Origin of the sequence: Parabacteroides sp. AF18-52, from assembly GCF_003479145.1 — a bacterium.
In the GTDB taxonomy this organism is placed as follows: Bacteria; Bacteroidota; Bacteroidia; order Bacteroidales; family Tannerellaceae; genus Parabacteroides; species Parabacteroides faecis.
This window is the reverse complement of the sequence record NZ_QUGR01000014.1, coordinates 1-115,343: the sequence shown is the minus strand read 5'-3', so window position 1 is coordinate 115,343 and position 115,343 is coordinate 1. Positions and strand designations below refer to the sequence as shown.

Sequence of the window (115,343 nt, the reverse complement as noted above, 5' to 3'; positions counted from 1 at the left end):
CCTATTATTTCGGTAAACGTGTCCTATCCGGGAGCGAATGCCGAAGTTATCATGAACCAGATCACGGAACCGCTGGAGCAAAACATCAACGGTATCCCGGGTATCCGTTCACTAAGTAGTGTCAGTAGCCAGGGTAGCAGCCGTATCACCGTAGAGTTCGAACTGTCGGTGGATATGGAAACGGCAGCCAATGACGTGCGCGACAAGGTTTCGCGCGCCCAACGGTATCTGCCGCGCGACTGTGACCCGCCTACCGTAGCAAAAGCGGATGCCGATGCTACCCCTATCATGCAAATCGGTGTACAAAGTAACCGGCGCTCGTTGATGGAGTTGAGTGAAATAGCCGAACTAACCGTAAAAGAACGCTTACAGACGATCTCGAATGTGAGCGGTGTAGATATATGGGGACAAAAACGTTACTCCATGCGCTTGTGGCTCGACCCGATCAAGATGGCAGGTTATGGTGTTACCCCTTTGGATGTAAAAAACGCAGTAGATGCGGAAAACGTGGAATTACCCTCCGGTAGCATCGAAGGAAATACGATCGACCTGTCTATCCGTACCCTGGGTCTGATGCATACAGCGAAAGAGTTCGATGACCTGATCGTTAAGGAAGATGCCAACAATATCGTCCGCTTCAAAGATGTCGGACGCGCAGAACTGGCACCGGAAGACTTGCGCAGTATCCTGCGTAAAAACGGAGAACCGATGGTAATCTGTGTAATCGTGCCCCAGCCGGGTGCCAATCATATCGAGATTGCCGACGAGGCTTACAACCGTATCGAACAGTTGAAAAAGGACTTGCCGGAAGATGTATCGATCGAAATGATTTACGATAACACCCGTTTCATCCGCGCGTCCATTGCCGAAGTGGAAGAAACGATCTATGTGGCATTGGCACTGGTGGTATTGATCATCTTCCTGTTCCTGCGCGACTGGCGTGTTACGCTGGTTCCCTGCGTGGTTATCCCCGTATCGTTGGTCGGTGCCTTCTTTGTCATGTACATCTCCGGTTTTTCCATCAACGTATTGACCATGCTGGCAGTCGTACTCTCGGTAGGACTGGTGGTGGACGACGCAATCGTGGTGGCGGAAAACATCTATGTCCGTATCGAACAAGGGATGAATCCGAAGGAGGCGGGTATAGAAGGTTCGAAAGAAATTTTCTTCGCGGTAATCTCAACGACCGTGACGTTGGTATCGGTATTCCTCCCGATCGTATTTATGGAAGGGATGACCGGACGTTTGTTCAAGGAGTTCAGTATCGTGATCGCCGGCTCCGTGACGATTTCTTCATTTGTTGCCCTGACCTTTACTCCGATGCTCGCTACCAAGTTACTTCGCAAGCGGGAAAAGAAGAACTGGCTGTATGTAAAAACCGAGCCTTTCTTCGAAGGGTTGAACAATCTTTATGCCTGGTCGCTTAACTATTTCCTGAGCCATAAATGGTGGGCTATCCCTATCGTGATCATTATGTTCGGTTCGATCGGCTATTTCTGGAACACGATCCGTTCTGAACTTTCACCGCTGGAAGACCGCTCTTCCATCTCCATCAATATGCGTGCCCAGGAAGGGGCCACTTTCGAGTTTATCCGCGACTATTCCGACCGGATTGCAGAACTTGCCGACTCCATTGCGCCGGAGCGTAAGTTCCTGACAAACCGTGCATCCAGTAGTAATGCCAATATCAGCGTGATTCTTCCGGATATCAAAGAGCGCGAGCGTTCACAAATGGAAATAGCAGAAAAACTCTCGGCTGCCGTACGGAAAGAAACGCAGGCACGTGCCTTTGTCCAGCAGCAGTCTACTTTCGGCGGACGACGCGGAGGTATGCCTGTGCAATATGTGCTACAGGCGCCCAGCCTGGAAAAGCTGGCGGAACACCTGCCTGAATTCATGCAAAAAGTAAATGAAAGCCCTGTCTTTCAGATGGCGGATGTGAACCTGAAATTCACCAAGCCGGAAACACGCATCGAGATCGACCGTGACAAGGCTTCCTCCCTGGGAGTCAGTACGCGTAATATCGCCCAGACATTACAATATGCATTGAGTGGACAGCGTATGGGGTATTTCTATATGAATGGCAAACAATACCAGATATTGGGCGAGATCAACCGCCAGCAACGTAACACACCGCTCGATCTGAAGTCGATCTATGTGCGGAGTGACAACGGTTCAATGATCCAGCTGGATAACCTCGTCACTCTGCTTGAGGACGTGGCACCGCCCCAGTTATATCGCTACAACCGTTTTGTTTCGGCAACAGTATCCAGTGGTCTGAACAAAGGATATACGATCGGCGACGGCCTGGACGAAATGGACCGTATCGCGGCTGAGACACTGGACGGAAGTTTCCGCACAGCTCTTTCCGGCGAATCGAAAGAGTTCCGCGAAAGTTCTTCCAGCCTGATGTTCGCCATGATCCTCGCCTTGTTAATGATCTACCTGGTACTTGCCGCCCAGTTCGAGAGTTTCAAAGACCCGTTTGTGGTGATGTTCACCGTACCGCTTGCCATTGCCGGAGCTTTGATATTTATGAGCTACTCGGGTATTACAATGAATATATTCAGCCAGATCGGTATTATCATGCTGATCGGTCTCGTGGCGAAGAACGGTATCCTGATCGTGGAGTTCGCCAACCAGCGCCAGGAAGCGGGATTGAGTATGGCGGAAGCAATCCGTTCAGCTTCTACACAGCGTCTGCGCCCGATCCTGATGACCAGTGTATCCACCATTCTCGGATTGGTTCCGCTGGTATATGCAAGCGGTGAAGGTGCACAGGGACGTATTGCGATGGGTATTGCCGTAGTAGGCGGTATGTTGGTTTCAACATTCCTTACCCTGTTTATCGTTCCGGCCATGTATAGTTTTATTTCAACAGACAGAGCAAAAAAGATATGAAAAAGGTCTTATTAATGATACTGGCTGTTTCTGCTACCCTGAGTGTCGAGGCACAGGAAGTATACAGCCTGAAACAATGCATCGAAACCGGATTGGAACGGAACTATTCCATCCGTATCATACGCAACGAGCAACTGATCAGTAACAATAACGCGACACTGGGTAATGCCGGTTATCTGCCGACGGTAGATATGAGCGGCGGATTCAGCGGCTCGGTCAACAACAACCGTAACAAATTAGCCGACGGTACGACCGAGAAGCAAAACGGTGTCAAAAACGAGACGGGCGACATCGGACTGAATGTGAACTGGACCGTGTTCGACGGCTTCGGCATCCAGGCAGAATATGCACGTCTTAAAGAATTGAAGCGGATGGGTGAGCTGGATACGCGCCTGACGATTGAAGATTTTGTCGCAACGCTTTCAGGCGAATATTACAACCTGATCCGCCAGCATATCCGATTGCGCAACCTGCGTTCTTCTCTCGACCTCTCCCGTGAGCGTGTACGTATCGCGGAAGAGCGTTACCACATCGGTTCCGGATCACGTATGGACCTGCAACAGGCACAGGTCGACTTCAATGCCGACAGTTCAAATGTTCTGAATCAGTTGGAAGTAGTTCATACTTCCCGTATCCGGCTGAACGAACTCATGGCGCTTGATAATATAGACGAACAGATCGCCTTGAAAGATTCAGTAATACGTCCGAACATCTTTCTGGACGAAATAGATCTCTGGCAAAGTACCCTGGCATCGAACGCCTCTCTGTTGATCGCCCAAAAAAACCAGTCACTCTCCGAACTGGATTACAAAAAGGTGAAAAGCCGTGACTACCCGTATGTAAAACTAAATGCCGGTTACGGCTACACCGCTAACTGGTATGAAGTCGGCACAACCGACCTGCAGCAACGTCTGGGGCTAAACTACGGACTGACAGTCGGCCTGAATCTGTTCGACGGTCTGAACCGCCGACGCGAACGCCGCAACGCCCGTATTCAGATCGAAAACAGTCAGTTGAAGAAACAGGAACTCGAACTGGGCCTGCGTGCCGACATGAGCAACCTGTGGATGGCTTACCAAAACAACCTGGGCCTGTGGAACCTGGAAAAAGCCAATGTCGTCGTTGCCCTGGAAAATCACCGTATCGCGATCGACCGCTACAAACTGGGAGAATTATCCGGTATCGAACTGCGTGAAGCCCAGATAAGCTTGCTGGAAGCAGAAGAAAGGCAATCCATCGCAGAATACTCCACCAAGCTATGCGAGATATCTCTCCTGCAACTAAGCGGCCAGATACTGACCTATGTGGCGCCGGAGCCGGAGAAAGCCAGTTTTTAAAACAGTCGGCAACCAAATAAGAACAACCTATGAGATACAAGATTCTAATACTACTGATCATTCCTCTGTTCGTCTGTTTCGATAACCAGGCTCAGAAAACGGTACGGCTGGGTATCATCGGCCTGGATACATCACATGCCGATGCTTTTATCAAACTGATAAACAATGAACAACCTGATCCTGATTATGCAGGTTTCAAAGTAGTCGCTGCCTATCCGTATGGCTCCCGGACTATCGAATCCAGTATAGCACGCATAGCTGGCTATACTGAAACCGCTAAAAAGCACGGTGTACGGATATCTTCGTCGATTGCAGAACTGCTACAACAAGTGGATTGCGTACTGTTGGAAACCAACGACGGTACCTTACATCTTGAACAGGCAACCGAAGTGATAAACAGTAAAAAAGCACTATTCATCGATAAGCCTGTAGCAGCCGGTCTTTCTGACGTATTGGCGATCTACAAATTAGCAGAAGAAAAGCAAGTTCCCGTATTTTCTTCTTCCGCACTACGTTTTTCTTCTCGTAACCAACTTTTGAGAGGCGGAAACGGGCCGGAAGGGAAAGTCGTAGGTGCCGATTGTTATTCCCCTTGCATAAACGAACCTTCACATGCCGGTTTCTTCTGGTACGGAATACACGGAGTTGAAATATTGTACACACTTATGGGAAAGGGATGTCAATCTGTTTCCTGCACTTCAAATACAGATTCCGACCTGGTTGTAGGGGTTTGGGAAGACGGACGTATCGGAACATTCAGAGGCGTAAGGAACAGTGCTCATACATACGGTGGAACTGTTTTCTGTGAAAAAGAAGTAACGCAGGCAGGAGGATATGAGGGATATGAGGAATTATTAAAATCTATCCTTACTTTTTTAAGAACCGGCATTGCTCCCGTAGAGAAAGAAGAAACAATCGAGATATACACATTCATGGAAGCAGCCAATGAAAGCATACGCCAAGGTGGCAAGCCTGTCAGTATCAAAGATGTATACAGAAAAGCAGTATCTTCCATAAATAAAGAGCAAGAGGTTATCCCGAATTAACCGGATAACCTCTTTTTATATTGCTGATATTTCAGACTATAAACTATTAATGCTCCCCGGTCTCCCCGTCTTTACTCAGCACAATGTTTCTCGCCACATACGACTCGTTCCCGGCCGCATCCGTGCAATATACCATGAAATGATAATTACCTTCGGTTGCATTGGCAGGTATCTCGATCTCGTGATGATGGATATGGGTGCTCTTTTTATCCGATACATCCCACGAATTGTTATAAGCGAACGGAGTCGTTTCTCCCGCTTCCGCCTTCGTATGGGTATGGCCGTCGAAGTTATTATGTATCTCAACCTTATAAGAGCCCAGCATCACATCGTCCTCCAGATCCATATCGAAATGAATATGGCTGCCCGGCTGCAGGGCAGCACTTTCTGCCGGTGCATTCAGCGTGATGACAGGCTTCGTGGTATCTCCTTGTTTCTCATCATCGGAACAAGACACGAGCAAAACGGAGGACATCAGGACAATAACTATCGATAAATAAAACGTTGTTTTCATTAGAATAACTTTTTAAATGGTATTTTTATTAATAACTGGAAGTTGCGTCCCGGTTCCGGGATCTCCACCTTCCTGTAAAAACTCAGATGATTGTAATATTTCGTATTGAACAGATTCCGGGCAGACAGTGTCAGCTCCACATCCGTCCGGCCGACAGGGATACGGAAACCGGCCCCCAGGTGAAACAACTGCGCCCCCGGTGTCGGATCCTCATTCCGGGCAACCCTGTTCTGGTCGGCAATATACTGGTGTTCCACATAGAAGCGCATCCTCTTTTTCTCCCAGGAAAGCGTATTCCGCAAAGAACCCGGCGGAGAAAAACTCAATGGTATATGCTCGTCCAAGTTATAAGTATAGACATATTCACCTCCCAATTCATAACTGAAATGCAAGGGAAGATCTACTTTTGCCGAGATCTCTCCTCCGGCAAACAAGGCTTCCGCTCCTGTATAACGATAAATCTGTCCGGCATGGGGAAGGACGGACCACTCCCCTGTCGGTTTCAGGTAAATATAATTGCTGAACCAGCTGGCAAAAGGAGATACCGTGACGGAAAAGAAAGTGCCGAAGAAAGAATAGGCAACATCCAGCTGCCATCCCCGCTCCGACCCCAGGTCAGGATCACCCTGCTCATGCCGGAACGTACCATGATGTACCCCGTTGGATGCCAACTCATTCGCACCCGGCAGCCGGAAACTGTGACCGACATTCGCCTTCAGTAAATGCGCTTTTGCCGGAGCCCATACGATCCCCAGCGACCCGGAGAAATCACCGAAGTCCCGTTTGACCGGATAACTACGCGTCTTGCTTTTCTCCACGATCTCTTCGCTATACCCTTGCTCACGAAGATACGTTTCCAGATAGGGGTCCGTAAACGAACGGATATCCGTTTTACCGAAGTCATACCGTAAACCTCCGCTGACAGACAGCATTTCATCCGGCTTCCAGGTCGTCAGCCAGCTTATCCCTGTCGTGAAACGGCTATACTCCGGCAAAAGAAAGGAATAACCGGAAATCGTATTCCGTTGGTACTGCACATCCCCCCCCATACGGTGATCCCAGACAGAAGACCCGGTAAACCGTGCCTTCATACCCGAACTAAAGGTATTCAGAACAAAAGCCAGTTCCTTGTCCGGGTCCGTTTCAGGGACGGGCTGCGAACCGTAATGTGTATGAAACAGGCTCCATTCCTCCCGGTGATTGTTCTGGTACCCCAGGTCCCACTGGGCAAGGATATTCTCCCAGGCATATTCTTGATGGGTCGTCACCTTCAAATGATTGACAGTACTATAAGGCAACCCGATATTCCGTGCACTCCCGTCATCCTCTACCCGCGACGGGTCGGGGATACCATGGGCACCCGGAAAGAATCCGACCTTCTGATAAGCGTTGCTCACCATATAATCACTCATATACGCCCCTTTCCGGTATTGGGTAAACAAACTGGCATTACGTTCGAACCCCGCCGTATTCTTCAGCCTGCGGTCATGCACAGGCATTTTCTGAGTCAGGTAAACGATCGTATCCGCCGGTATCCGGTAATCTCCGAAATGCTGCTCCGAAAAGCGCAGCTTCGTGAACCAACGGTCCTTTTTAACACCCAGCATCACAGAGCCGCCGAACAAACCGTTCACCGATTTACCGAGCAAACTCACCTCACCGAACACCTGGTCGTCAAACGGAGGAGCTGCCTGCGTGATCTCCACCACACCGCCCATCGCATCACTTCCGTAAAGCAACGAAGCCGGCCCTTTCCGTATATTGACCTGTTCGACATTAAAAGCATCTATCTCAAGCCCGTGATCGGCACCCCATTGCTGGCCTTCCTGCTTGATTCCGTTCTCCGTCACCGACACCCTGTTGAATCCCATACCCCGGATCACCGGCTTGGAAAAGCCGGAACCTATATCCATGGAATGGACACCGGGTAGTTGTTCCAGGGTCTGCATCAGATTGCCGGAAAAATGCTCTTTTAGAAATTCTTTCCCTACCACATCCAGATGAAGCGTCGTATTCCTGTTCCGCAGATACTGATAGTTTTCAGTAACCACGATCTCGGAAAGCGACACATTACGGAGTGAATCGGGTTCTTGGGCATGAAGGGTACCTGTACAGCATACCACCAGCATACCCGGAATCATTCCGATACGCATAAATACAATCTGTTTTAATTTGAAAAATTAATTGGATAAGATATGTATCAGGCGGCAGGCGGCGCACGCAGGTAATGTGAGTAAGAAAGCAGATAGACTTTCTCATCCGGGTAATCGATCCGCCCAACGGGATTGAGCGTCAATATAAAATGTAAATCGAATGAATCGGTTGAAAGGAAAGGAGAAAGGAGCAAATTACAGAGCAGACAGTGATCCGGATTCTGCGAATGGCTATCCGTCTCATGCGGGCCGGAAGAACAGCAAACCACCTCGTCGGGATCATGCCGGTGCGTGATCTTCGCGACAAAGAATGGAAGCATGGCCATGAATAACAACCATGCCAGAAAAATACGCTTTCTTCTTTCTGCCTTCACAAACTCTTATATTACTGCAAAATAAACCTAAATCCGGCGACAAATATATAGATATTTTGTTTCCGACATGAATCTGTAGATGCTAATTATTGCCAATAAATAAGAATATCTTACTTTTGTGTGACAAATACGAAAAGAGAAATGCAAATCATTCCCAAAGCTAATACCTTACGAAAAAGTGTACTTATATACCGGGGCATCCGTTACCGCCGCGGTTATGGAGTGCATTCGCCTTTCGTCTTCAACCTGATAACAAAGGTGATAGAAGAACGCTGTTCCTATTATAGCTTTTATGATATAGAACTGATCCGGAAACAACTGCTTTTCCGCGACAATATCATCACCTATCCGGACCGACAGCAGAAAGGGATACGCCGCCGTACGATCGGAGAGATTGTGGAGCGCGAAGCGATCAAACCCAAACACGGTGCTTTGCTTTTCCGCCTGGCGAACTATTTCAAGTCGCAAAACATACTTCAACTGGGACCGTCGATGGGGTTATCTACCCTTTATCTGACCTCCTACGCCCCCGGACTGAAATGTATTGCCCTTGAGAATATCCCGGAGTTTGCCTCCATCGCCCGGATCGCTTTCGATAAAGCGGCACGCAACCCGGTGGACCTGCGTACGGGAACGTATAAAGAGCTGCTCCCCCAGGCATTGGAAGACATGGGGAAAGTCGATTTTGTATTTTTTAATACATTATATGAACAACATAACAACGTTTGGTTGTTTAATGAATGTACAAAGCATATCCATAACGATACGATCTTTGTTTTTGAAGGAATCAAGGCAAGCCGTAAGATGAGGGAGTTCTGGAAAGAAGTATGCGCCCATCCCGAGGTGACGGTAACGATAGACCTCTATTCGATGGGTATCGTATTCTTTAACAAGAAATTGCACAAGCGAGACTATATAGTCTACTTCTGACCGCGGTACTGTAAGGGCGGTTCGCGAACCGCCCCTACCAACGACACTATATTAAGAATATTGAATAAAAAAAGAAGTATATGAAAAAAAGCCTTATTTATACCGGTGGCGGCGACAAGGGAAAGACCTCCCTCGTAGGAGGCCAGCGGGTATCGAAAGCGCACCAGCGCATCGAAAGTTACGGAACGATCGACGAACTGAACTCATTCATCGGCCTGCTTATCACGGCACTCGATGACCAGGCGGATATCGACTTCCTCTCTTTCATCCAGCATAAACTGTTCACCATAGGTTCTTACCTGGCAACCGACCAGGAGACGACCGAACTGAAAATAGAAAGCAAGGTTACTCCCGAAAGCATCGCACGCATCGAACGGGAGATCGACCGTCTCGACAACGAACTGCCTCCGATGAAGAACTTCATTTTGCCCGGTGGCAGCCGTTCCGCTTCACTGGCACATGTCTGCCGTACCGTCTGCCGTCGCGCGGAACGCCAGATATACCGTTTGGCCGAAACAAATCCGGTAGAAGAGCCTGTTCTTATTTTTGTAAACAGACTCTCTGATTATCTGTTTGTTCTGGCCCGGAAGGAATGTATAAAAAATAATGGCAAAGAAATTATTTGGGATTATACTTGCATCTAAGAAATATTGTTTTATTTTTGCGGAAAATTTGAGAACCTGACTGCCTTCGGGCAGTTGTTAATACTAGATAACTATGTATTGGACATTAGAGTTAGCTTCGAAGCTGGAAGACGCGCCCTGGCCTGCAACCAAGGATGAATTGATTGACTATGCACAACGTTCTGGTGCGCCGTTAGAAGTAATAGAAAATTTGCAGGAGATGGAAGACGAAGGTGAGATTTACGAATGCATGGAAGATATCTGGCCTGACTATCCTAGTAAAGAAGACTTCTTCTTCAACGAAGAGGAATATTGATGTGCTTTAACACAAAGTATTGAAATATAGGCGAGGTAGTGGGCTTGCGAAGTCCCCTGCCTCGTTTGTTTTTTTGCGGAAAATACAATTTATATACTTTTGCCGCGTTATTGTAGGGGTGAAACATCTTTCACCTCGTTAGTTATAGTTAAATGAAGAGAGTCTTCCTGTTTATTATTGCATTGATTACCTGCACGATGAGCGTACGGGCCCAATCTGATATGCAGTTAAGCCAGTACTTCCTGGGAATGGGATATTACAACCCCGCCTATGCCGGAACAACCGGCGACCTGAATATGCTCGGCCTTTTCCGCCAGCAATGGATAGGCATACCCAATGCGGGTACCTCCTTCTTTGTCATTGCCGATATGCCGCTGAAACTAGGCAGCTTAAACAATGGTATCGGATTGGTTGTCAACACGGAGAGCATCGGATTGTTCCAATTCACGAAGGTCGCTTTCCAATACGCCTATAAGCAGAAACTGTTCGGAGGGACATTGAGTATCGGACTGCAGGGAGGTATATACAACGTCGGTTTCGACGGAACAAAGATACATATCCCCGAAAGCCCGGACCATACCCCTGCTGAATCCGACCCGGCCCTGCCGACCACTTCGGTACAAGCGATGGCCCTCGATGTAAATGCCGGTATCTATTACACACATAAGAATTTCTATGCGGGTTTCGGAGCCACTCACCTGACAGCCCCCGAAATGGCATTGGGTGAAACGACAAATTATTACATTCCTATGGGATTAAATTTGACAGGCGGATACAATATTCAGCTAAGGAACCCGTTGTATGAATTACAGCCTTCTGTTTTCTTGAAGACAGATATGCAAACCTTCCAGGCGGATATCACCGCACGGATGGTCTATAATAAAATGTTTAACGGAGGTCTTTCCTGGCGTATAAACGAGTCGGTAGTAGTATTATTGGGAGCCACATTCGGCAGATTGCAGGTTGGATATGCTTACGATTTCCCTACCACGGCCATGTTAAAAGGGAGTTCCGGTAGCCACGAAGTGTTGGTGCGCTACCAGTTGAAGTTGAAGAAGACAAAAACAGGAAAGAACAGACATAAAAGTGTACGTATATTATAGTATATGAAAAAAGTATTATTAGTACTTATGGCAGTAGCCTTGCTTACCTCATGTGGTAAATCCCTTTCCGGAGCGGGAGGAGAAGTTACCGGGGTAAGATCTGTGGCTTTTAACGAACCGTCACCTTATGGCATGGTTCTGATCAAAAGAGGTTCGTTCGAGATGGGACCGGCAGACAAAGACTCCTTGTGGGGGATCAATCCCGAAACAAAAGGTGTTTCGTTTGACGCTTTCTGGATGGACGAAACGGAAATAACCAACGCCAAATACCGCCAGTTCGTCTACTGGGTGCGCGACTCCATTATCCGCGAACGCCTGGCAGACCCGGCTTACGGTGGCAACGACCTGTTCAAGATTACCGAAGACCGGTATGGCGAACCTGTCACCCCGCATCTGGACTGGAGCCGTCCGATCCCCTGGAAACGGGCGAACGAGGATGAGCTGCGCGCCATCGAAAGCGTTTATTACGTACACCCGATCACCGGCGAGAAACGTCTGGACGAAAAGCAGATGGTCTACAAATACGAATGGTATGACTATACCGGCGCCGCCCTTCGCAAAAACCGCCTGGACCCGGGCGAACGTGTCCGCAACACAGATATCCAGGTAAACCCGAACGAGGTGATCATGATCTCCAAGGATACCGCCTATATCGACGACGACGGCAACATCATCAACGAAACCCTGACCCGCCCGCTGAGCGGTCCGTGGGACTTCCTTCACACCCGCATCGTAAACATTTACCCGGATGAAACCTGCTGGGTGAACGACTTCAATAATGCTTACAACGAGCCATACATGCGCATGTACTTCCAGCATCCGGGATATGACGATTATCCTGTCGTGGGTGTTTCCTGGGAACAGGCTACCGCATTCTGCGTATGGCGTACCGATATGTTCAAGCAATCGCTGAACTTCCCTGCCGGACAGGCTATCGAACCGTTCCGTCTACCGACGGAAGGCGAATGGGAATATGCCGCCCGTGCCGGAAAGAACGAGAACAAATACCCGTGGTCGACCGACGAACTGCAGAATGCCAAAGGTTGTTTCATGGCGAACTTCAAACCCGGAAAAGGAAATTATACGGAAGACGGTCACCTGATCCCCTCACGTGTAGGCTCTTTCGCCCCGAACCAGTTCGGCCTGTATGACATGGCTGGTAACGTGGCAGAATGGACTTCTACCATGTATTCCGAATCAGGACCGAGCCAGATGAGCGACATGAACCCGGATCTGCGCTACAACGCTGCGAAAGAAGACCCGTATGCCATGAAGAAGAAAGTCGTACGCGGCGGTTCATGGAAAGACGTGGCACAATTCATCCGCTCGGATATGCGTACATTCGAATATCAGAACGAAACACGTTCGTATATCGGTTTCCGTTGCGCACGTACACAGATCGGTTTCTCCCGTTCAAAAGGAAAGAAATAATATAAGAAACATACAACATTATGGGAAAATATAGAAGATATAAAAACAGAATAGAGATGTTCCTTTCCAGCGATATGGGAAAGAGAGTACTGAACTTCTGTTACAGCTGGGGAGCATCTATCGTTATTATAGGTGCCATGTTCAAATTGCTGCACCTGCCGTACGGTAACCAGATCCTGTTCATCGCCATGACAGTGGAAGCATTGGTATTCTTTATCTCTGCCTTTGAACATCCTTCAAACGAATATCACTGGGAAGAAGTATTCCCCGTCCTGAAATCGAAGAATCCGATGGACCGCCCGGACTTTGCCGGAACAGGCATGTCTAACCTGATCAACTCGCCGGAGAATCTGGAAGACGACAATGCCGGAGGAGGTATCAATATAAATGTCGGTGCTGCTAAGAAAGCAGGTGTTACGAACAACCTGGGCGGAGCATCCGTTCTGGGTAACCTCGATGTCAGCGAAGAAGATACAAAAAACCTGAGCGAAAGCATCAAGAAACTAAGCGGTGCCGCCGAACAGATCTCAAAGATGGCAGAACTGACCGAAGCAACCCAGAAATACCTGGAACAACTGTCGGGTATGTCGGAAAATATGGAACGTTTCAGCCATGTGACCAACTCGCTGACCAACGTATCCGACACGCTGCTTAATTCCTATAAGAGCATTACGGACAATTCAGACGGTATCAACCAGAACTCACGCGGTTACGTGCAGCAGATGGAAATGCTGAACCGTAATATTTCCGGCTTGAATACAATCTACGAAATACAATTGAAAAGTATCAGTTCACAGATCGAATCGATCGAACATATCAACGGCGGCCTGAACCGCATCCGCGAAATGTACGACGGTTCGGTAACCGACAGCTCTGTTTTCCGCAACGAAACGGAAAAGATGACCCGTCAGCTGGCCGAACTGAACCAGGTATACAGCCGTTTGTTACAGGCGATGACGGTCAACATGGGTGCAGCCCCAGCCTACCAGCAACCGGCTTCGCAGCCCCAGCAGCCTAATTACCAGCAGCAGACTGCCTATCAGCAGCCGTACCAGCAACCGTACGGATATCAGCAGCAGGCTCCGTATACAAATAATCCAGGCCAGCAACAAGCCGGTAGATAACAAACAAACGAAACAAAAGAAAGATGTCCGGAATAGCTAATAATCCCAACTCGCCCCGTCAGAAGATGATCAACCTGATGTATCTGGTGTTCATCGCCATGATGGCACTGAATGTGTCGTCGGAGGTACTCGACGGTTTCGAGCTAGTGGAAGACAGTTTGCGCACTTCTATCGACAATTCTACGCATCGTAACGATATCGTGGCCGGCGAACTTAATACCTACTACCAGTCCAATCCCGAAAAGGTAAAAGAATGGTACGACAAAGGTATACAGGTAAAGCATGCCTCCGACAGCCTGTACAACTACGTACAGAACCTGAAAGAACGTATCGCAGAGATTGCCGACGGTAAAGATGCCAACGTAAATAAGATCGAACATAAAGACGACCTCGAAGCCGCTTCACGCATCATGCTCGGCCCGGTTACCGGCGAAGGTAAAAAGCTGCGCGAAGCCATCGACTCTTACCGTACCATGATGGGTGAAATGGTGGAAGATAGTGCCAAGACCCGCATCCTGGAAGCGAGCCTGAGCACAACCCCTCCCCACAAAGCCGGTATCAATACCCGTACCTGGGAAGAGGCGTTGTTTGAAAATATGCCGGTCGCAGCCGCTGTGACATTGCTGACCAAGTTGCAGAGCGATATCCGTTATGCAGAAGGAGAAGTATTGAACAACCTGCTGAACAGCGTCGACGTAGGTGACTACCGTGTGAACCAGATGACCGCACAGGTCATCCCGGAAAGCCAGATCGTTATGCGCGGAGGACAGTACAAGGCGAACATCGTCCTGTCTGCCGTCGATTCGACGAAACGTCCGACCGTGTTTGTCAACGGTAAGGAATTGCCAGCAGACAGCCGCGGCCAGTTCACAGCCATTGCCGGTGCTCCGGGTACTTATCCCATCAAAGGATATATCGAGATGCCGAACAACGACGGCAGCGTGATGCACCAGGAGTTTGAAAGCGAATACTTCGTTACGGAGCCGAGTGCTACGGTAGCACCGTTGCTGATGAACGTATTATATGCCGGTATCGCCAACGATATGCGTATCGCCGTACCGGGTGTACCGAGCGGAAACATCACGGCCAGCATGACCAACGGAACCCTGACACGCAAAGGCGACATCTGGGAAGCCCGTCCGTCGAAAGTTGGAACCGATGCCGTCATATCGGTAAGTGCCCGTATGGCTGACGGCCGCAGTGTGGAAATGGCAAAGAATACGTTCCGCGTACGTGCCCTGCCCGATCCGATGCCGTATATCGAATATAAGGATCAGAATGGCAACATGCGTAAATTCCGCGGTGGAAACATGACCAAGCGTAACCTGGTCGACACCGAAGTCCTGCAGGCTGCTATCGACGACGACATATTGAATATCAAATTCGATGTATTACGTTTCGAATTGATCTTCTTCGACTCGATGGGAAATGCGATCCCTGAAGTATCACAGGGTCCCCGCTTCTCCGACGGTCAGAAGGACAGGATCCGTCGTCTGACAAGAGGCAAGCGTTTTTACATCAGAGGCGTGGTGGCCAAAGGTCCTGACGGTCTGGAACGTACCCTTACACCGATCGAAGTCATTGTAAATTAAATGTAGGGGCGGTTTGCGAACCGTCCCAAATAAGGATATAAAATATGAAACGTTTTTATTACATACTGGCAATTGCAAGCGCCCTGTTCTTCACTGCTACCTCCATGCAGGCACAGGAAGAATCGGAGAACACCCAGCAACGGGCAAGAAGAACCCCGCAAGCCTCCCGCGGAGAACGGGCAAACGATAAAAAAGACATCGGTATGCCCGAACTGACCGTACGGGCACAGGATATGAACGAGCGTATGACACAGGAAGTGGGAAACGCCCGCTGGATGCGTGTCATCTATCGTCAGATCGACCTGATGAAAGAAAAGAATGCTCCGCTTTATTATCCCGTCACACCGATGAACGGACAGATGAACCTTTTCTCCATCATCTTCAGTCTGATCAGTGAAGGCAAAATAGATGCGTACCAGTACGAAGACGGTTACGAAGATTTCAGCGAAGGTAACAAGATCGACCTGAAAAAGATGCTCGACAGCTTCGGTATCTACTACGAAGAAATAGCCGGACAAGGTAATCAGGGAACGACGTTCGTTATCAACGAAAGCGATATACCTTCCGAATATGTCCGTTCTTATTACGTGAAGGAAGCCTGGTATTTCGACCAGAACAATTCCGTATTCGACGTAAAGACACTGGCTATCTGCCCGATCATGACCACTTCCGGTGATGTCGGAGAGCTGACGATGCCGATGTTCTGGATCCCTTACGAAAATATCCGCCCGTATATCAATACAGCGTTCATCATGACGTCGAACATCAACAACGCGATGACCTTCACGCTCGACGATTATTTCCGCCGCCGTATGTTCGAAGGTGATATTTTCAAGACACAGAATCTGATGAACCTACCGTTGCAGGCATATTGCCCGACTCCGGATTCAATAAAGAAAGAGCAGGATCGTATCGAAGGCCAGTTGGTTGCTTTTGAAAAGTCACTCTGGTTCCAGCCCGACACTACCCAGGTAGAAGATCCGAAAGCAGCTAAGAAGGCCAGCAAGGCCTCCGCTCGCGGACAGAGAGGCGCAACCACCGAAAAGGCAGAAACCAAAGAAAAGACCGTCAAGACAAAAGCTCCGAAAGCCGAGAAATCCTCTCCGGTACGCAGCGTACGTCGCAGACGATAAAGAATGTGCCAATGAAGATAGCAACTGGTTCAGTATTTGTCAAATTTGAGCTATCCCCTTATCAAAGTAACTTCGCCATTACAGGTCCATTTGCCGTCGGTTTTAACCGACGGTTTTGATAGGCTGTCCTTTTTTTGGCTTTAGCCACATTTCTCTTCATACAGAGATTCTTAAAATGGGACTAAAGTCCAAAGAGAGAGATCATTTACTAATCCGTTGGTTAAAACCAACGGCAAATGAACCTGTAACTAAGCATGTTTTATGTATGACTGATCGCCTGCTCGGATAGTTCAATTATTTCTATTATTGCAACATTGGCTCAAATATTTCTATGTTCGATTGCGAAGCCTATCTGTCAACTGTCAGTTGTCACTTGTCAACTGAAAAAGGTTCCACCTTTTTCTAACGACGAAACCCCGGAGAACGTATTCCCCGGGGTTTGTTTTTGTCTGTCTTCGCTCTTCACAGAGATCGAACAGAAGAACTTTATTTCATTACTTTAGTATTAATACCGACCGCTTGTTCGCCTGTCGCAGGATACTTGCCATGGAGGTGGGTGAACCCCACCTCTACGACACGCAGTCAATTTAAATTTATTGATTATAAATAATTTCTTATTTTACGATAGCAGGTACTGCTGCTTCACCTTCAACCGTTACATAAACTACACCTGCAGGAACTGCAATTGTAGCTTCGCTTGAAGTAATTACCGTGTTAATCACTACCTGACCAAGTACGTTGTTGATAACAACCTTCTTGCCTTCAGCACCCTTAACTGTTACTGTTCCGTTACCGCCGATTACAGCAATTGTAGAAGTTGTGATATCTTCGTTGGCAACAGATGAACCTTCTGAAGATTCTACATTGTAGATATCAGCAGATGAAGCATCGAAGTTTTCAAAGTTGTCTTTTACAATTACAGGAACACCGTTCTGAACTTTCAACCAACCGCCTTCAGTCATAGGACGAGCATTACCAGCAAAAGCATTGTCATTCATCCATGATTCAGATTCGATCAAGAAATCTTGAGCTTCATCATCATTGATCAAACGGAATTCAAACTTAGCAGCATTATGCTTGTTTTCAGCAATAGTAACCTGTTTGCCATCAACAAACAATTTAGTATAGTTACCTGTACCCGGCATAGTACCTTCTTCTTTCACAACATACCCTTTCAGGAATGCCAGACGAGTATACTTGTTCTCCCAGTTATACTTGTTATATTTAGCATCGATCTTCAAGTTAACCAAGAAGTTACCAAAGAGTGTATCAGGAGTTACATGGGTATGATCGCAAGACAAAGAATCAGCTAATGAAGTATGATCTTCACCACACCATTTAACAGAGCCTTTCTGTTCCGTTACATTACGAGCAATAAAGTACTGAGGCATCAATACACCTGTTTCTGTTGTCGGTATTACTGTCATTTCAGCCAAAGCATCGGCGTTATCGCCCTTACCTTCCACTGCCAACAAATTCAATTCAGCAGCTTCAGAAGCATACAGATATTCTTTATCAGTTGAACGTGTACGATAGAACTTCAAGATATTCTTTTCACCCAGTTCTTCTTTAGTAAATTCACGATAGTAACGAGTTGAATCAACGACTAAAGCAAATGCAGAAGTACGTGTTTCAGCAGTAATATCTTCAGCTTTGATCAAACCTGTTGCATCAACCACACCGGCTTTCTTATCCCAAGCAGCATTAATCAAAGCATAATAGTGAGTACCATCCACATCATTCACTTCTTTCAAATAGAAGTTAGTTGCAGAAGCGGCATTGGATACTACCATCATTTCTGTTCCATCTACATTTGTGATCTGTACATATTTGTTATGTTGATTCAACTTATTCGGATTATAAAGGCTGATCTGATACAAACCGCGTTCCAGAGAATTACCATAACCATATTCTTTGTTATCTCCAATTCTGTGCAATCTGAATTTATCTTCAGAGTCAGCAGATACAACTAAAACAGAATCATTATTGATAGTTTTATTACCAACTTCAACATTCAATCCGGAAGAAATATTCAGATAACCCAGTGTAAAGAGAGCTCTCGGATCTCCTGTTGCTGTGCGGTAATAACCTTCTTCACTTTCAGGAGCAACACTCAATACGAATGTATCATTTTTCTCTTCAACAGAACCCTGATAGATATACTGGCTGATTGTTACATAATATTTACCGTCTTTTTCTTCTACAGTATAAGCACCCAGGTTCAGTTTTTCACCTGTTTCCATATTGTAAATATTCGGATAACCACCGAAGTCTGTCGGGGTAGCTTCTACATACCATTTAGCAGCCGGAAGATGAGCAAAATCCATCTTACCCTGATCTGCCGGAGTCACTTTCGTCAATGAATAATTATCGACATCCAACATCAAACGGGCACCGTTTTCCTGAGTGTTTGCTTTTACAATATCCAGATAGTACAAACCTGCAGGAACATTAATAACATTTACAGGACCAGCTAAGCTCAAACCGATACGGTCATTGATTGTAAGTTGAAGTGCATTCGGACGTTTGATATATTCAGAGCTACCAACTGTTACTTCACGATGGTTGCCCAGAACAGCTACTTTCACTAAATTTTGTTCAAAGCCCGGAGCGTAAGAAGCCTTGTAACGGATCTCACTGTCTGCACGGTCTTTCCAATAAGTTGTTGTAACGTCTTTCTGGTTGTAACCGTCAGCTTCGATACGTAAAGAGTCCTGAGTCGGGAAATACAAGAAACGGAAGTTGAAACGACCATTAATATCACGAGCAGCAAGCGGTGCATTCGGATTTTCAAATTTCTTATATTCTCTTGTATTGAATGTCAAGTGGTTTTGACCAGCCACTTCATCTGACAGATAAGCAGTATCGACCATCAAGTATTGACCGTTATCAGCTTTCAGAGATAACCAATACGGAGTTTTAACAGCATTCAAATTAGCATAAACTGCATACAATCCCTGGGCAGTACGGGCAGCTTTAGCGGCAGCTCTATCAGCAAGGGCCCATTTATGCATGTGATAAATAACATCACCCTTGTCGAATTCAAGATCCTGGCTTAAGGCTAGAATTCTATCTATCGAAGTAGTACAAGATTTTCTCAGGGTAGCTTCCTCATTTTCTTCCTTTTCAATTGTAGCCACCAGTTCAGATTTCTGTTCTTCTAAACGGTTTTGTAATGCTAAGAGATCTTTATCCAGTTCGTCAGAATGGATAATGTTATTTTTTACAGTAATATATGCAGTACGCGCCTTACTCTCTGTAGTCTTAGCAGCTTCTAAGGCTTCCTCTGCATCAGCTTTTTTTGTTTCCAGTTCGGCTACTTTGTTCTCAGCCTCCTGTAGTACTTGTTTGTTCTCAGCCAACGCTGCATCGGCCTGAGTTAAGGCTTCATCCACTACATCTGTAATATAATTAGCCGTTACCGTTTTACATACTGTCTGATTAAGCGTCCAAGCATCAGCACCAGCATTATCAGCTATCACTTTTGCGTACAATTCTTTCGCAAAGGACATGAACAACTCTTTATCAGATTCAGACTCTATAGTAGCAGCAGCAAAAATCGTATTCCAAGCTTTTGAATCGTCAAGATATTCTTTATTGAAAAGATCGAATGTCAGAGCTTTTATATCTGCATTATCAGCATCTTGTAACCCTTTGAATGCATCTGCTAATTTTTTCTTTTGCTCAGCAACACTTTGTTCAGTTGATGCTGCTTGCACATCAGTTGTTACTTCAAGCACTTTACCTTTAGCGGTCATTAACTCAGCTTCGTAGTTACTTACAACTTCTTCTGCATCACTCAGTGCATCTTCCGCATGTACTAAATCACGAAGTAATTTTTCTATTTTTTGTTTCTCCGCATCACTGATCTTTGCATTATTCTTAATACTTTCTTCAATAGACTGCAACCTCTTGGTAAGGTCTTTCAAGTCATATTGATGTCCACGTAAAGAAACACTAACAGTCTGTAATTGTTTTACCAGATCATTATAGTTTGCTTGTTCATCTTTCAGCATCTTCGCTGTTACAGCATAATCCTCTTTCTGATCATTTAATGCTTCCAAAGCAGCGTCTACCAGTTTTACCTTAGCCTCGTAAACAGCATAAGCTTTTTCATAAGCTTCATAGGCATCAGCCACTTCACCATAAGACAATGTACCCGGCTTCGGATCGACAGCTTCATATTCTTGTTCTACCCATTTGTTAGGCATACCATCGGAGACACCTTTTGCAAATGCGAAAGCTACTTTATCATCAGCCTGAGTCTGAAGTTTACTGTTCAAATCATACTTGCTTAACCATACCGGGCCAGCTACTACCGGTTTGATTCTGAAAAAATCGACTCTTTCCTGAACATCTTTTGTTGCATACTTGACAGCAGCCACTTTACCAGAACCATCTGATGCAGGAAGCAAAGTCATGATAGAGTCTGCATGAATATATGTTTCCGGAGTTCTTGCGATTGTCAGGTTTTCACCAGCTTCATCAAGCATCCATGTCCATGAAACATCCTTTCCGCCTAAATGGGAAGCAGTCCGCGCTCCACCTTTATAATCCTGCGCCTTTGCAGGATCGAAAGACAAAGTAAGGTGATGAGCCAGGTTTCTGAAAATAAAAGCAGTTCTGGATTTGTCTACATTAGAATCTTTTTCTACAGTCCAAAGAGATTCTCCAATATTAGCCTGAAAATAAGGAACAAAGGCCAATTCATAGTGGAAACCGCCGCCTTGCAGATCTTTTACTTTCTGCATAACCAGCACATTATAACCATCAGACAATTGATAAGCTCTACCATCAGTAACTTTAGATACAGCCTCTAAAGAAGGAGCCGTAGCTTTAGTATACACAGTCTGAGTCTGAGCATAACTTGTTCCAACAGTTGTTGCCAGCAGCATACTGGCGACCAAAGTAGAAAACTTTTTGTTCATAATCTTTAATTTAATATTAATAATAGTGTTACTTAAAAAGCCTTTTAACCTTAGATCAGGAACGCTTCTGAGAGTGAATGACTAGATTAAACGTTCCTTTTTTCTCGCCATTTTTTAGGGTACATTTAGTCTTGGTAATAAGAAGTACTAGATTTGTACTCTAATTGCTATCCAATTGATAAGAAAGAGGATAGGATTGAAAAAAAATTATGGGAAAGAATTGTATGTTTAAAACTTATATTTAACTTTGCTGGCGAGAAAAAAGGAACCTTTCTTTTAGTCACTACTTATACTTCGTAATTTACTATTATTCTTTATATTAAATACAATTTCACTACTTATTCATATTATATAATAATGTACAAGCGTACATCTTTAACTCACTCATTATCAAGAGTGCTTTTATCCAGTTTTCAAAAGCGAATGTTAAAAGCTGCTATTTAGCCTGTTTGCATGGAGAAATACAGGCATTTTCACTCACAAAAAAGGCCATCGTTCGAAACGACAGCCTTCATTCATTATTTCTAGAGGTATCTACAAATTGTTGATTTCAGCTTCAGAAAGCCCGGTACATTCGGCAATCAACTTGGTGGGAGTACCAATCAATAATCACTCAATAAAGCGATAAAAGTATCTATACCTATTAATTCTACTTTTGGAAAGTCTATATTCTTCAAAATATCAAAATGATGATCTTGACTAACAATATAAGAAGCATTCGCTGCAATAGCACAATCAACAAACTTATTGTCATCAACATCTGATTGAATTAGATTGAAACGGAAGTGAGCATCTAATTTCAATGTATTTTTACGAGTTATAATTGCCTTAATAATGTTCTGTGCAATATCACTCCCCATCTTTGAAGAAAGAATCTCCTCGTATTCATTCAGTATCTCATTGGTATAACACAATGTATACTTTTCCGCAAAGAAATCTTTCCACACCTTATAATAGTTGCCTCTCTTAGACAACGAGATCAACAGACAGTTCGTATCTAAAACAACTCTATTCATTGTTTTGTCTTATAAGGCGTACGCATATGTTCATGTTTCCATTCTTCTATCACAGTATTGTTGACCTGTCCGCTATCCCATAGCTTATCAATTTCCTTTTCTGCTTTCTGTGCAAAATAACTCGATAACATATCTTTTATTTCATTTAGCGTATCCTCACTTTCAACATATGCCATCAAATCCAGTATCTGTAACTGGGCAGCATTAAAAACCGTTCTCTCCATAATGCCTCCTTTTTTATTACTTAACTACAAATATAACAGTTTTTTGTTTGAATATGATGTAGGATAATAAATATTCAGCCCCGGTTATCAGAATTTACTTACAGACTACCAGGGCTAAATATTTACTAGATGATGTATTACAACTTATGTATCACCTTCATCAACTGTTCTCCCAAACCAATGGTATATCCCTGAGAGACGAACACAACACGGTTGAAAGTATCTGCAATGATAAAGATAGGGAGCTGGCTGGCATTTGCCAGTTTCATGGCCGATGCAATCTCCTTCTGGATATGGTTGTCAGCATCAATACCGTAAGTGATCGTGCTAGGCAGATCGCCGAACTCTTTCGGATCGAAGTTCTGGTAACCCTTTTCGTCCGGGAACAGAAGTACCATACTGCGGCCCCATTCTTCCAGGTCTTTCTTCACAGCTGCTATGTCGCGCATAGCGTGGTTGGTCGGTTCCTGACGGGCACCCAGGATAGCGACAACGAAATAACCACGGCCTGTCGTTGCCAGTACGCTGGTTTCTTCGCCGTTATCGGCACGTTTGAACTTGTTTTCCGAATTGAAATTACCGATCACCTGTACTTCGTCAGTGTTTTCACGCATTTCCAGTTTTGTGGGGGTCGTCTTGTCAGGTTCCACATTAAAGAAAGAAACTTCAGCCAATACGCTGCCGTTAGCCATACGGGTTCCGGTAACCATCATATAGTTACCTTCGTCCATGCTCAACGGAGTCTTCAACATGCTGCTCCAGGTGTCGCCTACACCCATATCCACATTGCCGCGGCGTTCAAAGTTCAGGGTCTGCAACTTAGCATCCGGTAATATCTTAGCGATAGTGAAATGGCTGTAATATTTCGGATCCTGCAATGCTTTGATCGGAGCATAGGAAGCAACAACCTTACCCTGTTTAGCCGTCGTCTGAACAGCAGCTTCAAAATCCACGTCCATCCAGTTGCCGTCTTTCCAATATTGCACCTTACGGGCAACCGGTTCGATACGTGCGGGGATACCCAGACTACGGGCAACGGCTACAAAGAAGATATCACGCGATCCGGTATCAGCCACACGCGATTTGAATACACCCATCGGCATAATCGGGATGCGCTGTGAATTGAGTTCGTTCTTGATGGTGATATTCTTCTTCACCCAATCTACCAATGCCATCGGATCATTGATAGCCTTATCCGATAAATCCTTATCGATATTCTCTGCAAAGAATTTCTTATACGGAGTCAGGAACTCATTCTGAACACGAGGATTCATGACATAACGTACATAGATATCTCCAAATTCTTCTTTTTCTTTTGGAGGCATATAATCGGTAAGAATAGCAACCGTATTGTTCAAATGATCCGATAAAACAGAGGCAGGAGTATCTCTCAGGTCTTTTGCAGAAATCACATCCAACAAGGCCATTGCTCTCCCATAATTTTTATTCTCACGCAGGAACTTCTCGATTTCCATCCAATTACCACGGCTACCGATCATAAAATCAGATGTCTTCAACGGATCGATACCCAGCTCTTTTGCCAATGCTTCGGCCTTTTCTTCCGTATAGAAAGTGGCAACGTATTTATTACGGATCGCATCCTCTTTCAACAAACGGGCTGCATTCGCTTCCTTTTGTTCAGGAGTTACTTCGACAGCGATAGAACCTTCAACCGGAGGAATAACATCGAGGGCTACAGCTCCGATGGCATCACCTGGCTTCTTATCCAGCTTGATGGTTGCATCGCCTTTACCGAAGGAGACTTTATCGAAACCGAATTTGCCGTCTTTGGTTGCCCATACGAACATATCCCCTTTACCGGCTGTCAAGAATGTCTTTCCTTCGGCATCTGTTTTCTTATTGGCAACAGTATAAAACTCGGCATAATTGTAGATTTTGAATTCCACATCGGCACCGGATACCGGCTTACCTTCCTCATCCACTACAGTAACAATCGCTTTACCTGTCGGAGCATAGTTGTCGATCACATTGATCTCTGTATAACCGTCTGTTTCAAGCATAACTTCTTCCGGACCATGATACTTACCGAATACTTTCGTATGCATCAACATACCACGATAAGCCGGACCGTTAAACCATCCCAGGTTCAGAACCGGTTCCGGTTCGCAAGCACCCAGGAAATACCATTTACCATTTACCCAGGCTTCTACCCAGGCATGGTTGTCATCGGTATGTGCCCAGCGGGGAGTATATACCTGGCGGGCAGGGATGCCTACCGAGCGAAGTGCTGCCACCGTAAAAGTCGATTCCTCACCACAACGTCCGTAAGCAGTCTTTACAGAAGCCAGCGGAGAACTTGTACGGGCATCCGACGGTGTATAAATTACTTTTTCATGACACCAGTGGTTCACTTCCAGCACGGCATCATATAATGACAAGCCTTTCACACGATCTTTCAGTTCATCGAAAAAGACCATACGGCTTTCATCCAGGTTCTCGTTGTTCACGCGGATAGGCAGAACGAAATGGCGAAAGATCTCCTCAGGAATGCTGTCGCCCCAGGGCATTTCTTCTTTTGCCTTGAAAGAACTGCGGATATTATCCAGATAAAGTTTTCCATCATAATCGGTGATGTCGCCTATCGGCATATAGGCATACAGAAATGTAAGTGCCTCTTTTTCTTCCGGCGTCATTTGTTGATTGAAAACTGTGAACAGATCTCCGTCAGGCAAAGCCGCCTGTTTGGCCTGGAAATCTTTCTCCACTTCAGCTCTGAATGCATCGTCAGAGATGAAATGCTGCTGTTTGTTACATGCCGTCCCTATCAGGAGGATGAACAATAGTGCGAATAATTGTGTTTTATGCATAGTGTTAATTTTATCCCGACAAATATACGTAATATATTCATTAGTCAGTATATGAGCCATATATTTCGGCATTCATTCCATTGTAGTTTCAGATTTTTTTTGTTATTTTGAGGGATAATTGAGTAAACCGTTTCCGCTTATGTTCCATGATTTAGAACTCTTACACAATGCGGAGGGAATCTTGTTGATTGCTTCCGTCATTCTTTTTTTCAGTATTTTCGCCGGTAAGGCAGGTTATCGTTTCGGACTTCCCGCATTGTTGCTGTTTCTGGGAGTCGGTATGTTATTCGGTAGCGACGGGCTGGGAATCCAGTTCAGTAATCCAAATATTGCGCAGTTCATCGGTATGCTAGCGTTGAGTATCATCCTGTTCTCAGGTGGTATGGACACGAAGATATCCGAGGTAAAACCCATTGCGTCGCAAGGGGTCATTCTGGCAACAGTCGGTGTACTGGCAACTACGTTCATTACGGGGGGATTCATTTATTATCTGTCCAAACTCGTGACCGGTTATGAAACGCTCACACTCCCCGAGTCCCTGCTGATGGCTGCCGTTATGTCGTCAACCGATTCGGCCTCCGTATTCTCCATCCTGCGAAGCAAGGGAGTCTACCTGAAAGAGCGTCTCCGACCAACCTTGGAGTTGGAAAGTGGTAGTAACGACCCGATGGCGTATATGCTTACCCTATTGTTGATCGCTTATATCCAGACAGCCGGCATGAATCTGGCCGATGCTGCCTTGTCGTTGGTGATCCAATTGTCGGTAGGTGCCATAGCTGGATTCTTATTCGGAAAACTGGCCGTAATCATTATCAATAAAATTGACATCGATAATGAGTCGCTGTATCCGATCCTGTTGCTGGCAACAGCCTTCTTTACTTTCGCCGCTACCTCGCTCTGCAAGGGGAACGGTTACCTGGCTGTATATATCGCTGGCCTGGTAGTCGGAAATGCGAAGATCGTACACAAGAAGAGTATCGGTACTTTCTTCGACGGTTTTGCCTGGTTATGGCAAATCGTGATGTTCCTTACGCTGGGATTACTTGTCAATCCGCACGAACTGTTGCCGGTAGCTCCCATCGGTCTGACGGTCGGTATCTTTATGATCATTTTCGCCCGTCCGATCAGTGTTTTCCTCTGCCTGCTCCCATATAAGAACTTCTCTTTCAAAGGGAAACTGTATATTTCGTGGGTAGGGCTTCGAGGAGCCGTACCGATTATCTTCGCCACCTATCCGCTGATTGCAGGAGTAGAGCATGCCGGGCTGATATTCAACGTGGTATTCTTTATCACGATCTTGTCACTGCTGATACAGGGCACAACAGTAACACAGGCTGCCAAATGGCTGGATATGATAGATGAACCGGAACGAAAGGATGTATTCGGTATCGAACTGCCGGAAGGTATCAAGAGCGCGATGAGCGAGATCGATGTAACTCCCGAAGTACTTACGCATGGGAATAAACTGATGGAACTCACCCTGCCCGACCATACGCTGGCGGTAATGGTCATGCGTGACGGACGTTATTTCATACCTAAAGGGAATACGGTCCTGATGGAGAATGATAAGCTACTGATGATTTCCGATAATGACGAAGCACTGCTTCAGGCTTATGAGGCGCTGGGAATTACAGATTACACGCTGAAGAAGAATTAAAAGGATAAGGGGTGTGTTAAAGCTAGTTATATAACAAAGCAATAACACACCCCTTGCTCCCTTCTAGAAGGGAAAGTTTACTACTGGATTTCGATAGACATATCAGACTTTATATTTTCTGCAGAGGTAGCCAAATGTAAGACAAAAGTACCCGGTTCTACAACGAATTGTTTCTGTGCTTCGCTATAAAAAGCCAAAGAACTTACCGGGATATCTATTTCTACCTGTTTACTTTCACCTGCTTTCAAAAAAACTTTCCTGAAACCTTTCAGTTCTTTTACCGGACGCATGACTGAACATTCCGGATCGCTTACGTAGAGTTGGGCAACTTCGGCACCATCTCTTTTTCCGGTATTCGTCAATGTGAAAGTGGCTTTGATCGTTTCCCCCTGGCCATACGTTTTCTTGTCGGTAGCCAGATTTCCAAAAGAGAAGTCAGTATAAGACAGACCATAGCCGAACGGATAGACCACCGGTAACCGTTTCGTGTCATACCAGCGATAACCTACCAGGATATCTTCTTCATATTTTACTTTCAGATCTCTTCCGGGGAAATTACCTAAAGCCATATCCGGAGATTGTTCCAGTGTAACAGGGGTGGTAAAAGGCATTTTGCCACTGGGATTCACCTTCCCGGTAATGGCATCCACCAAGGCATTTCCACCTTCCATTCCGTTATACCATCCCCAAAGGATTGCCGGGGCACAGATATCCAAAGCAGCCATATTCACCGGCGAACCAGCAACGATCACCACGATCGTTCTGGGATTGGCTTTGATCACTTCCTGGATCAATTGCACCTGACCGTAAGGCAGTTCCATATATTGCCGGTCTGCCGATTCCGTATCATAATCATGGTTTAACCCTCCGACAACGATCGCCACATCGCTGTTGCGGGCTGCGTCGACTGCTTCCTTCAATAACTTCTCGTTTACCTGATTTCCATCGGTAAAACTGCCGGCATTCTGCCCGTTATTACTTCCTTCGATAAAAGTGGATAGTTTTTCATATCCCTGTGCAAAATTGACTTTCACACGGTCACCCAGTTTCATACGGATTGCTTCCAGCGGAGTGACTTCATACAAAGACTTGATCTCGGAACTCAGTCCACCATCCGAATGCCGACGGGTAGCATTATCGCCGATCACAGCAATGCTTTTCACCGACGAGATATCCAACGGCAGCAAGTTTTCTTTATTCTTTAATAACACAATCGCTTCGGCAGCGGCCTGATAAGCTGCTTGCTGATGCTCCGGTGTATTGATAGAACCTTGGTTAAAGCGTTTCTTCGGGTCCAGTACTTTCGTTTTGATCATGACACGGAGTACATTACTTACTTTTTCATCCACCAGGCTTTCAGCCACTTCACCCTTCTTTACCGCCTCCATCAGAGGATTGGCAAAATACCAGTCATCATAATTTTCTATATTGGTTCCCATTTCCAGATCCAGACCGGCAATAGCAGATTTTACCGTACTGTGGGCAGCCCCCCAATCGGTCACATACACTCCTTTAAAACCCCATTCATCACGAAGGATGTCGCGTGCCAGATATTTGTTTTCTGCACACCAATCCCCTTTATATTTGTTATAGGCGGCCATCACGGTCAGGGCACCGCCTTCCTGTACTGCCGCTTTGAATGCAGGCAGATAGATTTCACGGAGGGCACGTTCGCTACATTCCACCTCGACAGTGGTACGGTTCGTTTCCTGGTTGTTCAAAGCGAAATGTTTCACGCTACACGCTACATCACGGCTTTGCAATCCCTGAATATACCGGACGGCCAGTACAGAGTTCAGATAGGGATCCTCACTCATATACTCAAAATTACGTCCGCACAACGGGCTACGGATAATATTCACTCCAGGACCCAGCAACACGTCTTTTTTACGCCAACGGGCTTCTTCACCCAGTACTTCCCCACGGTAATAGGCAAGCTCCGGATTCCAGGCAGCCGCAAAAGCCGTACCTGTCGGAAAATAGGTCGACGAATCGGTAGTCCAGTTGGCATATCCCCAGTCATGCCGGTTAATCTCTGCACGGACCCCATGAGGACCGTCGCTCAGGCTCCATTCCGGAATACCTAAACGCTTGATTTCCGAGACATAAAACTTGGAGTTACCATGTAACAAACTAACTTTTTCTTCCAGTGTCATCCGACGAATCAGCTTCTCGATCTGTTTTTCTATCTGCTGATCCTCTTTATTTATAGGCTGTGTACCCGATACCCCAGTGGTCATACAAAAGGAAAGCACAGCCATAGTCATTAATTTCTTCATGTTTTCTTATTTATTCAACTTCTATTTCAGTGACAGCATCCGGTAATCCGGCGGCTGTTGCTTTTACACGGATACCCCCTTTTTTGCCTGTGTTTTGAACAACGACAAGCGCTTTTCCGTAAAACGCATTCCTCTCCGGTTTTTTCAGGCTGTTGGGATCATTCTGATCACCGTTGTCCGTTCCGGCAATAAACCCGTCTCCTTCCACCGAGAAACGAATCAGGTTATCGGCACGGGGAACCAGGTTACCAGCTTTGTCCCTCACTTCAACGGTTATAAAAGAGAGATCCGTACCATCTGCCTGAATAACCCGACGGTCAGGGAGCAATGCTAGCTCGGCAGCCTCGCCTGCAGTATGGATTTCCTGTGCCAGCACTTCTTTTCCGGCTTTACGTGATACGGCTTTCAGCGTACCCGGTGTAAATGGAACACGCCAGGATACATGGTAGGTACTGTCATTCTTACCTTTCGTGCCGAGACTCTTACCATTCAGGAATAGTTCCACCTCATCCGCCTGGTTGTAATAGGCCCAGACATCTACTTCTTCACCCTCTTTCCAGTTCCAATGCGGGAATAGATGCAGGGTCGGCTGGTCGGTCCATTCACTCCGGTACATATAATACACGTCTTTCGGGAATCCTGCCAGGTCGACGACTCCAAAGAAACTGCTGCGACTCGGCCACCAGTAAGGTGTCGGCTCACCCAGGTAATCAAAACCAGTCCAAATAAACATTCCGGAAGCATACGGCAAACGTTTTACCTCGTGCCAGGTTACTTCATGGGTCGATCCCCAGGGAACATGGCAGTTGTCGTAAGAAGAACAAAGGTGTTCAGGACGATCGAAAGGCTTGTCCCATGATTCGGGCCAGATATACATTTCGTCGGATGGCATCTGGTAATAACCGCGTGTCATCAAAGCCGATGTAGATTCACTGACGATCAGCTTCTTACCCGGATAGACCTGTGGGAAAGGGGCATAGTCTTTCTCATGGTAGTTGAAACCATACACATCGAGTGCACCGGAACGGAACAGATGGTTGGCCGGATCTACACCGTTATTTCCGGCAGTTACCGGACGGGTAGTATCCAACTTTCTGACAATATCAGCCAAAGCGATCGTGATCAACGACTGGACACTCATTGTGCTATCCTCCAGCAAAGCCGGATCTATCTTATGACCGGCATTCAGGATCAGGTTCGCTTCCTGCAGGCTCAGTGTATCGGCATCCGCATGCGACCATTGTTCAAGTACCTCATTTCCGATACTCCACATGAAAACGGAGGCATGGTTACGGTCACGCTTGATCTGGTCGGTCAGGTCCCGTTCATGCCATTCGTCAAAGTATTGTGCATAATCGTAAGGCGATTTTCGTTTTCTCCACATATCGAACGACTCATCCTGTACCAGCAGTCCCATCCGGTCGCATAGTTCCAGTAATTCGGGAGCCGGAGGATTATGGCTGGTACGGATCGCATTGACACCCATATCTTTCATTATCTGCAACTGACGCTCGATCGCACGTTTATTAACGGCCGTACCCAGGCATCCCAGGTCATGATGCAGACAAACACCCAACACCTTTGTCGGTTCTCCGTTCAGATAAAAACCGGTTGCCTCATCCCACCGGAAAGTACGGATACCGAAGGTTGTTTCATATCGGTCGGTCAGTTGATTTCCGGATCTTACTTCAGTTACAGCAGTATATAATGCGGGATTTTTTATTCCCCATAATTCAGGGGCTTTTACCTCAAGAGTCTGTTTAATAATATCGCTACCGTTCTCCGGTAGTTCGACCGGAAGAGAGGTCTGTGCAATAACTTTTCCGGAAGGGGCTTTAATGATTGTCATCAACTCGGCAGTAACTGCAGCTGCATAAGTATTCTTCAATGTCGTTTCAATCACTACCGTCGCCCTCTCCTGTGCGACATCCGGAGTTGTAATATTCGTTCCGTACTGATCCACATGAACCTGACCGGTTTTAACCAACCAGACATTCCGGTAGATACCTGATCCCGAATACCAGCGTGAGTTAGGTTGCTGCGAGTTGTCAGCCTGTACAACCAGTACATTCTCCTCCTGACCGTATTTCAGATAAGGAGTCATATCATAACGGAACGAGATATATCCGTTCGGACGGAATCCCAGCAGATGACCGTTCAGCCATACCTTACTGCAACGGTAAACACCGTCGAAGTCGATATAGACCTGCTTTCCCCGGTCACTTTCCGGTATCTTGAAATGCTTCCTGTACCAGCCCATACCACCGGGCAAGGCTCCGCCCCCGGGTGTCGCCGGATTCTCTTTGGAGAAATCTGCTTCGATGCTCCAGTCATGCGGAAGGTTCAGTTGCCTCCAGCCGGTATCGTCGGCATCCGGAGCGGAAAGATCCGCCTGGTTGTCTGTCAACGAGAATAGCCAGTCGTTGTTAAAGGAGGTTCTCTCACGTCCCTGCCGGTCGGCCGAACAGGCCGCCAACAAGAGACTAAAGAATACAATTGCTAATTGTTTCATACATGTTAGTTTATCAGGGTAACGAAATGGTTAACTGTTCGCCTTTATATACAGCAGAGACTTCCTTTCCCGCCGGATATTCAGGTGTAACAAAGATAACTTTTATATTCCGTTCCATAGCCATTTCAGGGAAAGAACCGGAACGGGTTCCGATAGTCAGTTCCTTTCCTGATTCTTTATAAGAAAGCGGAATCGTACTGTATTCACCTTTTTCATAGGCATAAGTCACCCCATTATCCTCATATAAGGAGAAAGAGGCATCGGCACCGATATACACGTAGACCGTCAGGTCCTTTTGTTCTTCGGCAGTCGACTGGATCAATTTACCTGCAGGGATAATGGAGCCGCCGCGTACAAATAACGGCATTTGTTCATACGGAGCAGCTACAGTGCGGGAAGTTCCTCCGGTCATACTTTTACCGGTATAGTAATCGTACCAAACTCCGGCAGGGAAATAGACCTCCCGGTCCCGTTTCTTGTACTGATGAACCGGACAAGCCATAAAGGCCGGACCGAACATAAACTGGTCATCAATAGTATAGGTATTCTTATCTTCCGCATAATCCATCACCAGGGCACGCATGATCGTATAGTCATTGAAATAGGTCATACCTGCCAGGCTATAGATATAAGGCATCAGGCGATATCGTAATTCGGTATAATATTTCATTGACTTGTAGGTAGGCGTTCCTTCCGGTGCGACATTATAGATTTCCCGGCACGGATACTGACCATGGCTACGGAACAACGGGCAGAATGCACCGAACTGATACCAACGGGTATTCAATTCGCGCCATTCGTTCAGGTCTTCGCTTCCTTCTTCCGCGTGCTCATAACGTTTCTCCACACAGAATCCGCCGATATCCATCGTCCAGTAAGGGACACCCGACATCGCAAAGTTCAAACCGGCACTTATCTGAGCTTTCATATCTTCCCAACGGGTACCGATATCACCGCTCCAGGTAGCTGTCGAATACCGCTGCTGTCCGGCAAAACCGGAACGGGTTAACAGGAAAACACGGTTATCCGGGTTTACGCCACGCTGTCCGTCATAGATTGCCTCCGCATTCATCAGGGCATAGGCATTGAAATATTTGGTAGAAGGGCCCAGATAAGTCGGTCCGCACAACTTCTTCCGGTAATTCATATCCGTATTGTCCTGTACATTCGGTTCGGAGGCATCCATCCACCAGGCATCGACACCCAGGCTGTAGAGATGTTCATTCATCTGATTCCAGAACAATTTACGTGCTTCCGGATTGTAGGCGTCATAGAATGAGCCGATATATCCCGGATAGATCCAGTCGCGGATGCTGTCTTTAATCGCTTGCTGATACATAGCTCCCAGTTGGTCCAGTTCCTTGTAATGCTCTGTCGTCATATAAAATTTAGGCCATACGGAGATCATGAAACGGGCATCCTTCTCGTGTATCTCCCTGATCATTCCGGCAGGGTCCGGGAAACGTTCCTTGTCGAATTCATGGCTTCCCCAGGCATCTACCGGCCAATAACTCCAGTCCTGAACGATCACATCCAATGGGACCTGGCGTTTCCGGTATTCATTCAATGCGGTCAGCAATTCATCCTGTGTTTTATAACGCTCACGGCTTAACCAATACCCCATGGCCCATTTAGGCATCACCTGGCTTTTTCCGGTTACGGAACGATATCCACTGATCACCTCATCCATATTTTTACCGTTGATAAAGTAATAGTCGATCTGATCACCCATCTCGCTCCAGAATGCCAAACGGTTCTGTTCGGCCTCGGGTAACGGACTCAGCACCTTCAATCCCAAATAAGAGACACCACCATCCGGAAGCCATTCGACCCGGATCGGATAACGCTTTCCTTTTTCCAGACGAACTTTGGTTTTATAATCGTTCGGGTTCCAGGCAGTACGCCAGCGTTCGGCGACCACTTCTTTCCCATCGATAAAGACTTTCGTATATCCGGCATAATGTAGTTTGAAATGATGTACACCACTTTCTGTTGGTTCTATCTCTCCTTCCCAGGTGGCATAAGCCTCATTGGAAGGAAATTTCTCCGGGAAATTCTTGATCGTTACCAGATCTTCATAATTGATTTTGTCCTCTTTTCGGATCAAAGGTTGTACCGAAGAGGTCCGATCCTTATAATAAGTAGCGGTCAATGCACCGGCCTGCCCTTCCTTATCATACAGTTTAAAGACATCGCCCAGTTCTGCATAGGGGCGTTTATCCCCGAAACGGCTCAGGGAATAGTTATGCCAGAGTATTCCATACCCTTTGGTGGAAACGATAAAAGGAACGCTTACTTTCGTATTGTACTGGAACAGTTCTTCGTTTTTTCCTTTATAATTGAACTCATCGCTCTGATGTTGTCCCAGACCATACAATCCTTCCTCTTCGTCATTTTCAAAAACCTGACGGAACGAATAACCATTGGTTCCTTCCACCCGTACCGGGGTGAATTCTTTCCCACCTCCATTCTGTTCACGGAGGATCAGGTTCCCTGCCTTATCCGTGAACCAAACTTCGCCTGTTCTCTGTAATAGACGAGCCTGTAAGGTAGCTGTTCCAAGCGTGATGGTATCCCCGTTCCGGGTGATCTCAAAAGCAGGGACAGGTAACTGGTGCGTGTCTTTGATCAGATTTACACTTTCTTCAAATATGCCTGTTGGCGATGCCATCACCCGGATTACATCGTCGGTAATCACTTCCAGTTTAACGGCTTTTGTCTCGCCGGAAGTAATAGGGACGATTATTCCATTCTCTGTCTGCCGGACAGCATCCGAATGGCAGGCAGAGAACAACAGCGTTCCGAAGGTAAGACATACAATCGCTTGTTTCATATTCTATCTTATTAGTCTGTCACTTTAAATTTCACTTTTCCTTCCAGGCCGTCGGCTTTCACCTGATGCCCTTTTACAGAGACTGTCAACGGATGAAGCTGATTGTCTGACGGCAGGCAAACCAGTCCGGTTGCTTCGGTTGCATCGGAAGCATAGACTTTCAGTTCGAGCTGGCTCCAATCCATCTCATCTGTATTTTGTGCCAGTTTGATATGTGGCAATACGGAACCGTCACGAACCAGGATCACAGCAGGTATTGTTCCTGTCTGAATAGTATGCCAACCTCCGGCATACGTTTTTCCGGTCTGGTAATCGATCCATTTACCTTCCGGCAGATAGACATCGCGTTCGGAACCGCTTTCCATCATCGGGGCGACCAACATCTGGCTACCGAACAAGTATTCATCTTCAACCAGCCATGCACCGGCATCATGCGGGTATTCCACAAAGAGAGCACGCATCATCGGAAGACCTTTCTCCGTACATTCTTTTGCCTGTGCATAGACATACGGCATCAGTTTATATTTCAATTCCGCATTCTGACGGAAAGTTTTCAGGAATCCTTCATTATACAACCAGGGTTCTGTAGGAGGTGCACCGTGTGCACGGGTGTGAGAGCATAGGAACCCCATCGGCAACCAGCGGCGATAGAGTTCCTCCGGAGTAGATGTTACAAAGCCTCCGATATCATGGCTCCAGAAAGAGAATCCGCTCAAACCGAAGGACAGACCGCCACGCAATGTTCCCAACATACCCATATCTGTATTCTCGGCATCACCGCCCCAATGCAACGGGTAACGCTGTGAGCCTGCCCAGGCACTACGCGCCCAGATAATATTTTCGCCATGTACGTCCTTGATAATATCGGCAACAGCCTTATTATATCTCAACGGATAAAGATTATGCTCATAAAACCCGCTTTTACCGGAAGCATAAATGCCATTGAACGGAGCGGCTTCACCGAAATCGACCTTGATAGCGCCTACCCCCATCTTAATCAGGTTGGCCAGTTTGTCCTGGTACCACTTAACCGTATTCGGATTGGAGAAATCCAATACAACATCTTCATAAGGAAGTTCTCCTTTACCATTCTTCACATACAGGTCCTTTTCAATCAGCTCGCTAAAGAAACGATTCTTCGGCGTAAAATAAGGCAACTGCCACAAACAAGTATGGAAGCCTTTCTTTTTCAGATCATCCAACATCAGTTGCGGATCGGAGAAGCGGTTCGGAGCAAACTGGTAATCGCACTGCCAGTCAGTTTCAAACCAGCCGGTATCAAAGTGAATCACATCGGAGGGGATCTTATGCTTACGCAGGTTTTCTGCTACGTCGTATCCGTCTTTTTGTGAGAAATAAGTGATGCGGCTCATCCAGGTTCCGAACGACCACAGAGGCGGCATTCCCGGCTTACCCACAATCTCCGTATATTCATTCAGAATATCTTTCGGTTCTCCGAAGAAAACGAAAAAGTCCATTGTCTCATCACCCATGAATAGCTTATTGACATTGATATTGGTCGCACCAAAGTCGCAGGTCACCGGGGCGGAGGTATGCATGAACATACCATAGCCACGGTTACTCATAAAGAAGGGAATGGGTTTATATTGCTGGTCGGTTTCAGGTCCTTGGGGGTCGGTTACAAACAGGTGTACTTTCTGTCCCACTTTATTCAGAGGGCCGAAAGACTCACCGCAACCGAAAATCTTTTCGTTCGGAGCCAGAGAGAATACTGGATTAATGCTCCGGCTGTTATCCGATCCGCGTTTGATAAAATTGAACGGGACAATCTTAGCCTGGGTCGAGTCGTTATCATGCAATGTACGGGTCTGCGTCATAATCTTGCCATTCGCATCACGCAAAACGATACGCCAGGGGTTCTTTTCGATGGTTATACTGCCGTTGGCATTTGCATATGTCACGGCATTCCCCGTTTCTGTTCCCTTCCAGGAGCTGTCTTTGCCTGGTTCTTTGGCAAGCATCAGGGAGGTTTCATCCTTCGGTTCCACCGGTGTCGTTAGCATCCGGACACGGACCGTACGGGGAGAGACAAAGTCGATAGAGAATCTTAATTCGGGATCATTTACATAAGCTGTAAAGGGGAAATCCTGCATTTTCAGGGGTACAGGCAATACTGTATTTGTATTGAACGCCTGGCGGCTTTCCAGCGTGTACCGTTTCCATCGAACGGTACCGCTGGCTTTTGCTACATCAAATGATGACAATTCATCTGCAAAGAAAAAGATGTTGGTGAAATCACCGAAATCGGTGCTCATATCTTTCGCCTGGTTCATCAGATACTGTGAACCCGAATTAATCTGAAGCTGTGCCTGTGACTGCGAAGGTAATCCACCCAAAGCAGCCAAAGTTAATGACAGAAATAATTTCTTATTTTTCATAATCTATCTATTTTTAATATTTGAATACACGGTACGAATGAGGCATAAGCGTCAGGCGGAACCTTTTGGACGAAGTTTCTTCACTCACCGGAACCACAACGGAATCGTCAACAATATCAGTCAGTTGCTTTACTCCCTCATCTGTGATCACCCGGATCGTGACAGGCTCATCATTGAATGATTCCACAATGAATGTCCCGTTATCATAAAGAAACAGGCTCACTTTGGACGGAGCCTCGATACGCACAGGCAGATCCTGGCTCATCACCCGGCGGAATATATTCAGTACGCCTTCGGGAAGATCGTATAGATTTCCCATATCGTCCGGAATAGTGATCACGTACAAACTACCTTTCGAATAAAGAGCCCGAAGCAACATCGGATATCCACTGACACCTCCTTTGAGAGGACGCCCGGCACTTGCCAGCTCCCAGGCGTCGTTTGTCTGGTAACGAACCTGAGGAATCAACAGGTCACGACCGGATTTACCCAAAGACCCGAAATCATTCACCAATGCTTTCAGATCTGAACAACGCAATTCAGCAATCTCGGCAATTTGTTCCGGTATAGCTTTCAACAGGTTACTGGTAATCACTATATCTCCGCCTTTCTGTAACTGGGCCTTCATCTTTGGAAGCAGCACCGGATCATATTTAGCCTGTTCAGTCAACAAAACGACTTGCTGATCTGTCGGAAATTCGGGATACATATCCATCGGCAGGCCGATCATTCCCAGATAATTCGGAAGAAAGTCATCCCCCAGCGAATGATAAGGTTTGTAAGACTTGATCCCGACCGGCTTCCCGAGCTTATGGACAAACTTATCTATTTGTTCGAAAGTCACACCGGCTGCACGGGCAATCGTAGTTGGCTGCACCTGTTGTCCGTCGGCTGATCTGACCGGCTTCATCATGTCATCGTAACTGAAACTGGTTCCTTGTCCCTGCCAGGGAGTACAGTGCTCCGGTCTGATCTTTACATCCAGCAGTTGGTTATAGGCAAAAAGGATCATTTCAGGAGCTTTGGCGAACATGGTCAGCCAAAGTTGTTCAGCATACCGGTCCATTCCCAGCTCGGAACCACCGGCATCCACCCAACCACCTCCGTTATGACCGGGGCGCAGATTCTCATAATACCGAACCACGTTATAGCTCAGGTAATTTTGCAAATGCTGTGCATTACCCGGATCACGGGTTTCCGTTCCGGTCCATACACCGTCAAACAACCGGGGACCGTTCTTCAGATCGAATCCCAATCCCTGGAAATGATCGTACCAGTTCGGATATTTGATAATCACCTTTACATTCGGATTAACTTTCTTTGCCGGTTGCAGAACCAACGTCTGACCGGCTTCAGTCATCAATTTAGTGCGGTAATCACTCCAGCTCTGACTGCCTTTGGCCTTGATTTCTATATCCGATTTACAGCTGGTAAAGAAAAAATCATCCAGGATAAAGTCATCGAAATGTCTGGCTGTATGTTCGGCTATCTCCTGTACCATCTTCCGATGTTCGGGATCGGAATAACAGAAGGTTTCAAAGTTATTCGCTTCATTGATCGTATAGGTGATGCCGCCACCCACTTCGATTCCCCGATCGAGGAAGTACTTCTTTGCCTGTTCCAGAGTTTCATCGGGAACGATCAACAGGTCACGGTGCGTCTCCAAATAGATTTTATCGACCTTTACCTGTTGAGAGATTATATTCCAGGGGAATCCAGCCACGCAAGATCTTTCATCTTCTCTACCTCATATGCGCGGGTATAAACCGAGACTTTGAAACTCCGGTAATTACCGGCAAAAATGGAAGAGGAGATCAGCAATGCTGACAGAAGATAATATATTCGTTTCATATTCATTGAAATAAATGCGTTTTACAATCCTATTTTTCATTTAGTATCTTCCGGGCAGCCAACACCATATACATAAAGTAAGAAGCCTCGCCTCCCATACAATACTCACCTTCTTGCCAGATGAACGGATACGGCACCAGTTCCGGCAGGTCGGGACGGATCAGGACTGTTCCCGGAGTAACTCCACCCGGTATATAAGAACCATCGGCGCGATTCACCCCATAAGCCACTGTTGCCGAATTCGCTCCGATACCGGAAGCAAAAGAGACCGTGTTACTTCCCGGATGACAGCCCAGGATAAAGTTGATTGCATTGAAAATATAGTCTGGTGTGAACAGATCAGGATAAGCATCCTGCAGGAAGCAGTAATAATAGCCAAGCGTCTGCACATCCCAGGAACCAGAACTCAGGTTTCCACGATCTTCGGGTACGCCGTATGGAGTCTGTAATTTCATTTTCTCATACTGGTCACGAACGGTAACCAATGCTTTACGGATAGACTGCGAGAATTTCTTATCATTCACCGCTTTATCGAAACGACCGATAAACCAGCCGAGACGATCGATGTGCTGAACGATATAATCCTGTTCGGCCAGCACATATTCCTTATAGGAATTATCACCGGTTGTCAGATACAGTTCGACTGCCGCATGTATTTTAGCTCCTTTGGTCCGCTCATCAGTCCGGGTGATCCGGTACAGTTCTTTCGCAGCATCCAATGCCTGTGTACTCAATGTATCGTTAAAGTTTTTCAAAACTCGGGAGATTGCTGACAACTGGGCAGCAGTCGTCAGTTCGCGATACGGGTTATCCTCTGTGAATACCCAACGATCGTCTTCATTTCCAGTCACATTGTCGGTGTGGGCACTGGCATCTCCCAGATGGACATACTGGCGGACACTGTTACAGATAATCCCGCGGTAAAGACGTCCGAGAGCACGATAACCTGCCACAACGGTCAATGCACCGTTCTCCACCTGCTGCAACAAGTCCGGTTTGCCGTCCGGCTGATGAATCTCGGTAACCCTTTTATGATGGTCGATCGTTGTCGCGTCGTAATCGATACCGAAATGTTCATACGCCAATGCCAGGATATAAGCCTCTCCTGCCTGCGATTCCACGCGGAGGTCATAGTCACCGGCATCATGCCAGCCACCGATGGTCAGACCGGGTACGATATCACCCGGCTGGTATTTAGTAAGTGTAGACGCACCTGAAGAATATCCGTCGATATGGCTCAGGTTCACAGGAGCCATACGGGCATCATCCATATGACAAAGGTCATGCCAGACACGGTATTTTTCGTTTACCCGCATATGACACATCTGGATCGGCAGGAAGTACTCCAGTTCCGGCTGCCAGACGCCACGTTCATAAATGTCTTCGGCAATACGGAATACAGGAGAAACGGATTCACCGTAACGAACCTGATACAACCCTTCTTCCCGGATAGACGAAAAGTCGAAACGGAGATAGTTGTACCGCAAGAATTTACCCCATTCCTGTGCCGGTCCGTCCAGGACAAGTTCTTCACCTGCATCCGTAATTTTATAAAGAGCCGGTTCACCGATCTGCTTATCACGGCTATCCAGTTCGATCACAGCCATCTTCGGCTGATCCGGATGGTAACCGACCTGCGAGGTCTGTACTACCGGCGTATACATCCAGTCTTTTACTACATTCGGAGTGATCACCCACTTGATCGCATTCCTGGAAACACCCGCCGGTATCTCTGTCCGCAGAACGAACCAGCCGTTGTTATGATTCATACGTCCGTCATAGAGGATCAGGTCTCCGATTTCTGAACGGACCGTCACTTTGTTGTAAGGATCAGCCGGATTCATGGTGAATTTCTTACCGTGGGCATAAGGGGCGGCTATGATATCGTCGGCAATCATCGGGTTGTAGGTGCCGTCACCCAAAAGATGTTTCAGGTCGACCTTTCCTTCCGGGTTAAAGTTGCCGAGCCATTGGGTATTCGATTCGCAGGAGATTGTCGGACCATTCGCCTGTGCAGGAAAAATACCGGCCTTGTGATCCATGATCCAGGGTTTTCCCAGAAGGGAACCCGGGTAAAGCTCGAGGTTAAAACCTATTTTTCCTTCATATTTCTGAGGGACGGGGGTATCCAGATCGACTGTTACGATGACATTGTCACCCTCTCCTGCTACACGGATCGTGTACTGGAATACAAAATCCGGATAAAGGGTCGGGTTAAAACCTGTCATGTGCCTGGACGAATCGGGATAACTTAACGTAACAGTTATACTGTTATCCGCCTCATTCACCTGGCGGCTCCGCAGAACGGGAAGCGGTTGCCATTGCCCCTGAGAGGTCTCCAGACGGATATCGCCACTGGCAGCCACACGGTTGTTGTTCATAATAATAGTTACGCCGGTTTGTTTGCCCTCCGGATAGACATCGCTGAAAGCCATTACATCTACACCTTCATTACGAAGATAACCGGCAGGATCGAGTTTGAATTCCTGCGCCTGAAGAGGGTGGAATTGTATCAATGCTAATAAGCCGATGCTTGTCAATATGTTCTTCATGATATGTATTCTTTTATATGTTGGTATCTGTTTGTTAGCCTTTATTTATTTCCCAATAACTGACGGGCGGCGAGTACCAGGAACATATAGTGCGAGGAACCTCCTCCCATCACATATTCTGTCTGTTGCCAGAGGAAAGGGAAAGTCAACAGTTCGGGGAAGTCGGGACGGATCATGGCAGTCCCGGAGATCACACCACCGGGGATATAAGACCAATCTGCACGGTTCAATCCATAGGCTACCGTTGCCGAATTGGCTCCCACACCCGAAGCGAAGGAGGCGGTATTGCTGCCCGGATGACAACCCAGCACGAAGTTGAGCGCGCTGTAAAGCAACTCCGGCCCGAACAGGTCAGGGTAAGCCTGCACAAGAAAATACTGTTGATAGCCGAACGACTGGATATCCCAGCCTGCTCCCCAAATGCTCGGCTTATAAGGGACGCCATACGGGGTTTCCTTTTTCTGTTCTTCCAGTTCACGGCGGAAAGCGGCGAGTGCCTTGCGTATGTTCTCTGTAAATTTTTTATCCTTGATGGCCTGATCGGCGCGTCCGATAAACCAGCCTGTACGGGCGATGTTATCAACGATCAGTTTCTGTTGGCCAAGGATATATTTTTTGTATCCATCCTCGTGAGTTGCCAGATAAAGTTCTACGGCAGCCTGTAACTTATTTATTTCCGAACGATCGGTCACACGGGTCCGGTCGAACAATTCGCAGGCGGCCTGCAAAGATTGCACGCTCAGGGTGTCGTTGAAGCCTTTCAACACACGGGAGACGGCAGCCAGGGCGGCGGCAGTGCTTAATTCGCGGGAAGGGTTATCTTCGGTGAATACCCAGCGGTCGTCGGCATTACCGATCACATTGTCGGTCATGGCACCGGCATCGCCCAGCATGACATACTGGCGCAGGTCGTTGCAAATAATTCCACGATACAGGCGGCCCAGGGCACGATAGCCTCCCACTACGGTTAAGGCACCATTCTCGACCTGTTGTAACAGGTCCGGTTTACCATCCGGCTGATGGATCTCGGTAATCCGGTTATGATGATCGATGGAGGTGACATCATAATCCTCGCGAAAAGCCTCATAAGCCAATGCCAGGATATAAGATTCACCGGCTTGCGATTCTACGCGCAGGTCGAAATCACCCGCGTCATGCCATCCGCCGATATTTAATCCCGGAACGATATCCCCCGGGGCATACTTTGTCAAAGTAGAAGCATTCTGCGTATATCCGTCGATATGATTCAGGGCGGGAGCCATACGGGCATCGTCCAAATGACAATAGTCGTGCCATACCCGATATTTTTCGTTCACCCGCATGTGGCACATTTGTACCGGAAGAAAATATTCCAGGACCGGCTGCCATACGCCCCGTTCATAGATATTCCGGGCGATGCGGAAAACAGAAGAGACCGAGTTTCCGTAACGAATCCGGTAAAGTCCTTCCTCCTTCACGTCCGTGAAATCAAATTTAAGATAGTTGTAACGCAGGAAGTTTCCCCACGGCTGTGGGGCTACGGCATGGATTTTCTCCTCTCCTTTTGCCGTAAGACGGTATAATATAGCTTCAGGACGTGCGCTATCGCGGCTATCCAACTCGATTATCGCCTCTTTCGGCTGCGCCGGGTGGTAACCGACCTGTGAAGTCTGGATAACAGGCGTATACAGCCAATCTTTTACTACATTCGGAGTGATAGTCCAGCAGACAGCGCCTTTCGTCACTCCGGCAGGAATTTCGCTGCGGACGACAAACCAACCGTTATTATGGTTCATACGTCCGTCGTATAATTTTAATTCTGTGTTTTCCGATAAGATGGTAAATTTGTTGTAAGCGTCGTCAGGGCGAACGGTGAAACAATGTCCAACCGCATAAGGTTCGGCTATCAGATCGTCGGCGACGATGGGATTATAAGATGAACCGTCTCCCGCCAGCTGTTTCCGATCAGCCAAGAGGCCGCTTTCTTTCGTAAAAGAACAGTAATCACCTGTATGCTGATGATTGGAACGTACATTTAAAGTAGGTCCGTTAGGCTGTTGTGGAAAAATACCGTCCTGTTCATCCATGATCCAGGGTTTGCCGAAAAGATCGCCCGGAAAAAGTTCGAGATTAAAACCGACCTTACCTGCGAAGTCTGCCGGGATAGGTCGGTCGAGGTCGACTGTCACTACGATATTCCCGCCTTTCCCTTCTACACGGACCGTATAATTGAATTGGAGGTCAGGGTAGATCATCGGATTAAAACCTGTCATATGACGGGAAGAATCGGGATAGGAAAGTCGCGTGATGATCGTGTTGGAAGTATTATCTACAATGCGATCCAGTTGTTTTGGCACCGGCTGCCATTGTCCCGGTGTTGCTTCGAGACGGATATCACCGTTGGTAGCGATCCGGTTACCATGCATGATAAGGCTGACGCCCCCCTGATGGCCTTCGGGATAGAAATCGTTGAACGACATTACATCTACTCCCCCGTTGTTGAAGTATCCGGATGAATTGAGCTTGAACTCCTGAGCCGTCAAGGAGAAGACAGAAGCCAGTAAATATATGCCGATAAGTGTTCGTTTCATGTGAATAAGATTTACGTCTTTTTGATACGTTAAAAAATATTACCCGGTGAGGTAATCTGAAATACATGGTATAGTAATCTGATTTACCCGATAGGGCAATGTCATTTTGATAGTAACGTTTTTCCTCCGCAAAAGGAAATAAAGGGGGTGTTATAGGTCTTTCCTACAACAGACTTTAACACCCCTGCCTCCTCTCCAAAGGGAAGAGTTACTACCAAACTACAATAAACACTTACGATCAATAACCTGGATTCTGATCTTCCGGTCCGATCTCCGCATTCGTTAAGATTTCCTGATAAGGAATCGGATAAAGCATCTTATCCTTGTTATAATCGAATGTACGATAAGTGCGCCAGTCCTGATAAGCAGCATCCGATCCCGGAGCAGTACCCACTCCCTTCGGATATTCCAGGTTGATAAACTCCTCGATCATTCCGGTACGCTTCAAATCATAAAACAGGCTAAATTCCGCATTGAACTCATGGCGACGTTCCATATTGACGGCAACCATCCAGGTATCGGAAGAGTAACCTTTTTCCGCTTTGTATTTCGTGTAATAGGTTTTAGCGTCAGGCACTGCCACTGTTTCAGTCTGCATCGGAATCGGATATTCAGCATCGCTCAGACTGACCTCATGGTTACCCCAGGCACGTTCGCGTATCTGGCGGATCGCATCCCAACCACTTGTTTCGTCGCCGGTCTGGAAGCTACATTCTGCATAATTCAGCAAGATGGCGGCATAACGCAGCAGGTGCATGGTAAACGGCTGGTTGATCGTCGTCCAATAGTCGCAGTTGGCGCGCCAGTATTTCAAACTGGAGATATTCGGCATATATTCGGAACCTGTCTTCACATTCGGAGCACCGTTTGCACCGATCGTTTGCCCTGTCCAGGGGTTTGTTTCTCCCAAAGCCACCATAGAGGCGGCACGACGGCGGTCGCCATCCTCAAACGAGTTGTAACATTCCCAGGAAACAAATAAGGAACCCCAACCGTTATACTCCATCGAAGCGGCACAATAGCATGCTGTCATATAATGATCTTCCGTTGGCGACCACCCTTGCACACCCGACATGTTATTACCATTGTCTGTCCACATCACTGTGGCAAAGACGTCTTCTGTTTGCCATGCTTTTTCAGGATCATACAAATAACTGAAGCATGGGACCAGTGAATAGGTGTTGCTGTCGATTATTTCTTTCAGCAAAGTCTTAGCTTCGGCATATTTTTCCTGATACATCAGGGCCTCGGCCTGATAACCTAAACAGAAACCTTTTGTTATACGTCCGTATTCGCCATTGATCGGTGTCCAGTCGAGAACGGAAGCACCAAATGCGAGGTCGTCGATAATCACCTGCCATGTTTCATCTTCCGTATCCGGGCGCGGCTTGGAAGGTGTATTTACATACGTCTCGCCAGCCATCAGCATGGGCACACGTCCGAAGTTTTTCGCCAGAGCCAGGTAGTTGTAAGCACGGATAGCACGTGCCTGCGCTTCGATCTTCTTCTTGCCGGCTTCGCCTTCGCTGAAAAGATCGTTGTCCATATTTTCCAGACCGTCGAGCAAGGTGTTGCAACGGGAAATCGCCTTATAACAGCCTACCCATAAAGAGAGGAACTCGGAACTGGAAGAAGTCCAGTCTTCCGTACAATAGGCTTTATCCCAACCGCTTGCCTGTGTGTCGAGGGTCGGATGGTTCGACAACATATATTGTGGCTTAAAGCCCCACATGGAACCGTCGGCACCGGCCTCGTTGTCTTCTTTGGAGGGATAGAAGGTGTCGTAACAACCGATCAGGCCACCTTCCACATTGTCTTCACTTTGAAACATGAAGTCGCCTGGCAAAATATCGTAATGGTCTACTTCCAGATAATCCTTACAGCTGTTTGTCGTAAGCAAAAGGAGTAACGATAAGGCAGATATAACTATTTTTTTCATAAGACTCGAATTATAAGATTAAATAATTAGAATTGTACACTCAAACCAAATGTGAATGTACGCGGATAGGGGTAACGGCCACCATCGAAACCGGTTTGCAAGACTGCTGCATTACCGACTTCCGGATCCCCGAATTTATTATAGCCGGAGAAGCATGCGAGGTTCTCTACAGAGGCGAAGATGCGTGCATTGTCCATGCGAAGCGGCTGCAACCAACGTTTCGGGAAGGTATAACCGATCTGGATATTCGCTATTTTCAGGAAATCACCTTTCTTCACGTAGGCATCGGAGGCTTTCATGTTTGTGTTGTTATCATTGATCGTCATACGCGGATACATCGTATTCGTGTTCGTTTCGCTCCAGGCATTGTTGATATATTCCTTCAACGTATTTTGGATACCGCCACCGGTCTTATACAACTGCGTCATTTTCATAGCTGCATATGAATTGATTTTCATACCGGCAACACCGTACATGTAGATCATGGCGTCCCAGTTCTTCCAGCTGGCATTCAGGGTAAGGCCATAGTTCAGCTTCGGGAAACCGTTTCCTAATACTTTCTGGTCGTCACCATCGATATGGCCGTCACCGTTCAGGTCTTTGTATTTAAAATCGCCCACAGTGGTAGCGTTTACCTGGTAAGCGTCGTATCCGTTCTCCTTTGCCAGGGCATTCGCAGCATCTACTTCAGCCTGGTTCTGGAAGATGCCTTCCACTACATAACCGTAATAGGAACCGACTGCGTGACCTTCCATCGTCACGGAGTGGTTGGTCCAGTTATCGCCGTCGTCGGTAATCAAATCGCCGTTCGCATCGAGGTTGTTGTAGATAGGGTCGCCCACTTCGATTACTTTGTTCTTCAACGTAGAGCCAGTCAGTGTAGCACCGAGGTTCCAGTCGCCGAAACGTTTGTTATAGGATACGCTGAACTCGAATCCTTTGTTCTGGATATGTCCGGCGTTGGTATAAACCTGTCCGTGTCCGGTAGACGGGCGCATGTTGCGATAAAGCAGAAGGTCTTTGGAGTCACGGATGAAGTAATCCATCGTAATGTTCAGGTCGTTGTTAAGCAAGCCCAGGTCGAGACCGATATTTGTCTGTGTATTCGTTTCCCATTTCAGGTTGGTGTCGATTTCTTTCAGTTGGGCGAAGCCGACTACCTTGTTATAGTTGGAAGATGAACCGCCTAACTGTCCCCAGTCGTAAGCAATGCGGTTGGAAGAGAGTTGGGCAACGGAAAGACTGGTCGCACTGCCTGCATTACCGGTTTGTCCCCAACCGAAACGTAGCTTCATGTTACTGAATATATCCAGGTTCTTGATAAAGTCTTCTTCAGACAGACGCCATGCCAGGGCGGCAGAAGGGAAAGTACCCCAACGGTTGCCCGATCCGAAGTTGGACGAACCGTCGCGACGTACGGTAGCGGTAACGATATAACGGTCCATCAAAGTGTACATGGCACGGCCGTACCAGGAGATGTAGCGCGTTTTCAGATTATAGCCGCCGTCGCCGATGCGTGAAGTCTGGTCGCTGGTCAACGACATCTGGCGATAAGTGTCTGCCAGGAAATTGCTTGCATTGGAAGATACCCAATGGCCCCAGTAATTGGTGACCGAATTACCCGCCATGACTGTCAGGTTATGGATATCGTTCTTCCAGTTATAGGTGAAATAGCTTTCGATCTCGATATTATTATCCTGCGACTGGTTCATCCAGAAGGAGTTAGTCTGTGCTGCGGTGATACTTCGCGGATTGACGACATTGAAACCGCTTCCATCCACCGTCGACAGCGTATAGGAGCCGATCGTACGGAATTGCAATCCCTTGAACAGATTCAGGTTCAGATAGGCACTGCCGACGAATTTGTTTTCATAGGTAGGGGTCTTATCTTCTTCCATCTTGGCGGCATAGGGGTTATCCTGGCCTTTCTGGATATCGCCTTCACCGCTGATCTGCATGAAAGCGTTGTAAGTTCCGTCTGCATTGGCGCGCCAGTCGTTGCTGATGAACTGGCCGGTGGTTTCATCCACATAATCCATAGTCGGAGTCAATGTCGCATAGCTGCGGAGGTTTCCGCCTCCTACCTTTTCGGAATGAACGAAAGCGACGTTACCGCCTACTTCGATAAAGTCTTTTACCTTGTGGGTTACATTGGCACGGGCCGTCAGACGGGAGAAGTTGGAATCCAGTATCACGCCGTCGTTATTCAGGTAACCGACCGAGAATGTCGATTGTGTCTTATCGTTGCCACCGGAAACGGATAGCATGTAATTCTGCTGCAAAGCGGTACGGGTCATAACGTCTTGCCAGTCGATGGTGCGCAGGCGGCCTGCATAGTCTGCACCAAAGGCTTTGTTCTGGATAGAGGCGGCATCGTTGGCACGTCCCTGGCGAACAGAGTAGGCAAAAAGGTCGGCATCGGCTACGTCTAGTTTACCGGTCATGTTCTGGATACCGAAGTTTGCAGAGAAGTTGAGCTGGGTTGCCCCTTTCACCCCTTTCTTCGTCGTGATCATAACGACACCGTTCGCACCACGGGCACCGTAGATAGCGGTGGCGGAAGCGTCTTTCAGGACTTCGATGCTTTCCACATCGGCTGGATTTACAAAGTTGGCATTACTGCCGACCTGTACTCCGTCGACTACATACAACGGATCGGCCGAGCCGTTCACCGTCGCGACACCACGGATACGGATTGTCGCCGTCCCTTCCGGGTCACCCGAGTTCTTGGATACCATCACACCGGCGGCAGAGCCCTGCAACCCTTGCGCGAGGTTCAGCGGATTACGTTTCATCATCTGTTCCTTGTCGACCGAAACAACGGAACCTGAAATGTCGCTTTTCTTGATCGTACCGTAACCGACAACGACTACTTCGTCGATCATCTCGGAGTCTTCTTTTAATACTATATTATAAGAAGTCTTCTGGGTTACTTTAAAACTTTGAGGATTATAACCGATATAGGAGACTTTTACCTCAGCGCCTTCCGGAACTTCCAGTTCGTACTTGCCATCCATATCACTGATTATACCGATCGTTGTACCGACTACAGCAATGTTCGCCCCGATAATTGGTTCGCCCTTCTCATCTGTAATGATACCAGAGATTTTTTTCGACTGCTGCATAGCAGTTGTGCTTGCCGGATTCACATCACCGTTATCTACTGCCGCATGGGCAACAAGACCGGTACTAAATAAGAATGCAAATCCCAAAGACTTCAGCGTCAACAAAATTTTAACGTGTTTATTCATACTGAATTGATTTAAAGTAAAAAATAAATTTTTAACTGAAACAAAATTAGTTCATGTACCTCTAACACGAAGGAAATAATGTTTCACGATGCGGGTAAAACGGTAAATGAAGAGGGATAAATTGTGTTTTTTATGGGGGAATTTTGTTCATTCCCCTGTTTTTACCTCCATCATTAGTGGAAAAACACATAGATTTATCGATCTGATATATAGCTAATAAGGGTCGGCATAAACAATTCCGCGCCCATGCGAACCGACGTATACTCTCCCATATCTTTTCGGATCTCCGGAGATCTGCAACACCAATCCGTATTGGTGGTCATCATCATTGATACGTACCCAGCTGCGGGCGGCATCGTCGGAACGGAAAAAGCCGGATACTCCGTTCACGATCCCTGCCAGATATAATGACGGATAATCCGAACCGGGCGCGGCTTTTCCAAAACCGAAAGCGTAGATGCGACGCACCTTATCCTGGGGTACGAATGCTTCTCCGGAAAGACCATGATATAGGCCGTCAAAAGCGGCAATCCATAAGTCGCCTTCCTTTCCCGGCGTAGCATACACACGGTCCTGTCCTCCCCGGCGATCACCACGGGCATTGCGTGCCTTACTGTCGAATGGGACAAAAGGCAATGGGTGGGACCGGAAACTGACACCGCCATCCATACTCTCATATAAAACAGCGGCAGAAAGATCGAGAGCGTAAAAACGTTTCGGATTGACACGGTCGGCAATCACACGGAGATTTTCAGGGATTCCCTCTGCAGTCGACCAAGTTCCCCCCCGGTCATTCGTATAATAGACAGGCATGCGGTCGGGTGTCCATATCCAGGTTCGTCCGTCAGGAGAAACAGCGATATGTCCATTTTGTGCTTTTTCCTGAGGCAGGGAAACCGGCTCCAGCCAACTCTTTCCTCCATCCATCGAATAGGCTAACGGCTTGCCTTCAGGGTGATGATGCGAAACAGTCCCCACACGGACAACCAGATCCGGTTGATCTTCTGCCCCGGTAATACCGGTCGTATTGGAATAATAGGGATCGGCATGGCTACCGGACGGAACAGGATGATCCAAATCCAAATGGGTAAAGCCGCCATAGTCACCTATCGCACTGATCAGTTGCGCACCCTGCTTCGGGCAGTATAATTCCAAAGGAACAGTTTCCTCTATCCCCGTACTCATCACTTGCCACTGTGTCGGTTCTTTTTTATCCATATTGCCGAGATTGAATGTCTCCCAACCGCCATATCCGGTTGTAAACAGGGCATGATCGGGATTAAACGGGTCTATTTCAATATCGAACATCCAATGTAATGGGGTAAACTCCACATAAGGAGCTTTGCTATAATCGAAGCGGGCACCTCCTGCAAAAACTGGTTTCCAGGTTTTACCGCCATCGGTAGTCCGGTAAATATCATCTTCCGCATACGAGCCGGCGACCGGACGGTTGAAGGTACTGACAATAAGATGCTTCGGATTCTGCCGGTCGACAGACACTGCGGCATATCCAAAAGCAGCCCCTTTATCCGGATCAGCCTTTACCGGAGAAATATCCTGCCATTTTTCAGTGCGAGGATCATATTTCCAGACCGCCCCATTATTCATCCGCATCGGACCGGGGTTACTACCATACGTAATATACAGATAGCCGTCTTCTGAAAGGGTTGCCTGAGTAGGTCGGTACTGTACCGGCTGTCCCGCAAGTGGCCGCCAGCTTTCTCCATAATCATGGCTGACAAAGAAATTATCACGATCTTTTAGCGAAACACCGATATACAAAGTCGAACAACCTTTACCGGCTGTGCCGCCCGATGGATCAAACAAAACTAAATTAATACCGCAACCACGATCCTGCATCCACGGATTACCTCCCTCAGGAATAACTTCCGCCACATCCGGGAACGAACAGACCTGTTGCCAGCTTCTTCCCCGGTCTGCTGAACGCCAAAGACCATCCAGACGGGTACCCAGATAGATTATATCGCTATTCAAAGGGTCTACCATCATGCGTTCGCCATTACCACGGCCATTTTCATTTCCTCCCATGGTAAAAGGCATGTCAGTACGGGTAAAAGTCCGTCCGCCGTCATTTGAACAAAGGACAGCACCGTTCGTACTACGGGTATAGGTTCCGCATGAAAGATAAACGGTTTGAGGATCATTGGGATCGACCGCAATACTCTCCACACCGACCAGATTGTTATCGTCATAAGTGATCCAGTCGAGCATAGAAACCCACTGTTGCGTCTCCTTATCCCAACGATAGGCGCCACCCATATCGGTACGGCAATAGCGTACGTCTTTTTCCTTCGGATGAAAAACAATCCCGTCTACAAATCCTCCGCCTACGATCTGAACACTTTTCCAGCGATAGTGTTCCACAGGAACGGAAGGGCGAAACGATTGGGCAATAATTCCCTGGCTGCCCATTGACAAAAGAATCAGAAGTCCTGTAATGGTCATTGAAATGGCTTTCATGGTAATCTATATTAATGGTTACTCTTTTTTCATATAGTCAGACGGCAACGTCCCGAATTCATCTTTGAAATATTTACGGAATAATTTGATGTCGTTGAAACCGACCTCACTGGCAACCTCGTTGATACGCATCTGACTTTTCTCCAGCAGTTGCGCTGCCCGTTTCATACGGATTGCACGAATCAGTTCGACCGGCGTTTTACCCGTTATCGAAAGTGTTTTCTTATAAAAGTTCACACGGCTCATCCCCATCTCCCGGCTCAACCGCTCGACAGAAAGTTCCGGATTAGCTATTTGTTCTTCGATATAGGCTATCGCTTTCCGCATCAGCTGCTCATCCATCGAACTGATCGGGATATCGGCCAATTGAATACCAGTTTGCGAAGATTGCATGAACTGCTTCTGCAACCGTTTCTTCATTTCTACCAGATGCTGTATCTTCAGAATCAACATATCCATATTGAACGGTTTGCCTATATAATCGTCGGCTCCTGCTTCCAGACCGGTCATTTTGCTCTCTTCTGCCGATTTCGCAGTCAAAAGAATTACCGGAATATGAGATGTACGGATATCCTGCTTGATCCGTTTACACAAAACGATCCCGTCCGTTACCGGCATCATCACATCGCTGACTACCATATCCGGAAGTTCTGCCAGAATAACTTTCCAGGCCTGTTCACCGTCATCAGCCGTAAATACATGGTACAAGCCACTCAAACTCAACTTCATGAATTCACGGAAATCTGCATTATCATCGACAATGAGTAAAGTCGGTTTATTCGGCTCCGTACGCATCTCCGTATTTTCTTGCTGTGTCTGTCCGAATATTTCGTTTTCCTCTGATATTCCTGTCCCTTCCCCGACACCGCCCGTATCCGATCTATCCGGTGAAGAGATAATCTCCTGTATCTCCGGAAGTTCGATCGGAAGCGATACCGTAAACGTACTTCCTTTTCCAACCTGGCTCTTGACGGAAATCGCCCCGTTATGCAACTTGACAAACTCACGGCATAAATGTAATCCGATGCCTGTTCCAACCACCGTTCCGGATTTATCTTCCGACGGTATCTGATAGAAGCGATTGAAGATCAAATCGTATTTATCCTCTTCAATCCCTATTCCCGTATCAATGACCTGGATCAATAACATGCTTTTTCCTTCCTCATCCTGTTGCATGCTCAGGTTAACAGATATCTCCCCTCCTTCAGGTGTGAACTTGAAAGCGTTACTTAATAAATTGGATACGATCTTAAAAACCTTATCCGTATCGAATTTCATGACCAACGAAGGGAAGGAAGTCGTATACGAAAAACGAATATTCTTTTTCTCCGACAGTTCCTTAAATGAATAAGTAATATTCCTGACAAACAACACGATATCTCCGGAGGACAAAAGTAACTGGACACCCTGCACATCGATCTTCCTGAAATCGAGTAACTGGTTTACCAAACGTAATAACTGGTTCGCATTCTGGTAGATCAACTTCAGTATCATCTGATTCTCCGGGTTACTTTCGCTCTTCATCAGCTTCTCTATCGGTGTAATGATCAGGGACAAAGGCGTACGGAACTCATGGCTGACATTGGTAAAGAAGCGTAATTTCATCTCATCCATCTCATGAAGCTGGTTGGCCCGTATCCGTTCCTGTTCTTTCTCGAATTTACGCTTCTGAATATGAAGAATACCCCGGATAATGGCGAACACGATAATGGCAGCCAGGATACAATATAAAAAGATCGCCCAGTTGGTCGCCCAGAAAGGAGGCATGATCGTTATCTTTAGTTTTATCGGCTCCTGCCCCCAAACACCGTCATTATTTTCTGCTTTCAACAGAAAGGTATAGGTTCCGGGAGAAAGATTGGTATAAGTAATATTCCGGTTTACCGCATCGATGGTAGCCCATTTTTTGTCGAAGCCTTCCATTATATACGAAAAGCGGTTCTTCTCCGGAAGAAAATAGCTAAGAGCCGCGATATTCAAAGAAAAACTACGTTCATCATATTGCAACGACAACTCGTTGCAATAGCTGATATCATCCTGCAGGATGATACGCCCGTTATATGGCTGTCCGGGCAAAATCTGATCATTCTGTACCAGGAAACCCGTAACGGCAACTGCCGGAGGATAGAAATTATATTTTATCCGGGAAGGATTAAAAACAGTCAGTCCGTTCGTTCCTCCGAAGATCAGTTCTCCTGAAGCAGAGCGGCATACACTGTTCCGGTTAAAAACACGACCTTGCACACCCTCATTCTCATAATAAGTGACACAATTAAACCGATATGTTCCGTCCTTCTTATAATGTGGGGTTAGCTGGAGTAAACCGTTCTTCGTCCCAAGCCACAAAACATAAGTATCATCTTCCCGGATAGACATAATATCGTTGTCAGGCAAACCATTCGTTTTATCCAGTTGATATAGTTTATCGTGGGAAGGGTCATAAACGGTCAGCCCGTTATTACTGCCGATCCACAACAGATTACGGCTATCCCGGTAAACTGTATTGATCGCTTTATCATTGAACACTTTCCCCCTGTTCATCTCCCCTTTAAAAGAAGATACACGCCCGCTTTTCGTATCGAGCATATTCACACCCAACGAGGTACCTATCAGTAATTCATCCTTATTACCTTTGGATATGGAATAAATATAATCGGAGCCCAATGGATTCTCCGGGGCACCCGAATGGAAATGTGACCATTCCCCCGTCTTCAGCTCCAGACAATCCATACCTCCTCCCAGCGTGCCGATCCAAAGATTGCCGGCCTCATCCGCATAAAGACTGTAGACACTGTTATTCGATAACTCTTTCAAACTGTCGGTCTGAGGACGGTAATGTTTAAAACGGTTCCCGTCAAAACAATCCAGTCCACCGACATAAGTACCGATCCAGAGATTACCGCTGGCATCATTTTCCAGACAAACAACAATGTTACTGCTGATACTCGACGGATCAGCCGGATCATGGCGATACTTCCGGTATTGTCCGGTTGTCCGGTTATAATATAACAATCCGTTCCCGTTAGTCCCGATCCACAAATTCCCGGAACGATCTTCCAGGACGCAATTACAGTCATTGATCTCCGCATCCTCAGCCTCCATAACCGGATAACGGAGCGAACGGAACTTAAAGATACTTTCATGATAATAGTTGATACCGTTCTTGTAAGTACCTGTCCAGATAATCCCTGTATCATCCTTATATAAACTGATCACACTGTTTTGACTGATACTCCGCAAGTCGAACGGGTTATTCTTCAGGTAACGGATCGTTTCCGTCTTCTTGTCCAGCAGATTCAGGCCACCATGATCGGCAGCAATCCAGATCACGCCTTCCGAATCTTCCTCCACTCCCCGTATCAGCGAAGAATTCAGGGGAAGAGGAGAAGAAGTATTATATTGTTTCCACCTGCCATTCCGCGGAGTGAAACGGTACAATCCCCCATAACTTTCCGGATCCGGATAAACCCAGATCTCATTATCACTATCTACGAACAGCATGAATCGTCTGGCTTTACACGCCTTTTTCAGATGGTCGTTCTTCAAGATGGACTTTCCCTGCTGCAAATCGATCATCTCGATCACACCGGACGTATGGATCACATACAGGATCTCTCCCTTCTGATATACATCGCACACCTGCCCTTCCGACGGATCAACCGGATAAACAACCGCTTTTCCGGTAGAATAATCATAGGCATACAATTGATTATCTGAAGTACTGAAAATCAATTGCAGGTCTTTCCCTTGAAAGACACCTGATATATTAGCAGGCAAACCCAATTCTTTCCGGGCCTCTTCCAATGTCAGAAATATATTTTTAACCGGATTATAGACTCCAACCTTTCCGTCTTCATAAGAGATCCACAGATTTCTATCTGCTGTTTCCGTGATCTGGGTCACATAAGCTTCCGAAAACAGCGCACCGTCCACTTCATGCCGGAAGGCGCGGAACTCATAGCCGTCGAAACGGCTCAGTCCCGAACTCGAACCAAACCACATAAACCCTTTCCGGTCTTTATAGATACAAGTCACTTCATTAGACGATAACCCGTTGTTTACATCCAGACGGTTAAACAGGATTTTATTCTCTACCCCTTGTACGAGAGTAACCGTACAGAGTAAACAAACAATAATATATATAAATTGCGTTCTATTCATACAACAGTAATAGACTAATCGGTTTCATATCCTTTATCCCTGATAACAGGTTTACAAACTTATCATTTTTTGTCTGTACAGACAGGGGGTATTTGTAACTTTTTACAGGTTATTTTGTTATTGTAATCAGAATATCAGGGATAATAAGTATTATTATTCACCTATTATCATGATATTTACAAAATAAAACACAAGGATATAAAAGACCGTAAAAAAACAGGGATCAATATACAAAACCGGAACAAGCATCGTTATTATGTAAACTATTCCGATTAAATTTGTAAGAAATAATTTAGGTAACATATGGCAGTAAAAAAAGACAGAGTACTTTGGGCAGATGATGAGATCGATTTGTTGAAACCTCACATTTTGTTTCTACAGGATAAAGGATATGAAGTGATTCCGGTGATCAGCGGGCAGGATGCTATCGACTGTTGCAGGGATCAATCGTTCGATATCATATTCCTGGACGAGAACATGCCGGGTCTGACCGGTTTGGAGACACTGGCACAGATCAAAGAGATCAATCCCAACGTTCCGGTCGTCATGGTTACCAAAAGCGAGGAAGAGAGCATCATGAACCAGGCTATCGGGAATAAGATTGCCGATTACCTGATCAAGCCGGTCAACCCGAATCAACTGCTTCTTTCCATCAAAAAGAACGTTCATAAAAACGTGATTATTTCGGAAACGACGACAGTCGGCTACCAGCAGGAATTCAACCGTATCGGCATGCAGATCAACGATTCGCTGACCACCGACGATTGGATGGAGTTATACAAAAAACTGGTCTACTGGGAGCTGGAACTGGAAAGCAGCCAGGTACAAATGACCGATATGCTCCGGATGCAGAAAGAAGAAGCGAATAAAGCTTTCGGCAAATTCGTAAAGAAGAATTACGTAAACTGGATACAGAACCCAGCCGAGCGTCCTTTGATGAGTCCGGACCTGTTCAAGAAAAAAGTATTCCCGTTGCTGGATAACGACGAGAAGGTCTTTTTCATCCTGATCGATAACTTCCGCCTGGACCAATGGCGCGTGGTAAAAGACCTGCTGGCTGAATATTTCACTTTCGATGAAGGATTATATTACAGTATTCTGCCTACTGCTACCCAATATGCACGCAATTCCATCTTCTCCGGCCTGATGCCTTTGCAGATAGAGAAAATGTTCCCGGATTTATGGGTGGATGAGGAAAGTGAAGAAGGCAAGAACCTGAACGAAGAGCCTTTGATCCAGACACAGATCGACCGCTTCCGTAAGAAATATAGCTTCTCTTACAACAAAGTACACGATTCGCAATATGGAGAAAAGCTATTGAATATGATCTCTTCTCTGACACATAACCAGTTGAATGTCGTCGTCCTCAACTTCGTGGATATGTTGTCGCATGCCCGTACGGAAATGAAAATGATCCGTGAACTGGCACAGAGCGAAGCGGCTTACCGCAGCCTGACCCGTTCCTGGTTCCAGCATTCCACCACTTTGGAGCTGTTCAAACGTATCTCTGACAAAGGTTATAAAGTAATTGTGACCACCGACCACGGGACCATTCGTGTCAACAACCCGATCAAAGTGATCGGTGACCGGAACACGAATACAAATCTCCGTTATAAAGTCGGTAAGAATTTGAATTACAACCCGAAGGAGGTACTGGAAATACGTGACCCGGAAAAAGTGGGCCTGCCCTCTCCCAACCTGAGCAGTAAATACATTTTTGCGATGAACGATGACTTCTTCGCCTATCCGAACAACTACAATTATTATGTTTCTTATTACAAGAATACATTCCAGCACGGAGGGATCTCTATGGAGGAAATGATGGTACCGTTTATCACCATGATACCAAAATAATTGAAAATTGAGAATTGAGAATTGAAAATTAATATACCTTTGCAGGTAGATTACAAATGATCAATAATCAACAGACATCATGAGTATTATCAAGATTGAGAATTTAGATACCATCCGCCAGGCTGCCAAAGAGTTCATTGCCGGAATGGATGACCGTACCGTTTTTGCTTTCCATGGTAATATGGGAGCAGGTAAAACGACTTTTATCAAAGCGATTTGCGAAGAGTTAGGCGTAGAAGATGTTATCAACAGTCCGACATTTGCTATCATCAATGAATACCGTAGCGATACAACCGGCGAACTGATCTACCATTTCGATTTCTACCGTATCAACAAACTGAGCGAAGCAGAAGATATAGGAACCGAAGATTATTTCTATAGCGGTGCCCTTTGCTTTATCGAATGGCCGGAAAAGATCGAAGATTTACTTCCCGGCGATGTGGTGGATGTAACGATCAGTGAAAATCCTGACGGCTCACGAACCGTAGAAGTAAAATAGCCGATGGAACCGACCGATTATTTCATATTAGTCATCTTTATGGCTCTGGGAGCCTTCTCTCTGATTGCCGCGATCTTCAATTTCGACTGGTATTTTGAAACCAGCGGAGCAACTACCTTTGTCAACAAATTCGGCAGAAAAGGAGCACGTATCTTTTATGCCTTGTTGGGACTGGCATTGATCGGATGCAGCGTACTTGGTCTGATTTATTGGTAATAGGGGATATTACCAGCAAGCTTATTTATCTATCTAAATAAAAGACTTATGAAAAGAACAAATTGTGTTTACTATGTATTAGTATGTATGTTACTGTGCTTTACAGCCTGCGATAAAGACAATTCATCAATAGAAGATGAGATCCCCGCTGCAATCAAGAGTGATTTCTCTAAACGGTCTCCTTCAGCCGAAATCACAGCTTTCAATAATCACTCAAATAATATTTGTCAAATAGAATTTCTTGACAAAGAGCAAAACGAGGCATCCACTTGGTACGACAACGAAGACTGGAAAATGACCTATACGCAGATCAGCGATATTCAGCAACTCCCGTTTGAAGTTCTGAGTGCTTTTATGGATACTCAATATCGTGATGTAAAAAACATAGATATATCTAAAACAGAACGGGCCGGAATAGACACAGGCCTTTACATGATACACTTCCTGTACCGCCGGAAGAATATAGAAAATGTAGAGCATAATGTTTTTATCAGTGAAGACGGATTACTTCTATCGACGTTCACGTGGAAGCCTAACGATACACGCTGGTTTGTAAACCTACCTCAAGACCACTTTGATTTTATCACGGAAAAATATAACGGAGCTGAAATAAAAGGATATGTAAACAATGCCGGAGAACATGAATATTTTATCCTCCACAATGATACCATCAAATATGTAACTTTCGGAGGGACTGTTTCCACTGATTGGGGTTTCTGGAGAGAAACAAGATACGAACTTAACAAAAACACGAAAACCCCGGATAATGTGGCTACTGCACTGACACATATCGATCCGGATTTTACCTATACGAACCTCTACTATATAGAATCGAATGACGGGAACTGGTATTTCTTTCAGGACAAAACCAGGGATAACGAATTGGGCTACAATATTAGAGAAGACACTACAGAATAGTACCTTTCCTACAAATAAAAAAGAGACAACTAATTCACGATGGATTAGTTGTCTCTTTTATTTTATAATTATCCGGTTCTTACTCCATCAACATAAAGTCCAATTGCTTGCGTTCCAGATTGGCATTTGCGATCTTCACGGTCACCGGGTCACCCAGACGGAAACGACGTTTCTTGCGACGACCGATCAGGCTGTATGTTTCTTCATCCATATCGTAGAAGTCGTCACCGAGGTCACGGATAGGCACAAGCCCTTCGCACTTGTTCTCGTTCAGTTCCACATACAATCCCCACTCCGTAACACCGGAGATCACACCATCGAACACCATGCCCAGCTTATCCTGCATAAACTCGACTTGTTTGTATTTGATAGAAGCACGTTCGGCATTTGCCGCTACCTGTTCCATCGTTGAACAATGGTCACATTTCTCTTCATACTTCACTTTTACCACGCTACGTCCGCCATCCAGATAGCGCTCCAGTAAACGATGCACCATCATATCCGGATAACGACGGATAGGAGAAGTAAAATGCGTATAATATTCAAATGCCAGACCATAATGGCCAATATTCTCTGTCGTATAACGGGCTTTCTGCATCGAACGGATAGCCAACGTCTCGATCAGGTTCTCTTCCGGTTTATCATGCACTTCATCCAGCAAACGGTTCAGGTTACGTGAAATATCGATCTTACTGCTTCCTTCCGTTTTCATCTTATAACCGAAGCGGCGGATAAAGGCGGCAAAGTTCTCCAGTTTGTCCGGATCAGGCAGATCATGGACACGGTAAACAAAGGTCTTCTTCGTCTTCCCTTTAGGCACTTTACCGACAAATTCAGCCACCGTACGGTTGGCCAGCAACATAAACTCTTCGATCAGTTTGTTGGCATCTTTCGATTCCTTGATATATGTACTGATCGGCTTTCCGGTCTCATCGATCTCGAACCTTACTTCAAAGCGGTCGAAATTGACGGCTCCGTTCTGGAAACGTTTATCCCGCAATTTCTTAGCCAATCTGTCCAGTACCAGTATTTCATCTTTATAGTCACCTTCTCCTGTCTCGATCACCAGCTGTGCCTCTTCATACGTAAAGCGGCGGTCGCTTTTGATCACGGTACGTCCGATATGCGATTTCTTTACATTCGCATCGTCATCCAGTTCAAAGACAGCAGAGAAACATAACTTCTCTTCATCCGGACGTAACGAACAGATCTGATTACACAAACGTTCGGGTAACATCGGAATAGTACGGTCTACCAGATAAACAGATGTTGCCCGGCTTTCTGCCTCCCGGTCGATCAAACTTTCCGGTTTTACATAATGAGTTACATCCGCGATATGCACACCTACTTCCCAGCTTCCGTTATCGAGTTGACGGATAGACAGAGCATCGTCGAAGTCTTTTGCATCTTTCGGGTCGATGGTAAAGGTCAGGACTTTACGGAAGTCTTCACGCTTGGCGATCTCTTCCTCCGGAATGGCATCCGGTATTTTATTTGCAGCCTTCTCCACACTCTCCGGATAAGTATACGGCAGACCGAATTCAGCCAGTATCGCGTGCATTTCTGCCGTGTTCTGACCGGCCACACCTAAAATGTCAACCACCTCACCGAGCGGATTCTTAGCCTCATCCGGCCATTCCACAATACGGACAATGGCCTTATCGCCGTTCTTTCCGCCCTTCAGTTTGTCTTTCGGGATAAATATATCGTTTGCGAGTGTCTTGTTCTCGGTGATCAGGAAGGCAAAACCTTTCGTCACCTGCAACTTACCGACAAATGTCTTTTTCTGGCTTTCCAGCACCTCGATCACTTCGGCTTCCGGTTCAGCGCCTTTGCGCTTAGCAAACAACTGCACTTTCACCTTGTCTCCGTCCATCGCATGTCCGGAATTTCGTTCTGCCACGAAAACCGGCGCACCGCCGTCTTCCGGTATAAACGAGTTCTTCCCGTTACTCCGGCGTCCGAATGTACCGATCGCAGTAGTACCCAAGCCGTTATAGCGATAACGGCCGCGGTCTATTTCCGTAATAAAGTTCTCGGCCGAAAGATCATACAGCAGGTCTACCACCTGTAGTTTCTGTACCTGGCTTTCCACGCCGATCAGTTTGCTTATTTGTTTATAGTTAAATGGTTCCTTGGGAGAGGATTGAAAGACAGACATCACAGAATGAAGCATAGCTTCTTTCTTCATACGTTTTGCCTTGTTCTTCTTCGGTTTGTTTTCTTTATTATCCTTCTTCCCGGATTTGTTTTTCGTCATATATTTCTCGTTATTAATGAGAGACAATAATCTCTCTCACAAAATAAACAATTATAACTGATATTCTGTTTACAAACAGGTTAAATTATATTGCCTATTCTGTCTGTTGTTTAAATTTGTAAGGCTTCGGTCCGCTTGTTCCGGGTTTACAAACAAAAAGACTACCGCTAAGGGGGTATTCTTCCAATTGTTCTTTCGAAAGTCCGGCCCGTGCCGTTGTTATGTAGAGCGTATCCATGTCCTTGCCTCCGAATGCACAGGAAGCGACGTTAGGAGCCGGTACTTCTACTTTTGCCAGCAGCTCACCAGTATAGGGACAATAACAGTACACACCGAAACCGCCCCACTGAGCCACCCATAAATTATCATTGCCATCGATTGTCATTCCGTCAGGAGCACCACTTCCTGCAGGTAAAGTGACGGCAATACCATCGAACAAGATCTCTCCTGTCTTTTCATCATACCGGTAACGGGCAATTTTACCGGTCGGTGTATCGTTATAATACATGAACTTTTTATTCGCCGACCAAACAATCCCATTGGATATAGTCACTTTTTCCAATTTGGTCGTCACGGTTCCGTCGGGTACAACCGTGTATAATGTCCCTGCCCCTTTAGGAGCACCGAATCCCATAGTCCCTATCCACAGGCGGCCTGCCGGATCGCATTTGCCGTCGTTACACCTGACTTTCCCGTCCTTATCCGGGATCGGAGCGATAGACGATAAACTCCCGTCATTCAGATTCACCCGTACGATCTCATCCTGAAGGGAAACGACGACCGTACTGTCTGTTTCCGGTACGACAGTCGAAACCATGCGATCGAATTCCCATATTTTACAATCTTGTTTATCCGGATAATATTCGTATAATTTCTGTCCTTCGATGTCAACCCAGAACAACGTATTCCTGTCCGGATGCCAGATAGAGCCTTCGCCGGTTGTTGCTTCCGCTTTAAAGGCCAGATTCGAATTCAATTCTTTCGGAGTAAAGTTGCATGATGAACCCGTGATAAAAGGTACTGTCAACATAATTATTTTAATTAAGTTTTTCATGGTGAATAATCTATTTCGCCGCTTGTTATATATGCAAATATAATGCTAATTTAACAATCCCAGGTAAGTATAATCGATTAATTTCCTAAAAGCAAGGAGTATTTATCACAGTACATCCGTTTGCCACTCCGAATCCTTTACCAGAACATACAAGAGTCAACTGAATTTATAAGTAACCCCAAAAGTGTTTCACCCTAATGGAACAGTTGTTTCTTCATAGTGAAACACTTGTTTCATTACTATGAAACAGTTTCTACAATACAGCCTCGGATAAAGTCTTCCCGGTCTCCGGACAACTAATTAACTAATTAACCAAGTAACGAATTAACTAATTAACAAATTAACTAAGTAGCGAATTATTAAGTAACGAATTAATTATGTAAATTTGCCGTTCTAATAAAATGAACCAATGAGCGTAGTAATTAAAGAAGTTACCAGCAAAAAGGAACTGAAGAAATTCGTTAAGTTCAATATTGATTTATACAAAGGTAACCCCTATCATATACCGGGATTGATCGAAGAGGAGATGGTTACACTGGATAAGAAAAAGAATCCGGCATTCGAAGTTTGCGATGCCGTCTATTTTCTTGCCTACAAGGATGACCGGATCGTCGGGCGTATTGCCGGGATGATCAACCGCCGCAGTAACGAAGTATGGAACCAGGAACGTGCCCGTTTCGGTTTTCTTGATTTCATTGATGATGCCGAGGTAGTCGACGCTCTGTTCAGTGCCGTTGAAAAATGGGCGAAAGAACAAGGGATGAAGGAGATACACGGACCGATGGGATTCACCGATATGGACCATGAGGGAATGCTGATCGAAGGATTCGACCAACTCGGAACGATGGCCGCGATCTATAACTATCCCTATTATCCAAAACATATTGAACGTATCGGTTATGAGAAAGATCAGGACTGGCACGAGTTTAAGATATATATTCCGGAAGGTGTTCCTGAAAAACATTTGCGCATCGGAGAAATCGTAAAAAAGAAATACGGCCTGAAAACTATGAAGTTCAAAAAGACAAAGGAGATATGGCCGTATGCACAGAAAATATTCGAAACACTGAACGAAGCCTACGCTCCATTGTACGGCTTTGCTCCGCTGACACAGAAGCAGATCGATTATTATGTGAAGCAATATATCCCGATGATCCGTTTGGACCTGGTAACCCTTATTATCCGGGAAGAAGACGATACCGTGGTAGGTTTCGGGATTTCACTGCCCAGCCTTTCACACGCCATGCAGAAAGCGAAAGGACACTTGTTCCCGTTCGGCTGGATACATCTGCTGAAGGCATTGAAGACAAAACCCAAAGTAATCGACCTGTATCTGACAGGTGTATTGCCGGAATATCAGAACAAGGGAGTCAACGCATTATTATTCAACGACCTGATTCCTGTATACATCGGTTTGGGAGTCGAATATGCCGAGAGTAACCCGGAGCTGGCAAGCAACAATGCCGTACAGGCCCAATGGGATTATTTCAAACGTGAACATCATAAAACGAGAAGAGCATTTATCAAAAAATTAAAATAAGGATTTTCTATGGAAGAACTGAATTCGACAATGCAACAACCGACAGCGTATAATGACGACGATATCAAGACGCTGGACTGGATGGAACATATCCGCCGACGCCCTGGTATGTATATCGGTAAACTGGGAGATGGAAGCTATCCGGACGATGGAATCTATGTATTGCTGAAAGAAGTACTCGATAACTCCATCGACGAATACATGATGGGGTATGGTAAAACCATAGAAGTCACCGTGGAAGAAGGTACGGTTTCCGTCAGGGACTACGGTCGCGGTGTTCCTCTTGGAAAGGTAGTCGACGTTTCCAGCAAGATGAATACAGGTGCCAAGTACGACAGTAAGGCTTTTAAAAAGTCTGTCGGACTGAACGGTGTCGGTATCAAAGCCGTAAACGCCCTGAGCAGCTATTTCCTGATCACCAGTTTCCGTGACGGAGAATGTAAGCGGGTTGAATACAACAAGGCGATCGTCACTGAAGAGTCCGGTATCCAACCGACTACCGAAGCAAACGGGACACTGACTTATTTCATCCCCGACAAGGAAATATTCAAGGAATATCAGTATAAAGACGAGTTCATCGAGAGTCTTCTGAAGAATTATGTCTTTCTGAACTCGGGACTGACCATTATGTACAACGGAAAAAAATTCCACTCACGTAATGGACTGGTCGATCTGCTGAACGAAAATATGACCACCGAGCCTTTATATCCGATCATTCACCTGAACGGAGAAGACATCGAGGTGGTTATCACCCATAGCAACCAGTACGGCGAAGAATATTACTCTTTCGTGAACGGTCAGTACACGACACAGGGAGGAACGCATCTTTCCGCTTTCCGTGAAACGCTGGGACGTGTCATTAAAGAGTATTACAACAAGAACTTCGAATATTCGGACATCCGTGCGGGTATCGTTGCCGCCATCAGCATCAAGGTAGAAGAGCCGGTGTTCGAGAGCCAGACAAAAACCAAGCTGGGTTCCAAAGATATAGGTCCCGAAGGCCCGACAGTCGCTAAATTTGTCGGCGACTTTATCAAGAAAGAGCTGGATAACTACCTGCACAAGAACACCGATACTTCGGAAGCTCTGCTCCGTAAGATACTGGAATCGGAAAAAGAACGCAAGGCCATTGCCGGTGTTACCAAGCTGGCACGCGAAAGGGCCAAGAAAGCCAATCTGCATAACAAGAAATTGCGTGATTGCCGTATCCACCTGAACGATGCCAAAGGCGACCGCACGGAAGAAAGTTGTATCTTCATCACCGAGGGTGACTCGGCGAGCGGATCCATCACAAAGAGCCGCGATCCGAACCTGCAGGCTGTTTTCAGTTTGCGCGGTAAGCCGCTGAACAGTTTCGGCCTGACTAAAAAGATCGTTTACGAGAACGAAGAATTCAACCTGCTTCAAGCCGCTCTCAATATCGAAGATGGCCTGGAAGGTCTGAGATATAACAAAGTCATCATAGCAACCGATGCCGATGTCGACGGTATGCACATCCGTCTGCTGCTGATCACTTTCTTCTTGCAGTTCTTCCCCGACCTGATCAAACGGAATCATGTCTATATCCTGCAAACTCCGCTTTTCCGTGTACGTAACAAGCAGAAGACGTATTATTGCTACTCGGAAGAAGAACGGTTGGCCGCCATCCAGGCCGTAGGAAAGAATCCGGAGATCACCCGATTTAAAGGTCTGGGAGAAATCTCACCGGACGAGTTCCGCAATTTTATCGGCAAAGACATGCGTCTCGACCCGGTAACAATGAAGAAAGAAGACCTGGTGAAGGAGATGCTTGAATTCTATATGGGTAAGAACACCATGGAAAGACAGAACTTTATCATCGACAACCTGGTTGTAGAAGAAGACGTTGTCAGTTGACGGTTGACAAGTGACAGTTGACAGTTATAGATGCAACAAAAGAAAATATGGAAAATAAAGATATTATGCGCAATAATCAGAACAGTGTAGAGAATATAGACCGTGACAAAACCTGTCAACCGTCAACTGTCAACTGTCAACTGAATAAGCGTATCGCCCTTTTCCCCGGAACGTTCGATCCTTTTACGGTCGGGCATCAATCGCTGGTAAGCCGCGGGCTGGCACTGGTCGACGAGATCATTATTTCTATCGGTATCAACGACAAGAAACAGACATACTTCTCGCTCGAAAAACGGATCGAAGCCATCCGCAGCCTTTATAAAGACGAACCACGGGTAAAAGTTATGTCGTACAACTCGCTGACTGTCGATTTTGCAAAAGAAGTCGGCGCCGAATTTATCATGCGAGGCATCCGTACCGTCAACGATTTCGAATACGAGAAGAGCATCGCCGATGTCAACCGCAAACTGAGTGGTATCGAGACGTTCATTCTTTTTACAGAACCCGAACATACTCACATCAGTTCCAGCATTGTACGCGAACTGCTGCGGTATGGCAAAGATATTTCACTGTTCGTTCCGAAGGGAACCAACTTATATTGACTATTTACGAAACAAAGATTAAAATGAAACGAATCGTAGTATCCCTGCTCGCCCTGATGATCGCCATCACGACGGCAGTGGCCCAGAAACCGAATCAGGATGCCCGCAAATTATCCATGGCATTATATGCTATCTCGAATCTGTACGTAGATCCGGTGGATGATTCCAAGCTGGTGGAAGATGCTATCACCGGTATGCTGGAAAAACTGGACCCGCATTCCAACTATATGGATCCAGAAGAGACAAAAGAGATGACCGAACCGCTGCAAGGGAATTTTGACGGCATCGGTATCCAGTTCAATATGCTGACAGATACATTATATGTTATCCAGGTAATACCCGGCGGTCCTTCCGAAAAGGTAGGCCTGGTAGCCGGTGACCGTATTATCATGGTCGACGATACATTGATTGCCGGCGTTAAAATGAAAACAACGGACATCATGAAACGCCTGCGGGGACCGAAAGGGACCGAGGTCAGCATAAAGGTGTTGCGTAATAAGAATCCAGAGCTGATCGAATTCAAGATCATCCGTGGTAAGATCCCTGTAACCAGCCTGGATGCCGCCTATATGGCAGACAAGCAGACCGGATATATCAAACTGAACCGTTTTGCCGCTTCTTCGGCCGACGAATTCCGTGACGCTCTTGCCAAGCTGAAGAAACAGGGAATGAAGAACCTGATCCTCGACCTGCAGGGAAATGGCGGAGGCTATCTCAATATCGCCATCGAACTGGCGGATGAATTCCTGGATAAAGACAAACTGATCGTTTATACGGAAGGAAGCAAACAGCCGCGCGACGAAGCAAAATCAACCGTTAAAGGCAACTTTGAAGAAGGTCGCCTGGTGGTATTGGTAGACGAATCGTCTGCTTCTGCCAGCGAGATCCTGTCCGGTGCCGTACAGGATTGGGACCGTGGTGTAGTTGTCGGTCGCCGTACATTCGGTAAAGGACTGGTACAAAAACCGATCCCTATGCCGGACGGTTCGATGATCCGTCTGACGGTAGCCCGTTATTACACGCCTACCGGACGAAGCATCCAGAAACACTATGAGAACGGTAAACTGGAAGACTACCAGCACGACCTGATCGACCGCTATAACCGTGGCGAACTGATGAGTGCCGACAGCATCCATTTCCCGGATTCAATGAAATATAATACACTGGAAACAAAGCGTATCGTTTACGGCGGTGGTGGTATCATGCCCGACGTATTTATCCCGGTCGATACGACCCGCTATACCGATTACCACCGTAATCTGGTAGCCAGCGGACTGGTAAACCGTGTTTCCATGAGTTATCTGGACCGTAACCGTGCCGCGATGACCAAGAATTATCCGAAGTTCAGCCAGTACAAGAAAGATTTCGTTGTTCCCGAAGAAACCTTACAGGAACTGATCGAACTGGGTAAAGGTGAAAAGATCGAGTTCAACGAAGAACAATACAACCGTTCCAAACCGCTTATTACCCTTCAGATAAAGGCATTGATTGCCCGCGACCTGTACGATATGGCCGAATACTTCCAGATCATCAACGACGATAACGAAAGTTTCAAGGAGGCTCTTCGTATTATTAATGATGAGGCTGTTTATAATAAGGAACTGGGAAGATAGGAGACAAACGACAAAAGGAGACAGACATCTTCTCCGCTTTATAAACAATCGTGTCAGCAAAGTGTATAAATACTTTACTGACACGATTGTTTTTTCACAACATCTCCATAATATCCTTCCACCCTGTCACTCTCTGATACATTTGATCCTGAACACACATATTGTGCGGCTGACTGAACAGCACCTTCCGGCCTTCAAAATACCGAAGGTTCTTCAGATGATCGTCGATCATAATATCTCCTTTTATACTATCCTTACGTCCGCAAAAGATCATTTGCTCCCAGGTGATGAACGGGAAATGTTCGTTCAGCCATTGTTGCTTTTCGATCAGGCTACCGGGAAATTCGGTTGCGGAGGAAACGATCAAGACATTATACTTATCATTCAACAATTTCAGTCCTTCCACACTATCTTCCATAAGAGGGGCTGTCCTGAAAAAACCGATTTCCCTCACATGTCTGTTAAAGGAAGGGAAAGCCTCTTCTTCTGATTTTCCACACAAATCTTCCCGGTTTAACCGGATACCGGAATCTCTATATTCCATTTTGATAAACTGGCCATATACATCCGCCAGAACTCCATCCATGTCTACTAATACCTGTGACTTCATACTTTTTAGAATTATTAATAATTAAACAATCATATTTTCCAAAATGTAACCAGCCAGCTTCTAAAATCCGATTGCGGAGTTTCCTGCAAATTTGCAGGAATTCAAAAGAAGAATCACACAATACGCAAAAGTCCGCAAATAGAAATAAAATATCTCATAACCGATGCTTGTTACTACGAAATATATGTATATTTGCGGTAATATGCAATATATGATTCTCAGATATATGCTAAAAGAAGAAAGACATCAGTACATATTAAACCGCATAAATCAGAATTACAGGATTTATATTACCGCACTAAGTGCAGAACTGGGTGTGTCGGACGACACCTTACGTCGTGACCTGACAGAATTGGACGAACGGGGCTTACTGACCAAGGTACACGGAGGAGCAATCGCCAAATCCGGTATTCCTATCGAATTTACAGACCGGCTGAACACGGGAATAGCCGCCAAGCAGCAGATGGCAACCAAAGTTATCCCGTTATTCCATGCCGGAGATATCCTACTGATGGACGGGGGAACCTCCAACCTGGAAGTCGCCAAGCAACTCCCGACCGATATTCCTCTGTCGGTTTATACGAACAGTTTCCCGATAGTCAACACGCTATTCAACCATCCCAAGCTCGACCTGATATTTCTGGGAGGGAAAGTGTTCCCTTCCTCCCAGGTCACGCTCGGAGTTTCCGTCTTCCAGGCATTACAAACGATAAGACCGGACTGGCTGATCCTGGGAATCAGCGATGTGCATCCCCAACAAGGATTAACCTGCCCGGACCGGGAAGAGGCCATGATAAAACGATGTATGATAGAACGGGCACGGAAACGGATCGTCCTGGCGGACAGTTATAAACTGAATACGGCAGAAGCCTACCATGTTGCTTCGCTGGGAGATATAGATTATCTGGTCACAGAAGATAACAAGAAAGAGTATATCAGGGAGAATTGGCCGGCTTATTCATATAAGGTTTTATAAGAAAAAGGAAAGGGAAGTGCCCGTCCTGATAGGCACTTCCCTTTTACTTTTACCAACCTGTCGGTTGACTGATATTCGGATTCGATGTCACTTCTGTCTGAGGAAGCGGCCACGAATCATATTTAGGAAATGTACAAGTACGATTTTCAATTGTTACGAACGCATTATCTTTCGGGTTCCATGCCCCATAAATCGGTCCGTTCATTACTTCTGCACCGATGCCCCATCGACGTATATCGTCGTAGCGTTTCCCTTCGAAACAAAGTTCCACACGACGTTCACGACGATATAATTCGCGAACTTTCTCCTGCGTATTATACACACTTTTATCCATATTCGGCATTCCGGCACGATGGCGGATCATATTGATATATTTCTCTACATCCGGATTTTGCCAGTCGCCGCTCTCAACCAAACATTCCACATAATCGAGCAAAACCTCCGCATAACGATAAAGCGGATAATCCAGACTACCGTTTCCGGTAGCACGATCCTGTTCATCAATGAATTTCTTCATCATATATCCTGAACGGACAGCCCCCGTCTTACCAACATAATCGCTACCGTCTTCATTAAAAGGCTCATACGTATAATTAGAGATAGTCGTATTGTCACCCGGCAAAAATACAGTAGCATACAATCGGGGATCTCTGGGTTTATATAAAGGATCTTTCTCATATTTCAGCTTTTCATCCGCCGGCAACGACTGGATTGTCTTGCCGTCCATCGTTTCATAGGCATCGACGAACGACTTCAAGACAGCAGATACACCTTGTCCGCCCAGCGGTGTCCCCATATTACGGAACCAGATATTATCCAGACCGCTGCTTTTGAACATAATACGTTCCTTGTTCTGCTCGCCGACGTAACGGAATAAATCCCGGTAATTCTTACCCGGATCGTCATCTGTCGCACTTGAATAATACAATTCAAACTTACCCGAATCCATCAGTTTCTTTGCTGCCTCTTTAGCTACATCATATTTCTTGAATTGCAGGTTTACATCCATCTTCAATGCCAAAGCCGAAGAAACCGACATGCGGTCGCGGCGTCCTTCGTCCCATAGAAATTCCAGGTCATTAGAGTTTATAACCATATCCAATTCCTTATTAATGAAATCCAGACATTCCTCAACCGTATTACGCGGTTTATAAATTTCAGTTGGAGTTAAATCCGTATCGACTACAGGGATACCATCATTTCGACCATACCAGCATAATAAACGAATATGATACCAGGCACGCCAAACCCTGATCTCAGCTTTCATACGTGATCTCTCCTTTTCATCTGCAAAATAAGCGTTATCTACAAATTTAAGGAAACGGTTACAGCGACGGATGCGGAGATAATAATTCTTCCAACTATTAAATGTCGATTCCCATGAAGAAGGTGCATTATTATCGGTAGGCGGAACCAGCGATCCGTTCCCTAAGCTAACGATACGCTGTTCAAAGTTCGACTGAAAATACATATTGTCGGTTGCCCCTTCAAGAAACACCAGACCGAGTTCATCCCCACCGTATGCACCTTTCACCCACAGCTTGCATTGTCCTAATGCGTTCTCACACTCATTCATTGTTTTCCAGAAATCATCATCGGTAACACCGGTCGGATGATCCTTCTCCAGGAAGTCTGAACAGCTACTGCAAACCAGCAGCAGACACGTAAGCAGAAATGCTTTCGGATTTATTTTATTATACAGTTTCATATATTCTGTTTTTGAAGTTTTTAATTAGAAATTCAGGCTGACACCGGCCGAATAAGTCTTTACTAACGGATAAGAACCTCTCTGTCCGCGGCTTTCCGGGTCTGTCAGTTTCTCCTGTGCAAAAGTGAAAGGGTTCTGTGCATTCACATATAACCGGATATTAGAAATACCGATCTTTTTCAATCCCAACTGATCGAAAGTATAACCCAACTGAATATATTTCACACGACAGTAACTCGCATTGAAATGCCAGAAATCAGACGTATGATAATTACTGCCATAGGTAGAATTCGGAGCCATTCTCGGATAGCGGGCGTCTGTATTGGTCGGAGTCCAGTAATCCGTCTGGACAGCCAGCGGAGTTTGCCCGTCACCGGACACATTCAGGCCAAAGGAATAAGGCTCGCTATAGTAAGCATCCACACCGGTAACACCCTGGAAAAGAATCTCAAAGTCCCACTTTCTGTAATTCAATGATATATTGGCAAAATAGTTCAGATCGGGTTGGTCATCCCCACGGATAACCCGGTCGTCTGTCGTAATCTTTCCATCAGGCTTTCCATCCGGTCCGGATACATCTTTATATTTGATATCACCGGGCTGTTGACCGTCAAAGATGGTAACACCCTCTTTAGGAACCCATTTATTATCTGCATCTTTCGTAAAGTCACTCTCTTGCAACAGACCTTCCGTGGGATAAACATAGTAGCTGTTTAATGCATAGCCAACCTGATGAATACGGTCGCCTTTGTCATAAGGAGCACCGAACAAAGATTCGATCTTATTTTTATTCTGTGATAAGCCGGCATGTACATTGAATCCGAATGCTTTATACTGCTTTCCATAATTCACATCCAATTCCCAACCCCTGTTCCTTACTTCTCCGGAATTAAGAGGGGCCGCACTTGTTCCGCCGATAAAAGAAATAGGAGGAGTGATGATCATATCTTTTGTCAGCTTGTCATAATAATCGAATGTAACGGTCCAATCTTTGAACAGACGAATATCAGCACCGATATTCAACATATGGACTGTTTCCCAGGTAATATCCGGATTACCGAAAACTGTTTCATTTCCGTTGCCTGCATCGATCAACGTCTGATATTTATACAACCCGATATTCTCATTTCCCAATAACCCGTATGAAGCCCTTACCTTGAATTCATTTACCTGTTCCTTCAAAGGTTTCATAAAACTTTCTTCATGCAGGTTCCAACCGGCAGCAATGGAAGGGAATACTCCGAACTTATTTCCTTTACCGAAGCGGGAAGAACCGTCCCGGCGGATCGTTCCTTCCAACAGATAACGACGGTCGAATGTATAGTTGACTTTGGCAAAAACAGAAGTCATCGACCAGCGGTCCCAATCCCCATTATTAGTCAGCTCCTGATTGTAACCCCCGATACCGAATAAACGATGTTTTTTCTTTTCCCAGGTATATTCAGCCGTCGCACCGATATAGTAATAACTGGAACGGTCCTTGGACGCAGAGTAGGAAGCTCCCCATGTCTGGAGAAACGCACCGGAGTTATAATCGAAAAAGTTATAGGCTTTCCGTTCATCCCGCTGCGCACTACTGCTGATACGGTATGAATATTGTCCTCTAAGGATCAACTTCGGTATGACCTCCCAGCGCGGAGCAATATTGATACTTATATTATCTTCCAGATTGGTACGGATACCGCCACGATCCAGGATTGCAGCCGGATTACGCTGTTCCGGACGATTCCCATAATAGACGATATCGTTTCCTTCTTTCATCGGATAGCGGATCACCGTATTGGGGGGAGTCGAATAAATATAAGAAAAAATATTACCCCCATTGTCAAACAATGGTTTCTCCCTGTTCGTCCGGTATGAATTAAAGTCCATGTTTACCGACAGGTTATCCAACAGACTGACAGAGGTATTGGCACGGATATTCAGACGATCGGAATTGGTATTCTGTACCAGACCGTCATTTTTCAGATAATTGGCGGTCAACGCAAAACGTGCCAGGTTACCACCACCGGAAACCGACACGGAATGGCTTTGAAGTGAACCGTTCTTAAACAGGAAATCGGTCCAGTTCGTATCCGGATAATTAATAGGATCGGAACCATCCCTCGTCTTATCGATCGCTTCCTGCGAATAAACCGGATTACCGCCGATATTCACATTCGCAGCATTCACCATTTCCATATATCCTGCCCCGTCAATAAACTCGGGAAGATAAGTAGCCTGTTGAATACCATAGTATCCGTTATAAGAGACATTGACTTTCCCGGGAGTACCGCGCTTTGTTTTGATGACAATCACCCCGTTTGCCGCACGTGCTCCATAAATAGCTGCGGCGGCGGCATCTTTCAACACCGTAACGCTTTCAATCGTCGTCGGATCAAGATTGTTCATATCCATCGGAACACCGTCTACAAGAACCAACGGATCATTGTTCGTTTGCAAAGAGGAAACACCCCTGATCTTAATAGTTGCCGCATCAGCTCCGGGTAACCCCGATCCTTGATTGACAGAAAGACCAGTTATACCTCCCTGCAATGCCTGCGACATAGAAGTCACCGGTTTACTCGACAGATTGGCAGAAACGTCCAAAGAGGAAATAGAAGAAATAGAGTTCAGTTTTTTCTCTTCCGAGAAACCGGTCACCACGACTTCGTCCAGCGCTTCGACATCTTCAATAAGCGAGACATTCAGATTGCTGATAGCACGTGAAACAACATACTCATAATTTTTAAAACCCAAATAAGTAAAAACAATAATATCCCCTCTCTTTGCTTTCATGGAAAAGTATCCGCTCGCATCGGAGATCGTTCCCTGCTGGGTTCCTTTGATCGAGATATTTACTCCGGCTAAAGGTAAAGGAGGTTCGGATTGTTCAAAAACCTGCCCCTGGATAGTCCAGGACCTGTCATCGGTAATACCGGGGCTACTGTTTACGCTTGTTTCCACTTTGCCGACAGATGGCAATTCCTCGTTGGCAGCATAACCAACGCTGATCCCCAGAAACAAAAATAACACCATCAACTTCCAATGATGCGATCTTTTCGGGATCATTTGTAACGACTTTTTCATTTGTAATAAGTTTAATGTAACAATACTAATGTGTTTGAAAAGTGCATGATATCTCTATCTGCATTTGCGACATGTTACATTGTATGGCCTCTGATGTAGGGAAACACCTCTTTGCATAAGTTTGTATTCATGCTGGAGTTAGATTTAAGGTATCCATCAATTCCCCAAGTGGATAGTTAATAAATAAAGAAGCGTGGGAACTGTTGATCGTACCTGGCTTCTAGGCTCTCGACTGCCCGCAACAGAGGTATAAACAACAGCCCACGCTCTTTACCTATAATAGACCCACGGATACAATATACCCGTAGATGTATATAACAAGGAAAAGAACATGAGCGTTTTGAAGTTGTCTATCATCCACTGTTGCTGAAATTGTCGAGATTTCGAAGCCTGGATAATATCTTTAAACGCTTATGTTTTCTAATAAATTTGTGTAAGCGGCAACGCCTTGCCCGTTCAGACACGCCACAAATATAAAGAGAAGAATTGAATCTCGGCGAGAGAGAGACTATTTATTATTAAAAAGAATAAAAGAAATCTGTCCTCCGGAGAAATTTCTTCAGATATCCTTTCAGCCTTCAGCCAGCCATCCGCATTGAAAAACAATCATTTCAACTGAAGGGTGAATAAGATGATGCAACACTATAAAAATACCATTTTCAAAACATATATGCTTTGACAACAAAACACCTATGCTTTGCATTCAAAAGTCCTGACTTAACATTTCAAAACATAGGACCTTTTTTCCGGCACCTGCCGAATCCCGGACGGGTGCTTACCCATTTATTTTGAGTAACGGCCTGTTTATTTTGAGTAACGTCCCATGCTTCAGTCCGATAGTATTGAGAAACAATACCCACAGCCCAACTGAAGGATGAAAGGTAATAAATAAAATGCTATGGGAGAGATAAAAATACGTATGTTTTTAACGACAAATACGTATGTTTTCCGAATCAAATACTTATGTATCTTGCATTGAATACTTATGTTTTTTTCCTGAGATGCAACTATTCAATTTATGATAGCATCATATTGATAAAGACATTAACAACAAATCAGTATGAAACGATTCATCCGTACTCTTGTATCAACAACTTTGATCGCAGCAGCTTTTTGCCTGTTTTCGTGCGATAATGACAGCGAAGGTTTTGGTTTTACCGGTAAAGACGGCCTTCCCAGTGCATTTAAAACAGACAACCGAACGATCTACCTGTCGTATTCCGGTAATCAACTGTTGAAGATGATGGAAAAAGACGGTTCCACCACCTCCTTCAACTATGAAGGAAACGAATTTCAGGGTGTCTCCTTTGCCCCTCCTGCAGACCCCAATATCGCAGACGGACATGGATTTGTCGATTTTGAGAAGGAAGGAAACAAAATCATCGTAAAACAGGGTGGAGAACCGAGCATGGACGTTTCCTATAATCAGGAAATCGAACTGGACGAAAACGGATTACCGATCAAAATAACGGACCTGGGTGCATTTCAAATGACCGGCGAAGGATATAAGAAGATAGGAGATGGAAGAAATTATTCGATACTGACCTTTGACCCGTCGACAAAGAACCTGGCAAAGCTCGAAATATTCAGCCTTGAGGATTCGAAGCTTATTACAACCCATACCTTTACATACAACAATCAACCCGGTTCAATGAGCCAGGTGGAACTGCCGTCATGGTTCTTCGGTTTCTGGTTCCAGAAAAGTTTATATTCAACAGGGACATATCCCCGCCAATACCTCAGCCACCAAAACACACTTACGGAAGAAACTATAACGGATGGTGAGACCGGGAACACCCAAACCATACATTATAAATATGCTTACAACAAGCAGTCATATCCGGTATCGGTAGACAATGGGAACGAGAGTATGGAGATAAAATACTAACCGGCAGTCATAACCCGACAATCCGTATATCATCTTTGTAGGCTTCACATTCTCCTGCCGTTTCTCCTTGGGGAGTGAGTAAACAGGAGTCGCCTGCATAGATGATACCGGTAGGATCGGTCCCGGCAAATCCGGTCCACCCCATCAAAATAACTGTCTTTCAGTAATCTTTTCAATAATAAATTGACCAAAATCATTTTGCAAGTACTATATTTGCAGCCGGTACATGCAATTAACTGCCACTGTGAATAAGGATATCCATAGACAATTGATCGAAGGTCTGAAGTCCGGTTCCCATAAGGATTTCGATAAACTATATGCCATCTATGCTGATTTGCTATACGGTTTCGTATTGAATCTGACCAAATCATCTACTATGGCTAAAGATATTTTGCAGGATACTTTTCTGCGTGTATGGCAGACTAGAGAACAGCTTTCAGCCGAAATGTCTTTTAAATCCTATTTATATTCCATTGCCCGCAACCTGATCATCGACACTTTCCGCCACCAGGTACGAAGCGTTGCTTTCGAGGAATATATAACCAGTGATGCTTACCTGAATTATACGGAAAATACAGTTGAAAAAGACATTAATTTCGATGAATTCAAAAATAAACTGGAACAAGCAAAGGAAAAGTTAAGCGACCGGCAGCGTCAGATATTTGAACTAAGCCGGGAAAAAGGATTATCTATCTCTGTCATTGCCGGACAACTGGGATTAACAGAAAAAACCGTGAAAAACCAACTAACTCTGATCATGAAGATATTACGAACCGAATTATCTCATTATTATATCCTTTTGTTCTTCTTTTTATAGTATGTTCTATAACACATAAAAAGAATCGGGACTTTTTTCTTCTCTAAACGTATCTCTCTAAATGATACGAAAAAGTATATGAGAAATTCTATTATAAAGGACCTGCTGAACAGATTAATGTACGGCAAAATAACCCCGACGGATTTTCAGTTGTTAAAAGAAAATGTTTCCGGTTCTTCCAATGAAGAGCTCGATCAGGAAATAAAAGTTTTATGGGATGAATTTAAAACAACTCCCATGAATCAGAATATCAAAGAGACAGTTCTAAGTGATATCCATCGTCAAATGACAGTAACCCCCAAGCGTTCTATCTTCGATTGGACAAGGATTGCTACAGTTATATTACTTCCTCTATTGATTTCATTTGCTTCTTATTACTATTTCCACAATAAATATACCTCCGTTCCCCAGGAATTTATCGTTATGGCTGAAAACGGACAAAAAACGAAAGTATTGTTACCCGACGGCACAGAGGTATGGCTTAATTCCGAGTCACAATTAACCTATTCTTCCGATTTCAACTGGAACAACCGAAAGGTAAAACTGGAAGGAGAAGCCTTTTTCGATGTAAATAAAAGTACAGAGCAACGTTTTGTTATAGAAGCATCGTCTGTGAACGTCGTTGTATATGGAACCGCCTTTAATGTCACGGCTTATCCTGATGAAGAAACTGTAGATGTTTCCTTAGTAAGAGGTAAGGTCGGTATAGAAGACAGGACTGACAACCGCCTTCTGGCCGAGATATCACCCAATCAATTAATTTCTATTTCAAAAAAAGACATGCGATGGAGCATTCGGGATTGTGACGCGCAGATAGAAAGTCTATGGACACAAAATAAACTCAAATTCGAAGATGCACCGGCCACAGAGATATTCCGTAAACTTGAACGCTGGTATGGAATGAATGTACACATTGAAAATCTAAATGAAGAGGTTCGCTACGGATTCACCCTTAAAAGCGAGTCACTCAGGGAAATATTGAACGAGATAAATAAAATTACACCTATTGATTATAAAATAAACGGAGAGGAGGTGATTATCAGATATAAGTAAAGCGATATTTTAAAGTAAGCATGAGGAACAGCCATTCCCCATGCTCGAAGCATACGACATCCTGTAGTTTTCTTTTATCTAAGCGCCACTTGGATAAAACAAGGTGTGTAGTATACAATTGGCAAAGTTATATTTTTTTCAATTTAAATCTAATAATTTATGCAATTTAGAAAAAAGCAGACATTGCTGATCATGTTCTTTTTCTTTTTTATATGTAATGGTTTATCCGCACAGTTATCTCAAAAAATCGATATACAATTAGAGAAAGCAACAATCAAAAGTTTTTTTACTGCGATAGAAAATCAAACGGATTATACATTCATGTATAATAATCTGGACCTCACAACTCCAGTAACAATTACAACCAGGCAAACCGAACTATCAACAGTTCTGGACCGTGTATTATCTCCATTGAATATTGAATATGAAGTTTCCGGGAAACGTATCATTCTGAAGAAACAACCGGCAAAAGATTTGTCTGAAAATAATAAGACGACAATTACCGGCACAGTCACCGATGAACGGGGAGAACCGATTATAGGGGCCAACCTCGTTGAGAAGGGGACTACGAATGGAGTAGTCACCGACTATAACGGACAATTCAGTATTCCAGTTACAAAAAATGCGGTATTACAAATTTCTTATATTGGGTATATAGCACAGGAGCAGACCTTGGGGAGCAAAACTTCCGTAAATATCGTACTAAAGGAAGATCTCAAACAGTTAGAGGAAGTAGTTGTGGTTGGTTACGGAACCCAAAAAAGAGGGTTGGTTACCGGATCTCTTTCTGTTACTGACGGCGGTGAAATAGCACAAAGCAAAACACAAAATTTGAGCTTGGCACTTCAGGGAAGATTACCAGGAGTCGTTATCAATAATCGTAGCGGAGAACCCGGAGCTGATAATACATCTGTAAATATCAGGGGAAGAAGTACTACGGGCAACAATGATCCTCTCATTCTTATTGATGGTATAGCGAACCGGGGTGGTCTTGATAGAATCAATCCTAACGATATTGAAAGTGTGACAGTACTGAAAGATGCTTCAGCCTCTATTTATGGAGCACGTTCTGCCAATGGAGTTATTCTTGTCACTACAAAACGAGGAAAGATAGGAAAGCCTAGTATAAGTTATTCATATAATGTCGGTTTACAAAGTCCTACCAGGCTTCCGGAGATGGCTGATGCTGCAACTTATGCGTCAGCATTAAATGAAATAGAATTTTATGAAGGGCGTAATCCGCGCTATACTGATGACGAAATACAAAAATTCAGAGATGGCTCCGATCCGATACATTATCCAAATACAGATTGGAAAAGTGAAACATTGCGTAAAACAGCTTTGCAGCAGCGGCATAATATTTCGATAAGTGGAGCGAACGACCGGGTTTCATATTATGTAGGTGGCGGTTATTCAGATCAGGATGGTATATATAAGAAAAGTTCAACCTATTATAAACAATATGATATACGTTCTAATATAGATGCTACTATTACAAAGAATTTTAAAGTATCGGTTGATATTTCTGGACGCATAGAGGACCGTCATTATTCAGGCGAAAGCTCGAATAATATATTCTGGGGACTTCTTCGCGGACTTCCGACAGAGTTGGCCCGCTATCCGGACGGATCTCCTACTTATGGTATGGATATAGGTAATCCCGTAACAATGGTAACTGATGAGACTGGATATCGGGATCACAAAAAATATATATTTAATAGTACAGTATCTGCCAAAATCGACTTACCGTGGATAACAGAAGGACTTTCGGTTGATGGTTATATCGCTTTTGATAAAGTCGGTGAAGAACACAAGGATTGGCTTACTCCCGCTTTTTATTATACCTGGGATGAGACTACAGATATATATGAGAAACATAAATATGCACGAAGAGAATATGCTTCTTTGAGTCAGGAATATCTTCCGACGTCCAGTTTTACACTCAACGCAAAAATTATGTATAAAAAAACATTTGCCTCTCTTCATGGAGTAGATGCAATGGTCGGTTTTGAGCAAAATGAATTTAAGGGACATAATTTTAGTGGTTCTCGTTCAAACTATCTCTCTACGGCTATTGACCAACTATTCGCCGGAAGTTCGGACAAACAATACATAAACAATGGAGGCAGCGCATATGACCAGGCACGTAGAAGCCTTTTTGGCCGTTTAGCTTATGATTATGCAGGGAAATATATGGCACAGTTCAATTTCCGTTACGACGGCTCATATATTTTTGCTTCAAATAAACGATGGGGCTTTTTCCCTGGAATATCGTTGGGATGGAGACTTTCCGAAGAAAAGTTCTTGAAAGATAACGTTTCATGGCTTAATAGTCTTAAGTTACGTGCTTCATATGGCCAACAAGGTAATGACAATGTGGGTGCATTCCAATATTTATTGAAATATGCCATGGGAAGAAACTATGTTTTTGGAGGAGCAGATGTAGAAGGTATTTATCAGGAAAGTTTGCCTAATGAAGCAATAACATGGGAAGTTGCCAAGACGTACAATCTAGGTCTCGACGGTACACTTTGGGATGGGAAGCTAGGATTTGAGATCGATCTTTTCCAAACAAGAAGATCTAATATATTGACGGCTAGAAACGCTTCGATTCCACAATATACAGGACTTATAAATTTGCCTAATGAAAATATAGGAGAAGTAAAGAATCAAGGTATCGAACTACAACTTAGCCATTACAGTAAATTAGGAGAAGTTGGTTTAAACCTATCCGGAAATTTCATGTTCGCCCGTAATAAAGTCATTGATGTGGATGAAACGCCATGGGGAGAAGGTTATGAATATATGAATGCGGAAGGCAAACCTATGGGTACCGAGTTGTATTATCAAGCAATAGGTATATTCCGTGACGAAGAGCAACTTAATTCATATCCACATCTTGAAGGAGCACGACCGGGAGATCTTATTTTTAAAGACGTAGACGGCAATGGCGTTATCGATGGAATGGACCGTGTAAGGGCAAATCTCATGCATTTCCCGGAGATCGTATTTGGACTTAATATAGGACTTGACTGGAAAAATTTTGATTTCACTATGCTTTTACAAGGGCAGGCTCGTGCACAACAAGCAGTCTATACAAGACTTGATAATACCGGTAATTCATTTAAGTCGATGACAGATGACCGTTGGACCATAAATAATATTGATGGCACTATGCCACGTCCGGGTGGAAGCATCAATAATAATTATAGTTCAGATTTCTGGTTGAAAGATGCTTCATTCCTCAGGCTTAAAAATATTGAGGTAGGTTATACCCTTCCGCAAGTATGGTTTAACAAAATAAGGGTATCGAACTGTCGCGTTTATTTGAGTGGATATAATTTACTCACTTTAGACAAGATCAAGGTAATGGATCCTGAAAGTGATAATTCCGGTGCTTCCTATTATCCCCAAATGAAGATATTTAATCTTGGAGTAAGTCTCACCTTTTAAATTATAGGAAAATGAAAAAGAATATTATATTTATTATAAGTATATTCATGTTATTTGTCTCCACTGGCTGTAGCGATAGCTTTTTGGACAGAAAACCACAGGATAAAATATCAGAGGAGGATGTTTTCAATAATGATGACCTTCTTACAGCTTATGTCAATGCCTGTTATAATAGTATTCCCAGTGGGTATGATTTCATCATGTTATCTTCAGTAACGGATGAAACTTATTGCCGGCATGGAGGGACTACATGCCTTGTTATATCACGAGGTGAGTTAAATCCTGACAATGTGACGAATGATGATTGGGGTTGGTTCACCGGATTGAATTATTGGAGCAAGGCTTATCAGTATATTCGTGATATTAATGTTTTCTTTGAAAAAATAAATGATGCACAGATCACGGAAGAGATAAAAGAAAGGCTTACAGGTGAAATGAAATTCCTTCGGGCATATATCTATTCTAATCTTATATGGCGATATGGGGGTGTACCTATTATTACCCGTTCTTATTCACTTGGCGAGCAGGATTATTCTCTTGGACGAAATACTTATGATGAGTGTGTGGAGTTTATATTGAACGAACTTGAAGAGGCGATAGATATTCTTCCGGATAAAATGAATGGAAGTAATTGGGGACGTGCCTCTGCAGATGTCTGTAAGGCTCTTCGTGCCAGGGTATTGTTGTATTGGGCAAGTCCGCTGGTGAATACCTCAAACGATATTACCAGGTGGGAACGTGCCCGTGATGCAAATAAAGAAGTGATGGATTTATCAGGATATTCACTCTCTTCCAACTATAAAAATATTTTCCTGGAAGCTACAAATGAAGAAATCATATTTCTTCGTCAGTTCACAAAAGCAAACGGACATAATATGATGGTAAACAATTCTCCTAATGGGTATGATGGAAATGGCGGCAACTGTCCTTTGCAGAATTTGGTAGATGACTATGAAATGAAAGCAACTGGTCTTAAGCCAGCAGAAACGGGTTCGGGCTTTGATCCGAATGATCCTTACAAAGGGAGAGATCCACGATTTTATATGACTGTCCTTTATAATGGGGCAATGTATAAAGGACGGGCTGTTGAAACCTTTACACCTGGTGGAAAGGATTCGTCCGAAGGTAATAGCGGATGGAATACCAGCCTTACCGGATATTATATGTTTAAATTCTTAGATGAAAATCAATTAGTGAGTGAGACCAATACTATGCCTTTGATTTTCTTCCGGTTAAGCGAGTTTTATCTTAATTATGCGGAGGCCCAATATCATTTGGGTGCAGAGGATGAGTGCCGTCGTGCAATAAATGAAATACGTGGTCGTACCGGAGTTGAAATGCCTCCGGTTACAGCGACAGGAGATAAACTTTTAGAAAAAGTTTATCAAGAACGAAGGATTGAATTGGCCTTAGAAAATCATAGATACTTTGATTTACGTCGATGGAAACTGGCTGAAAAATATGAAAATATCAATGCAATGGGCTGTGGAATCACCCTGAACAATGGTACTTATACTTATTCACCGATTAAAGTATTGGATCGTAAATTTTTACCACAACATTATTGGGTACCGATCCCACGCGAAGAAATTGTGAAGAGCAACTATGTGCTCAAACAAAATCCGGGTTATAATTAATTATGTGATATCCGTTCCTGTTTTTATAGGGACGGATACTTACTATTCATATTTTTGTGTTCGATATAAAATAGATCAAGTATGAAAAAAGGTATTACTTTGATATGTATGGCCTGTCTCTGTATTAATATGTCTGTATTTGCACAAGATGATACATTACAGGAAGGTTTTATAAATCCACCAGCTTCGGCAAAAGCACGGACGTGGTGGCATTGGCTCAATGGAAATGTGACAAGAGCAGGTATTACCGCTGATTTGGAGGCGATGAAACAAGTGGGTATACAAGAAGCACAAATCTTTAATGCAGATATGGGATATCCTGAAGGACCTGCTACTTTTTTAAGTTCAGAATGGTTGGAGCTTTTTAAATTTGCGGCATCGGAAGCAGAACGATTAGGACTTGAACTTGGCTTTCATAATGGTGCAGGCTGGTCTTCGAGCGGTGGTCCCTGGATTACACCGGAATATGCTATGCAAACAGTTGTTTGTAGCGACACTTTGTGCAGGGGAGGTGAAAAGATTAAGATCCGGTTGAGCCAGCCCGCTACCCGACTGAATTACTATAAGGATATTGCAGTGTTAGCTTTTCCAAATCCACAAAGTGGTGAACGAATTGATGATTTGGATATCAAAAGTCTGTCAGGAAGACTACGTAACCATCTGGAGCCGGATATGAAATCAATACCTCAGTCAGCCCTGGTTCACAGAACCGACATCATTGACCTGACATCAAAAACGTCGGTTGATGGTTTATTGGAATGGGATGCTCCGAATGGTGAGTGGGTTATTTTAAGAGTTGGCCATACACCTACCGGTGCAGAAAACCGTCCGGCTGTGATTGGTGGACGCGGATTGGAGTGTGATAAAATGAATAAAAAAGCTGTCGATGTATATTGGGAGGGAGGTATCAAACCAATTATCGGAAAACTAGGGAATTTGGTTGGAACGGCACTTACAAACTGTCTCATTGACAGTTACGAAGTAGGTTGTACAAATTGGACAACCAATTTTGATAAAGAGTTCAAGCGGCTTCGGAAGTATGACTGTATGCCGTTTTTACCAGTGTTAGCCGGATACTATGTCGATGGCGGTGAAATAACAGAACGTTTTCTATGGGATTTTCGGCGGACAATCGGTGATTTGATTACAGAAAACTACTACAATTATTTTAGAAAACTCTGTCACGAGCATGGTATGAAACTCTCTGTAGAACCTTATTGGGGGCCGTTCAATAGTATGGAAGTTGGAGATACAGGAGATATTGTTATGTGTGAATTTTGGAGCGGGAGTCTGGCTTTTTTTGATTCACCTAAATTTGTAGCTTCTATTGCTCATTTGAATGGGAGTCCTATAGTTGGAGCAGAGGCTTTTACCGGCAATGGAGGATGGCTTGGACATCCGGCTACGATCAAACAAATAGGTGACAAGGCATGGGCGGCTGGCGTTAACCGTTTTATTTTTCATACCTATGCACATCAACCGTGGGATGTCGGCCCTGGTGTAACTTTTGGATCCTATGGATTTGAATTAAACCGTTTAAACACCTGGTGGAAACAGGGGAAAGATTACATGATGTATATAGGGCGTTCTCAATTCCTGCTTCAACAAGGCCGGAATGTTGCTGATGTGTTGGTGTTTACAGGAGAGTCATCTCCCAATGATGCAATTCTTATGCCGGAAATCACATCTCTTGGTTATGATTATGACTTAATTGGTATAAGCAAAATGATGTCGTTGACAGTAAAGGACGGACTGATTTATACACCTGCCGGTGGTAAGTATCGGGTAATAGTACTTCCGGAATCTTCCTGGATGACACCAGAGATGTTAATGAAAATTGAAGAACTTGCAAAAAGCGGTGCTTTGATCATTGGCCCTAAACCACAAAAATCACCAAGCCTTCAGAATTATCCTGTTTGTGACAAACAAGTATCCCAATTAGCAGAAAAGTTATGGGATAAAAATTTAGTAAAAGACTGTTCTGTAGTTGATATTCTTAAAGGAGAAAATTTCTCTCCGGATTTTTCAACAGAGACGGGTATCGCTGGGGATATTAATTTTATTCACCGTCAGGATGACAAAACTGATATCTATTTTGTAACCAGTTCACAACAAGAAAGCCATCAGGCAATATGTCGTTTTCGTGTTACAGGAAAACAACCAGAATTATGGAATCCGGAAACCGGCAAAATTGAAGATGTTGCAGTTTGGAAAGAAAATGGCGACGGAACCATAAGCATTCCAATCCAATTTGATCCGGATGGGGCTGTTTTCATGATTTTCAGGAAACCGGTCACTACTACCAGACATATTGTGAAAGCAATAATAGATATAAAGAAAGAAAAGACAAATTCACTATCAGATTTAAAAATTATCAAAGCAGAGTATGGAACTTTTCTACCGGAAGGTGTGGTCGATGTTACAGAGTCTGTAGTAAAAAGTGTTCGTGATAGCAAGTTAAATATACATTCTGGCTCTCATCTAAGTCCTGTAGACCCAGCTCCCGGATATATAAAAGAACTTCGTATTGAATATGAAATAAAAGGTAAACGTCAGGAAATACATGCAATTGAAGGAGAAGCGATCAATATTGATGCAGGAAACTCTTCTGAATTTAAAATATTGAGAGCTGTATATGGTAAATTTGGCAAGGGGATTCACGGTATACCATCGAGTTATTCAACATATGATGTTACAAATCAACTAAAATCAAAGGTCTTATCTGGTGTTTTACAGATTTCAGTGAACGAAGGATTAGTAACAGATATGTCAAACTTAGGACCTAAAAAAGAATTACATGTTGTTTATGCTACTGATGGAGAAATATGTAAAAGATCTGTACTCGAAGGTGAGACCCTTAATCTGGCACAAAGTACTCCTGAATCAAAACTCATTTCGGATAAAAGTAAAATAACTTGGGTTACTCCATATCCCGGAAAGATGACTTATACTACGTCTTTAGGAGAAACGAGAACAGTTCAGGTTGATTCGATTCCAAAGTCAATTGAATTAACGGGGCCCTGGAATGTCACTTTCCCATATAATTCAGGGATGTGGGATACGACGTTTGATAAATTAATCTCATGGTCAAATTCTTCAGATGAAAGGATAAGTTATTTCTCAGGTACAGCAACGTATAAAAAGCAATTTACTCTTTCAGAAGAGTTGTTGCAATCAGATTACTCTTTAGAATTAGATTTGGGATGCGTTCGAGTAATTGCAGAAGTTATTGTTAATGGGAAAAAACTGGGAATTTTATGGAAAACACCCTTTAGAGTAAACCTACACGATGCAGTACATAAAGGTGTAAATGATCTTGAAATTAAAATTACAAATTTGTGGCCAAACAAATTGATTGGTGATGAACGTTTTCCTGATGATATAGAATGGAATGGTAGTTGTATCAAAAAATGGCCGGAATGGCTTACCGATCATAAAAAAAGATCTTCGGAACGTACAACTTTTAGTACCTGGAAGTTTTGGAATAAAGATTCTCCATTACAATCTTCTGGTTTGTTAGGTCCGGTAGTTATACGCCCTTATATACATGTAAATGTAGAATATTGATTAAACTTACAATAAAAGTTCATAGCCGACTGATATCGGCTATGAATCATAACCCGACAATCCGTATATCATCTTTGTAGGCTTCACATTCTCCTGCCGTTTCTCCTTGGGGAGTGAGCAAACAGGAGTCGCCTGCATAGATGATACCGGTAGGATCGGTCCCGGCACAGTTGACGGCAATGATATTCGCCCGGTTCTCAACGGCACGTTCACGGAGAAGACGGTTCCAATCGTCACGACGCGACTCCGGCCAGTTAGCAATATAGATCGCCGTATCATACCGGTCGTCATTCCGGCTCCAGTCCGGGAAACGGAGATCATAACAAATATAAGTGGCAAAACGATGTCCCTTCCAATGAAGTACCAACTGCCCTTCCCCCGGAGAGAAACTACCTTTCCTGAAACAATTATGCTTGTCATAATGCTCATAATGCCCATCCGGGAACACAGCCAGTAAACGATTATAAAATTTCCCTGCTTCCTTATAAATCGTAGAGCCGATCACCAACGCGTTGCTACTTGCCGCCCAGCCTTGCATCCTCCCGATAACTGCCGGATAATAGCTCGCCACCTCATCTTTGTTCTGCACCGCTATTTCTTTATCCTTCTTCTTCATTTCACAACCGGAAACAAACAGTTCGGGAAATACGATCACGTCACAACCTTTACATTGCTCCACCCGTTTCTGAAAAGCATCCAGATTTGCTTCCACGTTTCCCCATGCAAGATGGGCCTGCACCAAAGCAACGCGACAGGTTTCTTTATTTTGGGCCGGGATGGCAATGCTAACCAGTACAAAAAAGGCAACGAACAAATATTTCATATATTCAGAATTAAGAGACGGTCGCAAATATAGAAAAATAATACATCACTATATGACCGGAAGTACAGGATTATAGCGGGAATCTGTATATCTTTGCTTCTAAAAAAGATGAATCTATCTGAGACAGAGACTTTAATATGGGATTGGAACGGGACGTTGCTGGATGATGTAGATGCGAATGTCAAGGTTATCAACAAAATGCTTTTAAAAAGGGACTTGCCTCTGCTGGATTTACATACTTATAAAGATATATTCTGCTTCCCGGTCAAACAGTTTCATATCCGGATAGGTATCGACTTTAGTAAAGAATCGATCGAAGAAATTTCAGCCGAATATATGGAGCTTTATAAAAGTTACGAAAGCTGTCTGAAATTAAATGCCGACGCCTCTTTTATACTGGACTCGATAAACGCAAAAGGCATAGACCAATACATATTATCTGCCGCTGGAAAAAACGATCTGTTACGTATGCTCGACCATTTCCATTTAACGGATAAGTTCAAAGGGATATACGGTTCAGAAGATATCTGTGCAACCGGTAAAGTCGGGATCGGGCAGAAACTGATCAAAGACAACTCCCTGAATCCCGACAAAGCAATTATAATCGGAGATACGGTACATGATGCAGAAGTAGCAAAAACATTAGGGATAAAATGTATTCTTTATGCCGGTGGACATAACAGTTATGATCTTTTAAAAAGTGAATCCAAAGTCATCGCCAACTTAAAAGACATAGATATATAAATTTGATACATTAATAACTACGCACAGTCGTCTTTGTTTGATCAGTCATAAAACTATTCATAAAAACATTTTCGTAGAGGACCCCTAATGTGTCGGAAACGACACAGATAGTCTTATAAATAGTGCCATTGCATGTCCACTCTAATTCCACTTCTTCCAGTCCAAGACGCAACCGCAACATTTGATCCAAACTCTTCTTTACATCTTTCCTGATATTTTCTGCCTTTTCTTTATCAATAGAAGAGAACTCTTTCAAACTCACCAATCTTGTTTTCCCATACGCTTCAGCAGGATAGCCTGTACCATCAAGTATCGCAAGCTTAACCCTCTCCAGATCCTCTTCCGTAGAAATCTTGCCGAGGTATTTATAATCTGTAAGGACATATTCAAGGTGATATTCAACCGTATTTTTCATTATCGCATCCAGTTGTTGTTTCCATAAAACGGAATCGGCCGACTGACTGCCGGACAAGTGCGTTGTAGCTCCACACCAAAAAGATATCCCTATGAATAAGCAAAAGAAAAAGCTGATAATGATTATTCTTGTTTTCATAATGTTTGAGTATTAATTAGAAATATGCGAAATTACAATCCTCATATGGTTTCTATGAGACCCCATCAAACACGATCGATTCTTTTTATTGGATTAGTTTAATTTACTTGTGGATATTATTGACTTCAATTACAAACAACAGGAGCCGGCCCTATTATTTTGCAATTATCGAATTTCGTAAATCTATTGATAACAGGTATGTCACGCACAAATGTAACAATATTGCAGACAAATAAGTAAAACGCCCTTATGTTTTAATTAATTTTAAATAATCATTTTAAGAAATAAGAGGAAAGATAGGAAACACACAACATTAAACTCTCATTCGGTATGAAACTAAAAGCAACAACACAAGCAATACATTATATACACCTCAACTTATAAATTGAATAATAATGCCTCTATAATAATAAGATAAATTATCAAGAGGTAATACATCCCCCATATCAGATTCAAATTTAGTAAAAACTGAAATAAACTAATTTGATTCAGCCTAACTTCCTCAGATAAAAACGCCATAGTTTTCGTAGAACTATGGCGCTTTTTCTTATATTATTTTATTAATAATACAAAATAATAAGCTTTTAAAGGCTATAAAAATGGACAATATCACTAAACTAATGGATAATATTTCGATTTGCCGTAAAAAGATCAAATAAATAACAGTTTGCAACACCCAATTTTAGCCTAATGCCATAGTTCTACGAAGACTATAGCAATAGAGTTAACGAAATCTAATTACAAACCAGAAAGACTACAGTCTTTCACAAACAAAATTATAACATGACCTGAAAGTTCCATAGTCGTATTATTCAATTACATGCTCTAAAAGAATGTGTAATCTTAATTTGTTAAATTAGATCTAATATAATCATCTTTTGCTATACCAGGCAAAAGCCTGCTTACATACAATCATTATTATTTAGTTGCAAATAAGTAATCACTGATTGTACAAATGATATTTTTTGCACCTAGTATTTATATTTATGAAAAGGACAAGAGAAAATGAAAACCTCGAAAATAAATGTAACCTTATTCTATCTATTCACCATATTTCTTTTTATGGGAGGATTTATTGCCTGTAATAACGAGAATAACTCCTCCGGAAATGAACCTTATTCACCTGATAAGCCATTGGTTGTAACGAATATCGGACCGGAAAAAGGAGGGATCGGAACCCGTGTAGTGGTTAGCGGTTCTAACTTTGGAGACGATATATCTAAAGTGAAGCTGTTTTTCAACCAGAAAGAGGCCCTGATCTTAAAACTACAAAGTAACGCCATCTATGCAATGGTGCCCAAACAACCTGGAGAATACTCTACTATCAAAGTAGCAGTAGAAGAAGGGAAAAATGGAGACGGATCACCCAAATACAGGGAGGAGACACTTAAAGACAAAAAATTCAAATACAATATTAAATCCACCGTTACTACCGTAGCCGGACAATTAGACGTGAAAACGGCAGCAGACGGTCCGGCTTTGGAAGGATCATTCGGACGCCCTGTCATGCTAGCCGTCGACAATGAAGGGACAGTACTGGTCGCCGACGACGGGGGCAAAATGGTCCGGATGCTATCTATACAGGACAACAAACTCAGCACTGTTCTTTCAGGAATGCACGAACCCTGGCAATGTTCGTTTAATCTGGATTTTACAAACTATTATGTATTGGAAAGACGTACAGCCATGCGCCCGCTTCTTTTCTACGGTTTGTATAAATCAAGTAACTGGCAGGAAGCCGAGGCTTACTATGATCAAAAAAATGAGAAAGGAGACTATATCGCCGGTGCTATGGATTATTTCGGACTAGCTGCTGACAACGATTATGTCTTCCTGTTATCTTCATCGGGTAAACGACTGATCCGCGTGAACATAGCGACCAAAAAGGTAGAACTGATCGGAGAAAATCTGAACATGGATTCATGGGCACACATTGCCTATAACAAAGTGAACGGATACCTATATATCACTTCCGAAGCTTGGGGACGTCTCTACCGCCTGGACCCTTATCATACTCCGGCCGGACATACCACCCCGTGGATAACACAAAATGAAGTAAAACATATTGTTGGGACAGGAAGAGGTGATGCTATAGAAGGTAACGGGAAGGCTGCACAATTAGGTAAAATCGAAGGGATGGCCGCCGATCAGGAAGGAAACGTCTATCTGGCTGACTATACCAATCATGTTATTTGGAAAGTAGACGAAGAATTCAATGCTACCATCTTCGCCGGAGTCCCGGGAGAAGCCGGATATAAGGACGGGAAACCGCAGGAAGCACTCTTTAATACCCCTTATGATGTAGCAGCTACCCCCGACGGCATCCTTTATGTAGCCGACACCTACAATTATTTGATCCGTTGTATTGCTATTCAATAACCATAGATTAAAATACATAAGAATGAAAAAATATATCGCATTGTTCGTCATATTTATGACGATACTACCGGCTTTTGCCCTGGCACAGACAACGATTAAAGTTGAAGGAGTAGTCACAGATGCTAATAATGAGACACAGATCGGTGTGAACATCTACCCACGCGATAATCCGACGCAGGGAACTGTCACGAATCTGGACGGAAAATACACGATTGAGGTTAAACCCGGTACGACACTGGTTTTCTCCTACATCGGATTCAAATCGCAGGAAATCAAAATCGGAACAGCCAAGTCTCAAACAATCAACGTTGTACTGGATACCGATGCCCAACAACTGGAAGAAGTGAGTATTGTCGGATACAGTACACAACGAAAAGTGAGTGTGGTCGGGGCCATCACAAGTGTTAAACCTACTTCACTGAATGTCGGCGGTGTTACCTCCGTCAGTAACGCCCTTGCCGGACGTGTGGCCGGACTGATCGGTATCCAGCAAAGCGGCGAACCGGGCAATGACGTCTCTGAATTCTGGATTCGCGGTATCAGTACCTTCGGAGCTAACAGCAGCGCATTAATATTGATAGACGGAATAGACCGGGGAAGTTCCAGCCTGAACGAACTCGCACCCGAAGATATCGAAAGTTTTTCTGTCCTGAAAGATGCTACGGCTACGGCAGTATATGGGGCCAAAGGAGCCAACGGAGTCGTATTGATCAACACCAAGCGTGGCGCAGAAGGGAAAGTATCGATCAATGCCAGCGTAAAAACAATGATCGAAACACTACCCAGGCTTCCGAACTATCTACGGGCTTATGATTATGCCAAACTAGCCAACGAAGCAAAAGTGGTGAGAGGTGACAGATCGGTCTATTCACCCGAAATATTCGATATCATAAAATATCATATGGATCCTGATTTGTATCCGGATGTCAGCTGGCAGGACGAGATATTGAAAAAACGGACATTGGGTGTACAAGGAAATATCAATATCTCCGGTGGTAGTAAACTGGCTCGTTACTATATGAGTGCATTCTACCGGACCAACGATGCCATTTACAATCAAACCGGTATGGACCGTTACCACTCGAATGTCAGACGCAACCAATATACCTTCAGAAGTAATATCGACGTCGATCTGACCAAAAGTACACTGGTGAGCTTGCTGTTATCCGCCAAACTGGTCGACATGAACCGGCCGGGCATGGGTACAACCAAAGAGATATGGGGCGCACAGGCATCCTTAACTCCCTTGACAGTTCCGGTTGTCTATTCAAACGGGCAACTTCCGGCTTACGGAAAAGGGGAACAAACCTCTCCATCTGTATTACTGAACGAAACCGGATTTCTGACCGACCGCGACAACTCCATCGAATCATTACTGAAAATAGAACAATCACTCGATTTCATCACAAAAGGATTAAAAGTAACCGGTTCTCTGTCATTCGACAATTACAACAATCACCTTACCAGCCGGACTAAAATGCCGGACCTGTATAAAGCTACTGATCGCAACTGGAACACCGGCGAACTGATGACACTCAAAACAGTGGTTGCCCAACCGATGACTTTCAAAAGTACTTCATATGGGATCCGTACTATTTATATAGAAGGGAAAGTCGAATACAACCGATTGTTCGCCGAAAAGCACCGTATAGGAGGTCTGTTCTTATACAACCAGAAAGACTATCAACGGACAGATGCAGATGGCGAACTGGCCTCTATTCCTCATCGTAACCAGGGTATTGCCGGACGTCTTACCTATTCTTATAATGATATCTACTTCATAGAAGGTAATTTCGGATACAACGGGTCTGAGAACTTCCCCAAAGGGGAACGTTTTGGATTTTTCCCTTCGGGAGCTTTGGGCTATGTGCTTTCCAACTATCCGCTGATAAAAGAAAAAGCTCCGTTCATCAGCACTCTGAAACTCCGTTATTCGTACGGATTAGTAGGAAACGACCAGATCAGCAACGATGTCCGCTTCCCCTACCTCACAACCGTAAATATGAGTGCACCGGGATATGTGTTCGGCGACCAGCATCAGAACTCTGGAGGTGGAGTAACCGACGCCGTATTAGGATCGACCGGCCTGGTCTGGGAAAAAGCAATTAAGCAGAACTTCGGTATCGACCTGACACTTTGGGAAGCACTCGACATCACAGTAGATGCTTTCATCGACAAACGTAATAATATTTTTATGGAACGTGCAACTCTACCAGGCACTATCGGTGTCGGCACCAAACCCTGGGGAAATGTAGGTAAAATGAAAAGCTGGGGAGCTGACGGAACTGCTTCTTATACCCATCGTTTCGGCAATGTAGCGGTTGAATTACGCGGTAACTTCACACTGACAAGAGATAAAATCATAGATTATGATGAGGTTCCTCCCCGCTATCCTTATCTGGCCAAAAAGGGAACCAGCTATGGTGTGACCCGGGGATTGATCGCCTTAGGACTCTTTAAAGATGAAGATGATGTGAAGAACAGTCCTACACAATTCGGGAAAGTCCTTCCGGGAGACATCAAATATCAGGATATCAACGGCGATGGCCGTATAGACGATTATGATATCGCACCTATCGGTAATTCCAACGTCCCGAAAATCCAATACGGGTTTGCAACCAGTGCCAATTGGAAAGGTTTCGATATCAGCGTCTTTTTCAGAGGAGCGGCACAGGTGGATTACTTTATGGGGGGCAACGGATATTATCCGTTCGCCGGAGGTGTGACCGGTAACGTTCTTTCTATTGTAAACGATCAGAGTAACCGCTGGACACCGGCTTCATATTCAGGAGATCCGTCGACAGAAAATCCGAATGCCCGTTTCCCTCGTCTTACATACGGAGAAAATATAAATAACAACCGTCCCTCTTCTTTCTGGCTCGCCGATGCGGGGTATCTTCGCTTGAAAACGCTTGAAATAGGATATACGGTCCCTAAAAAGATTTTGTCGAAAATAAACATGACAAACCTGCGTATTTCTTTCCTCGGCGACAACTTATGTGTCTGGGATAAAGTGAAATTATGGGATCCCGAACAAGCAAGCGACAATGGAGCTGTTTATCCCATCACCCGTTCCTATTCTATGGTTTTACAAGTTTCATTTTAATATATCGGATCATGACTAGCAAAAAAATAAAAACAAGAATATTTGCTTTCTTATTTGTTATCCTCGGTAGTGCAGGCATCACATTCCAATCGTGTAGTTTTTTGGACATAGACCCGTATGTGGCCGACCTTTTCACTCTCGATACAGTCTTTGCCAAAAAGGAATATACACAGAAATATCTGAACAATGTATATAGTTATCTGATAGACTACGGTTCGCCGAGTGCCTGGACAGACAATGCGCAACCCTGGGTATTAATAAGCGATGAGGGTGTAGCCGGATACAAACGAAACAGGCATAATTACAATTACTTCTGCAATAATGAAATGAAAGCGGAAGATCTGGATCATTTCGATTACTGGAATTATTTCTACGAAGGGATTCGCAAAGCCAATACATTTATTCAAAGAGTGAACGAGTGCCAGGAAGTAAGTGCCCTACAACGGTCGGAATGGATCGGTCAGGCCACATTTATAAAAGCGATGATCTATTTTGAACTGATGCTGGCTTACGGCCCGGTCCCGATTGTACCTGATACGCCGGTAGATTTCGACACCCCTATCGACCAGATGATGGTAGAGCGCAATACCTGGGACGAATGTAGCGATTATGTATCTGCCCTACTGGAAGAAGCAATCAAATTACTACCCACACAGGTCAGAGACAATTCAGAAATAGGACAGGCAGTAAAAAATTCTGCATTGGCAGTACTGTCACGCCTCACTCTTTATACAGCAAGTCCGCTTTATAACGGTGAAAATAGTGAGTTCAGCGATTTTACGAACAATGCAGGCGTACCTTATCTTAATCCTGTCAAAGACATAAGGAAATGGGCCGTCGCAGCCGCCAATGCCAAACGGCTCGTCGACATCAAACCCAATGATCTGTATACTGTCCCCCGAATGGAAAACACACCTCATTTCCCGGTTCCGGCTGCCGAACAAGCTGATTTTCCGGACGGCGTAGGGGGTATCGATCCTTATCATTCCTATATAGATATGTTCAACGGCGAATGTGTATTGGCTTCATCCAACCGGGAGATTCTGTTTTCCCGCCAAAATACGGGGATCAACGGAATGAACAAATACAGTGCTCCTGGTGTGCTGAATGCCTGGAATGTATTCTTCGTTCCGCAGGTATTGGTCGACGCCTACTACATGATCGACGGCCGTACTATCAACAATGCAAGTGAATCTTACCCCTATGAGGAAGGTTATACAAATACGGACCTGGTGTTTTCAGGAGAAAAAAGCAGCAATGGTTTTACCCTGCTGAGCGGAACTCACAAATGGTATGCAAATCGTGAGATGCGCTTTTATGCCACAATCGCCTTTAACAATTCCTACTTTCCTTCCACTTCTACTCCACCTGATAAAATCGACCAGCAAGATGGTAAAGTTGCTAAATATTTCAGCGATTCAAAAAGCGGCAGGGATTATGCCCTGAACCGTCCGCAGGGTGAAGCCGAGGAATATCCGATGACAGGTTATCTTTGCCGGAAATTCCTTCATTATGAAGATTCATGGATCAGCGGAGGAAGACAAAAAACAAAATATTGCCCGGCTTACCGCATGGCTGAAGTCTATTTGAATTATGTGGAAGCAATGAATGAACTGGACCAGTCGTACACGATCAACGACATTACCGTGACACGCAATACGAGTGAAATGAAACGCTGCTTCAACCTGATCCGGTATCGTGCCGGTCTACCGGGTATCACAGATGCCGATGTTGCCAATGCTGATAAAATGAGAGAACTGATTGCCCGTGAACGCCAGATAGAGTTTGCCTGGGAAGGACGCCGTTATCACGATCTCAGACGTACGAAAAAAGCGATCATCTATGAAAATGCACCGGTTATGGGATGCGATGTCAGTGCGACAGAAGCTGAAAAAGATAAATTCTATAACATCATCCAGGTGAAAGAAAGAGACTGGATCTATAAGGTCTTTACCCGCAGGCAGACTTTCTTCCCGATCCCTAAAAGTGAGGTAGACAAAAATCCGAATCTGGACCAAATGCCCGGATTCTAATAACATGTTTTACACATATACATATTAATACCATTTATTATGAGATCAAATATATTAAAGCATATATTACTTTTCTCGTCAGCCTGTTTCTTCTGGAGTTGTACGAGTGAACCTGCTGATTTCGGTGAACAATACAAGAAAACACTTTATATTGTAAATAGCCGCGATATGCTCTATGTCGGCGAACATGCATATGGCAGCGAAAATAATTCCATGCAATTTTCAGTCTATTGTGCTTCCTCCGAACCCATCAAGTCCGACCTGACGGTTCAGTTGGAGATCAATCCCAAAGCACTCGACTCACTCAACAAAAAAAGTGCATTGGGGAACCCCTTATATACCGACAAGCAATTGTTACCCAAAGAAAACTATACATCGACAGACCTATCTGTGACCATTCGGGCAAACGAACAATATGGCGTACTGGATATACCGTTCGATCCACAAAACCTGGATCCTGATGTTTCGTATGCACTCCCTATCACGATCGCCTCAAACAGTGCGGGTTATGATGTAAATGAGGAACTAAGCACGATGGTTTATGAAGTAAAAATGATCAATGGATTTTCAGGTGATTTTGCAGGCAGTTCAATAGAACTACCTAAAACGATTCGCTCGGTACAGCCTGTTCTGAAAGCCATCTCTTCCAATTCTATCCGTATGCCGATTCACACATTATCCGGAGAAGCAAAATATATAAAAACAAACTTCATGCTTCTTAACATCGGTACAGATAGCACCTCCGTTACTATAAAACCCTGGCTGGATGCAAAAATAACAGATTCCGGGAAAAGTTATTACGACAGAAAAAAACAAAGCTTCTATCTGAGATATACTTATACGAATGAAGAAGGGGAAACATTCGATATTGAAGAGAAAATAATCAATATAAATGCTCCGGTAACAGATACCGAAGAGCAATAAATATATAGAATGAAGGTGTTGCAAAAATAGCATTTCGCTTTTTACAACACCTTCATCTAAAAATATCTTATTTACTTTGCCACTTCCTAAATTCTCTATAACTTCGTAAATTCTTCCATGTAAGGAAGATATGAAGTTCCCATGAAAACACTCCGAAAAGTTATCGGTTATATTTCCCTTTTACTGTTTTGCCTGCAGGCTTCAGGGCAGGAAACAGACAGTGTGATCAACAAACTCACCCACTATATCCGTGCTACGGATCAGTTTTCGCAATATATACCACGGGAAAAAGTGTATCTCCATTTTGACAATACCAGTTATTACCAGGGTGATAATATCTGGTTCAACTGTTATGTGGTAACTTCCGAACTACACGAAGCGACCGGATTAAGCAAAACACTATATGTGGAACTATTGAATCCCGGCGGTGAAATCATAGATAAACGGGTACTGAAGGTCGAGAACGGACAGTGCCACGGAGATTTCACATTAGGGCAACTTCCTTTTTATTCCGGTTTCTATGAGGTCCGTGCCTACACAAAATATATGTTGAACTTTGGCGAAGATGCTATCTTCTCCCGCCTGCTGCCGGTATTCAACAAGCCGAAAACAGAAGGGAACTATGAGGAAAAAGATATGCTGAAATACGGATACGGCAAATATCCGAAGAAACGGGAAAAGCCTCAAAAAGGGAAAAAGGTCAATCTGAAATTCTATCCGGAAGGAGGAAACCTGATCAAAAATATACCTTCACGGGTGGCATTCGAAATAACAGACGCTTTCGGAAACCCGTTGGAAGCAACCGGAAAGATCATAAACCAAGACAAAGAAGAAATAGCAGGTTTTGCCGTAACACACGACGGAAAAGGTTTCTTCAATTACACCCCGAACATGGGTAAACGAAAAGCAGTGGTCGACTACAACGGTAAGAAATACCAATTCGACATGCCTCAGCCGTTGCCACAAGGATTTACCTTGCAGGCAGATAACCTTTCATCTTCCGACAGCCTTGAAATATCTTTACAGAAAAATGAACAGACACCGGCAGAGATGCTGGGAATGGTCATTATCTGCAGAGGAAAACTATATAATTATTGCCTTGCCAACGTGCTGCACAATGAACCGGTCTGTTTCAAAGTGGACAAAACGATATTACCTTCAGGCGTTTTGCAAATTGTCTTATTCAACAGTAACGGAGACATACTTTGCGACCGTTTGATATTCATTCATAAAGAAGAACAGCTGACGATCAGGTCCAAAGCCGGAAAAGAGACATACGAACCGTATGAAGCCGTCGATATGGAGTTCACGGTAACCGATCAAAATGAGAACCCGGTACAGACATCTTTCTCCTTATCGGTAAGGGATGGCATGAACGAAGTCAAATCGGATTGCAATATCCTGACAGACATGTTACTTGCGTCCGATATAAAAGGATACGTCCATAACCCGTCTTACTATTTTGAAGCAAACGATTCCGTCCACCGTTCCTCTCTTGACCTGCTGATGATGGTACAAGGCTGGCACCGCTATTCCTGGAAGCAGATGGCAGGAACAGAACCATTCAAATTGAAATACACACCGGAACAGGGTATCGAGATGCACGGCCAGGTTGTTTCCTTCGTCCGGAAAAAACCTAAACCCGATGTTACGATATCCTCCTTCCTTCTCAAAAGAGGTGAGGAAGAAGAGGCTGCCAGCGCATTCGATATATTTACAACCGATAGCCTGGGACATTTCGCTTTCCGGGCCGATATAACCGGAAAATGGAATATGATACTGGCCGTAAGCGAGAAAGGAAAGAAAAAAGACCACCGGATCATACTCGACCGCCTTTTCACCCCGGAGCCGAAAAGATACCGTTATCCGGAGATGCAAGTCACTGTTGCAGATCTGGAAACAGAGAAAACAGAAGAAATAGAATCAGAAGATGTTCCAGAAATACAAGAACCGGAGGAAGATATCAATGCATTCCTGACAGCTTATGAGGATTCTTTGACCAAAGCGGGGAATAAGGAGAAAGTTCTCCGTCTGGACGAAGTGACTGTAACCGCCAAAAAGAGATCACGGGAAAAGGATATTTTCAATAACCGTTCCAAATCGATTGCCTTTTATGATGTTCAGTCCGAATGGGACGATATAACAGACCAAGGAAAATATATCGGAAAAGATATACATGAACTGATGATAAATATGAATAACAATTTCAGAAAAACCTTCTCCAGACAGGACGAATATCTGCAATACAAAGGAAAAATGCCTCTCTTCGTCATCAACTACGAACCGACCATGGCTACTGAAATGGACTACAACAAATACAAACTGATACGACTCGAGGCTATCAAATCCATTTATATCAATGAGGAACTTTCTATCATGTGTAAATATGCAGATCCCAGAATGTCACCTTTGGAGGTAGACGATTTTTACAGTTGTGTCGTTTTTATCGAGACATTTCCGGAAGATAAGATACCGACGGATGCCGGTAAAGGGGTACGAAAAACCTGGCTGGAAGGCTACAGCCAGGTTAAAGAATTTTACAATCCGGATTATTCCATCCTTCCGCCGGAACCCGATTACCGCCGCACACTCTACTGGAATCCTTCAGTGACACCCGATGAAAAGGGTAAAGCTGATATCAGGTTCTATAATAATAGTAGCTGCAAAAAGTTCAGCATCAGTGCTGAAACGATTACCGCAGACGGAATAATCGGTATTTATAAATGATCAATATAAGTATAACTGTTTCATTTTCTGAATATCCACGCCTAACGTCTCCGTCAAGAACTTAGTCATGGAGCCGTACTTTTCGTCTATCTTATTATAAGCGGCATTCAGATATTTCTCATCGACAGTAACTAACGGAGCAATTTGAGGATAAAATTTCAAATAGGTATCGTACTTACCTGCGATATAATTCTTACTAAGCATATAATCCTTCATTATCGTTTCTTTATCTACACCGAGAGCCGACAGAATAAGCATGGTTGCAACCCCTGTACGGTCCTTGCCTGCCGAACAATGGTAACTCAACGGCAAAGAACTTTCATCCTGAACATATTTAAAAAACTCTTTATACTTAGCTACATAATCATCATAACTCACCATTTCGATATAAGCATCCACCATAATCTGAGCAGTCTCTTCCTCACTAAGCCCCTTTGATATACTTCCGATAATCTCATCTGAAAATATATTACCGGCATTGATCTCCAGATCATAAGGATTCTTTACCGTAGACGGTAGCTTATCAGGAGCAGCAGGCAGCATACCACCCAATCCACCTTCTTTTTCCGTGGCAGTACGAAAATCGACAACAGTTTTCAATCCTGTACTTGCCAGATAGGCTAGATCGGCATCCGATAATTTATTCATCTCATCCGTGCGGAACAATTTACCCCAACGTACATATTTACCTTCACTGTTCTTTATACCGCCCAGATCCCTGAAATTATACCCGTTAACCGGCAAAAGTCTTTCAGCCAACAAAGCCTGACCTTCGGAGTTCTTGAACAGGAAAAGCTGTCTCTTCGTAGCATCGACACTCAAATCGAAAGAGCCTTTTCCGGTACCGGTCAGGCAAGGAGTGTTCATATCGATATCTTCTGCTGTAGTACCGGCATATAACTCCCAGGCTTTATCGGAAGTCACACTCAGCACAGCCTTTTTCGTTTCCTTATCACGGGCAATCCCGGCATCTCCGCTTACATCTTTTCCCGAATAGCCGATTGTGGGTTTTTCATCATCGTCTCCGCAAGAGACAAACAGTCCGGAGACACAAAACAGCAGCAATAAATAGTAAGATAAATTCTTTTTCATAACGCTTTTTACTCATTAATAAATAATTTAAAGGCGCGCAAGATACAGATTTAAAACTAATTACTCAAAGACAGCCAACCTTTTAGCCTCATAAATGAAATATAGAATATCGTTTATTTATTTTAGAATATAAAAAAAATACCCCTCGCGACAGATAGTAATCGCGAGGGGTATTCCGGACAGAGATGGATACCTACTCTATTACAGCAGCAAAGCCTCCGTTTCTGACCATCTTAATTTTGATTATATCATTCTTCTTAACAGACGATTCGTTCCGACGATAATCCATGGCCTGACGACCTGCATTGATACCATCTTTAAAAGAGGTCATCTTATAGTTTCTGCCATCGTTGAGAAAATCAAGACAGATATCTATCTCACGCACATCCTTGTTATTATTGGTCATGCCACCGATAAACCATTTATCCCCTTTACGTTTAGCCACAACAGCCACTTCTCCTACTTCAGCGGCCAAAGCAATGGTCTCATCCCAGGTTGTCGGCACCTGAGTAATAAATTCCGTACAATCGGCATTACGATAATAGAGAGTAGGATTGTCAGCCAACATTTGCAAACCACTCTCAAAGATAACGTACAAAGCCAATTGATAAGCACGCGTCCCGATACTTCCGGAATTGGGGCGGTCAGCACGGTAAACATTGGGTTGGAAACTGTTCATGGCTCCGGGAGTATAATCCATAGGACCCACAGCATTACGCAGGAAAGGATAATAAATACTATTATCCGGAGTACAACCGCCCATTTGCTCCATGCCCCTCACACCCTCATAAGAAAGTACGTTGGGATATTTGTATTCCAATCCGGCAGGTTTGAACGAGCCGTGAAAGTCTACAAAGAGCTTATACCTGGCAGCCTCTTCTGCCACTCTTTCGTAGTAGTTGACCATCCATTGATCACTGCGGTCCATAAAGTCGATCTTCACACCTTTTACACCCCATTCGGCAAAAGTTTTAAATAAATCCATGTGATTCTCTACAGTCAACCAGGTAAGCCACAAAACGATACCGACGTTCTTTTCCTTGCCATAGCGAATCAATTCATGTACATCTACATGGGGATTAGGAGTAAAAGGATCGCGGGTACTTTGGGCCCAACCTTCGTCCATAAGAATATAAGATATACCATATTTAGACGCAAAATCGATATAATACTTATAAGTCTCCAGGTTATATCCCGAAACAAAATTAACATCCGGACCATAAGGGCAAGCATCGTTCCACCATTCCCAGCTTACCTGTCCAGGGGTAATCCAGGAAGGATCCCCGATTACACTTTTCGTTGCCAGCCTGAAGGTCATCGTGTTTTCGATCAGTTGTTTGTCATCTTTGGTAATGACAAAATAACGCCAGGGATAAGTTCTTTTTCCGGAAGTCTTAGCAATATAATCAGCTTCCTTCAACAACTTGAGGCTACGGTCGCCATCTTCACCAAATTCCAACGGATTATTCGGAAAAGTGGAAATCAAGCCGTTTTGTCCATTACTTTTAAGAAACATACATGGATAATCCGAAAGATCAGATTCTGAAATCAATATCTTGTATTGCTTCCTGGTATCAATCAGTAATGGAAGAACAGCCTTCTTATCTTCAGGAGTCCATTCGTTACTGTTTACATGAGTATAATTCTCTTCGTAAGCAGTTTTAAAACTTCCGGGTTGCTGCATGTGAAGAAGATAAGGAGCAGGAAAATTAATTGCCAAATCTTCGTTCATTACTTCTATGTCACCTTTCTTATTAGTAAGGAAACGGTAAGCGATACCATCATCATAAGCCCGAAACTCTACGGAATAATTCCCTTTAAAATCCATTCTCAACTGATTATAATGATTACGTACGGTCGAGAATTTCAGAGGAATTACCGGAGACAGCATCTCATCCGCATCGGAGAACTTTTGTCCCGACAATTTAGGATTTTCACCCAACACTTCATCTCTAAGCGTTAACCGAAGATAATTATCTTTCAGGATCACGTCACCATTGTATGAAATGGAGTAATAAATCTTATCAGTAATACGGAGACTTACTTTTATCTCCTTGTTGGGAGATACTAATTCCACCTTCTTTTCGGCAGCCTGAGTTGACGAAAAGAATACCAATACAAGGAATAAGATGTAAAAAGTTTTACAGTTTTTCATACTATCTTTAATTAAAAATGAATTTTCACATCCGATTATCTGACAGGCTCTATTCTGAATGAATAACCGACAGGTTGATTCACAGGAATCATATACTCAGGCAACGGACGGGGACCGCAGCTGGCATTACCCAACCCCTGCTGGATACAATCCAAACTAAGATAAACTTGCGGCTTGCGGATATTATTCAATTCGAAGTCATGTTCAGCCTCCCATAAATCCTTGTCAGAGAAATGCAATGCACTAAAACTAAGTTGGTCTTTAGACGTTATTTTCAATCCACGATTATTCTTATCGGAAATGATAAACCATCGCACATCTTCACGGCTCCCCATACTCTGTGCACGAACATAATGCTCTTCCTCCATCTCTTTCACCGTTTTATCGAACTGACCGAAATAAGCAGAACGCTTTCTGTCCCAATAATTCTCATGAGGACCACGGCCATACCATTGGATATTTTCAAATTCCTGGGGCAGAACGACCTGTAAGCCCAAACGGTGTACAATAGCACTATTCTGGGGCAGCGTAAAGCTGGCATCCACATCTACGGTTCCATTGCCATAGATTACATATTTTACAAGATGGGGTATTACTACCGGATTACGGTAAGCTATTGTTGCATCCATATACGACAAAATAGTAATCGACTTCTTATCGTCTGCTACCTGATAACTAAACAGGGGTTTTCCATATGTAGTCGGATAATAGTTCTGGTCCGTATACTTATCATTACTGATACTACGATACCAATTGAGAGCAAAGCCATTGTTTTGATGAATCATCTCCTGATCGTCATAACGCAATGATTTCATAACTCCTGAGTTCGTATCAAACGTAATGCCAAAATCCCCGCCTTTTATTACAAGGTCTTTCCCCTGGGTACTAATATCCAAAGCATTAAGCGTATTGGCATCCACCATCGGCACCACCGGCCTGCTGGTTAATGCGAATTGTTCAGAGGCAACCACATGACCTTTATCAGCCCATCTCGTTTTATTCTTCAAAGAAAAATAGACATTTAGAAAATACTCTTTCCCTATTTCCAGATTTTTGTCATATGGAATAACAACCGGTAATTTTTCATCAGGCTCCAGATTTATCGAAGGGATGGTTCCTGATTCCGATTTTACACCGTTTTTCATAATTTCCCATGTTATATCAAACTGATCCAGATTCGTGAATGCATATTTGTTTTCAATTGAAATCTTACCACTCATCAGAGCCAAAGGAGTCATTTTGATGTATTGAAAAACTTTTTTAGCTTCCAGCAACTTAGCCGTAACTCTTCTGTCGGGAGTAGTCAATCCGTTGCATGAAAAATCTTTATCATTGGGTTTGTCTCCAAAATCTCCACCATAATAATATTTATCGGCAGAATCACCATACTTATTGATACCCTGGTCTACCCAATCCCATACACAACCACCAATGATGCGTTGCGATTTTTCAATATAATCCCAGTATTCACCCAGATTACCCGGAGCGTTACCCATCGAGTGGGCATATTCACAGAAGAAATACGGTTTATCTTCATCCATCTGGTCGATACGGTTCAAGTCTTTCATGTCAGGATACATTTGTGAACGAATATCGGCAACTTCATTTTTACCTTCATAATGAATCGGGCGTGAGTCCATTTCTCTGGCACGTTTACTCATGGCTGCAAAATTCTCCCCGTTACTTCCTTCGTTGCCCAAGGACCAGAAAATGACTGACGGATGGTTTTTATCCCGCTCGATAACTCTTTCTATACGGTCTACAAATGCAGGTATCCAGCTTGGTTTATCTGATATGGAACCATTTCCATGATTTTCCAGATCGGCTTCATCCATAATATACAAACCATAATAATCATACATCGCATACATTTTAGGATCATTCGGGTAATGACTTGTACGCACCATATTAATATTATGATTTTTCATCAACAGAATATCCTCGATCATCGACTCTTTAGGAACAGCCTTACCATATTGAGGATGTATATCATGCCTGTTCACGCCTTTGAAAAAGACGGCTTTATTATTTATATATACTCGTTTGTTTTTGATTTCAATTTTGCGGAAACCAAATTTAGACGACATGGCCTCAGTCACTTCTCCTTCGCTATTCTTCAAAGAAACAATGGCCGTGTAGAGATGGGGATTTTCTGCAGACCATAACAATGGGTTATTTACTTTTGCCTGCAGGTCATATTTCTGCTCTGTACTGCCTTTCAGGGAAGCGATTGATTGCGACAAAGTGACCACCTCTTTTCCTGACGGGTCAAGCAACGACAGCTCGGCTGTCTCTGCCTTTGCCGTACTATTTCCATAATTTCTAACAGACAATTCAGCTTTAAAGGTAGCAGCATTAAAATCATTCCCATTAAACTCTGATTTCAGAAAATAATCGCGTACATGTACTTTTGGGGTAGCATATACATATACATCACGGTGGATGCCACTCAAACGGAACATATCCTGATCTTCAATATAACTGGCATCTGTAAAACGATAGACCTCTGCAGCAATCGTATTTGTTCCAGTCTTTACATATTTGGTAATATTGAACTCCGCATCGTTATTGGCCCCTTCACTATAACCTACCTTCTGCCCATTTATCCAGACATATATACCACTGTATACACCATTAAAATGCAGCATTATTTCTTTTCCGTCCCATCCGGCAGGTATGGTAAATTCGCGACGGTATGAGCCGACAGGATTTACCTCAATTTCATTGGTATACCCTTTTTGCGGTTGGATAAGAGGAGGATTATTTTTAAAAGGATAAGTTATATTGGTATAAATAGGAGTACCATATCCGTGCATTTCCCAATTAGAAGGAACAGGGATTTCCTTCCATGCAGATACATCATAGTTCATTTTATAAAAGTTGGCAGGCCGTTCGGAAGGCTGTTTCACCCAATTGAACTTCCAGTTCCCATTCAGGGAAAGGTAATAATCGGAATTAGGTGTTTCCCACGGTTTCTCAAAAGTTTTATCAGCTTTGAGACTTTCAATGGAAGGATAAGGAATGTATGTATTATGACCGGGTTCTTTATTAACCCCGAAAATCAATTCATTCTCCCATTCGGTTTTACCACGAACAATCACTTCTTTAGGAGATTTTACCGAAGTTTCCACCAATCGCCAAACCTGTGAGGAATTGGGTAACTGGAAGATTTTACTACCGGCAACATCTTCTCCGTTATAAGCTAAAGACATATTACTTATTCTTTGTGTAATAGCATAGGCCCCTGTACCCGTCACATGAATTGTCCACTGCTGATTGCCATTGGAGTTGCTCGATTCCCACTGCATTAATTCACTGCCTTCTCCGGCATGGATATTTCCGTTGTCCATACTTCGCCTGACAAAGGGGTTGGCAATTGTGTAGTACCCATTCTTCAATCGGGTTATTTTCCACAATTGCCCTTTATTATTTCCATTATTTTTCGACAAGACAAAGCCATCCCCATTCTGATCACTTTGCTTATTATCTATCACCAGTCCCGACGGACTCACTATTTTGTATAATACTTCTGCATTTATCTCCTGGCTTTGTGCAGACACACTCCAAAAAGAGATAAATACGACATACATTAGAAAAATAAGATTATACTTCTTCATGATATTGAATTAATAATTATTATTCAAGGTCAATAACCCGGATTCTGTCCGTTCACCCAATTGTCTACCCCGCCGTTTTGTGCAGCAATCACCGAGTTGCGGTCAATGGCTCCTTGCGGAAGCGGCATAAGATACATTTTCGGTAAGAATTTCCGGTCTCTTACATCTACGATAGTATAAGTAAGGGTTCCGTTATTTTCTTCAATCAGCATACCCTTTAAAGGTACATTCATCACACCCGGACTACCGTCAGGTAACTTATCAGCTATTTCCCTCCGGCGAATATCCCACCAACGCTTATCTTCAAAACACAACTCCACGCGTCTTTCACGCCGGATGATTTCTCTCATACTTTCTTTATTCAAAGATTTAAAAGTATCTTCCACCTTCGGCATATTACCATTCCGGGTACGTACCAAATTTATCGCATCCAGTACTTCTTTTGTAGGACCATTTACTTCGTTTTCCGCTTCTGCAAAATTGAGCAATACTTCACCATAGCGGAAAAACATGTAATTTTCGTACGATGTTTCATTACCAAACATAGACAACTCTTTATTCTCGTTCAACCTTTTACGAGCATAATAACCAGTATGTGTGTTATCGTTGGAATAACCCAGATCTATTGAATTATTGCCACCTAACTGTGTCATGATCTCAAACTCATTCCTCCATTTGGAGCCATTGTATAGAATAGTCGCATAAAATCTTTTTTCCCGTCCTTCATATGGGTTATTAGGATCATATCCCGAAGCCGGATCCGTAATCGGCAATCCATTCTCCATACTGAATTCATCTACAAGCTGCTGTGTCGGTTGGAAATTTCCCCAGCCGGATCTGCTTGAGCCAATAGCAGGAGGTCCGAAATGCATTTCTTTATTATTTCCTTTGTCAGGTCCGTACTGGCGGGCAAAAATAGATTCACTATTATTGTTGGTCATAAACAATACATCGAAGTCCGATGCCAGGCTGTAGACACCCATTTCCATTACTGATTTACAAGTTTTTGCAGCAGTTTTCCACCGTTCGATATCATTCGCAGGATTCCGTTGGGCACTGGCATGATAAAGTTCGCACCATCCTTTCAGGGTCAGGGCAGCCCCTTTGGTAGCCCGGCCTGCATTATTTCCTGTTTCTGTTTCATTCAACAAGGGGGCAACTTCTCCCAACTCAGAAACAATGAAATCAAACGTTTCCTGTGCCGTGGCCCTGGGATTTTCCAACGGTATGTCGGTATTCTGATTATCGAGCGGCACCGTGATCAACGGAACGCCTCCGTATGTCATCCATAACCAATGGTAAACGAAAGCTCTCAAAAAACGTGCTTCAGATATCCGGTGTTGTTTATAACTATCCGACAGAGTCGATTCCGTCACCTTCTTTATAAACACATTGCATTTACGAATCTTTTTATAGGCCTTTTCCCAGTCCCATACGTCGCTGAAACCTGTCGGGTAATTCTCCGGGGTAATCTGCGCGTTTCCGATATTCGCATATCCGGCCATCCAGTTAGTGCCAACATCGGAGTTATCCGAAAACTGATCGAGATGTTGCGTAACTTTATTGGCATCCGGCAACAGGTCATTATACATATCGTTAAGAAACAGGTCTGCATTCTGTTCTTCAGACCAGAGTACATCATCAGTGACAGAGTTTCGGTTTTCAACTTCCAGAAAATCTGAACAACTGCTAATTAAAGCCATACATATAAACAGGCCTATATATGTTATTTTAGATTTCATATTCATCGATAATTATTTGAAGGTTACATTTAAGCCAAAAGAGAACGCCTGCTGCTGATAATAGTAGCGTCCGTCGGTATTACCCGCTTCAGGGTCGATTTTTTCATCCATAAACGGAGTCCATGTCCACAGATTCTGTCCTGCGAAATAGAAACGAACTCTCGACATGCCCGCTTTTGCTGTTATTTGCTCAGGCAAAGTATACCCCAATTCCAGGCTCTTCAGGCGAAGATAAGCCGCATTACGCATCCAATGGGATGAAGTAACTTTATTATGATCCACAGGAGCATTATACACACGCGGATACTTGGCATCTGTATTTTCGGGTGTCCAATGATCTTCATACTGTAGTTTAGTGGCCGATCCCTGACTTTCAAAAGGATGCGCCATCGTACCTTCGAGATATATGTCGTTCATCGCCGCACCCTGAAATAGCATATTCAAATCAAATCCTTTCCAGGAAAGTGTCGGTGTAAAACCATAAATAATCTGAGGCGAATTTTTAGGGCGACCGATTACCGTATTATCATATGAGTCGATCACGCCATCCGGCACTCCGTCCGGGCCATACAGGTCGGCATATTTTATATCGCCGGGTTGCACTTTTGCATCTCTGATAGACGCGATACCGGGTTTTAAACTACCATCGGCGTTAAAATCATCCGCTGTATAATACCCCAATGATTTATAACCGAACTGAGTCTCGAAAGACCGCCCCGTCAATCTTCTGTTCGGATTATTATATGTACTGGACGTTTCATAAGTCTCCAACAATTTGTTGTGTACATAAGTAAAATTACCAGACAGATCCAATTGCATCCTGTTGGGGAATGTATGTGTACTGGAGAGCATTATCTCGATACCCTGATTACTCATCTTTCCACCATTTACATCCCGAAGCTCAATACCATACTCCAGTGGCACCGTCACTTTAGGCGACATTAACATATTGTCTCGTTTATCATAGAAATAATCGACAGAGAAAGAAAGCAATCCTCGCCATAAAACGCCATCGATACCCACATCAAACTTTTTAGCTCTCTCCCACGTAATGAAAGGGTTACTTTGCTTCGTTTCATATATACCAGTAGTCGGGTCACCAAAATAAGCAGAGTTAGAAGACATTTCATAACCGGACATATATTGGAAAGGATCACCGGCCAAATTCCCGGACTCTCCGTACGACACCCTCAGTTTCAACATGTCCAGATTACGGATATTATTCTTCATGAAATCCTCTTCTGATATATTCCAACCGGCAGATACAGAAGGGAAAAAGCCCCATTTTTTACCCGGAGCAAAATAATAATTGCCATCATACCGCCCGGCAGTTTCAATCATGTATCTGCTATTATATGTATATCCTATCCTGTAAAGCAAACCGACAGAGGTTTCCTTTGATGACGATCCACCGTTGGTCACTTTCCCGGCGGCCGTACTACCCAGGTCCATTTCGTCCATCGCGATAGGAAAACCTGTCCGCTTGGCATCAAACCATCTTTTATCCCTTTGCCGGCTTTCCACTACTCCCAGGAAAGTAACATCGTGCAAATCATTGAAGCGATGTTGATAATTAAGATATCCCTGAAATGTAAATCTCTTATCATCTTCATCTTTTTCATACAAACTGTGATCGCCCTCCCTTGTTTCATTAAAGGTATAAGGAGTTGTTGAAAAATCGGGTGTATAAGAAAGTCTAGGTTTCCGCCATTCTTTCTTAAACAATTTATACGGGTCGTAACTTGCTACCCCCTTGATACTCAGTCCTTCTAAAAACGGCAACTGCTGTTCCACCGAAAGTGTAGTATAAAGTTGTGTACGTTCTTCTTTGGTATATCCGCTGAGAGTACTACCTAAGGCAACCGGAGAACGCCCCAGATAATTACCCCACAGTCCGTTGGAATACCATATCGCTTCGGTTGCAGGCTGCCTGACCGCCGCATAGGCAATACTTCCGGCTGATTCGCCCGGAAAGTGATGGTTGGCCACATATCCACTCAGAGAGAGTGACACATTCGTGGTCTTCGTAGCTTTTACATCCATGCGGGACGAAACGTTATAACGTTTCATATCAGTACCTTTATACATCCCCTCTTGTGAAGTATAGGCCAATGATATATAATAGTTGACAAACTCCGAACCTCCTGAGATCTCAATATTGTGAGAAGTCATTATCGTATTACGCTGTATAATATCCCTGATCCCACGACTGTTAGGATAACGGTCGGGGTCGGCATCGGCTGCTCCGTCAACGGTTTTCTTATACATAGCTATTTGATCATCCGAATAAGGCATGTTTGTCAGTCCGCTGTTTCTGGCACCTTCATTAAGTAAAGTAGCGTACTCATACGAGTTTACCATCTCCGGGATACGGGTTGGGTTTTGGAAACCGACATATCCGTTATACGAAAAAGTAGGTTTCCCGGTTTTCCCTTTTTTTGTAGTGATCAGAATAACGCCATTGGCACCACCTATTCCGTAAGGGGCTACGGCTGCCGCATCTTTCAGGATAGTTACCGATTCTATGGTAGTCGGATCAAGCTGGCCGAAATTGTCGCGAGGTATCCCGTCAATCACAACAAGCGCGCTATTTTTTAATCCGGTCGTTCCTTTACCACGAATAAAAATATCCGGATTGTCGTAACCCAGTTCTCCACTGCCTTGCCGGGCCACGAGTCCGGGCATACGGCCCACCAGGTTCTGGCTGATATTGGTCACCGGCTTAAGTGCCGTTTCTTCTCCTTTCATAGAAGCAACGGATGCGGTAAGAGATGCTTTCTTGGTGGTACCATAACCGACAATGACAACTTCATCGAGCGTTTTCAAATCCTCTTTTAGCGTAATTTGGAAACTTGTTTTAGAACCAACCGCAATCTCCTGAGAAATATAACCGATATAAGAGATTTGCAAAATATCACCAGCCGCGGCACTTAAGCTGAAAGAGCCATCGATATCAGTGATTGTTCCATTAGAACTTCCTTTTATTGTTATATTAGCTCCAATAACAGACTCGCCCTTTTCATCCAGAATCGTCCCGGTGATAGTCTTTTTTTGTTGTTGCTGTCCGGCCGCTTCTGAAAAATGTTTTTTTGAAAGAATAATATTCACTCCTTCCACGGCATAAGACAAATCAGTCTTTTCCAGAAGTCGGTCCAGAACTTCACGAACCGGCATATTTTTGGCTGTGACAGACACTTTTTGTTCCAAATCGATTTCTCTGTTGGAGATAAAAAGATAGTCGGTCTGCCGTTCAATATCTTCCAATACTTCATTTAGTACGGCTTGCCGTTTATTCAGATTTACCCGGGCATTCTGAGAATGTGTATTCTCAGCAAAAGCAAAACAGGTAAATAATAACAGTAAATAAGTTGTTAATCTCATGACTCTGAATATGTGATAATTCCAGTGTTTTTTTGACAATAATATCCAAGATGAAAAAAGTTTTTTCATATCTTTGTAAATGATTATAATTAATAAGTATGTTAATTTATGTACTTGTTAGAATCGGTAAGTGTTGGCGCATTTGCCGATTCTTTTTTTATCTGTTTCTACTACTACATAGGCTATTCTTTTTAGATGATTAATAAATATAAATTATATTCGTATCTTCTTCCCGCTTGAAAGTGAAACGGAAGTCTTTTTGTAACACACGCAACGCATGATCTATGCCATCGGAAATCCGAAGTTTTCCTTTATATCCCAATTTCTTGGTTTTGTCGTTTTTGATTATAATCTGAAGGTCATAATACTTCTCGAATAAGCGCATTATCTCTGTAAAAGATTTATCTTCCAGGATGATCAATCCGTCTTTCCACCGGAAACTATTCTGATTGGCAGAAGATACGTGCAGGACATCTCCAATTAATTCGGCAGCCTCTCCCGGATTCAGATAAAGGGATTCATTCTCTTTCTGTTCTTTATATAGCTTGACCTTTCCGGTAAACAGTCCGGTTTTGAAAGTCGGTTCCTTTGCATAAGCCTCCACATTGAAGGTAGTGCCCAACACCTCTACATTATATTTGTTGGTTTTAACGATAAATGATTTCTTTTCGTTTTTCGTTACCTCGAAATATGCTTCACCGTCCAGTTCAACGATTCTGTCTTCGCTGGCAAAAGTTGTGGGATATTTGAAAGAGGTGTTGGAATTCAGCCAGACAAGTGTTCCGTCAGGTAATGTGACAGAGGTTCTGCTGCCGGAAGGGACATAGATGCTTTGAAGCGAGCTCTCCGGCTTACCAAACTTATAAAGAGAGAAACAATAACTACTTGCAATAAGAATAAAAATCGCTGATGCAATTTTTAATGTGTTCCATAGGAATATTTTCCTTCTATTGGAAGTGGCATGCGATAGCTTATCTTCATCAATAACCACAGAGGCGTCAAAACGGATACGCTCCCGGATAAATTGTTGTTTGTGCAACTCGTCACTTTCCAGCCATACACGAATAGCTTCTTTTTCCCATTCGGAGCATTCTCCCTGGAAATAGCGGGTCAACATGTTGCGGTCTATATTCATGCCTGTTATATATTAATACTGGTGTGTCCTGCTCTCAAAGAAAACCAATCTCTTTTAAGAATCAGGTTCTATAATAAGAGCAACTAAGGGTGGAAAAATCCCAAACGAAATCACTAAATATTTTGAAAAAAAATAAGAACGAGAGGTATATAATCCCTTAAATCTTTATAAATCTGCGCATTAGCCTTGTTCAAATGATAGTCGATTTTTTGCAATGAAACATTCATTTCTGCAGCTATTTCTTTTCTCGGTTTGTTTTGCAAACGATTTTGAATAAAGATATCGCGGGTTTGCTTCGGCAGTTTTGCCAGAGAGGCAGTCAGGAGTTCCATTATATCTTTTGTAAATATATCGGCATAACCTGTATCTTCCAACGTCATAATACGGGCATTGATCTCCCACTCATGAAGTTCTACAATTTTTTGTTTATGGCTTTCTTCTACCTGAAGATGTTTCAGATAGTTCAGACATTTATTCCGGACAGTTATCATAATATAACCTAGCACATCTGTTTCTGCCGATAGTTTATCTTTATTCTCCCAATAATAAAGAAGGGCATCATGTGTAAGATCTTCTGCGGTAGGCTGATCATTGACATAGTAATAGGCATACCGGACAAAACGCCTGTAATACATATTGTAAAACGAACCAAAATTCCAATCCGTATTTACTTCAATAGGTGTTATAAGATTCCTTTCCGTGGTAATAATTTTAGATTTGCGAATTGAATTTCTTGCGATTGAACAAAGTTACGGATTTATTTTCATACTCCTTTATCTTCGCCTCGCAAATCCGTTTCGTAATATCCCTGAGTAATTCGACTTTCGGGATAAGGGTATCGATATCCTCTTTCGTTACTACAAAATACGGGTTATACCTCGCTTCTACATAGGCTGCTTTTAAAAGTACAAAAAGTCGTTTTTCTTCAGATGTATTTTGTGGAAACACAGTCCCCAGGTCATCGGCATAGCGCCTTACAGAAGAAGATAACTTAGAGAGGTTGTGTTGTTTGTTATTTCGTAAAGTAAAAGTCAAACGGATGGCATAATAGTAATTCTCACAGGCTTGATGAAGAAAAAAAGATGCTTCTTTATAATCAGTTTCTTTATCGGCTATTATTGCATACTTCAAAAAATTATTTGCTCTTTTTGACTTCTCATCAAAATACTCCTGTGCCTGTTCCTTTATTTCCGCAAAGTTCAGTTTTCTTCTACGTGATAATTTGTATTTACCACTGTTATACAAAACAATACCTTCCTGTTTAATCTGGGTATAGAAATACCGACCCTCTTCGAGATACTTATTTAACGCCTTAATATCATCAGTGATAAACTGAACAGGCGTATCGCGATCGAAATCTTTTCCGGAGAAGAAGATATCTTCTACATTATCCAGTACCGTTTCTGCCTTTTTATTGTTGAAACCGCTTGTTACCACATAGATATCGTAATCAGATATCTTGACTGTAGGAATACCACCGTCTTCAATTCGTACGCTACGACGCACATAATTGCCTCTAGCATAACTACCATACAGAATAATATACTCCGTCTGAGGTAATCTTTTCAGTATCTCTTTAACCAGAAATACCAAATCGTCCTGTTTGTCTTTCGGCAGATAAGCTATCGAGTCTTTCATTATGCTTGATTATGTACAACATTAAAC

At 44.2% G+C, this 115,343-nt stretch carries 68 protein-coding genes (1 of these 68 running past the window's edge); 33 read left to right on the top strand and 35 right to left on the bottom strand.

Annotated elements, in window-relative coordinates:
• The 3 genes in view from DWX23_RS19440 to DWX23_RS19430 are tightly spaced (at most 29 nt apart) and all read left to right on the top strand, a layout consistent with a single transcriptional unit that may run on beyond the window.
• Positions 1-2,901, top strand: the 3' portion of a protein-coding gene (locus tag DWX23_RS19440; protein ID WP_122375674.1) for an efflux RND transporter permease subunit. The gene continues 129 nt to the left of window position 1, outside the view; only the last 2,901 of its 3,030 coding nucleotides appear in the window; the start codon falls outside the window, past its left edge; the stop codon is at positions 2,899-2,901.
• Entirely contained in the window at positions 2,898-4,238 is a 1,341-nt protein-coding gene (locus DWX23_RS19435) for a TolC family protein (protein ID WP_122375673.1), read from the top strand. Before DWX23_RS19440 ends, DWX23_RS19435 begins: the two co-directional genes overlap by 4 nt.
• 29 nt (positions 4,239-4,267) lie before the next feature.
• Complete coding sequence (locus DWX23_RS19430; protein WP_122375672.1) at positions 4,268-5,284, top strand: Gfo/Idh/MocA family protein; 1,017 nt, start codon at positions 4,268-4,270, stop codon at positions 5,282-5,284.
• Between the two features lie 46 nt (positions 5,285-5,330).
• Here DWX23_RS19430 and DWX23_RS19425 read toward each other — a convergent pair whose 3' ends face one another.
• The 3 genes from DWX23_RS19425 to DWX23_RS19415 are packed head-to-tail and all read right to left on the bottom strand — an operon-like array spanning position 5,331 to position 8,325.
• Entirely contained in the window at positions 5,331-5,798 is a 468-nt protein-coding gene (locus DWX23_RS19425; protein WP_122375671.1) for a DUF4625 domain-containing protein, read from the bottom strand.
• The gene (locus DWX23_RS19420) at positions 5,798-7,951 is read right to left on the bottom strand and encodes a TonB-dependent receptor (RefSeq protein ID WP_122375670.1); all 2,154 of its coding nucleotides are present in this window, start codon (positions 7,949-7,951) and stop codon (positions 5,798-5,800) included. The genes DWX23_RS19425 and DWX23_RS19420 overlap by 1 nt, the downstream gene beginning before the upstream one ends.
• A 47-nt stretch (positions 7,952-7,998) precedes the next feature.
• Positions 7,999-8,325: a hypothetical protein gene (locus tag DWX23_RS19415; RefSeq protein ID WP_147382555.1), complete on the bottom strand. Its 327-nt coding sequence runs from the start codon at positions 8,323-8,325 to the stop codon at positions 7,999-8,001.
• A gap of 141 nt (positions 8,326-8,466) precedes the next feature.
• Between DWX23_RS19415 and DWX23_RS19410 the strand changes: the two genes are divergently transcribed.
• From DWX23_RS19410 to gldN, 8 genes are all read left to right on the top strand, one after another.
• Complete coding sequence (locus tag DWX23_RS19410; protein WP_122375668.1) at positions 8,467-9,255, top strand: O-methyltransferase; 789 nt, start codon at positions 8,467-8,469, stop codon at positions 9,253-9,255.
• Between the two features lie 80 nt (positions 9,256-9,335).
• Positions 9,336-9,899 carry a cob(I)yrinic acid a,c-diamide adenosyltransferase gene (locus DWX23_RS19405; protein WP_122353149.1) on the top strand — a complete coding sequence of 188 codons (564 nt, stop codon included), beginning with the start codon at positions 9,336-9,338 and terminating at the stop codon, positions 9,897-9,899.
• A 73-nt stretch (positions 9,900-9,972) separates the two neighbouring features.
• Positions 9,973-10,194, top strand: coding sequence for a DUF2795 domain-containing protein (locus tag DWX23_RS19400; protein WP_005633363.1), 222 nt, complete (start codon positions 9,973-9,975; stop codon positions 10,192-10,194).
• Between the two features lie 152 nt (positions 10,195-10,346).
• Positions 10,347-11,297: a type IX secretion system membrane protein PorP/SprF gene (locus DWX23_RS19395; RefSeq protein WP_122375667.1), complete on the top strand. Its 951-nt coding sequence runs from the start codon at positions 10,347-10,349 to the stop codon at positions 11,295-11,297.
• Between the two features lie 3 nt (positions 11,298-11,300).
• Positions 11,301-12,728 (top strand): SUMF1/EgtB/PvdO family nonheme iron enzyme, encoded by a 1,428-nt coding sequence (locus DWX23_RS19390; protein WP_122375666.1) that lies wholly within the window; start codon positions 11,301-11,303, stop codon positions 12,726-12,728.
• Between the two features lie 20 nt (positions 12,729-12,748).
• Entirely contained in the window at positions 12,749-13,852 is a 1,104-nt protein-coding gene (gene gldL, locus DWX23_RS19385) for a gliding motility protein GldL (protein ID WP_233587689.1), read from the top strand.
• A gap of 23 nt (positions 13,853-13,875) precedes the next feature.
• On the top strand, positions 13,876-15,444 hold the full coding sequence (gldM, locus tag DWX23_RS19380; protein WP_122353153.1) for a gliding motility protein GldM: 1,569 nt from the start codon (positions 13,876-13,878) through the stop codon (positions 15,442-15,444).
• A 44-nt stretch (positions 15,445-15,488) separates the two neighbouring features.
• Positions 15,489-16,577 carry a gliding motility protein GldN gene (gene gldN / locus DWX23_RS19375; RefSeq protein ID WP_122375664.1) on the top strand — a complete coding sequence of 363 codons (1,089 nt, stop codon included), beginning with the start codon at positions 15,489-15,491 and terminating at the stop codon, positions 16,575-16,577.
• A 614-nt stretch (positions 16,578-17,191) separates the two neighbouring features.
• Here gldN and DWX23_RS19370 read toward each other — a convergent pair.
• From DWX23_RS19370 to DWX23_RS19355, 4 genes are all read right to left on the bottom strand, one after another.
• A complete protein-coding gene (locus tag DWX23_RS19370; RefSeq protein ID WP_122375663.1) occupies positions 17,192-21,505 on the bottom strand; it encodes a DUF6383 domain-containing protein in 4,314 nt (1,437 codons plus the stop codon).
• Between the two features lie 602 nt (positions 21,506-22,107).
• On the bottom strand, positions 22,108-22,521 hold the full coding sequence (locus DWX23_RS19365; protein WP_122375662.1) for a putative toxin-antitoxin system toxin component, PIN family: 414 nt from the start codon (positions 22,519-22,521) through the stop codon (positions 22,108-22,110).
• Positions 22,518-22,745 carry a hypothetical protein gene (locus DWX23_RS19360; protein WP_122353157.1) on the bottom strand — a complete coding sequence of 76 codons (228 nt, stop codon included), beginning with the start codon at positions 22,743-22,745 and terminating at the stop codon, positions 22,518-22,520. The genes DWX23_RS19365 and DWX23_RS19360 overlap by 4 nt, the downstream gene beginning before the upstream one ends.
• Before the next feature lie 137 nt (positions 22,746-22,882).
• Positions 22,883-25,573, bottom strand: a complete 2,691-nt coding sequence (locus tag DWX23_RS19355) for a transglutaminase domain-containing protein (protein ID WP_199673343.1) — start codon at positions 25,571-25,573, stop codon at positions 22,883-22,885.
• Between the two features lie 139 nt (positions 25,574-25,712).
• Between DWX23_RS19355 and DWX23_RS19350 the strand changes: the two genes are divergently transcribed.
• Positions 25,713-27,230 carry a potassium/proton antiporter gene (locus tag DWX23_RS19350; protein WP_122375661.1) on the top strand — a complete coding sequence of 506 codons (1,518 nt, stop codon included), beginning with the start codon at positions 25,713-25,715 and terminating at the stop codon, positions 27,228-27,230.
• Between the two features lie 80 nt (positions 27,231-27,310).
• On the opposite strand, the gene DWX23_RS19345 is transcribed toward DWX23_RS19350, so the two are convergent.
• The 12 genes from DWX23_RS19345 to DWX23_RS19295 form a co-directional block, all read right to left on the bottom strand.
• On the bottom strand, positions 27,311-29,509 hold the full coding sequence (locus DWX23_RS19345; RefSeq protein ID WP_122375660.1) for a glycoside hydrolase family 3 C-terminal domain-containing protein: 2,199 nt from the start codon (positions 29,507-29,509) through the stop codon (positions 27,311-27,313).
• Between the two features lie 10 nt (positions 29,510-29,519).
• Positions 29,520-32,021, bottom strand: coding sequence for a sugar-binding domain-containing protein (locus tag DWX23_RS19340; RefSeq protein WP_122375659.1), 2,502 nt, complete (start codon positions 32,019-32,021; stop codon positions 29,520-29,522).
• Between the two features lie 13 nt (positions 32,022-32,034).
• Positions 32,035-34,854, bottom strand: coding sequence for a TIM-barrel domain-containing protein (locus tag DWX23_RS19335; protein ID WP_122375658.1), 2,820 nt, complete (start codon positions 34,852-34,854; stop codon positions 32,035-32,037).
• Between the two features lie 11 nt (positions 34,855-34,865).
• Positions 34,866-37,253, bottom strand: coding sequence for an alpha-xylosidase (locus tag DWX23_RS19330; protein WP_122375657.1), 2,388 nt, complete (start codon positions 37,251-37,253; stop codon positions 34,866-34,868).
• Between the two features lie 13 nt (positions 37,254-37,266).
• Positions 37,267-38,976: a hypothetical protein gene (locus DWX23_RS19325; protein ID WP_233587687.1), complete on the bottom strand. Its 1,710-nt coding sequence runs from the start codon at positions 38,974-38,976 to the stop codon at positions 37,267-37,269.
• Positions 38,952-39,104: a hypothetical protein gene (locus tag DWX23_RS25205; RefSeq protein ID WP_233587685.1), complete on the bottom strand. Its 153-nt coding sequence runs from the start codon at positions 39,102-39,104 to the stop codon at positions 38,952-38,954. Before DWX23_RS25205 ends, DWX23_RS19325 begins: the two co-directional genes overlap by 25 nt.
• A 29-nt stretch (positions 39,105-39,133) precedes the next feature.
• Complete coding sequence (locus tag DWX23_RS19320) at positions 39,134-41,656, bottom strand: glycoside hydrolase family 9 protein (protein WP_122375656.1); 2,523 nt, start codon at positions 41,654-41,656, stop codon at positions 39,134-39,136.
• Between the two features lie 41 nt (positions 41,657-41,697).
• Entirely contained in the window at positions 41,698-44,226 is a 2,529-nt protein-coding gene (locus tag DWX23_RS19315) for a glycoside hydrolase family 9 protein (RefSeq protein WP_122375655.1), read from the bottom strand.
• A 238-nt stretch (positions 44,227-44,464) separates the two neighbouring features.
• Positions 44,465-46,165: a RagB/SusD family nutrient uptake outer membrane protein gene (locus DWX23_RS19310; protein ID WP_122375654.1), complete on the bottom strand. Its 1,701-nt coding sequence runs from the start codon at positions 46,163-46,165 to the stop codon at positions 44,465-44,467.
• A 26-nt stretch (positions 46,166-46,191) separates the two neighbouring features.
• Positions 46,192-49,416 carry a TonB-dependent receptor gene (locus DWX23_RS19305; protein ID WP_233587684.1) on the bottom strand — a complete coding sequence of 1,075 codons (3,225 nt, stop codon included), beginning with the start codon at positions 49,414-49,416 and terminating at the stop codon, positions 46,192-46,194.
• A 213-nt stretch (positions 49,417-49,629) separates the two neighbouring features.
• Positions 49,630-51,897 carry an exo-alpha-sialidase gene (locus tag DWX23_RS19300; RefSeq protein ID WP_122375653.1) on the bottom strand — a complete coding sequence of 756 codons (2,268 nt, stop codon included), beginning with the start codon at positions 51,895-51,897 and terminating at the stop codon, positions 49,630-49,632.
• An 18-nt stretch (positions 51,898-51,915) separates the two neighbouring features.
• Positions 51,916-56,058 (bottom strand): two-component regulator propeller domain-containing protein, encoded by a 4,143-nt coding sequence (locus tag DWX23_RS19295; RefSeq protein WP_122375652.1) that lies wholly within the window; start codon positions 56,056-56,058, stop codon positions 51,916-51,918.
• Positions 56,059-56,361: 303 nt separating this feature from the next.
• Here DWX23_RS19295 and DWX23_RS19290 point away from each other — a divergent pair, with 303 nt between their 5' ends.
• From DWX23_RS19290 to DWX23_RS19275, 4 genes are all read left to right on the top strand, one after another.
• Positions 56,362-57,912, top strand: a complete 1,551-nt coding sequence (locus DWX23_RS19290; RefSeq protein WP_122353168.1) for a PglZ domain-containing protein — start codon at positions 56,362-56,364, stop codon at positions 57,910-57,912.
• A gap of 79 nt (positions 57,913-57,991) precedes the next feature.
• Positions 57,992-58,411 carry a tRNA (adenosine(37)-N6)-threonylcarbamoyltransferase complex ATPase subunit type 1 TsaE gene (gene tsaE, locus DWX23_RS19285; protein ID WP_122353169.1) on the top strand — a complete coding sequence of 140 codons (420 nt, stop codon included), beginning with the start codon at positions 57,992-57,994 and terminating at the stop codon, positions 58,409-58,411.
• A gap of 3 nt (positions 58,412-58,414) precedes the next feature.
• The gene (locus DWX23_RS19280; protein WP_122353170.1) at positions 58,415-58,627 is read left to right on the top strand and encodes an immunity 17 family protein; all 213 of its coding nucleotides are present in this window, start codon (positions 58,415-58,417) and stop codon (positions 58,625-58,627) included.
• A 48-nt stretch (positions 58,628-58,675) separates the two neighbouring features.
• Entirely contained in the window at positions 58,676-59,545 is an 870-nt protein-coding gene (locus DWX23_RS19275) for a hypothetical protein (protein WP_122353171.1), read from the top strand.
• A 79-nt stretch (positions 59,546-59,624) separates the two neighbouring features.
• Here DWX23_RS19275 and rnr read toward each other — a convergent pair whose 3' ends face one another.
• On the bottom strand, positions 59,625-61,805 hold the full coding sequence (gene rnr / locus DWX23_RS19270) for a ribonuclease R (RefSeq protein ID WP_122353172.1): 2,181 nt from the start codon (positions 61,803-61,805) through the stop codon (positions 59,625-59,627).
• A gap of 94 nt (positions 61,806-61,899) precedes the next feature.
• Positions 61,900-62,835 carry an SMP-30/gluconolactonase/LRE family protein gene (locus DWX23_RS19265; protein WP_122375651.1) on the bottom strand — a complete coding sequence of 312 codons (936 nt, stop codon included), beginning with the start codon at positions 62,833-62,835 and terminating at the stop codon, positions 61,900-61,902.
• 433 nt (positions 62,836-63,268) lie between these two features.
• Here DWX23_RS19265 and DWX23_RS19260 point away from each other — a divergent pair, with 433 nt between their 5' ends.
• The 4 genes from DWX23_RS19260 (at position 63,269) to DWX23_RS19245 (ending at position 68,489) form a co-directional block, all read left to right on the top strand.
• Positions 63,269-64,399, top strand: a complete 1,131-nt coding sequence (locus tag DWX23_RS19260; protein WP_122375650.1) for a hypothetical protein — start codon at positions 63,269-63,271, stop codon at positions 64,397-64,399.
• Between the two features lie 9 nt (positions 64,400-64,408).
• Complete coding sequence (locus DWX23_RS19255) at positions 64,409-66,274, top strand: DNA topoisomerase IV subunit B (RefSeq protein WP_122353175.1); 1,866 nt, start codon at positions 64,409-64,411, stop codon at positions 66,272-66,274.
• 140 nt (positions 66,275-66,414) lie between these two features.
• A complete protein-coding gene (coaD, locus tag DWX23_RS19250) occupies positions 66,415-66,876 on the top strand; it encodes a pantetheine-phosphate adenylyltransferase (protein WP_122375686.1) in 462 nt (153 codons plus the stop codon).
• Positions 66,877-66,899: 23 nt separating this feature from the next.
• Positions 66,900-68,489: a S41 family peptidase gene (locus DWX23_RS19245; RefSeq protein ID WP_122353176.1), complete on the top strand. Its 1,590-nt coding sequence runs from the start codon at positions 66,900-66,902 to the stop codon at positions 68,487-68,489.
• 94 nt (positions 68,490-68,583) lie between these two features.
• On the opposite strand, the gene DWX23_RS19240 is transcribed toward DWX23_RS19245, so the two are convergent.
• Entirely contained in the window at positions 68,584-69,099 is a 516-nt protein-coding gene (locus DWX23_RS19240; RefSeq protein ID WP_122375649.1) for a 5'(3')-deoxyribonucleotidase, read from the bottom strand.
• A gap of 211 nt (positions 69,100-69,310) precedes the next feature.
• Here DWX23_RS19240 and DWX23_RS19235 point away from each other — a divergent pair, with 211 nt between their 5' ends.
• Positions 69,311-70,075 carry a DeoR/GlpR family DNA-binding transcription regulator gene (locus DWX23_RS19235; RefSeq protein WP_233587682.1) on the top strand — a complete coding sequence of 255 codons (765 nt, stop codon included), beginning with the start codon at positions 69,311-69,313 and terminating at the stop codon, positions 70,073-70,075.
• Between the two features lie 49 nt (positions 70,076-70,124).
• On the opposite strand, the gene DWX23_RS19230 is transcribed toward DWX23_RS19235, so the two are convergent.
• On the bottom strand, positions 70,125-71,783 hold the full coding sequence (locus DWX23_RS19230) for a RagB/SusD family nutrient uptake outer membrane protein (RefSeq protein WP_122353178.1): 1,659 nt from the start codon (positions 71,781-71,783) through the stop codon (positions 70,125-70,127).
• Between the two features lie 24 nt (positions 71,784-71,807).
• A complete protein-coding gene (locus DWX23_RS19225; protein WP_233587681.1) occupies positions 71,808-74,852 on the bottom strand; it encodes a TonB-dependent receptor in 3,045 nt (1,014 codons plus the stop codon).
• 1,060 nt (positions 74,853-75,912) lie between these two features.
• Here DWX23_RS19225 and DWX23_RS19220 point away from each other — a divergent pair.
• A complete protein-coding gene (locus tag DWX23_RS19220) occupies positions 75,913-76,740 on the top strand; it encodes a permease (protein WP_122375648.1) in 828 nt (275 codons plus the stop codon).
• 7 nt (positions 76,741-76,747) lie between these two features.
• On the opposite strand, the gene DWX23_RS19215 is transcribed toward DWX23_RS19220, so the two are convergent.
• Positions 76,748-76,885 (bottom strand): hypothetical protein, encoded by a 138-nt coding sequence (locus DWX23_RS19215; RefSeq protein WP_233564303.1) that lies wholly within the window; start codon positions 76,883-76,885, stop codon positions 76,748-76,750.
• Positions 76,886-76,984: 99 nt separating this feature from the next.
• On the opposite strand from DWX23_RS19215, the gene DWX23_RS19210 reads away from it, so the two are divergent.
• The 5 genes from DWX23_RS19210 (at position 76,985) to DWX23_RS19190 (ending at position 87,267) form a co-directional block, all read left to right on the top strand.
• Positions 76,985-77,557, top strand: coding sequence for an RNA polymerase sigma factor (locus tag DWX23_RS19210; RefSeq protein ID WP_233564304.1), 573 nt, complete (start codon positions 76,985-76,987; stop codon positions 77,555-77,557).
• A 78-nt stretch (positions 77,558-77,635) separates the two neighbouring features.
• Complete coding sequence (locus tag DWX23_RS19205; protein WP_122375647.1) at positions 77,636-78,610, top strand: FecR family protein; 975 nt, start codon at positions 77,636-77,638, stop codon at positions 78,608-78,610.
• Between the two features lie 159 nt (positions 78,611-78,769).
• Positions 78,770-82,063, top strand: a complete 3,294-nt coding sequence (locus DWX23_RS19200; protein ID WP_122375646.1) for a TonB-dependent receptor — start codon at positions 78,770-78,772, stop codon at positions 82,061-82,063.
• A gap of 11 nt (positions 82,064-82,074) precedes the next feature.
• A complete protein-coding gene (locus DWX23_RS19195; protein ID WP_122375645.1) occupies positions 82,075-83,700 on the top strand; it encodes a RagB/SusD family nutrient uptake outer membrane protein in 1,626 nt (541 codons plus the stop codon).
• A gap of 81 nt (positions 83,701-83,781) precedes the next feature.
• On the top strand, positions 83,782-87,267 hold the full coding sequence (locus tag DWX23_RS19190; protein WP_199673341.1) for a glycosyl hydrolase: 3,486 nt from the start codon (positions 83,782-83,784) through the stop codon (positions 87,265-87,267).
• A gap of 46 nt (positions 87,268-87,313) precedes the next feature.
• Here the strand turns inward: DWX23_RS19190 and DWX23_RS19185 are convergent, their stop codons facing one another.
• The gene (locus DWX23_RS19185) at positions 87,314-88,090 is read right to left on the bottom strand and encodes a nitrilase-related carbon-nitrogen hydrolase (protein WP_122375644.1); all 777 of its coding nucleotides are present in this window, start codon (positions 88,088-88,090) and stop codon (positions 87,314-87,316) included.
• Between the two features lie 108 nt (positions 88,091-88,198).
• Between DWX23_RS19185 and DWX23_RS19180 the strand changes: the two genes are divergently transcribed.
• Positions 88,199-88,834 carry an HAD family hydrolase gene (locus DWX23_RS19180; RefSeq protein ID WP_122375643.1) on the top strand — a complete coding sequence of 212 codons (636 nt, stop codon included), beginning with the start codon at positions 88,199-88,201 and terminating at the stop codon, positions 88,832-88,834.
• Positions 88,835-88,844: 10 nt separating this feature from the next.
• Here the strand turns inward: DWX23_RS19180 and DWX23_RS19175 are convergent, their stop codons facing one another.
• Positions 88,845-89,387, bottom strand: a complete 543-nt coding sequence (locus DWX23_RS19175; RefSeq protein WP_122375642.1) for a hypothetical protein — start codon at positions 89,385-89,387, stop codon at positions 88,845-88,847.
• 1,005 nt (positions 89,388-90,392) lie between these two features.
• Between DWX23_RS19175 and DWX23_RS19170 the strand changes: the two genes are divergently transcribed.
• From DWX23_RS19170 to DWX23_RS19150, 5 genes are all read left to right on the top strand, one after another.
• Positions 90,393-91,766, top strand: a complete 1,374-nt coding sequence (locus tag DWX23_RS19170) for an IPT/TIG domain-containing protein (protein WP_122375641.1) — start codon at positions 90,393-90,395, stop codon at positions 91,764-91,766.
• 22 nt (positions 91,767-91,788) lie between these two features.
• On the top strand, positions 91,789-94,872 hold the full coding sequence (locus tag DWX23_RS19165; RefSeq protein ID WP_122375640.1) for a TonB-dependent receptor: 3,084 nt from the start codon (positions 91,789-91,791) through the stop codon (positions 94,870-94,872).
• A gap of 11 nt (positions 94,873-94,883) precedes the next feature.
• Entirely contained in the window at positions 94,884-96,905 is a 2,022-nt protein-coding gene (locus tag DWX23_RS19160) for a RagB/SusD family nutrient uptake outer membrane protein (RefSeq protein WP_122375639.1), read from the top strand.
• Positions 96,906-96,944: 39 nt separating this feature from the next.
• Positions 96,945-97,829 (top strand): BT_3987 domain-containing protein, encoded by an 885-nt coding sequence (locus DWX23_RS19155; RefSeq protein ID WP_122375638.1) that lies wholly within the window; start codon positions 96,945-96,947, stop codon positions 97,827-97,829.
• Positions 97,830-97,970: 141 nt separating this feature from the next.
• The gene (locus DWX23_RS19150) at positions 97,971-100,556 is read left to right on the top strand and encodes a hypothetical protein (RefSeq protein WP_122375637.1); all 2,586 of its coding nucleotides are present in this window, start codon (positions 97,971-97,973) and stop codon (positions 100,554-100,556) included.
• Here the strand turns inward: DWX23_RS19150 and DWX23_RS19145 are convergent, their stop codons facing one another.
• The 8 genes from DWX23_RS19145 to DWX23_RS19110 all read right to left on the bottom strand — a co-directional run bounded on the left by DWX23_RS19145 (position 100,557) and on the right by DWX23_RS19110 (position 115,316).
• Positions 100,557-101,648 (bottom strand): tyrosine-protein phosphatase, encoded by a 1,092-nt coding sequence (locus DWX23_RS19145; protein WP_122375636.1) that lies wholly within the window; start codon positions 101,646-101,648, stop codon positions 100,557-100,559.
• A 193-nt stretch (positions 101,649-101,841) separates the two neighbouring features.
• The gene (locus tag DWX23_RS19140) at positions 101,842-103,803 is read right to left on the bottom strand and encodes a glycoside hydrolase family 97 protein (protein WP_122375635.1); all 1,962 of its coding nucleotides are present in this window, start codon (positions 103,801-103,803) and stop codon (positions 101,842-101,844) included.
• 35 nt (positions 103,804-103,838) lie between these two features.
• Positions 103,839-107,420: a glycoside hydrolase family 2 TIM barrel-domain containing protein gene (locus tag DWX23_RS19135; RefSeq protein WP_122375634.1), complete on the bottom strand. Its 3,582-nt coding sequence runs from the start codon at positions 107,418-107,420 to the stop codon at positions 103,839-103,841.
• Between the two features lie 29 nt (positions 107,421-107,449).
• The gene (locus DWX23_RS19130; RefSeq protein WP_233587680.1) at positions 107,450-109,162 is read right to left on the bottom strand and encodes a RagB/SusD family nutrient uptake outer membrane protein; all 1,713 of its coding nucleotides are present in this window, start codon (positions 109,160-109,162) and stop codon (positions 107,450-107,452) included.
• Between the two features lie 12 nt (positions 109,163-109,174).
• Positions 109,175-112,543 carry a TonB-dependent receptor gene (locus tag DWX23_RS19125; RefSeq protein WP_158607100.1) on the bottom strand — a complete coding sequence of 1,123 codons (3,369 nt, stop codon included), beginning with the start codon at positions 112,541-112,543 and terminating at the stop codon, positions 109,175-109,177.
• Positions 112,544-112,742: 199 nt separating this feature from the next.
• Positions 112,743-113,678, bottom strand: coding sequence for a FecR family protein (locus DWX23_RS19120; RefSeq protein ID WP_122375631.1), 936 nt, complete (start codon positions 113,676-113,678; stop codon positions 112,743-112,745).
• 113 nt (positions 113,679-113,791) lie between these two features.
• Positions 113,792-114,355: an RNA polymerase sigma-70 factor gene (locus DWX23_RS19115; RefSeq protein WP_255419763.1), complete on the bottom strand. Its 564-nt coding sequence runs from the start codon at positions 114,353-114,355 to the stop codon at positions 113,792-113,794.
• 34 nt (positions 114,356-114,389) lie between these two features.
• Complete coding sequence (locus DWX23_RS19110; RefSeq protein WP_122375629.1) at positions 114,390-115,316, bottom strand: HEPN domain-containing protein; 927 nt, start codon at positions 115,314-115,316, stop codon at positions 114,390-114,392.
• Between the last annotated feature and the right edge of the window lie 27 nt (positions 115,317-115,343).

Excerpts from the sequence above, each read along its gene's own strand:
- DWX23_RS19345 (WP_122375660.1), bottom strand. The coding sequence starts at position 29,509 with ATGAAGAAATTAATGACTATGGCTGTGCTTTCCTTTTGTATGACCACT.
- DWX23_RS19365 (WP_122375662.1), bottom strand. The coding sequence starts at position 22,521 with ATGAATAGAGTTGTTTTAGATACGAACTGTCTGTTGATCTCGTTGTCT.
- DWX23_RS19185 (WP_122375644.1), bottom strand. The coding sequence starts at position 88,090 with ATGAAATATTTGTTCGTTGCCTTTTTTGTACTGGTTAGCATTGCCATC.
- DWX23_RS19275 (WP_122353171.1), top strand. The coding sequence starts at position 58,676 with ATGAAAAGAACAAATTGTGTTTACTATGTATTAGTATGTATGTTACTG.
- DWX23_RS19230 (WP_122353178.1), bottom strand. The coding sequence starts at position 71,783 with ATGAAACTGTATAATAAAATAAATCCGAAAGCATTTCTGCTTACGTGT.
- DWX23_RS19260 (WP_122375650.1), top strand. The coding sequence starts at position 63,269 with ATGAGCGTAGTAATTAAAGAAGTTACCAGCAAAAAGGAACTGAAGAAA.
- DWX23_RS19435 (WP_122375673.1), top strand. The coding sequence starts at position 2,898 with ATGAAAAAGGTCTTATTAATGATACTGGCTGTTTCTGCTACCCTGAGT.
- DWX23_RS19330 (WP_122375657.1), bottom strand. The coding sequence starts at position 37,253 with ATGAAAAATAAGAAATTATTTCTGTCATTAACTTTGGCTGCTTTGGGT.
- DWX23_RS19360 (WP_122353157.1), bottom strand. The coding sequence starts at position 22,745 with ATGGAGAGAACGGTTTTTAATGCTGCCCAGTTACAGATACTGGATTTG.
- tsaE (WP_122353169.1), top strand. The coding sequence starts at position 57,992 with ATGAGTATTATCAAGATTGAGAATTTAGATACCATCCGCCAGGCTGCC.
- DWX23_RS19195 (WP_122375645.1), top strand. The coding sequence starts at position 82,075 with ATGAAAAAGAATATTATATTTATTATAAGTATATTCATGTTATTTGTC.
- DWX23_RS19295 (WP_122375652.1), bottom strand. The coding sequence starts at position 56,058 with ATGAATAGAACGCAATTTATATATATTATTGTTTGTTTACTCTGTACG.
- rnr (WP_122353172.1), bottom strand. The coding sequence starts at position 61,805 with ATGACGAAAAACAAATCCGGGAAGAAGGATAATAAAGAAAACAAACCG.
- DWX23_RS19355 (WP_199673343.1), bottom strand. The coding sequence starts at position 25,573 with ATGCATAAAACACAATTATTCGCACTATTGTTCATCCTCCTGATAGGG.
- DWX23_RS19335 (WP_122375658.1), bottom strand. The coding sequence starts at position 34,854 with ATGAAACAAGCGATTGTATGTCTTACCTTCGGAACGCTGTTGTTCTCT.
- DWX23_RS19150 (WP_122375637.1), top strand. The coding sequence starts at position 97,971 with ATGAAAACACTCCGAAAAGTTATCGGTTATATTTCCCTTTTACTGTTT.
- DWX23_RS19200 (WP_122375646.1), top strand. The coding sequence starts at position 78,770 with ATGCAATTTAGAAAAAAGCAGACATTGCTGATCATGTTCTTTTTCTTT.
- DWX23_RS19410 (WP_122375668.1), top strand. The coding sequence starts at position 8,467 with ATGCAAATCATTCCCAAAGCTAATACCTTACGAAAAAGTGTACTTATA.
- DWX23_RS19190 (WP_199673341.1), top strand. The coding sequence starts at position 83,782 with ATGAAAAAAGGTATTACTTTGATATGTATGGCCTGTCTCTGTATTAAT.
- DWX23_RS19125 (WP_158607100.1), bottom strand. The coding sequence starts at position 112,543 with ATGAGATTAACAACTTATTTACTGTTATTATTTACCTGTTTTGCTTTT.
- DWX23_RS19350 (WP_122375661.1), top strand. The coding sequence starts at position 25,713 with ATGTTCCATGATTTAGAACTCTTACACAATGCGGAGGGAATCTTGTTG.
- DWX23_RS19135 (WP_122375634.1), bottom strand. The coding sequence starts at position 107,420 with ATGAAGAAGTATAATCTTATTTTTCTAATGTATGTCGTATTTATCTCT.
- DWX23_RS19245 (WP_122353176.1), top strand. The coding sequence starts at position 66,900 with ATGAAACGAATCGTAGTATCCCTGCTCGCCCTGATGATCGCCATCACG.
- DWX23_RS19280 (WP_122353170.1), top strand. The coding sequence starts at position 58,415 with ATGGAACCGACCGATTATTTCATATTAGTCATCTTTATGGCTCTGGGA.
- DWX23_RS19320 (WP_122375656.1), bottom strand. The coding sequence starts at position 41,656 with ATGAAGAACATATTGACAAGCATCGGCTTATTAGCATTGATACAATTC.
- DWX23_RS19255 (WP_122353175.1), top strand. The coding sequence starts at position 64,409 with ATGGAAGAACTGAATTCGACAATGCAACAACCGACAGCGTATAATGAC.
- gldM (WP_122353153.1), top strand. The coding sequence starts at position 13,876 with ATGTCCGGAATAGCTAATAATCCCAACTCGCCCCGTCAGAAGATGATC.
- DWX23_RS19205 (WP_122375647.1), top strand. The coding sequence starts at position 77,636 with ATGAGAAATTCTATTATAAAGGACCTGCTGAACAGATTAATGTACGGC.
- DWX23_RS19400 (WP_005633363.1), top strand. The coding sequence starts at position 9,973 with ATGTATTGGACATTAGAGTTAGCTTCGAAGCTGGAAGACGCGCCCTGG.
- DWX23_RS19310 (WP_122375654.1), bottom strand. The coding sequence starts at position 46,165 with ATGAAAAAAATAGTTATATCTGCCTTATCGTTACTCCTTTTGCTTACG.
- DWX23_RS19130 (WP_233587680.1), bottom strand. The coding sequence starts at position 109,162 with ATGAAATCTAAAATAACATATATAGGCCTGTTTATATGTATGGCTTTA.
- DWX23_RS19305 (WP_233587684.1), bottom strand. The coding sequence starts at position 49,416 with ATGAATAAACACGTTAAAATTTTGTTGACGCTGAAGTCTTTGGGATTT.
- DWX23_RS19430 (WP_122375672.1), top strand. The coding sequence starts at position 4,268 with ATGAGATACAAGATTCTAATACTACTGATCATTCCTCTGTTCGTCTGT.
- DWX23_RS19145 (WP_122375636.1), bottom strand. The coding sequence starts at position 101,648 with ATGAAAAAGAATTTATCTTACTATTTATTGCTGCTGTTTTGTGTCTCC.
- DWX23_RS25205 (WP_233587685.1), bottom strand. The coding sequence starts at position 39,104 with ATGAAACGAATATATTATCTTCTGTCAGCATTGCTGATCTCCTCTTCC.
- DWX23_RS19235 (WP_233587682.1), top strand. The coding sequence starts at position 69,311 with ATGATTCTCAGATATATGCTAAAAGAAGAAAGACATCAGTACATATTA.
- DWX23_RS19215 (WP_233564303.1), bottom strand. The coding sequence starts at position 76,885 with ATGGGGTGGACCGGATTTGCCGGGACCGATCCTACCGGTATCATCTAT.
- gldN (WP_122375664.1), top strand. The coding sequence starts at position 15,489 with ATGAAACGTTTTTATTACATACTGGCAATTGCAAGCGCCCTGTTCTTC.
- DWX23_RS19165 (WP_122375640.1), top strand. The coding sequence starts at position 91,789 with ATGAAAAAATATATCGCATTGTTCGTCATATTTATGACGATACTACCG.
- DWX23_RS19170 (WP_122375641.1), top strand. The coding sequence starts at position 90,393 with ATGAAAACCTCGAAAATAAATGTAACCTTATTCTATCTATTCACCATA.
- DWX23_RS19290 (WP_122353168.1), top strand. The coding sequence starts at position 56,362 with ATGGCAGTAAAAAAAGACAGAGTACTTTGGGCAGATGATGAGATCGAT.
- DWX23_RS19395 (WP_122375667.1), top strand. The coding sequence starts at position 10,347 with ATGAAGAGAGTCTTCCTGTTTATTATTGCATTGATTACCTGCACGATG.
- DWX23_RS19220 (WP_122375648.1), top strand. The coding sequence starts at position 75,913 with ATGAAACGATTCATCCGTACTCTTGTATCAACAACTTTGATCGCAGCA.
- DWX23_RS19240 (WP_122375649.1), bottom strand. The coding sequence starts at position 69,099 with ATGAAGTCACAGGTATTAGTAGACATGGATGGAGTTCTGGCGGATGTA.
- DWX23_RS19420 (WP_122375670.1), bottom strand. The coding sequence starts at position 7,951 with ATGCGTATCGGAATGATTCCGGGTATGCTGGTGGTATGCTGTACAGGT.
- DWX23_RS19390 (WP_122375666.1), top strand. The coding sequence starts at position 11,301 with ATGAAAAAAGTATTATTAGTACTTATGGCAGTAGCCTTGCTTACCTCA.
- DWX23_RS19425 (WP_122375671.1), bottom strand. The coding sequence starts at position 5,798 with ATGAAAACAACGTTTTATTTATCGATAGTTATTGTCCTGATGTCCTCC.
- DWX23_RS19405 (WP_122353149.1), top strand. The coding sequence starts at position 9,336 with ATGAAAAAAAGCCTTATTTATACCGGTGGCGGCGACAAGGGAAAGACC.
- DWX23_RS19265 (WP_122375651.1), bottom strand. The coding sequence starts at position 62,835 with ATGTTGACAGTACCTTTTATCACGGGTTCATCATGCAACTTTACTCCG.
- DWX23_RS19180 (WP_122375643.1), top strand. The coding sequence starts at position 88,199 with ATGAATCTATCTGAGACAGAGACTTTAATATGGGATTGGAACGGGACG.
- DWX23_RS19155 (WP_122375638.1), top strand. The coding sequence starts at position 96,945 with ATGAGATCAAATATATTAAAGCATATATTACTTTTCTCGTCAGCCTGT.
- DWX23_RS19370 (WP_122375663.1), bottom strand. The coding sequence starts at position 21,505 with ATGAACAAAAAGTTTTCTACTTTGGTCGCCAGTATGCTGCTGGCAACA.
- DWX23_RS19160 (WP_122375639.1), top strand. The coding sequence starts at position 94,884 with ATGACTAGCAAAAAAATAAAAACAAGAATATTTGCTTTCTTATTTGTT.
- gldL (WP_233587689.1), top strand. The coding sequence starts at position 12,749 with ATGGGAAAATATAGAAGATATAAAAACAGAATAGAGATGTTCCTTTCC.
- DWX23_RS19140 (WP_122375635.1), bottom strand. The coding sequence starts at position 103,803 with ATGAAAAACTGTAAAACTTTTTACATCTTATTCCTTGTATTGGTATTC.
- DWX23_RS19225 (WP_233587681.1), bottom strand. The coding sequence starts at position 74,852 with ATGAAAAAGTCGTTACAAATGATCCCGAAAAGATCGCATCATTGGAAG.
- DWX23_RS19300 (WP_122375653.1), bottom strand. The coding sequence starts at position 51,897 with ATGAAAGCCATTTCAATGACCATTACAGGACTTCTGATTCTTTTGTCA.
- DWX23_RS19315 (WP_122375655.1), bottom strand. The coding sequence starts at position 44,226 with ATGAAACGAACACTTATCGGCATATATTTACTGGCTTCTGTCTTCTCC.
- DWX23_RS19340 (WP_122375659.1), bottom strand. The coding sequence starts at position 32,021 with ATGAAACAATTAGCAATTGTATTCTTTAGTCTCTTGTTGGCGGCCTGT.
- DWX23_RS19110 (WP_122375629.1), bottom strand. The coding sequence starts at position 115,316 with ATGAAAGACTCGATAGCTTATCTGCCGAAAGACAAACAGGACGATTTG.
- DWX23_RS19120 (WP_122375631.1), bottom strand. The coding sequence starts at position 113,678 with ATGAATATAGACCGCAACATGTTGACCCGCTATTTCCAGGGAGAATGC.
- DWX23_RS19175 (WP_122375642.1), bottom strand. The coding sequence starts at position 89,387 with ATGAAAACAAGAATAATCATTATCAGCTTTTTCTTTTGCTTATTCATA.